This window comes from Pseudomonas sp. NFACC04-2 (genome assembly GCF_900119265.1).
Classification (GTDB): Bacteria; Pseudomonadota; Gammaproteobacteria; order Pseudomonadales; family Pseudomonadaceae; genus Aquipseudomonas; species Aquipseudomonas fluorescens_AA.
This window is the reverse complement of record NZ_FPJC01000015.1, coordinates 55,819-145,972: the sequence shown is the minus strand read 5'-3', so window position 1 is coordinate 145,972 and position 90,154 is coordinate 55,819. Positions and strand designations below refer to the sequence as shown.

90 protein-coding genes and 1 pseudogene (1 of these 91 cut by a window edge) are annotated in these 90,154 nt (G+C 60.5%); 42 read left to right on the top strand and 49 right to left on the bottom strand.

Annotated features, from left to right (window positions below):
* Positions 1-563: 563 nt before the first annotated feature.
* The 7 genes from BT125_RS19975 to rplM all read right to left on the bottom strand — a co-directional run bounded on the left by BT125_RS19975 (position 564) and on the right by rplM (position 5,441).
* Complete coding sequence (locus BT125_RS19975; RefSeq protein WP_072409547.1) at positions 564-977, bottom strand: ClpXP protease specificity-enhancing factor; 414 nt, start codon at positions 975-977, stop codon at positions 564-566.
* Positions 978-993: 16 nt separating this feature from the next.
* On the bottom strand, positions 994-1,611 hold the full coding sequence (locus tag BT125_RS19970) for a glutathione S-transferase N-terminal domain-containing protein (RefSeq protein ID WP_003178195.1): 618 nt from the start codon (positions 1,609-1,611) through the stop codon (positions 994-996).
* Positions 1,612-1,762: 151 nt separating this feature from the next.
* Positions 1,763-2,545 carry a cytochrome c1 gene (locus tag BT125_RS19965; RefSeq protein ID WP_072409545.1) on the bottom strand — a complete coding sequence of 261 codons (783 nt, stop codon included), beginning with the start codon at positions 2,543-2,545 and terminating at the stop codon, positions 1,763-1,765.
* Positions 2,545-3,756: a cytochrome b gene (locus BT125_RS19960; protein ID WP_072409543.1), complete on the bottom strand. Its 1,212-nt coding sequence runs from the start codon at positions 3,754-3,756 to the stop codon at positions 2,545-2,547. The genes BT125_RS19965 and BT125_RS19960 overlap by 1 nt, the downstream gene beginning before the upstream one ends.
* Positions 3,756-4,349 (bottom strand): ubiquinol-cytochrome c reductase iron-sulfur subunit, encoded by a 594-nt coding sequence (gene petA, locus BT125_RS19955; protein ID WP_060740746.1) that lies wholly within the window; start codon positions 4,347-4,349, stop codon positions 3,756-3,758. Before petA ends, BT125_RS19960 begins: the two co-directional genes overlap by 1 nt.
* Before the next feature lie 256 nt (positions 4,350-4,605).
* On the bottom strand, positions 4,606-4,998 hold the full coding sequence (rpsI, locus tag BT125_RS19950; RefSeq protein WP_003205364.1) for a 30S ribosomal protein S9: 393 nt from the start codon (positions 4,996-4,998) through the stop codon (positions 4,606-4,608).
* 14 nt (positions 4,999-5,012) lie between these two features.
* A complete protein-coding gene (gene rplM / locus BT125_RS19945) occupies positions 5,013-5,441 on the bottom strand; it encodes a 50S ribosomal protein L13 (protein WP_003205365.1) in 429 nt (142 codons plus the stop codon).
* Between the two features lie 245 nt (positions 5,442-5,686).
* On the opposite strand from rplM, the gene BT125_RS19940 reads away from it, so the two are divergent.
* Complete coding sequence (locus BT125_RS19940) at positions 5,687-6,727, top strand: NADP(H)-dependent aldo-keto reductase (RefSeq protein ID WP_072409540.1); 1,041 nt, start codon at positions 5,687-5,689, stop codon at positions 6,725-6,727.
* A 133-nt stretch (positions 6,728-6,860) separates the two neighbouring features.
* Here the strand turns inward: BT125_RS19940 and BT125_RS19935 are convergent, their stop codons facing one another.
* Entirely contained in the window at positions 6,861-7,997 is a 1,137-nt protein-coding gene (locus tag BT125_RS19935; RefSeq protein WP_072409538.1) for an acyl-CoA dehydrogenase family protein, read from the bottom strand.
* 245 nt (positions 7,998-8,242) lie between these two features.
* On the opposite strand from BT125_RS19935, the gene BT125_RS19930 reads away from it, so the two are divergent.
* Positions 8,243-9,139, top strand: coding sequence for a GlxA family transcriptional regulator (locus BT125_RS19930; protein WP_170842279.1), 897 nt, complete (start codon positions 8,243-8,245; stop codon positions 9,137-9,139).
* Between the two features lie 131 nt (positions 9,140-9,270).
* On the opposite strand, the gene zapE is transcribed toward BT125_RS19930, so the two are convergent.
* The 3 genes from zapE to BT125_RS19915 all read right to left on the bottom strand — a co-directional run bounded on the left by zapE (position 9,271) and on the right by BT125_RS19915 (position 12,477).
* Positions 9,271-10,365: a cell division protein ZapE gene (zapE, locus tag BT125_RS19925; RefSeq protein WP_072409535.1), complete on the bottom strand. Its 1,095-nt coding sequence runs from the start codon at positions 10,363-10,365 to the stop codon at positions 9,271-9,273.
* Between the two features lie 102 nt (positions 10,366-10,467).
* Positions 10,468-11,823: a tryptophan--tRNA ligase gene (locus BT125_RS19920; protein ID WP_072409533.1), complete on the bottom strand. Its 1,356-nt coding sequence runs from the start codon at positions 11,821-11,823 to the stop codon at positions 10,468-10,470.
* Positions 11,824-11,847: 24 nt separating this feature from the next.
* Positions 11,848-12,477 (bottom strand): alpha/beta hydrolase, encoded by a 630-nt coding sequence (locus BT125_RS19915; RefSeq protein WP_072409531.1) that lies wholly within the window; start codon positions 12,475-12,477, stop codon positions 11,848-11,850.
* Between the two features lie 147 nt (positions 12,478-12,624).
* Between BT125_RS19915 and BT125_RS19910 the strand changes: the two genes are divergently transcribed.
* Entirely contained in the window at positions 12,625-13,062 is a 438-nt protein-coding gene (locus BT125_RS19910) for a Z-ring associated ZapG family protein (protein ID WP_003205372.1), read from the top strand.
* A gap of 217 nt (positions 13,063-13,279) precedes the next feature.
* On the opposite strand, the gene BT125_RS19905 is transcribed toward BT125_RS19910, so the two are convergent.
* The 8 genes from BT125_RS19905 to BT125_RS19870 form a co-directional block, all read right to left on the bottom strand.
* The gene (locus BT125_RS19905) at positions 13,280-14,665 is read right to left on the bottom strand and encodes an aspartate aminotransferase family protein (RefSeq protein ID WP_072409529.1); all 1,386 of its coding nucleotides are present in this window, start codon (positions 14,663-14,665) and stop codon (positions 13,280-13,282) included.
* Positions 14,662-16,149 carry an NAD-dependent succinate-semialdehyde dehydrogenase gene (locus BT125_RS19900; RefSeq protein ID WP_072409527.1) on the bottom strand — a complete coding sequence of 496 codons (1,488 nt, stop codon included), beginning with the start codon at positions 16,147-16,149 and terminating at the stop codon, positions 14,662-14,664. The genes BT125_RS19905 and BT125_RS19900 overlap by 4 nt, the downstream gene beginning before the upstream one ends.
* Positions 16,150-16,279: 130 nt before the next feature.
* Positions 16,280-16,759: an Lrp/AsnC family transcriptional regulator gene (locus BT125_RS19895; RefSeq protein ID WP_072409525.1), complete on the bottom strand. Its 480-nt coding sequence runs from the start codon at positions 16,757-16,759 to the stop codon at positions 16,280-16,282.
* Positions 16,760-16,915: 156 nt separating this feature from the next.
* Positions 16,916-17,917: a N(2)-acetyl-L-2,4-diaminobutanoate deacetylase DoeB gene (gene doeB / locus BT125_RS19890; RefSeq protein WP_072409523.1), complete on the bottom strand. Its 1,002-nt coding sequence runs from the start codon at positions 17,915-17,917 to the stop codon at positions 16,916-16,918.
* 3 nt (positions 17,918-17,920) lie between these two features.
* Positions 17,921-19,111 carry an ectoine hydrolase DoeA gene (gene doeA / locus BT125_RS19885; RefSeq protein ID WP_072409521.1) on the bottom strand — a complete coding sequence of 397 codons (1,191 nt, stop codon included), beginning with the start codon at positions 19,109-19,111 and terminating at the stop codon, positions 17,921-17,923.
* 39 nt (positions 19,112-19,150) lie between these two features.
* Entirely contained in the window at positions 19,151-20,143 is a 993-nt protein-coding gene (locus tag BT125_RS19880) for a cyclodeaminase (protein WP_072409519.1), read from the bottom strand.
* 22 nt (positions 20,144-20,165) lie between these two features.
* Positions 20,166-21,137, bottom strand: a complete 972-nt coding sequence (gene eutB, locus BT125_RS19875) for a hydroxyectoine utilization dehydratase EutB (protein ID WP_072409517.1) — start codon at positions 21,135-21,137, stop codon at positions 20,166-20,168.
* A gap of 229 nt (positions 21,138-21,366) precedes the next feature.
* Positions 21,367-22,761 (bottom strand): MocR-like ectoine utilization transcription factor EhuR, encoded by a 1,395-nt coding sequence (locus BT125_RS19870; protein ID WP_072409516.1) that lies wholly within the window; start codon positions 22,759-22,761, stop codon positions 21,367-21,369.
* A 290-nt stretch (positions 22,762-23,051) separates the two neighbouring features.
* On the opposite strand from BT125_RS19870, the gene ehuB reads away from it, so the two are divergent.
* The 4 genes from ehuB to ehuA all read left to right on the top strand — a co-directional run bounded on the left by ehuB (position 23,052) and on the right by ehuA (position 26,171).
* On the top strand, positions 23,052-23,906 hold the full coding sequence (gene ehuB / locus BT125_RS19865) for an ectoine/hydroxyectoine ABC transporter substrate-binding protein EhuB (protein ID WP_072409514.1): 855 nt from the start codon (positions 23,052-23,054) through the stop codon (positions 23,904-23,906).
* Positions 23,907-23,989: 83 nt separating this feature from the next.
* The gene (ehuC, locus tag BT125_RS19860; RefSeq protein WP_072409512.1) at positions 23,990-24,649 is read left to right on the top strand and encodes an ectoine/hydroxyectoine ABC transporter permease subunit EhuC; all 660 of its coding nucleotides are present in this window, start codon (positions 23,990-23,992) and stop codon (positions 24,647-24,649) included.
* Positions 24,646-25,302 carry an ectoine/hydroxyectoine ABC transporter permease subunit EhuD gene (ehuD, locus tag BT125_RS19855; RefSeq protein WP_072409510.1) on the top strand — a complete coding sequence of 219 codons (657 nt, stop codon included), beginning with the start codon at positions 24,646-24,648 and terminating at the stop codon, positions 25,300-25,302. Before ehuC ends, ehuD begins: the two co-directional genes overlap by 4 nt.
* Positions 25,302-26,171: an ectoine/hydroxyectoine ABC transporter ATP-binding protein EhuA gene (ehuA, locus tag BT125_RS19850; RefSeq protein WP_371857817.1), complete on the top strand. Its 870-nt coding sequence runs from the start codon at positions 25,302-25,304 to the stop codon at positions 26,169-26,171. Before ehuD ends, ehuA begins: the two co-directional genes overlap by 1 nt.
* Before the next feature lie 132 nt (positions 26,172-26,303).
* Here the strand turns inward: ehuA and BT125_RS19845 are convergent, their stop codons facing one another.
* Together BT125_RS19845 and BT125_RS19840 are read right to left on the bottom strand one after the other, a co-directional pair.
* Positions 26,304-27,041: a YiaD family glycine zipper/OmpA-like lipoprotein gene (locus BT125_RS19845; RefSeq protein WP_072409508.1), complete on the bottom strand. Its 738-nt coding sequence runs from the start codon at positions 27,039-27,041 to the stop codon at positions 26,304-26,306.
* A gap of 151 nt (positions 27,042-27,192) precedes the next feature.
* A complete protein-coding gene (locus BT125_RS19840) occupies positions 27,193-28,368 on the bottom strand; it encodes an aspartate aminotransferase family protein (protein ID WP_072409553.1) in 1,176 nt (391 codons plus the stop codon).
* A gap of 98 nt (positions 28,369-28,466) precedes the next feature.
* Here BT125_RS19840 and BT125_RS19835 point away from each other — a divergent pair.
* The 4 genes and pseudogenes from BT125_RS19835 to BT125_RS19820 all read left to right on the top strand — a co-directional run.
* Positions 28,467-29,363 (top strand): annotated as a pseudogene (locus tag BT125_RS19835) (LysR family transcriptional regulator); the annotation flags it as partial.
* Positions 29,364-29,626: 263 nt separating this feature from the next.
* Positions 29,627-30,640, top strand: a complete 1,014-nt coding sequence (locus BT125_RS19830; protein ID WP_072409506.1) for a sensor domain-containing diguanylate cyclase — start codon at positions 29,627-29,629, stop codon at positions 30,638-30,640.
* Between the two features lie 91 nt (positions 30,641-30,731).
* Positions 30,732-31,523: a DUF72 domain-containing protein gene (locus BT125_RS19825; RefSeq protein WP_072409504.1), complete on the top strand. Its 792-nt coding sequence runs from the start codon at positions 30,732-30,734 to the stop codon at positions 31,521-31,523.
* Positions 31,524-31,614: 91 nt separating this feature from the next.
* Positions 31,615-32,319, top strand: coding sequence for a hypothetical protein (locus tag BT125_RS19820; protein WP_072409502.1), 705 nt, complete (start codon positions 31,615-31,617; stop codon positions 32,317-32,319).
* 191 nt (positions 32,320-32,510) lie between these two features.
* Here the strand turns inward: BT125_RS19820 and BT125_RS19815 are convergent, their stop codons facing one another.
* The 10 genes from BT125_RS19815 to hmpA all read right to left on the bottom strand — a co-directional run bounded on the left by BT125_RS19815 (position 32,511) and on the right by hmpA (position 40,937).
* On the bottom strand, positions 32,511-32,825 hold the full coding sequence (locus BT125_RS19815; protein WP_072409500.1) for a helix-turn-helix domain-containing protein: 315 nt from the start codon (positions 32,823-32,825) through the stop codon (positions 32,511-32,513).
* Positions 32,822-33,166, bottom strand: a complete 345-nt coding sequence (locus BT125_RS19810) for a toxin (protein ID WP_072409498.1) — start codon at positions 33,164-33,166, stop codon at positions 32,822-32,824. Before BT125_RS19810 ends, BT125_RS19815 begins: the two co-directional genes overlap by 4 nt.
* Positions 33,167-33,307: 141 nt before the next feature.
* Entirely contained in the window at positions 33,308-34,195 is an 888-nt protein-coding gene (cyoE, locus tag BT125_RS19805) for a heme o synthase (protein ID WP_003178131.1), read from the bottom strand.
* An 11-nt stretch (positions 34,196-34,206) separates the two neighbouring features.
* Positions 34,207-34,542 (bottom strand): cytochrome o ubiquinol oxidase subunit IV, encoded by a 336-nt coding sequence (gene cyoD / locus BT125_RS19800; RefSeq protein WP_014340102.1) that lies wholly within the window; start codon positions 34,540-34,542, stop codon positions 34,207-34,209.
* Positions 34,543-35,169 (bottom strand): cytochrome o ubiquinol oxidase subunit III, encoded by a 627-nt coding sequence (locus BT125_RS19795; RefSeq protein ID WP_072409496.1) that lies wholly within the window; start codon positions 35,167-35,169, stop codon positions 34,543-34,545.
* 3 nt (positions 35,170-35,172) lie between these two features.
* On the bottom strand, positions 35,173-37,203 hold the full coding sequence (cyoB, locus tag BT125_RS19790; RefSeq protein WP_072409494.1) for a cytochrome o ubiquinol oxidase subunit I: 2,031 nt from the start codon (positions 37,201-37,203) through the stop codon (positions 35,173-35,175).
* 3 nt (positions 37,204-37,206) lie between these two features.
* Positions 37,207-38,154, bottom strand: coding sequence for a ubiquinol oxidase subunit II (cyoA, locus tag BT125_RS19785; protein WP_072409492.1), 948 nt, complete (start codon positions 38,152-38,154; stop codon positions 37,207-37,209).
* A 333-nt stretch (positions 38,155-38,487) separates the two neighbouring features.
* Positions 38,488-38,835 (bottom strand): hypothetical protein, encoded by a 348-nt coding sequence (locus tag BT125_RS28995; protein ID WP_139271766.1) that lies wholly within the window; start codon positions 38,833-38,835, stop codon positions 38,488-38,490.
* Positions 38,836-38,928: 93 nt separating this feature from the next.
* Positions 38,929-39,438: a disulfide bond formation protein B gene (locus BT125_RS19775; protein WP_072409490.1), complete on the bottom strand. Its 510-nt coding sequence runs from the start codon at positions 39,436-39,438 to the stop codon at positions 38,929-38,931.
* Positions 39,439-39,755: 317 nt separating this feature from the next.
* Positions 39,756-40,937: an NO-inducible flavohemoprotein gene (gene hmpA / locus BT125_RS19770; protein ID WP_072409488.1), complete on the bottom strand. Its 1,182-nt coding sequence runs from the start codon at positions 40,935-40,937 to the stop codon at positions 39,756-39,758.
* Between the two features lie 153 nt (positions 40,938-41,090).
* Between hmpA and norR the strand changes: the two genes are divergently transcribed.
* The 5 genes from norR (at position 41,091) to BT125_RS19745 (ending at position 46,330) form a co-directional block, all read left to right on the top strand.
* On the top strand, positions 41,091-42,647 hold the full coding sequence (gene norR / locus BT125_RS19765) for a nitric oxide reductase transcriptional regulator NorR (protein WP_072409486.1): 1,557 nt from the start codon (positions 41,091-41,093) through the stop codon (positions 42,645-42,647).
* Positions 42,648-42,951: 304 nt separating this feature from the next.
* Positions 42,952-43,854, top strand: a complete 903-nt coding sequence (locus BT125_RS19760; protein WP_030139917.1) for a chemotaxis protein CheV — start codon at positions 42,952-42,954, stop codon at positions 43,852-43,854.
* Between the two features lie 134 nt (positions 43,855-43,988).
* Positions 43,989-44,318, top strand: coding sequence for a hypothetical protein (locus BT125_RS19755; protein WP_072409484.1), 330 nt, complete (start codon positions 43,989-43,991; stop codon positions 44,316-44,318).
* A gap of 79 nt (positions 44,319-44,397) precedes the next feature.
* Positions 44,398-45,147 carry a YkgJ family cysteine cluster protein gene (locus BT125_RS19750; RefSeq protein WP_072409482.1) on the top strand — a complete coding sequence of 250 codons (750 nt, stop codon included), beginning with the start codon at positions 44,398-44,400 and terminating at the stop codon, positions 45,145-45,147.
* 211 nt (positions 45,148-45,358) lie between these two features.
* Complete coding sequence (locus tag BT125_RS19745) at positions 45,359-46,330, top strand: 2-hydroxyacid dehydrogenase (RefSeq protein WP_072409480.1); 972 nt, start codon at positions 45,359-45,361, stop codon at positions 46,328-46,330.
* 59 nt (positions 46,331-46,389) lie between these two features.
* On the opposite strand, the gene BT125_RS19740 is transcribed toward BT125_RS19745, so the two are convergent.
* Positions 46,390-47,292: a DMT family transporter gene (locus BT125_RS19740; RefSeq protein WP_072409478.1), complete on the bottom strand. Its 903-nt coding sequence runs from the start codon at positions 47,290-47,292 to the stop codon at positions 46,390-46,392.
* Between the two features lie 139 nt (positions 47,293-47,431).
* Between BT125_RS19740 and BT125_RS19735 the strand changes: the two genes are divergently transcribed.
* From BT125_RS19735 to fecA, 4 genes are all read left to right on the top strand, one after another.
* On the top strand, positions 47,432-48,307 hold the full coding sequence (locus BT125_RS19735; protein WP_072409476.1) for a helix-turn-helix domain-containing protein: 876 nt from the start codon (positions 47,432-47,434) through the stop codon (positions 48,305-48,307).
* A 129-nt stretch (positions 48,308-48,436) separates the two neighbouring features.
* Positions 48,437-48,925 (top strand): sigma-70 family RNA polymerase sigma factor, encoded by a 489-nt coding sequence (locus BT125_RS19730; protein ID WP_072409474.1) that lies wholly within the window; start codon positions 48,437-48,439, stop codon positions 48,923-48,925.
* Positions 48,922-49,881, top strand: a complete 960-nt coding sequence (locus BT125_RS19725) for a FecR domain-containing protein (protein ID WP_072409472.1) — start codon at positions 48,922-48,924, stop codon at positions 49,879-49,881. The genes BT125_RS19730 and BT125_RS19725 overlap by 4 nt, the downstream gene beginning before the upstream one ends.
* Before the next feature lie 109 nt (positions 49,882-49,990).
* The gene (fecA, locus tag BT125_RS19720) at positions 49,991-52,327 is read left to right on the top strand and encodes a TonB-dependent Fe(3+) dicitrate receptor FecA (protein ID WP_072409470.1); all 2,337 of its coding nucleotides are present in this window, start codon (positions 49,991-49,993) and stop codon (positions 52,325-52,327) included.
* Positions 52,328-52,412: 85 nt separating this feature from the next.
* On the opposite strand, the gene BT125_RS19715 is transcribed toward fecA, so the two are convergent.
* Positions 52,413-52,823, bottom strand: a complete 411-nt coding sequence (locus BT125_RS19715; RefSeq protein WP_072409467.1) for an HPF/RaiA family ribosome-associated protein — start codon at positions 52,821-52,823, stop codon at positions 52,413-52,415.
* Positions 52,824-53,321: 498 nt separating this feature from the next.
* Here BT125_RS19715 and BT125_RS19710 point away from each other — a divergent pair, with 498 nt between their 5' ends.
* A complete protein-coding gene (locus BT125_RS19710) occupies positions 53,322-53,639 on the top strand; it encodes a DUF3509 domain-containing protein (protein ID WP_072409465.1) in 318 nt (105 codons plus the stop codon).
* Here BT125_RS19710 and BT125_RS19705 read toward each other — a convergent pair.
* Positions 53,636-54,136 (bottom strand): phosphate-starvation-inducible protein PsiE, encoded by a 501-nt coding sequence (locus tag BT125_RS19705; protein ID WP_053125067.1) that lies wholly within the window; start codon positions 54,134-54,136, stop codon positions 53,636-53,638. The two genes, BT125_RS19710 and BT125_RS19705, sit on opposite strands and share 4 nt — an antisense overlap.
* A 323-nt stretch (positions 54,137-54,459) precedes the next feature.
* Here BT125_RS19705 and BT125_RS19700 point away from each other — a divergent pair, with 323 nt between their 5' ends.
* Positions 54,460-54,720, top strand: a complete 261-nt coding sequence (locus BT125_RS19700; protein ID WP_003205410.1) for a YebG family protein — start codon at positions 54,460-54,462, stop codon at positions 54,718-54,720.
* 74 nt (positions 54,721-54,794) lie between these two features.
* On the opposite strand, the gene BT125_RS19695 is transcribed toward BT125_RS19700, so the two are convergent.
* Entirely contained in the window at positions 54,795-56,186 is a 1,392-nt protein-coding gene (locus tag BT125_RS19695) for an aminotransferase-like domain-containing protein (RefSeq protein WP_072409463.1), read from the bottom strand.
* A 342-nt stretch (positions 56,187-56,528) separates the two neighbouring features.
* Here BT125_RS19695 and BT125_RS19690 point away from each other — a divergent pair, with 342 nt between their 5' ends.
* From BT125_RS19690 to glyA, 5 genes are all read left to right on the top strand, one after another.
* Complete coding sequence (locus BT125_RS19690; protein WP_072409461.1) at positions 56,529-57,734, top strand: benzoate/H(+) symporter BenE family transporter; 1,206 nt, start codon at positions 56,529-56,531, stop codon at positions 57,732-57,734.
* Positions 57,731-58,903 carry an NAD(P)/FAD-dependent oxidoreductase gene (locus tag BT125_RS19685; protein WP_072409459.1) on the top strand — a complete coding sequence of 391 codons (1,173 nt, stop codon included), beginning with the start codon at positions 57,731-57,733 and terminating at the stop codon, positions 58,901-58,903. Before BT125_RS19690 ends, BT125_RS19685 begins: the two co-directional genes overlap by 4 nt.
* Before the next feature lie 27 nt (positions 58,904-58,930).
* Positions 58,931-59,362, top strand: coding sequence for a Rid family detoxifying hydrolase (locus tag BT125_RS19680; RefSeq protein WP_083564528.1), 432 nt, complete (start codon positions 58,931-58,933; stop codon positions 59,360-59,362).
* Between the two features lie 85 nt (positions 59,363-59,447).
* Positions 59,448-60,701 carry a threonine synthase gene (gene thrC, locus BT125_RS19675; RefSeq protein WP_072409457.1) on the top strand — a complete coding sequence of 418 codons (1,254 nt, stop codon included), beginning with the start codon at positions 59,448-59,450 and terminating at the stop codon, positions 60,699-60,701.
* A gap of 12 nt (positions 60,702-60,713) precedes the next feature.
* Positions 60,714-61,952: a serine hydroxymethyltransferase gene (gene glyA / locus BT125_RS19670; RefSeq protein WP_072409455.1), complete on the top strand. Its 1,239-nt coding sequence runs from the start codon at positions 60,714-60,716 to the stop codon at positions 61,950-61,952.
* 150 nt (positions 61,953-62,102) lie between these two features.
* Here glyA and BT125_RS19665 read toward each other — a convergent pair whose 3' ends face one another.
* Positions 62,103-63,122: a Glu/Leu/Phe/Val dehydrogenase family protein gene (locus BT125_RS19665; protein ID WP_060740711.1), complete on the bottom strand. Its 1,020-nt coding sequence runs from the start codon at positions 63,120-63,122 to the stop codon at positions 62,103-62,105.
* A 186-nt stretch (positions 63,123-63,308) separates the two neighbouring features.
* Between BT125_RS19665 and BT125_RS19660 the strand changes: the two genes are divergently transcribed.
* Positions 63,309-64,112 (top strand): SirB1 family protein, encoded by an 804-nt coding sequence (locus tag BT125_RS19660; RefSeq protein ID WP_072409453.1) that lies wholly within the window; start codon positions 63,309-63,311, stop codon positions 64,110-64,112.
* Between the two features lie 141 nt (positions 64,113-64,253).
* Here BT125_RS19660 and maiA read toward each other — a convergent pair whose 3' ends face one another.
* Genes maiA through hmgA form a run of 3 tightly spaced genes read right to left on the bottom strand, consistent with a single transcriptional unit; the run spans position 64,254 to position 67,514 of the window.
* Positions 64,254-64,892, bottom strand: a complete 639-nt coding sequence (gene maiA, locus BT125_RS19655; RefSeq protein ID WP_072409451.1) for a maleylacetoacetate isomerase — start codon at positions 64,890-64,892, stop codon at positions 64,254-64,256.
* 10 nt (positions 64,893-64,902) lie between these two features.
* The gene (gene fahA / locus BT125_RS19650; protein WP_072409449.1) at positions 64,903-66,207 is read right to left on the bottom strand and encodes a fumarylacetoacetase; all 1,305 of its coding nucleotides are present in this window, start codon (positions 66,205-66,207) and stop codon (positions 64,903-64,905) included.
* Positions 66,208-66,209: 2 nt separating this feature from the next.
* Positions 66,210-67,514, bottom strand: coding sequence for a homogentisate 1,2-dioxygenase (gene hmgA, locus BT125_RS19645; RefSeq protein WP_072409447.1), 1,305 nt, complete (start codon positions 67,512-67,514; stop codon positions 66,210-66,212).
* 152 nt (positions 67,515-67,666) lie between these two features.
* On the opposite strand from hmgA, the gene BT125_RS19640 reads away from it, so the two are divergent.
* Positions 67,667-68,488, top strand: coding sequence for an IclR family transcriptional regulator (locus BT125_RS19640; protein ID WP_072409445.1), 822 nt, complete (start codon positions 67,667-67,669; stop codon positions 68,486-68,488).
* Here BT125_RS19640 and BT125_RS19635 read toward each other — a convergent pair.
* From BT125_RS19635 to BT125_RS19620, 4 genes are all read right to left on the bottom strand, one after another.
* A complete protein-coding gene (locus tag BT125_RS19635; RefSeq protein WP_072409443.1) occupies positions 68,453-69,154 on the bottom strand; it encodes a hypothetical protein in 702 nt (233 codons plus the stop codon). The two genes, BT125_RS19640 and BT125_RS19635, sit on opposite strands and share 36 nt — an antisense overlap.
* A 199-nt stretch (positions 69,155-69,353) precedes the next feature.
* The gene (locus tag BT125_RS19630; protein WP_072409442.1) at positions 69,354-71,903 is read right to left on the bottom strand and encodes a helix-turn-helix transcriptional regulator; all 2,550 of its coding nucleotides are present in this window, start codon (positions 71,901-71,903) and stop codon (positions 69,354-69,356) included.
* A 203-nt stretch (positions 71,904-72,106) separates the two neighbouring features.
* Complete coding sequence (locus BT125_RS19625) at positions 72,107-73,474, bottom strand: DUF1329 domain-containing protein (protein ID WP_072409441.1); 1,368 nt, start codon at positions 73,472-73,474, stop codon at positions 72,107-72,109.
* A gap of 22 nt (positions 73,475-73,496) precedes the next feature.
* Entirely contained in the window at positions 73,497-75,290 is a 1,794-nt protein-coding gene (locus BT125_RS19620) for a DUF1302 domain-containing protein (protein WP_072409439.1), read from the bottom strand.
* A 632-nt stretch (positions 75,291-75,922) separates the two neighbouring features.
* Between BT125_RS19620 and BT125_RS19615 the strand changes: the two genes are divergently transcribed.
* From BT125_RS19615 to BT125_RS28350, 4 genes are all read left to right on the top strand, one after another.
* Positions 75,923-76,660 (top strand): hypothetical protein, encoded by a 738-nt coding sequence (locus BT125_RS19615; RefSeq protein WP_139271765.1) that lies wholly within the window; start codon positions 75,923-75,925, stop codon positions 76,658-76,660.
* Complete coding sequence (locus BT125_RS19610) at positions 76,618-77,424, top strand: S-type pyocin domain-containing protein (protein WP_139271764.1); 807 nt, start codon at positions 76,618-76,620, stop codon at positions 77,422-77,424. The genes BT125_RS19615 and BT125_RS19610 overlap by 43 nt, the downstream gene beginning before the upstream one ends.
* 455 nt (positions 77,425-77,879) lie before the next feature.
* Positions 77,880-78,137 (top strand): immunity protein, encoded by a 258-nt coding sequence (locus BT125_RS19600; RefSeq protein WP_072409433.1) that lies wholly within the window; start codon positions 77,880-77,882, stop codon positions 78,135-78,137.
* Positions 78,138-78,652: 515 nt separating this feature from the next.
* Entirely contained in the window at positions 78,653-78,991 is a 339-nt protein-coding gene (locus BT125_RS28350; RefSeq protein ID WP_256573800.1) for a peptidoglycan-binding domain-containing protein, read from the top strand.
* A gap of 42 nt (positions 78,992-79,033) precedes the next feature.
* On the opposite strand, the gene BT125_RS19590 is transcribed toward BT125_RS28350, so the two are convergent.
* The 4 genes from BT125_RS19590 to BT125_RS19575 all read right to left on the bottom strand — a co-directional run bounded on the left by BT125_RS19590 (position 79,034) and on the right by BT125_RS19575 (position 82,575).
* Positions 79,034-79,945, bottom strand: a complete 912-nt coding sequence (locus BT125_RS19590; RefSeq protein WP_072409429.1) for an SDR family oxidoreductase — start codon at positions 79,943-79,945, stop codon at positions 79,034-79,036.
* 348 nt (positions 79,946-80,293) lie between these two features.
* The gene (locus tag BT125_RS19585; RefSeq protein ID WP_072409427.1) at positions 80,294-81,196 is read right to left on the bottom strand and encodes an alpha/beta fold hydrolase; all 903 of its coding nucleotides are present in this window, start codon (positions 81,194-81,196) and stop codon (positions 80,294-80,296) included.
* Positions 81,196-81,978, bottom strand: a complete 783-nt coding sequence (locus BT125_RS19580; protein WP_072409425.1) for a class II aldolase/adducin family protein — start codon at positions 81,976-81,978, stop codon at positions 81,196-81,198. Before BT125_RS19580 ends, BT125_RS19585 begins: the two co-directional genes overlap by 1 nt.
* A gap of 141 nt (positions 81,979-82,119) precedes the next feature.
* Complete coding sequence (locus tag BT125_RS19575; protein ID WP_072409423.1) at positions 82,120-82,575, bottom strand: flavodoxin; 456 nt, start codon at positions 82,573-82,575, stop codon at positions 82,120-82,122.
* A 155-nt stretch (positions 82,576-82,730) separates the two neighbouring features.
* On the opposite strand from BT125_RS19575, the gene BT125_RS19570 reads away from it, so the two are divergent.
* Positions 82,731-83,204, top strand: coding sequence for a PAS domain-containing protein (locus tag BT125_RS19570; RefSeq protein ID WP_072409421.1), 474 nt, complete (start codon positions 82,731-82,733; stop codon positions 83,202-83,204).
* Between the two features lie 54 nt (positions 83,205-83,258).
* On the top strand, positions 83,259-83,864 hold the full coding sequence (locus tag BT125_RS19565; protein WP_072409419.1) for a hypothetical protein: 606 nt from the start codon (positions 83,259-83,261) through the stop codon (positions 83,862-83,864).
* Here the strand turns inward: BT125_RS19565 and BT125_RS19560 are convergent.
* Positions 83,861-84,817, bottom strand: a complete 957-nt coding sequence (locus tag BT125_RS19560) for a MerR family transcriptional regulator (protein ID WP_072409417.1) — start codon at positions 84,815-84,817, stop codon at positions 83,861-83,863. The two genes, BT125_RS19565 and BT125_RS19560, sit on opposite strands and share 4 nt — an antisense overlap.
* Before the next feature lie 219 nt (positions 84,818-85,036).
* On the opposite strand from BT125_RS19560, the gene BT125_RS19555 reads away from it, so the two are divergent.
* The 7 genes from BT125_RS19555 to BT125_RS19525 all read left to right on the top strand — a co-directional run bounded on the left by BT125_RS19555 (position 85,037) and on the right by BT125_RS19525 (position 89,659).
* A complete protein-coding gene (locus tag BT125_RS19555) occupies positions 85,037-85,597 on the top strand; it encodes an antibiotic biosynthesis monooxygenase (RefSeq protein ID WP_072409416.1) in 561 nt (186 codons plus the stop codon).
* Positions 85,598-85,806: 209 nt separating this feature from the next.
* Complete coding sequence (gene folM, locus BT125_RS19550; RefSeq protein ID WP_072409414.1) at positions 85,807-86,517, top strand: dihydromonapterin reductase; 711 nt, start codon at positions 85,807-85,809, stop codon at positions 86,515-86,517.
* A 20-nt stretch (positions 86,518-86,537) separates the two neighbouring features.
* Positions 86,538-87,098, top strand: a complete 561-nt coding sequence (folE, locus tag BT125_RS19545; RefSeq protein WP_014340148.1) for a GTP cyclohydrolase I FolE — start codon at positions 86,538-86,540, stop codon at positions 87,096-87,098.
* Positions 87,099-87,479 (top strand): dihydroneopterin triphosphate 2'-epimerase, encoded by a 381-nt coding sequence (gene folX, locus BT125_RS19540; protein WP_072409411.1) that lies wholly within the window; start codon positions 87,099-87,101, stop codon positions 87,477-87,479.
* A gap of 99 nt (positions 87,480-87,578) precedes the next feature.
* Positions 87,579-87,875, top strand: coding sequence for a DUF1244 domain-containing protein (locus tag BT125_RS19535; RefSeq protein WP_053125114.1), 297 nt, complete (start codon positions 87,579-87,581; stop codon positions 87,873-87,875).
* Entirely contained in the window at positions 87,868-88,206 is a 339-nt protein-coding gene (locus BT125_RS19530; protein ID WP_072409409.1) for a HopJ type III effector protein, read from the top strand. Before BT125_RS19535 ends, BT125_RS19530 begins: the two co-directional genes overlap by 8 nt.
* 202 nt (positions 88,207-88,408) lie before the next feature.
* The gene (locus BT125_RS19525) at positions 88,409-89,659 is read left to right on the top strand and encodes a 2-aminoadipate transaminase (protein ID WP_072409407.1); all 1,251 of its coding nucleotides are present in this window, start codon (positions 88,409-88,411) and stop codon (positions 89,657-89,659) included.
* A 182-nt stretch (positions 89,660-89,841) separates the two neighbouring features.
* Here the strand turns inward: BT125_RS19525 and trxB are convergent, their stop codons facing one another.
* Positions 89,842-90,154, bottom strand: partial view of a thioredoxin-disulfide reductase gene (gene trxB / locus BT125_RS19520; RefSeq protein WP_003205459.1) — the 3' portion only. It continues 650 nt past the right edge of the window; 313 of the gene's 963 nt are visible here — the last part of the coding sequence; its start codon lies beyond the right edge, outside the window; the stop codon is at positions 89,842-89,844.

The following is a 90,154-nucleotide window of genomic DNA, read 5'->3' as shown; positions in this document are numbered from 1 at the left end:
ATACAGAGGAGCGCCGTTTTTTTATTTGGTCGGGGGTGCCCAGATCAAGATCAAAAACAAAGCGAGGCGGCCTTATAGCCGGCCTGTCTCCTCTGGCTGCCCCCCCCCAATCAACTGTGGGAGCGGGTACAGCCGGAGGAGACAGGCCGGCTATAAGGCCGCCTTGCTTTTGCTTTTGATCTGGGCGCCCCATTAACCACGCTGGCCAAACGCAGGCATTGCGCAGTGGGCACCTCGGCATGGATGCCGAGGTAGCCGCGCTGGGCCATGGATGGCCCTTCGCGGCGGCCCACGGAGCAATGCCGGAGTGAGGGCACACCGAGCCTAGGCGAGGTGCCGAGTGGTGGGGCATAAAGCGTTTTGGTTACTTTTGCGCTTTTCAAAAGTGACCCGCTGTAAGAGCGGAACCGCCAGCAGCCATTACCGCAGAAACGGATATACACACCAATCCCCCAGTGAATGCAGCCAAAAAAATGCCCGCATCTCACGACACAGGCATTTTCCTCAGCGAACAGCGAACAGCGAACAGCGAACAGCGAACAGCGAACAGATTACCTGCTCCGCTACTTCACCACCTTGAGACTAGGCCGACCACTAGGCCGCGGCGGCTCGTCATCCGGTGGTGGCAGGTCATCATCCAGCTCAAACTCTTCTTCACCGTCCAACGGCGCTTCCAGCTCAAACACCATGCCCTGGCCATTCTCCCGGGCATAAATCCCCAGAATCGCAGCAACAGGCACGTACAAGGTGTGCGGCACACCACCGAAGCGCCCTTCAAAGCTGACGGCATCATTATCCATGTGCAGGTGACGCACAGCGGCTGGCGACACGTTCAGGACAATCTGCCCATCATTGGCAAAACCCTGCGGCACCTGCACCGACGGAAACTCGGCATTGACCAGCATGTGCGGGGTGCAATCATTGTCCACAATCCACTCGTAGAGCGCGCGGACCAGATAAGGTCGACTGGAGTTCATAGCGGCTCCCTAAGCCTTAGCGCATGTCGCGTTCGACACCAGACAGACTCGCCTGGAATGCCTCACGCGCAAATTGGCGCTCCATATAATCAAGCAGCGGCTTGGCAGGCCGCGGCAGTTCAATACCCAGAATCGGCAAACGCCAGAGTATGGGCAATAGGCAGCAATCCACCAGACTTTGTTCCTCACTGAGGAAAAACGGCTTGTCGACGAACAGCGGCGATACGCCCGTCAGGCTTTCACGCAATTCCTTGCGCGCCACGACCCGCGCCGGTTCCTTGGTCCGGGAATCCAGGATCAGATCCACCAACCCGCACCAGTCACGCTGGATGCGATGGATCAGCAAACGGCTGTTGGCACGCGCGACAGGATAAACCGGCAGCAAGGGTGGATGCGGATAACGCTCATCCAGGTATTCCATCACCACGGTCGACTCCCACAATGCCAGGTCACGATCGACCAATGTGGGCAGGCTGCCGTAAGGGTTCACTTCGATCAGCTTCGGCGGCTGACGACCCGCTTCGACGTAAATGATCTCGGCGCTGACACCCTTCTCTGCCAGTACGATGCGTACCCGGTGGGAATAGTGGTCGGCGGGGTCGGAGTAACAGGCCAACCGATTGGTCACGCCCATGGCGATCCTCCTCGCTTGTTGAAATTATCGAAAAACGGAAAAACGAGCGCGCCCAGAGGGCGTCTCCCGTAACGCCTGGCGGGCCAGGCTCGTTACATGTCTAGAGACGCCCTTGGGCGCGCACGATTAACAGCAATGGCTTACAGCTTTATCAATGCACGTCTTTCCAGTATTCACGCTTGAGCAGGTAAGCGAATACGAAGAAGAACGCCAGGTACAGCAATACATAGGTACCGATGCGCTGATGCTCCAGCTTCACCGGGTTGGCCGAGTAGGCCAGGAAGGTCACCAGGTTCTTGACCTTCTCATCGAACTGCTCCGGGGTCAGGCTGCCGGTGTTCGGCAATACGGTCAGCTGGTCGCAGGCTTCATGGGTCAAAGCGGAGCCAGTCAGCGGATCGAATTGCTTTTTACCGTCTTCAACGATCTGAACCTGTTTGCAGCCTACCACCTGGCGCCCTTGGAGGCCGACCAGAACGTTAGGCATGCCGACGTTCGGGAAGACCTTGTTGTTCACGCCCCAAGGACGTGCAGGATCTTCGTAGAACGAACGCAGGTAACCGTAAAGCCAGTCGGTGCCACGGACACGGGCAACCAGGGTCAGGTCCGGCGGCGCGGCGCCGAACCAGGTCTTGGCGTCCGCAGGCTGCATGCCGATGTTCATGTGATCGCCCAGCTTGGCACCGGTGAACACTAGCTTCTCAAGCATCAGCTCATGGGGGATGCCCAAGTCATCGGCAACGCGCTCGTAGCGCTGGAACTTGGCACTGTGGCAACCCATGCAGTAGTTGGCGAACGTACGTGCGCCGTCCTGCATGGCCGCTTTGTCGGAAACGTCGATGTCGACTTTTTCCAGCTCCGGACCACCGTGTTCAGCCGCGAAGGACAGTACAGGCATAGCAGCAAGAATCAGTACAGCAAATAGCTTTTTCATCAGCCAGTCACCCTTTCCGGAACCGGTTTGGTCTTCTCGAGCCTGGTGTAGAAAGGCATCAGAATGAAGTAGGCGAAGTACAGGAAGGTGCAAACCTGCGACAGCAGAGTGCGTCCCGGAGTCGGAGCCAGTACGCCCAGCACGCCCAGGATCACGAACGAGACGCAGAACACCACGAGCCAGATCTTGCTCAGCCAGCCTTTGTAGCGCATCGACTTGACGGGACTGCGGTCCAGCCACGGCAGGACGAACAGCACGGCGATGGCCGCGCCCATGGCGATAACGCCCAACAGCTTGTCCGGGATCGCCCGCAGGATCGCGTAGAACGGCGTGAAGTACCAGACCGGGGCAATGTGCTCAGGGGTCTTGAACGCGTTCGCCTGCTCGAAGTTCGGCTTCTCGAGGAAGTACCCCCCCATTTCCGGGAAGAAGAACACGATGGAGCAGAAGATGAACAGGAAGACCACCACGCCGACGATGTCTTTCACGGTGTAGTACGGGTGGAAGGCGATGCCATCCAGCGGTACGCCGTTCTCGTCCTTGTGTTTCTTGATGTCCACGCCATCCGGGTTGTTCGATCCGACTTCGTGCAACGCCAGGATGTGCAGCACCACCAGGCCGAGGATCACGATCGGCAGGGCGACCACGTGCAGGGCGAAGAAGCGGTTCAGGGTGATGCCCGAGATCAGGTAGTCACCACGGATCCACTGGGTCAGGTCGTCACCGATGACCGGGATCGCACCGAACAGCGAGATGATCACCTGGGCGCCCCAGTAGGACATCTGGCCCCACGGCAGCAGGTAGCCCATGAAGGCCTCGGCCATCAGCGCCAGGTAGATCAGCATGCCGAAGACCCACACCAGCTCACGAGGCTTCTGGTACGAACCGTAGAGCAGACCACGGAACATGTGCAGGTAGACCACGATGAAGAACGCCGAAGCGCCAGTGGAGTGCAGCAGACGCAGGATCGAACCGTACTCGACGTCGCGCATGATGTATTCGACGGAGGCAAACGCTTCTTCCGCCGACGGGGTGTAGCTCATGGTCAGCCAGACACCGGTGACGATCTGGTTGACCAGAACGAGCAGTGCCAGGGAGCCAAAGAAGTAGAAGAAGTTGAAGTTTTTCGGAGCGTAGTACTTGCTGAGATGGTCTTCCCACATCTTGGTCGCGGGAAAGCGCGCATCAACCCAATCCATGAATTTGCTCATCACGCTTTCTCCGTATCGACGCCAACGACAATGATGTCATCGGTCTCATAGGAATGCGGGGGAACTGGCAGGTTCAGAGGTGCAGGCTGCGACTTGTAGACGCGACCCGCCAGGTCGTAGTGGGAGCCGTGGCAAGGGCAGAAATAACCACCGACCCAGTCCTTGCCCAGATCGGCAGGCGCCACTTCAGGGCGGAACGTTGGTGAGCAACCCAGGTGCGTACAGATCCCGATCAGCAGCAGGACCTCTGGCTTGATCGAACGCGTCTGCGGGTCGACATAGGTCGGTTGCGTAGAGTTCTTGGAGGACGGGTCGGACAACTGACCCTCGATCTTTTTCAGATTCCCCAGGATTTCCTCTGTACGGCGGACGATGAACACCGGCTGGCCGCGCCACTCAGCAATCATCTGCTGGCCTGGCTCGATCTTGCTGACATTCACTTTCACCGGTGCACCTGCGGCTTTCGCCTTGGCGCTGGGAAACCATGACCCCACGAACGGGACCGCAGCCCCCACCGCTCCTGCAGCACCCACCACGGATGTGGCTGCTACCAGGAAGCGACGCCGGCCTGCATTCACGCCGTCATTGCTCATTCAGTCCTCTCCCATCAGCTTTGTGGCCTGTTAGATCAGGCGTCTACTAAGTAAAAATCTGAACTTATAAAAATTTTGCCGAATGGTAATGAAAAGCCCCAATTCTGACAAGGTAATTACCAAGCGGCCAAACCGCCAAGCCTTGTAGTATAGGGGCTCTACGAATGTGGCAAGTTGTCACAGAGCAATTCTTTTGCCCATAAAAAAACGCCCAGCTCCGTGAGGAACTGGGCGCCTTTTGAAAGCGGAAGCGAAATTAACGCTTCGAGTACTGCGGACGCTTACGCGCTTTACGCAGACCGACTTTCTTACGTTCAACTTCGCGAGCATCGCGAGTTACGAAGCCGGCTTTGCGCAGAGCACCACGCAGAGTCTCGTCGTAATCCATCAGGGCGCGAGTGATGCCGTGGCGGATTGCGCCAGCTTGACCACTTACACCACCACCGATAACAGTGACGTAGATGTCGAATTTTTCGACGGTCTCGGTCAGTTCCAGCGGCTGACGAACTACCATGCGGGCAGTTTCGCGACCGAAGAAGTTATCCAGGGAGCGGTTGTTGATGGAGATGTTACCAGTGCCCGGACGCAGGAAAACGCGTGCGGTTGCAGTCTTGCGACGGCCAGTGCCGTAATTTTGAGTCGCCGACATAATGAACTATTCCGTTAAAACTTCAGTTCTTGGGGCTGCTGAGCAGTATGAGGGTGAGCAGCGCCCGCATAAACCTTCAGCTTACGATACATGTCGCGACCCAGTGGGTTCTTAGGCAGCATGCCTTTAACCGCGGTCTCGATCACGCGCTCAGGGGCTTTGGCGATCAGCTTTTCAAAGTTGATCGACTTGATGCCGCCAGGAAAACCGGAGTGGGAGTAGTACATTTTGTCAGTGGTTTTAGCGCCAGTAACACGTACTTGCTCAGCGTTGATCACGACGATGTAGTCACCGGTGTCAACGTGAGGGGTGTACTCAGGCTTGTGCTTGCCACGCAGACGGCTCGCGATTTCGGTGGCCAGACGACCCAGGGTCTGACCAGCAGCGTCGACGACAAACCAGTCGCGCTTTACTGTTTCCGGTTTAGCAGTAAAAGTTTTCATTCTTTATAGCCTCAGGGGCCGCCCTGTAAATTAGACGGCGGATCTTACTGAATAGTGCGTACTTTGACAAGTCAAAGGCAGCCGGATACAGACGCTTTCGGGGGCTCGGGTCGGCGCGTCCGTTCAACGGCAAGATTCTTCGGCGGCGGCGCATCACTTCCACTGCAGAAAGAGGTGCGCAATTATGCAGATTGCGAAAAATATTTCAACCTGCTTTTATGATTGTTTTGCCCAAGGAGTTCCCGATGGACTATCGCCAGCTAGGCCGTACCGATCTGAACGTGAGTGCCCTGTGCCTCGGCACCATGACCTGGGGTGAGCAGAACAGCGAGGCCGAGGCCTTCGCCCAGATCGAACGCGCCAAGGGTGCCGGCATCAATTTCATGGACACCGCCGAGATGTACCCGGTGCCCCCCAAGGCCGAGACCTACGCCACCACCGAGCGCTACATCGGCAATTATTTCAAAAGCCGTGGCGACCGTGCCGACTGGATCCTGGCGAGCAAGATCGCCGGTCCCGGCAACACCATCGACTACATCCGCGACAAGAACCTCAAGCACAACCGCCAGCACATCGTCGAAGCCGTGGACGCCAGCCTCAAGCGCCTGCAGACCGACTGGATCGATCTTTACCAACTGCACTGGCCGGAGCGCAGCACCAACTTCTTTGGGCAACTGGGCTACCAGCACAAGGCCGACGAAACGTTCACGCCGCTGGAAGAAACCCTCGAAGCCCTGGACGAGCAGGTCCGCGCCGGCAAGATCCGCCATATCGGCCTGTCCAACGAAACACCGTGGGGCACCATGAAGTTCCTGGCCCTGGCCGAAGCCCGTGGCTGGCCGCGGGCGGTGTCGATCCAGAACCCGTACAACCTGCTCAACCGCAGCTTCGAGGTCGGCCTGGCGGAAGTCGCCATTCGTGAGCAATGCGGCCTGCTGGCTTATTCGCCCCTGGCGTTCGGCTTCCTGTCGGGCAAATACGAAAACGGCGCACGGCCCGCCAAGGGCCGACTGACCCTGTACAGCCGCTTCATGCGTTACTTCAACCCGCAATCGGAAGCGGCTTGCAGCCGTTATGTGGCCCTGGCCCGCGAACATGGCCTGGACCCGGCGCAGATGGCCCTGGCGTTCGTCACCCAGCAGCCATTCGTGACCAGCAACATCATTGGCGCCACCACGCTGGAGCAACTGGACAGCAACATCGCCAGCCTCGACCTGAAGCTGTCGGACGAAGTGCTGGCGGGGATCGAGGCGATTCACAAGGATCAGCCGAACCCTGCGCCTTGATCGGCCGGTAAAAAGTCTTCGCGAGCAAGCCCGCTCCCACAGGGGATTTGTGTCTGAACACTCTTTTGTGATCGACGCAGGACTCCTGTGGGAGCGGGCTTGCTCGCGAAGACGATCTTGAGTTCACTCTGGATCAAAGCGACCGCGCAATGATCTCCTTCATGATTTCATTGGTCCCGGCATAGATCCGCTGCACCCGCGCATCCGCCCACGCCCGGGCAATCGGGTATTCCCACATGAAGCCATAGCCGCCATGCAACTGCACGCACTCGTCGAGCACCTTGCATTGCAGGTCGGTGCCCCAATACTTGGCCATCGCCGCCGTCGGCACGTCCAGCTTGCCTTGCAGGTGCAACTCCAAGCAGCGGTCGACGAAGACCCGGCCTATCTGGATTTCGGTAGCCATTTCCGCGAGCTTGAAACGGGTGTTCTGGAAGTCGGCGATGGTTTTGCCGAACGCCTTGCGCTCGCGGGTGTAGTCCAGGGTCCATTTCAGCGCCGCTTCGGCCGAAGCCAGGCCGCCGATGGCGACGGTCAGGCGCTCCTGGGGGAGCTCTTGCATCAGGTAGGCAAAGCCCATTCCGGCCTGTCCGAGCAGGTTGTCCTTCGGCACGCGGACATCCTGGAAGAACAATTCCGACGTGTCCTGGGCCTTCATTCCGACTTTTTCCAGGCGCTTGCCCTTTTCGAAGCCCGGCGTGCCCGCCTCCACCAGGAACAGGCTGGTGCCCTTGGCGCCAGCCTTGGGATCGGTCTTGGCGACCACAATCACCAAGTCCGCCAGAAAACCATTGGTGATGAACGTCTTGGAACCGTTGATGACGTACTCGTCACCGTCCAGCACCGCCGTGGTCTTCACCCCTTGCAGGTCGGAACCGGCGCCCGGTTCGGTCATGGCGATGGCCGTGACCATTTCGCCGGACACGAGTTTCGGCAGGTACTTGTGTTTCAGCGCCTCACTGCCGTAATGCAGGATGTACGGCGCGACGATGTCGGAATGCAGCGAGAAACCGATCCCCGTCAGCCCCAGGCGGCCGATCTCCTCGATCACCACCGCGCTGTAGAGGAAGTCCGCGTCCAGCCCGCCATAAGCCTCTGGAAGGTGCGAGCACAACATGCCCGCCTCCCCCGCCTTGTTCCAGAGCTGGCGATCGACATGCCCCTGTTTTTCCCACTGGCTGTGGTACGGCACGGCTTCTTTTTCGAGGAAGGTTCGTACGCTCTCGCGGAACAATTCGTGCTCGGGACTGAACAGTGTTCTTGGGATCATGGCTCACCTTTGATTATTGTTGGACGTGGTTATCCGATAGAGCCTAAGCCTGCGGTGTACGACAGGACACTGGACACATCCGACAAAAAATAAGACGATCCAGCCGTCTAGTGACCACTTTCCCCTATAAAAATAAAAGATGAATTATGTCTATGCACGCCTCCACGCCCTTGCGGCGCGTCAGCATCCTGGCAATCGACCGGGTCTTCGCCTTCACCCTCATGCAAGCCAAGGATTTTTTCCACCTGGCCAGCCTGCGCTATGGCAAACAACTGGGCCACGGTCTGACGCCGGCGTTTGAAACCCGGCTGGTCAGCCCCGATGGCAAACCGGTGAACAGCTTCAGCGATGTGATCATGCCGGTGGACGGTGGCTTGGAAAACACCGACATCATCATCCTGCCGGCCTTCTGGGATGATTTCGCCAGCCTCTGCCAACGCTACCCCCAGATACTGCCCTGGCTGCGCGAACAACACGCTCGCGGCGCGGTACTCTGCGGCGAAGCCACCGGAGTGTTCTGGCTGGCCGAGGCCGGTCTGCTCGACGGCAAGGAAGCGACCACCTACTGGCGCTTCTTCAATGCCTTCAAGGAGCGCTTCCCCCAGGTGCACCTGAACCAGGACAAGCACCTGACCGACGCCGACAACCTGTTTTGCGCCGGCGGCGCGACCTCAGCCTGCGACCTCTACATTTACCTCATTGAACGCTTCTGCGGCGCCAACGTGGCCCAGGCCGTGGCGCGGGACATCCTGTATGAGGTGCAACGCAGCTATTCGCCGGGACGGATCGGCTTTGGCGGGCAAAAACTGCACCAGGACGTGATCATCCTGCAGATCCAGCAATGGCTCGAAGAGCACTTCGCCGATAAATTCCGCTTTGAGGATGTTGCCCGGGAGCATGGCATGAGCATCCGCAATTTCATGCGCCGCTTCCAGACCGCCACAGGCGACAAGCCGCTGCATTACTTGCAACGACTGCGGATCGAAACCGCCAAGGGCCTGCTCTCCGGCAGCCGCAAGAGCATCAAGACCATCAGCTACGAAGTCGGCTACGACGACGCGAGCTTTTTCGCACGGTTGTTCAGGCAACATACCGACCTGTCGCCGAACCAGTATCGGCAGCAGTTTCAGCAGGCGGCGTAGGCCGAAGGCTTCGCAACGATCCACTGTGGGAGCGAGCTTGCTCGCTCCCACAGGTTTTTACAGTGAACGACTGATTCGAGCGTACAAAAAAGGCCTGCAATCGCAGGCCTTTTTTTGCTTTGCGAATCGCCCTACGGCTTATGCGCCCGCGACAGGAATTCGTGGGATTGCATCTCCAGCAAACGACTCAAGGTCCGCTGGAATTCGAAGGTCAGGCGACCGCCGGTGTAGAGATCCTTGAGTTCGACTTCGGCCGAAATGATCAGCTTCACGTTACGGTCGTAGAACTCGTCGACCATGTTGATGAAGCGACGGGCGATGTCGTCGGTGGTGACGCTCATCTGCTCGACGCCGCTGAGCAACACGGCGTGGAAGATCTTGCCCAGTTCGATGTAGTCGTTCTGGCTGCGCGGGCCGTCGCACAGTTCGCGGAAGTCGAACCAGGCCACGTCGTCACAGGTACGGATGGCGCGGATCTCGCGGTTTTCGATGATCAGCACATCGTTTTCCACCGCCTGGGTGCATTCCGGCGTCAGGGCGCGGAAGCTCTTGCGCAGGCTTTCTTCGGCGGCGGCATCCAACGGAAAGTGGAACAACTCCGCTTGCTCGAGGTGACGCAGGCGGTAGTCGACGCCGCTGTCGACGTTGACGATTTCGGTGTGTTCCTTGATCAGCGCGATGGCCGGCAGGAACCGCGCCCGCTGCAGGCCGTCCTTGTACAGGCCGTCCGGCACGATGTTCGAGGTGGCGACCAGGGTCACGCCGTTCTTGAACAGCTCTTCCATCAAGGTGCCCAGGATCATGGCGTCGGTGATATCGGAAACGAAGAACTCATCGAAACAGATAACCCGGGTCTCGTCGGAAAAACGCTTGGCGATGATGGTCAGCGGGTTCTTCTCGCCTCCCAGGGTCTTCATTTCCTCGTGCACACGCTTCATGAAGCGGTGGAAGTGCGTACGTGTCTTTTCCTTGAACGGCAGCGCTTCGAAGAAGGTGTCCACCAGGTAGGTCTTGCCACGGCCAACGCCGCCCCAGAAATACAGGCCCTTGACCGGCGCCTGGTCTTTCTTGCCGAACAGTTTGCCCAACAGGCCCGGCTTATTGTTCGAGGCCGCGACCAGGTCGTCGTACAGGCGCTGCAAATGCCGCACTGCCGTTTCCTGGGCTGCGTCGTGGAAGAACTCCGGGCGTTTCAGATCAGCTTGATATCGTTCTAGGGGCGTCATATTCGTTAGCAAGGCAACAAAAACGGGCCGTCACTGTAGCGATGGCCCAGAGGAATGGCAATCGGCCCTTTTTCGGGCCGATGGCCGGGTAACGCGCCGCAATCAGTCCTGGGCAGGCGTCAGGGCAACGCGCAGCGCATCGATGGCAGCATCCCGGGCGGCGCTGTCGGCGAAGGCCGGGCTGTTCGCCACGCACTCACCGTCGAGCCAGACGCTGAAACCCAGGTCGTCGCTGCGTACGTCCAGGGGCTGGCCGGACTGCAATTGCTTGGTCACCTGCCCTGCGGTCTTGCCGTCGGCAAAATTGTTCGAGAGCAACAGTTGCTCGCCATCGGCAGAAAGCAGGCGGAAACGGAAACTGCCGTCATCTTCACGGAAGCTGACGAAACGTGCCGCCTTGGCCGCTTTCTTTTTGGTCTGGGTTGCCACCTGGACCTGGCTGACGAACGAACGCAAGCCAACGGCCTCGCGCAGTTCGTTGAGGAACGGCGTTGCCACGGCCCGGGCCTTGCTCGCGCCCAGTTGCAGGATGTCTTCAAGGTCCGACGGACGTTCGATGAACTGGTGATAGCGCTCGCGTGCTTCACCCAGCTCGCTGTCGAGCAACTGGAACAGGCGGTTCTTGGCTTCGCCCCAGCCCAGGCCTTGCAGCAGTTCGCTGCGGAACTCGGCGGACTGTTCGGCAGTGGCGAAGGCCTGGAACAGGGTGAACAGGTGCGAATTGTCCGGATCCTTGGCTTCGCCCGGGGCACGGGAGTCGGTGACGATCCGCGAGATCGCGTCCTTCATGTCCTTGGCGCTGCTGAACAACGGGATAGTGTTGTCGTAGCTCTTGGACATCTTGCGGCCATCGAGGCCCGGCAGCGTGGCCACGCTTTCTTCGATCAGCGCCTCGGGCATGGTGAAGAACTCCTTGCCCTGGCCGAACAGGTGATTGAAGCGCTGGCCAATGTCACGGGCCATTTCCACGTGCTGGATCTGGTCGCGACCGACCGGGACCTTGTGGGCGTTGAACATCAGAATGTCGGCAGCCATGAGGATCGGGTAGCTGTAGAGGCCCATGGTGACACCGGCGTCCGGGTCTTCGCCGGCCTCGACATTTTTGTCCACCGAGGCCTTGTAGGCGTGGGCACGGTTGAGCAGGCCCTTGGCCGCAACGCAGGTCAGCAGCCAGGTCAGTTCCGGGATCTCGGGAATATCGGACTGGCGATAGAACGTCACGCGGTCCACGTCCAGGCCGCCAGCCAGCCACGTGGCGGCGATCTCCAGGCGCGAACGCTGGATACGCAGCGGGTCATCGCATTTGATCAGGGCGTGGTAGTCGGCCAGGAAGTAGAACGAATCGGCGTTGCTGTCGCGGCTGGCGAGGATCGCCGGACGGATGGCGCCGGCATAGTTGCCCAGGTGCGGGGTGCCGGTGGTGGTGATGCCGGTCAGGATACGGGTACGCGTCGTCATGGGTTATCGCTTGTCAGACTGCTGTCAATTCGAAAGGCGCGGCAGGATCAGATCCTTGAGATCGGTCAGCTTGCCATGAAAAAAGTGTCCGCATTCTGCCACTTTCAGCAGCTCATGGGGGCGTTGGAGCGTGTCGGACCATTCGTAAACCAGCTGCGGATCGACCACTTCGTCGGTTTCCGGCTGGATCACGGTCAACTCGCCACCGGTCGGCAAGGGCGATTGCTCGTCCAGGCGCATCACCGCCGGGGCCACCATGAACAGGTGCTTGACCGGTTGCCCCTGGGCTTCCAGGCGCCCGCCCAGGCTGGCAGCGACAAAGCCACCGAAGGAAAAACCGAACAGGGTCAGGGGCAATTGCGGGTATTTTCCACGCAGCCATTGGGCGACAGCGTGGGCGTCATCCACTTCGCCAGTGCCCATGTCATGGCTGCCGGCGCTGGCCCCCACGCCACGATAATTGAAACGCAACGTAACCAGCCCGGCATCACGGGCAGTGCGTTGCAGGGTCGAGACCACTTTGTTGAGCATGGTCCCTCCCTGCACCGGGTTCGGGTGGCAGATCAGCGCCAGGCCACGGGGGGCCTCGCTGTCCAGGTACAAGGCTTCCAGTTGGCCCACGGGGCCATCGATGACGACAGGGGTTTCGCGCATAAGCAAGGGAAAGAACTCCGTGACCCCGAATTGGGTCGACTCGTCTAGCTAAAGTCTGTGCCTGGCATGATTGCGATGTTCTTCGCGGTATACAGCGCAGGTCCGAGCCGTTAACGTAAAGCAAAGCCGTTTATAGAGGAAGGACTCGTGGAACACTCGCTCTTAGTTTGGTTGTTGCCGACTCTTGCCCTGGTTGCCGGTGTCGCCATTGGATTTCTGCTTGCCCGACTGCTGCCCAATGCGGTGCCCAACAGCACGCAACGTCAGCTGGACGACATTCAGGAACGTTTCGACAGTTATCAGAATGAAGTGGTCACCCACTTCAACAGCACCGCTTCTCTGGTGAAAAAACTCACCCAGAGCTACCAGGATGTCCAGGATCATTTGTCCGAGGGTGCCAATCGCCTGGCCCTGGACGAGCAGACTCGCCAGCGCCTGCTGGCCGCCCTGCAAGCCGATGCGGCACAGACTCCACGGGAACGCCTGACCCCACCAAAAGGGATCCAGGAACCGCCGCGGGATTACGCCCCCAAGGCCCCGAATTCGCCCGGCATGCTCGATGAGCATTACGGTTTGAAGAAGTAATTTGCGAGCGACACCCAAAAGCCCGCCCGATCACATGATCGGGCGGGTTTTTTTTTAACACAAGAAAATCCCCCTGTGGGAGCGAGCTTGCTCGCGATGATGGCGGCACATCCAACATCACCGGTTCAGACAGACCGCTATCGCGAGCAGGCTCGCTCCCACAGTTTTGACCGGGGTGCGCGTAAATGTTGCGTCCCACCTCCCCCATTAAAGGGGCTTAGGCCAACACCTCACCCGACACCTGATCGATAGCCTTTTTGGTGATGTCGACGATCAGGTCCGCATCCTCGCGAGTCAGGATCAGGGGTGGGGCGAAGCCCAGGATGTCGCCGTGGGGCATGGCGCGGGCGATCATGCCGCGCTCCAGGCAGGCGGCCGAAACCTTCGGGCCGACTTTGAGCGCCGGGTCGAACGCCGTTCGCTGCTCACGGTCGGCCATGAACTCCACCGCCGCCAGCATGCCGTCGCCGCGCACCTCGCCCACCAGCGGATGCCCCTCAAGCGTTTCACGCAGGCGACGATTGAGGTAACCGCCAATATCCTCGGCGTTGGCCGTAAGGTTTTCCCGCTCGAGGATGTCGAGGTTGGCCAATGCCGCGGCGGCGCAGATCGGGTGCCCGGAATAGGTCCAGCCATGGCCCATGGCACCTTCGGCCTGGGAGGCCTTTTCAATCACGCTCCAGACCTTTTCCCCGATGATCACCGCCGACAACGGTGCATAGGCACTGGTCAGGCCTTTGGCGGTAGTGATCAGGTCCGGCTTCATGCCGTAGCGCTGGCTGCCCATCTTCGAACCCAGGCGACCGAACGCGCAGACCACTTCATCGGCAATCAGCAGCACGTCGTATTTTTTCAGCACGGCCTGGATCGCATCCCAATAACCGGCGGGAGGAACGATGATGCCCCCGGTGCCCATCAACGGCTCGCCAATGAACGCCGCCACGGTGTCCGGGCCTTCGGCGAGGATCATTTTTTCCAGTTCGTCGGCGCAGTAACCCACGAACGCTGCCTCGTCCATGCCCGCCGGAGCCTTGCGATACCAGTGAGGACACACGGTGTGCTTGACCCCTTCCACCGGCAGATCGAAATGTTGGTGGAAGGTCGCCAGGCCGGTCAGGCTGCCGGTCATGATGCCCGAGCCATGGTAGCCACGGTCCCGCGAGATGATTTTTTTCTTCAGCGGCCGGCCCAGTACGTTGTTGTAGTAGCGCACCAGCTTGACCTGGGTCTCGTTGGCATCGGAGCCGGACAAACCGTAATAGACCTTCCTCATCCCTTCCGGCGCCCAGTCCATGATGCGGCTGGACAACTCGATGATCGCCTCGCTCGAGTGACCGACGTAGGTGTGGTAGTAGGCCAGTTCCTTGGCCTGCTTGTAGATAGCGTCCGCCACCTCGGTGCGGCCATAACCGATGTTCACGCAATAGAGGCCGGCGAAGGCGTCGATGAACTCACGGCCTTCATGATCGCGAATGCGAACGCCTGACGCACTCTTGATGATCCGGCCCTTGAGCGCGCCGCTGGCGTGGTCGTGAGCGTGGGTCGAGGGGTGCATAAAATGCGCACGGTCTTGTTCGAACAGCGTGTTGAGTTCTTGGCTCATGCGGACTCTCCTGGGAACTGGCCTTGATGGTGCAGGCAGAAATATTTGGTTTCGACAAAGGGCTCGAAGCCCTCGCTGCCACCCTCGCGACCGAGGCCCGAGGCTTTCATGCCACCGAAGGGAATCGGGTGGCCGGTGAACTTGACGCCGTTGACCGCGACCATGGCGTGGTCGAGACGGCGGATCAGCGGATAAATGACGTCCAGGCGGTTGGAACAAATATAGGCCGCCAGCCCGTACTCGGTGTCGTTGGCCATTTCGATGGCTTCGTCCAGGGTGTCGAACGGCATCACCCCGGCAATGGGCGCGAAGTTTTCTTCACGGTAGATACGCATCTGCGGCGTGACATCGGCCAGCACGGTCGGTTGGTAGAACAACCCGCCCAAGGCATGGGCCTCGCCCCCCACCAGACGCTGGGCACCGAGGGCCAGGGCATCGGCAACGCGGTCGACGGTCACATCGAGCGCCGCTTGGTGCATCAACGGCCCGACATCCACGTCCTGTTCCTGTTGATCGACCATGGCCGGCCCGACGCGCAAGGCGCGCACTGCGGCGGTGAAACGACTGAGAAACGCCGCGTACACCGAGCGCTGCACCATGATCCGGTTGGCCGCGCAGCAGTCCTGTCCCGAGGTCTGGAACTTCGCCTCCACCGCGACTTTCACCGCCAAGGCCAGGTCGGCATCGGCGCAGACAATGAACGGCGCGTTGCCGCCCAGTTCCAGCGCGACTTTCTTCACATCATGGGCCGCCGCCTGCAGCACCAGCTTGCCGACCCGAGTCGAGCCCGTGAAGCTCACCGAGCGTACACGGCGGTCCTTGACCAGGGTTTCCATGGCCATTTGCGGCTCACCCAAGACCACATTGAAGACCCCGGCGGGAAAGCCGGCTTCCTCGGCCAGTTGCGCCAGGGCCAACGCCGAGTAAGGGGTTTCGTGGGCCGGCTTGATCACTACCGTGCAACCGGCGGCCAGAGCGGCGGCAGCCTTGCGGGTAATCATCGCCGAAGGAAAATTCCAAGGCGTGAGCAGCGCGCAGACACCCACCGGCTCCTTGAGCGTGCCCAGGTGCGCATTCGGGATATGGCTGGGAATGTTCTGACCGTACAGGCGCCGGGCCTCTTCAGCGAACCATGGGATGAAGCTGGCGGCATAGGCGATTTCGCCACGGGACTCGGCCAGCGGCTTGCCCTGCTCCAGGCTGAGGATGCGCGCGAGGTCTTCGCTGTGTTCTCTGATCAACGCCGCCCAGCGCCGCAGGATCGCGCCGCGAGTTTCCAGGCTCTGTTCGCGCCACGCCGCAAATGCGCGGTGCGCCGCGTCCACCGCCGCGACGATCTGTGGCTGATCGAGCATCGGCACATGGCCGATGACGGTGCGGGTGGCTGGGTTGTGGACGGCCACGCTGTGACCACTGTCGCTGTGGACCCAATGGCCATCGATGTAGCAGAGCGCTTTGAACAACAGCGGGTGTTGGTATGGCATGACGTTCACTCCAGAGCGTGTGCGTGAATCCATGCTAAGGCAGCGCCGCTTGGGTTATTGGCTGTTTGCGTGGGGTCAGACCTTGGCTTTTTTCTGGAAACGACCTGCGCAAAAGTGTTTTCCATGGTGCTCAGGAGGATGGCGCCAGCTCCGCCGGCAAGGCGCCGGCGGTCTTGATGGTCTTGGTGACGATGTAGGTGAAATAGCGTTCGATGCCCAGGTCCTCCAGCAGCAGTTGGTCGACGAAGCGTTGGTAGGCATCGACGTCCGGCGCCTGGATCATCGCCAGGTAATCGACCCCGCCGCCGGTGGCGTAACAGAATGCCACTTCGGGCGCGGCGATCATGCGTTGCTCGAAACGGCGCATGTCCTGGGCGGTGTGCCGGGCCAGGGTGATTTCCACCAGCACCTGCTGACGCTTGAACACCGCGGCCCAGTCGATCTGCGCTCGATAGCCGACGATCAGGCCCGCCGCTTCCAGCTTGCGCACCCGCTCCCAGGCCGGCGTCACCGACAGGTTGATGGCCTCGGCCAGGCTCGACTTGGTGATCCGCCCATCCTCGGCGAGGATCTGCAGGATCTTGAGGTCGTAGCGATCGAGCTTGTGCATGGGCAGGGCTCCGGACAGTTAAAAACTCAAACTCAACGCAAACCTTTGTGTGAGCGAGCTTGCTCGCGATGAGGCCAGCACATTCAACATCGCCGTCCCAGGCACGCCGCTATCGCGAGCAAGCTCGTCCCACAGGGGATCTGTGGCTGGCTGTCGTCACGCCAACACATCCGCAATCACCGCCAACGTATCGCCACATTGCACCAACCCGGGAAAGTGTCGGGCCGCCAGCAGGCCGCTACGGGCGGCGCGGTATTCGACCGGGGCGACGCCACTGCGGGTGATGTCGTAGATCCGTGCCACCACCTCGCCGTGGGTCACGTGCTCGCCCAGGTCGCGGCACATTTCCAGCAAACCGTCGTGCTCGCTGGCAATGAAACAACTGGCGTCCGGCATGTCGAGCACCAGCGACGGCTGCAACTCGATCGTGCCCCGCAGGATGCCAGCGTGGATCAGCAGGTTGCGCACCCCACGCTCGGCAATCGACACGCTGCGGGCGGTCGACGAACCGCCGCCGCCCAGCTCGGTGGTGACGAACACCTTGCCCTGGGACTCGGCCGCCGTGTCGTACATCGCCCCAGCGTCCAGCTCCAGCATGCGCATGCAATACGGCGCGTTGAACGCCAGCATCCCGGCCTCGCAGCGCGCCTGCTGCTGTTTGTCCGGCAATACGTGGCAGGCGGCGAACGGCAGGAAATCCAGGGTCCGGCCACCGGAATGAATGTCGAGGACAATGTCGGCCAAGGGCAATAAGGTGCGATTGAAGTAGTCGGCGATTTTCTCGGTGACGGTGCCGTCCGGCCTGCCGGGAAAACTGCGATTCAGGTTGCCCTTGTCGATGGGCGACGTCCGGCGTCCGGCATGAAACGCCGGGGTGTTCATGAACGGCACGATGATCACCCGCCCACTGACTTCGTTGGCGGTCAATTGCTGGGCCAGTTTGCTCAGGGCCACCGGGCCTTCGTATTCATCGCCATGGTTGCCACCGCTGAGCAGCGCCGTCGGACCGCTACCGCGCTGGATGACCGTGATGGGGATCATCACGGCGCCCCAAGCCGAATCGTCCCGCGAATACGGCAGTTTGAGAAAGCCGTGCTGCACGCCCTCGCGGCTGAAGTCGACCGTGGCGCTGATGGGATTGTTGGGCACGTCAGGCATGGGTCAATCCTTCACGAACAGTTGACGAGGCACGTTGCACAGCGTCTCGACGCCGGTCTCGGTGATCAGGATGCTCTCGGTGATTTCCAGGCCCCAATCGTCCATCCACAGCCCCGGCATGAAGTGGAAGGTCATGCCCGGCTGCAACACGCTGTTGTCGCCGGGGCGCAGGCTCATGGTGCGCTCGCCCCAATCCGGCGGATAACTGATCCCGATGGGGTAGCCGCAACGGCTGTCCTTGTGAATGCCGAATTTCTCCAGCACCTTGAAAAACGCCACGGCAATGTCGCCCGTGGTGTTGCCCGGCTTGGCCGCATCCAGGCCGGCGGCGATGCCTTCGACCACGGCTTTTTCGCCGTCGAGGAAATGTTGCGGTGGCTTGCCCAGGTAAATGGTGCGCGAGAGCGGGCAGTGGTAACGCTTGTAGCAACCGGCGATTTCAAAGAAGGTGCCGGCGCCCTGTTCGAACGGCGAATCGTCCCAGGTTAGGTGTGGCGCGCTGGCATCGGCGCCAGTGGGCAGCAGTGGCACGATGGCCGGATAGTCACCGCCATGGCCATCGACGCCGAGGATGCCGCTGCTATAGATCTCGGCCACCAGTTCATTCTTGCGCATGCCCGGTTCGATCCGCTCCAGGATCCGGCTGTGCATGTTTTCGACGATGCGCGCGGCGATGCGCATGTAGGCGATTTCCTGGGACGATTTGACCGCTCGCTGCCAGTTCACCAGACCCACTGCATCCATCAGTTTTGCCTCGGGCAAATGCTTTTGCAGCGACAGGTACGCCGCGGCGCTGAAGTAATAGTTGTCCATTTCCACGCCGATGCTCAGCGCGCCCCAGCCACGGGCGATGATCACCTCGCGAGACAGGTAGTCCATGGGATGGCGCTCGCGGGACTGCACGTAGATGTCCGGGTAGCCGACGATGTTGTCGGCCTGCATGAACACCGTGCGCTTGGCGCCGTTGGCATCCTGGCCGCGCCCGAACCACACGGGCTCGCCCTCCAGCGCCACCAGCACGCACTGGTGCACATAGAACGACCAGCCGTCATAGCCGGTGAGCCAGGCCATGTTCGACGGGTCGGTCACCACCAGCAACTCCAGGCCCTGGGCCTGCATGGCCGCACGAACCTTCGCCAGGCGTTGGCTGTATTCCTCCCGCTGAAACGGAAGATTGACGACGATCTCTGACATCCACCTGCCCTCTGTTCAATGACTCATGAGAAAAATGCTCTAGCGGCCGAACGCAAAGCCCTTGCCCGCCACCCGTGCCCGCCCGAACGCCAGGTTGGCGATGGCGGTGTCCTGGGCGCCAGTGCCGGTGAGATCGCACAGGGTGACCTGCGCTTCGTCGGTACGCCCGGCCCGCTGCCCCGCCAGCACCTGGCCCAGCTCCCGCAACGCGACCTCATCGCCAACGGTGCCGGCCGCCAGGGCGTGGTGCAGTTCGCCGAGCACGCGGGTCTGGCTCAGGCGATCGGCGACATAGCAGTCGACGGCCGCCAGGGCTTGCGGGGAAATTTCGTTCTTGTGTCCCGCGTCCGAGCCCATCGCCGTGATGTGCAGGCCGGGGTGCAGATGGCGAGCCTGGATCAACGGCTCGCGACTGGGGGTGCAGGTGATGGCGATGTCCACGCCTTCCAGGGCATCGTCAATGGAGGCGCATGGCGTGACGGCCAGTCCGCTGTCACGCGCCAGTGCCTGACTGAACGCCTGGGCCTTTTGCGCATCCCGCGCCCAGACCCGCACCTCGTCGATGGACCGCACCAGGCGCAGCGCCTGAAGCTGCAGAGCCGCCTGTTCGCCAGCACCGATCAGCGCGACGCTGCGGCTTTGCACACGAGACAGGCAACGCGCTGCCACCGCCCCGGCCGCTGCGGTACGCACGGCGGTGAGGTAGCCGTTGTCCAGCAGCAGGGCTTCCAGCAGGCCGGTGCGTGCCGAGAGCAGCATCATCATGCCGTTGAGGCTGGGCAGGCCGAGCGCGGGATTATCGAAAAAGCCCGGGCTGACCTTGATGGCGAAGCGTTCCAGGCCTGGCAGGTACGCGGTCTTCACATCTACTTCGCCGTTGTGCTCGGGAATGTCCAATCGCAGGATCGGCGGCATCGCCACGGCGGCGGTGGCCAACATTACGAAGGCCTGCTCGATGGCGTCGATGCTGGCCAGGTCGAGGGCCACGCAGCTGCGCAGATCGGCTTCGCTCAATAAGATGACTTCACTCATGACTGGCTCCGTTAACGGGTTATCAAGCGTTGGCACCGGCGATCACACGGGCATGTTGTTCGGTGTCGACATTGCGCCCGCTGACCACCAGAACGATGGGGCCGCGCGGCTCGACCAAGCCGTCGAGCAGCGCCGCGATACCCACTGCCGCAGCGCCTTCGATCACCAGGCGTTCGTGGTGATAAGCGTGGCGGATGGCATTGGCGATGGAGGCTTCCGAAAGCAGGTGCAGGTCATCGCGCAGTTGTCGGGTCATGGCGAAGGTGTAGCGGTTGTCCAGGCCGATGCCGCCGCCTAGGGAGTCGGCCAGCGTCGGCAGCTCTTCGACGTCCACGGGCTGCCCCGCGACGAGGCTGGCGTGCATCGCCGCACCTCGGGCCATGCTGATGCCGTGGACCTGGATCGCTGGGCTGGCACGTTTGAGGGCCAGGGCAACGCCGGCGAACAGACCGCCACCGGACAACGGCACCAGCACTTGGGCCACCTCTGGTTGCTGCTCGAGGATCTCCAGGCCGAGGGTGCCCTGGCCGGCGATGATCGCCGGGTGATCGAAAGGCGGCAAAAAGGTCGCGCCCTGCTCCCGGGCGATGCGTTCGGCTTCACGCTGGGCATCGTCCTGGGACTGACCGACGATGCACACCTCGGCGCCCAAATCGCGAATCGCCTGCACTTTGTTGGCCGGGACCAGGTTCGACAGGCAGACAATCGCTCTGACGCCCTGCTGCGAGGCGGCATAGGCGAGCGCCCGACCGTGATTGCCGGTCGAAGCCGTGACCACTCCCTGGGCCTTCTGCTCGGGACTGAGCTGCGCCACAGCATTGCTCGCCCCGCGCAGCTTGAAGCTGCCGGTGATTTGCAGGGCTTCGAGCTTGAGGTACACCGCCACGCCCATCAACCGCGACAAACTCGACGAATGCTCCATGGGCGTGCACCGCACCAACGACTCGATGCGCTGGCGAGCGAGGTAGATATCCTGAAGCTGCAACCCTGTCATGACTGCGTCCCGAGCGGATGTGTTGGGCGCAGTCTAAGAGGGCTGGATTGTGGTGATGAATGTACTAGGGCAATTTAATGATTTTGCTTGAACAGTAGCCACTCCCCCTGTGGGAGCGAGCTTGCTCGCGATTGGGCCCTTACATTCAACATCTCTGGTGGCTGACACACCGCTATCGCGAGCAAGCTCGCTCCCACAGGGGGGATGTGGTGTTCACAAATTCGGCATTTCAGAAATCATGGATCTGCGGGTACTGGTTGAAGATCTGCCGCATGCCGATCAGCGCATGGCGCATTTCTTCATCGCTGCACTCAGCCCCGACGCAGACCCGCACCGCGCGGGGCCTGGGGGTGCCGCGCACGGTGAACGGGTCGGGGGAAGTCACGGCGATGTGCTTGTGCCGCAGCGCCCGCACCAGGCTGTCCACCTCCCAATGGGTCGGGATGCCGATCCAGGCGTTCAAGGCGTGGGGATGCTGGCCCAGCAGATGCTCGCCCATGTACTCGGTGACCATCGCCTGGCGCCCGGCCAGCAGTTGGCGTTGCAACTGCAGCAGCGACTCGGCGCGGCCATCGCGAATCCAGCGGGTGGCGATCTCCGAGACCATGGGCGTGGCCATCCAACTGTTGACCCGCAGGATGCTTTCGGTGCGCAAGGCCAGCCGCTTGGGCACCACCAGGTAACCGGTGCGCAGCCCCGTGAGTACCGACTTGGTCATGCTCGTGCAATAGAACGACAGCTCCGGCAGGTAATGGCTGATGGGCGGTGCCCGGCGCTCGTCCAGCAATGGGCCGTACACATCGTCCTCGATAATGTGCACGCCAAAACGCCGGGCGATCTCGGCGATTTCCCGGCGACGGGCGTCGGGCATCAGACTGGTGGTGGGGTTGTTCAGGTTCGGTGTGCACACCAGCGCGGTGATGCGCTCGTTGCTGCACATGTCTTCGAAATGTTCCGGGTCGATGCCATAGCGGTCCATTTCCAGGCCCTTGAGGGTAAAACCCAGCACCTGGGAATTGCCGATCACGCCGTGGTCGGTCAAGCCTTCGCAGAGCACCACATCGTCGGGCCCGGCCAAGGACGCGAGGGCGAGGAAAATCCCATGGGCCGCGCCGTTGGTGATCAGCACATCGTTACGGTCGACTTTCAGCCCTTGCCGGCCAATCCACTGCGCCGCCGCTTCGCGATGGGATTCAAAACCGGCGATGGGGCGAAAGGCGTGAATCCACGGTTGGTCTTCTTCAGTGCTCAGCGCCGCGCAGGTATCCCGCCAGGCCTGGTCATGCTCGCGGGTGTGCAGGATGCGGGTGATGGAAAAATCCACCAGTGCCCGCTCGGGGCTGTCGAGAATGTAAGTGGCCACCCGGTCGCTCATGCGCCGCGAGACGAAACTGCCGCGCCCGACCTCACAACGCACCAGTCCCTGGCGCTCCAACTCCTTATAAGCGTTGGTGACGGTCTGCACGCTGATGCCCATGGCGTCGGCCACCTGCCGTTGCGGCGGCAGGCGCTGGTCATTGGCCAGGCTGCCCTGTTCGATATCGTCGGCAATGGCCTGCACCAGAATCTTGTATTTGGATTCACCGCTGCGGGCGAGGTCCAAGGCTGACTTCCACTTATCCATGACAGCTGCAACCGGCGTGTTTAGGGGTGCGCACAGCATTGCGCGGCCATCGCGGCAAAGCAATTGTCCTAGTGCAATGCAATCGATGCCGGGGCTTTTGTATGCTCGGTCTAAGGTCGTCATCCAGGCGGGTTCATTGCCCCGACAAAAAGCCGGATCGACCTGTACCGGCGCCGTTCGCGACTCCAGGCCACACCCGGATCCGCCGCTGTACGCTTTGCTCTTGTAACACTGCCTCCTACCACAGAGCCGTCGAACGACGGATCCACAAGAAACAGGAGATTTTATCGATGAGCAATTTTCTTCCCAGCACCTGCGCGCCCTTGCGTCGGCTCTTGTTGACCTGTGCCGTACTGGGCCTGGCCGGCAGCGTTCAAGCGGCGACCCTGGATGCCGTCAAAAGCAACAGCAGCATCCGGATCGGCTACGCCAACGAAACCCCGTTCGCCTTCACCGAAACCGACGGCACCGTCACCGGTGAGTCGCCGGAGATCGCCAAGATCATTTTTGCCAGGATGGGCATCAAGCAGGTCAATGGCGTGCTCACCGAATGGGGTTCGCTGATCCCGGGCCTGCGGGCAGGTCGCTTCGACGTGATTGCCGCCGGCATGTACATCACTCCGGCGCGCTGCAAGCAGGTGTTGTTCACCGATCCGCAGTACCAGTTGCCCGACGCGTTGCTCGTGGCCAAGGGCAACCCGAAAAAACTCCACAGCTATGAAGACATCGCCAAACAACCGGACGTGAAGCTGGCGATCATGGCCGGCACGGTGAACCTGGCTTATGCCCGCGATTCCGGGGTCAAGGACGAGCAGATCCTCCAGGTCCCCGACACCACCGCACAACTGCAAGCGGTGCGCGCCGGTCGTGCGGACGCTGCCGTCGGCACGCAGCTGACCATGAAAGGCCTCGCCAGCAAGGGCGGTGAAAAAGTCGAGGCGATGACCGCGTTCAAGGACGACCCGTCCCACATCGGCTATGGTGCCCTGGCCTTCCGTCCCGAAGACAAAGACCTGCGCGATGCGGTCAATGCCGAGCTGAAAAAGTGGCTGGGCTCCGAAGAGCATCTCAAGACGGTTGCGCCATTCGGTTTCGACAAATCCAACGTGACCAGCAAGACCGCGGCCGAGCTCTGCGCTCAGTAGTCGACAAGACTGGCGTGCCGAAACGGGCATGACGCGTAGAGCGTGATGCCTGTTCCCTGCTTCATCGGATATCGGGTCGAACCATGGGCGAATTACTTCCGTTATTGATACAAGGGGCCTGGGTCACGCTCCAGGTGACCTTCTTTGGCTCGCTGCTGGCGATTGTCGCGGCGGTACTCGCAGCACTCGGGCGGCTTTCGCCGTGGCGGGCGTTGCGCTGGTTTTCCATCACCTACATCGAAGTGTTTCGTGGCACCTCGTTGCTGGTGCAATTGTTCTGGCTGTTCTTCGTGCTGCCACTACCGCCCTTCAACATTGAGCTGAGCCCTTACGCCGTGGCCATCGTCGGCCTGGGCCTGCATATTGGCGCCTACGGTGCGGAAGTGATGCGCGGCGCCATCAGCTCGGTCGCCAAGGGCCAATACGAAGCCTGCACGGCGTTGAATTTCAGCGCCTTCACCCGCTTCAAGCGGATCATCCTGCCGCAGGCGTTGCTGGCGGCGATTCCACCGGGCACCAACCTGTTGATCGAGCTGCTGAAGAACACCTCGCTGGTGTCGCTGATCACCTTGTCCGACTTGAGCTTCCGGGCGCGCCAGTTGGATCAGGCGACGTTCCAGACCCTAGAGGTCTTCAGCCTGGCGCTGGTGCTGTATTTCATCCTCGCCCAAGCCATCAACTTCGGCATGCGCCACCTCGAACGACGGCTGAGCCGGGGCCGGATGCGTGGAGGTCTGTCATGACACTGTTCGACTGGTCCTACGCCGCGCACATCCTGCCGGACCTGCTGCGCGCCTCTCTCAATACCGTGGGCATTACCCTGATCGGTTTCCTGATCGCGATCGTCCTGGGATTGTTCCTGGCGATTGGTCGGCGCAGCCACAAATTCTGGTTGTCGTGGCCGGCCACGGCGGTGATCGAATTCATCCGCAGCACGCCGTTGCTGATTCAGGTGTATTTCCTCTACTACGTGCTACCCAACTACGGCTTGAGTCTGACGGCCATGCAGGTCGGCATCCTCGGCATCGGCCTGCACTACGCCTGCTACATCGCCGAGGTCTATCGCAGCGGCCTCGACGCGGTGCCGCGGGCGCAGTGGGAAGCGGTGACGGCGTTGAACATCGCGCCGTACGACGCCTACCGCAACATCATCCTGCCCCAGGCGCTGCGACCGATCGTGCCCCCCCTGGGCAACTACCTGGTGGCGATGCTCAAGGACACGCCGGTGCTGTCGGCGATCACCGTGGTGGAAATCATGCAGCAGGCCAAGAACATCGGTTCGGAGAATTTCCGTTACCTGGAACCGATCACCATGGTTGGCCTGTTCTTCCTCGCCCTGAGCCTTGCCTTGGCTTATCTGGTACGGCGCCTTGAAACGCGCATGGAGCTACGCTAATGACTTTACCTCTGACCACGCCCACCGATTTGTCCCGGCGCAGCACGCTGGCGTCGCAGCAGGAGGCCCCGGCCATGCAAATTCCGACACCGTCCCGGCCGATTGTGAGTTTCCAGGACGTGACCAAAAGCTACGGCAGTTTCACGGTGCTGGACCATTTGAACCTGGATGTCGCACCCGGTGAAAAGGTCGCGATCATCGGCCCCAGCGGCTCGGGGAAGTCGACGCTGCTGCGGGTGCTGATGACCCTGGAAGGCATCGACCAGGGCCAGATCCGCGTCGAGGATGACTCACTGACCCACATGCCCAACCGCAACGGCGTGCTGGTGCCGGCCAACGACCGACACATACGCCGGGTGCGCGGCAAGATCGGCATGGTGTTCCAGAGCTTCAACCTGTTCCCTCACATGACCGCGTTGCAGAACGTGATCGAGGCGCCGGTGCAGGTCCTGGGCATGAACCCGAAAGAAGCCCGGGAGCGCGCCGCTGACCTGCTGGAACTGGTGGGGCTGGGCAACAAGCTCGACCATTACCCGTCGCAGTTGTCCGGCGGCCAGCAACAACGGGTGGCGATTGCCCGGGCGCTGGCGATGCGACCCAAGGTGATGCTGTTCGACGAAGTGACCTCGGCGCTCGACCCGGAGTTGTGTGGCGAGGTGCTGAACGTGATCCGCAAACTGGGGGCCGAACACAACCTGACGATGTTGATGGTGACCCACCAGATGGGCTTCGCCCGGGAGTTCGCCGACCGGGTGTGCTTCTTCTACAAGGGCCGGATCCATGAGCAAGGCACCCCGGCGCAGATCTTCGAGCACCCACAGCAGGAGCGTACGTGTGCGTTCCTGAGCGCGGTGAAAGAGGCGAATTGACCTCCACCCATCACTCAAGTGAACACCTTTGTGGCGAGGGTTACCATGCCCCCGGACCAGATAGGGTTGGCGATAGCCAAAAAAAGGGGGGCCATGTGTGCATGGCCCCCCTTTTTATTTACCGCCCAGCCATTATGGGTACTGCTGGTACGTCTGACCCTGCTGCTGCGGCGCCTCCTGGTATTGCTGGCCGGGAATGGCCTTGAGGTTGACCTCGACACGACGGTTTTGCGCGCGGCCATTGACGTCGGCGTTGCTGGCCACCGGGTTGTCCGGGCCGGCGCCACGGGCCGAGAGGTTGGCACCGCTCACACCCTGGGACGTCAGGTAGGTCGCCACGCTCTGGGCACGGCGCTGGGACAGGTCCATGTTGTGCTGGCGGCTGCCGGTACTGTCGGTGTAACCGACGATCTCGATCTGGTTCTGGTTGAACTCCTTGAGGGAGTTGGCCAGGTTGTTCAGCGGCTGATAGAAGCTCGACGCGATGTTCGCCGAGTCGGTGGCGAAGGTGATGTTACCCGGCATGATCAGCTTGATCTGGTCGCCCTGGCGCTGCACTTCAACGCCGGTATTGGCCATGCTGGCGCGCAGTTTCTTTTCCTGCTGGTCGGCGTAGTAACCGTAGCCGGCCGCGGAAGCCCCCACCACCGCCGCGCCGATCAACGCACCCTTGCCCCGGTTATCGTGACCGATGGCCGCACCGGCCAGCGCCCCCGCCAGTGCACCGAGGCCGCCGTACTTGGCGGTTTTGCTCATGCCCGACGATTCGGTAGAGGCCTGGCCCTGGTTGTCATAGGGGTTAGGCGACGCACAGCCGGACAACAAGGCCACAGCAATAGCGACAACGATCAAGCGACGCGAGGTGAACATGGAATGCTCCTGGTTTTCAGTCTGAAGTGCCAGGGCGTAGGCAATCGACTCTGGCAGGCGTTGGAACGCGGCAATCGTTAAAAATTCCGTCCCGCTGCGTTGCGCTTCGCCCGGCTGCTTCAGAAAAAACCGTCGTCTGGGCGGGGTTGCCTCAGCCCTGCGCCAGACAGCGGCTCACGCCCCTGACGATCATCTCCACTTCCCGTCCATCAATCGTCAGCGGCGGCAGCAGGCGGATGGTCTGGCCCCGAGTGACATTGATCAGTAGGCCGTGGTCCCGGGCGGCGCGAAGGGTCAGGTCGCGGACCGGTTGCTTGAGTTCGATGCCGATCATCAAGCCCTGGCCGCGAATCGCCAAGACATTCGGGTTGTCCGCCAGCTCGGTCTGCAAGCGGCTCAACAATTGTTCGCCCTGGTGCCTGGCGTTATCCACCAGCGCTTGCTCCTCGATGATGTCCAGCACCGTGCAGCCGACCCGACAGGCCAGCGGATTGCCGCCGAACGTACTGCCATGACTGCCGGGGGTAAACAGCTCGGCAGCCTTGCCCCGTGCCAGGCAGGCGCCGATGGGCACACCGTTGCCCAGTCCTTTGGCCAGGGTCATGACATCCGGTACGATGCCCTCGTGCTGGAACGCGAACCATTGGCCGGTGCGACCGATGCCGGTCTGGATCTCGTCGAGCATCAACAGCCAGGCGCGCCGACTGCACAACTGCCGCAAAGCCTTGAGGTACCCCGGTGGGGCGAGTTGCACACCGCTTTCACCCTGGATCGGCTCCACCAGCACCGCGACGATGCGCTCGGCGTGAGCCTGTTGAATCTGTTCCAGCGCCGCGAGATCGCCGAACGGCACCTTGACGAAATCCCCCGGCAACCGGTTGTAGCCCAGCCGCACGGACGGACCATCACTGGCGGACATGGTGCCCAAGGTGCGCCCATGGAACGCGTTGTCCATGACCACGACCAAGGGCTGCTCGATGCCCTTGTGCCAGCCGTAGAGGCGCGCCAGCTTCAGTGCGGTTTCGTTGGCCTCGGCACCTGAGTTATTGAAAAACGCCCGCTCCAGCCCCGACAGCCGGGTGAGCTTTTGCGCCAGGCGTTGCTGCCAATCGATGCTGTACAGGTTGGAGGTGTGCAACAGCAAGCCGGCCTGCTCGCTGATGGCAGCCACCAGCCGCGGGTGGGAATGGCCGACATTGGTCACCGCCACGCCCGCCACCGCATCGAGGTATTCACGACCGTCCTGGTCCCACAGGCGCGTCCCCAAGCCATGGGTGAAATTCAGCGCCAGGGGTTGATAGGTGGTCATCAGGCAGGCAGCGGTCATGGCATCAAGCTCCATCGGGTGGTTTTTTCCAGTATGGTTAGCCACCAAGGCTGGATAAACGCTGCTTTACTTCAATCATTTAAAAGTTGAGCTTGATAATGGACCTGTTCCAGGCAATGACCGTTTACGTGAAGGTGGTAGAAACCGGGAGCCTGACGGCAGCGGGCCAGGCGTGCGAAATGTCCACCACCATGGTGGGCAATCATCTTCGTGCCTTGGAGCAACGCCTCGGCGTACGCCTGATCAACCGTACGACGCGGCGCCAGCGCCTGACAGAATTCGGCTCGACCTACTACCAGCGCTGCCTGGAAGTACTGGGGCTGGTGGCCGACTCCGAACGCCTGGCCGAACAGACCCAAGGCGAGCCCACCGGCACCCTGCGCATCACCGCACCGTTGACCTTTGGTACCGAACGCCTTTCGCCGGCGCTGGCCGAATTCAGCCAGCGCTTCGCCCAGGTCAAGCTCGACGTGGTGCTGACCAACCAGCGCCTGGACCTGATCGACCATGGCTTCGACGTCGCCATCCGCCTCGGCCATCCCGACCCGAAACTGATTGCCCGTCCGTTGCTGGACTACACCCTGACCATCTGCGCCTCCCCTGCCTACCTGGCCCGGCGCGGCACGCCGGAACAACCGGCGGACCTTCAACGACACGACTGCCTGTCGTTCGCCTATTCGGCAGCAGACGAATGGCGCTTCGCCCAGGATCACTGGCCCATCAACGGGCCGGACGGCGAAATCAAGGTGGCGGTGAACGGACCGATGCTGATCAACAGCTCCTCGGGCCTGCATCGCGCCGCCCTGGCCGGAATGGGCGTGGTGATGCTGCCCGATGCCCTGGTGGCCCAGGACCTGAAGGACGGACACTTGGTGGCATTACTGCAGGGCTACCAATTGCCCCATCGGCCGATGAGCCTGATGTACGCGCAGGATCGCTACCGTTTGCCGAAACTGCGCAGTTTTGTCGAGTTTGCGCTGGAGAAATGGGCCAAACCCCAACCCCAGCCCACTGAGGCTGTGGCGAGGGGATTTGTCCCCGCTGGGTTGCGCAGCAACCCCAAGACTGTCGGTTCACATCGCGGGTGATGTCGGGTTTGATGACTTTTTGGGGGCCGCTACGCGACCCAGCGGGGATAAATCCCTCGCCACAAAAGCAAACCCCGTCTGAACATCCGCCGCTAGTTCCCCACCCCCCCATCAGCTACTCTTCCTCCTTGGACGAGCATTTTGATATCAAGGTTGATGAGGAAACGATGATGGGAGATGCCTCGAACATCGACATGCTGCGGTTCGACCTGTCCGATCTGGACGAAGGCGTACTGCACACTATCCTGGAACTGGTCAGCGATGGCATCTGGGACTGGAATGCCAACACCGGCTTCGTCTACCGCAACCCCGGCTGGTACACCATGCTTGGTTACCTGCCTCATTCACTGGACAACACCGTACTGACCTGGGAAAGCGTGATCCATCCGGAAGATTACCCACGGGTCATGGCGTTGTTCGACGACTACCTGGAGCAACGATCCCACCGCTACCAGGCCGAGTACCGTTGCCGTATGTGCGACGGGTCCTACATCTGGATTGAGGATCGCGGCTACGTGATCGCCCGCAACCCGGACGGCACGGTGGCCCGCATGATCGGTGCCCATCGCAGCATCGATGACAAGAAGCGCCTGTTCGAACAATTGGAACGGCGTAACAAATCCTTGGAAGCCATCATCGAAGAACGCACCCGCGAACTGTCCCGGGTCAATCATCAGCTGCAGCTCCAACTCGACGAGAACCGCAGGCTTGCCGAAACCGATGCCCTGACGCGGGTCGCCAACCGTTACCGCCTGGATCAAGCGCTGCCGCTGGCCTGTGAGCGCGCCCAGCGTTTCCGCGAGCCGTTGTCGCTGATCGCCATGGACGTCGATGACTTCAAGGACATCAACGATCGCTACGGCCACGCCTTCGGTGACGCAGCGCTGGTGCAAGTGGTGCAGAGCGTCAAGCGCTGCGAGCGCGGCAGCGACTTGCTGGTGCGCTGGGGCGGTGACGAATTCATCATGATCTTGCCCAACACCACCCTGGCCGACGCCCGGCTGCTGGCGGAAAGCATTCGTCGTGGCCTGGCCGACCTGCTGCCGGTGGGCGACTTCCAGATCACCATGAGTTTTGGCGTGGTGCAGCGCCTGGAGGATGAACAGCACTCGGCGTTGCTGCACCGGGCGGACCAGGCGCTGTATCGCTCCAAGATGGCGGGCAAGAATGTGATTTGCGAATGAACGGTACCCCGGCCCAAACACAAAAAAGAATGCAGACATGATGCGTTGGCAGCGGTCATAGGCTGTATCTCTTGCGATCAGGCCTTCGCCCTTGCCAACTCGACTTCCCTCCTCCTCACGCCTTTACCTGGGCTGCGCCGGCTGGTCGCTGCCCCGGGAGCATTGGCCGGCCTTTACTGTCGACGGTACGCATTTGCAGCGCTACAGCAGCCGATTTCCCGCCGTGGAGATCAACAGCTCGTTCTACCGCCCGCACCGCCCCGCCACGTATGCCAAGTGGGCCGGCAGCGTTGCCGGGGACTTTCGCTTCTCGGTCAAGGTGCCCAAGCAGATAACTCATGAACGACGGCTGATCGACTGCGAAGGGCTTGTGGATGAATTCCTCGGGCAATGCTCGCAACTGGGAGAGAAGCTTGGCTGCCTGTTGATTCAGTTGCCACCGTCGCTGGCCTTCGAGGCAGCCGTGGCCGAAGTATTCTTCAAGGCCTTGCGGGACCGTTATCAAGGTCATGCGGTGCTTGAGCCGCGACACCCGAGCTGGCTCGCCCCCCAGGCCGCGACGATCCTGCAAGACGCGTGCATCGGCCGTGTCGCCGCCGATCCGTCACCCTTGCCCGGCGGCGATCAACCCGCTGGCTGGCCTGGCATTCGCTACTACCGGTTGCATGGTTCGCCACGGATCTACTACTCAGCTTACGAAGACGCCTGGCTGGAACGCCTCGCCCAAACGTTGCAAGCCGCCCCCGACACACCGACCTGGTGCATCTTCGACAACACCGCCAGTGGCGCCGCGACCGCCGACGCGTTGCGCTTGATGGGCCTGATGCAAGACGCAAAGCCGCTACCGGCAACAAATGGTCAGTTGCTGCCGGTCCGACCGTGACAACACCGCTCGGGTCCAATAGATTAGGCGACCGGAAAAAAGCTCAATGCCTTTCTCGCCTCATCCCGCTAACAGAAGTAGTGAAATTTCAATGTCCGATTCCAACACCGCTGAATCCGTAGTCACCCTGTCGTCCAAAGCGGAATACGAAAACTCCATCAATCTTTCACAGCATCTGCCCCAGGCCAAAACCATCAGCGAAATGGTCCTCGATGCGTTCCAGTCGAACCGCGAAAGCGACCAGATCCGCGAACTGCGCAACGCCATCCGCCAGGCCCACGATGCCTTCGACGATGACAAGGCCTACGAACTGATGGGCCAGCTCAAACAGCTCAAGGACGCCGAAGCCGCCGACTTCGCGGCCCTGGAAGACCTGAGCAGCCGCTTCCCGATCAGCCGTATCCTCTCCAGCTATAAGGACGACCCGTCGTTCCAGGAACTGGTCTACGGCCTGGCCCTGAAAGTGCTGAACCAGACCCACCAGGCCATCAGCAACCCGAGCGGCAGCAAGGGCAAGGCCTCGCGGGCCAAGAAGGAAGCCGAGGTGTTTGTCATCAGCAAGGATGGCATCAGTGTCACCCTGCCCCTGCGCACACCGCGCTCCAAGCCGAACGTCGACCGCGAAGCCTTCGAGTTCCTGGGCTTCAACTTCATAGGCGAAGGCGACGACGCCGAGTTGGAAAGCGAAACCTTCCTGGACAATGACGGCACCGAACAACCGGCCACCCGCAAAGGCATCGTCACTGCGTTGCAACAGCAGAAAGCCTTCGACGGCTACAGCATCGCCCAGCAATAAGCCTCACCCGAGGCCCCTGTGGGAGCGAGTTAGCTCGCGATGAGGCCGTCACATTCAGCACTCATGCAGGCTGAACCACCGCTATCACGAGCAAGCTCGCTCCACAGGAACATCGACAGCCCGCACCCCCATGAAAAAGCCCCGCGCTTCTCTCGAAGGCGGGGCTTTTTCATGGGGGAGGTATGAATGCCTCAAACAGCGCCGAGCCGCTCGACCATGTCTGGAAACTTCTCGACCAGTTTGATCAACAAAGCCGCCTGGGCATTGGGTTTGGATTTTTCCTGCTCCCAGTTTCTAAGGGTGCCAGGACTGGTCCTGATGCTCTTGGCGAAAACGGCTTGAGACATGCGAAGCTTGTCGCGCAATGCCACGATTTCCTGAGCCGACACCTCGGGAACCGGTTTCTCCTCGATCGATAGCTGGCGAAGGGTAATCTTGCCCTCCCTGTGAGCGGCCATCTCCTCGACGCCTTGTATCATCTCGGCAAACAGATCACGTTTTTTCATAAGGTACCTCGCACTTTCAACTCAGCTTCTATGGCGCGCTTGAGCATCTTCTCTTGCTCGGTGGTCAGGTTTTCCAACTCGTCCTTGTCATAAATCGCGAACATCCAGAACTGACGATCACTCATGAGCCAATAGTAGATGACTCGCAGCCCACCTCGCTTCCCTTTGCCGCGACGTTCATCGAACCAGCGCAGCTTACGAAAGCCGCCGGTACGTGGCATGACGTCACCGACCTCTGGATGCCGCAACATATAGGACTGAAGCAGGCGATATTCATCGTCAGCCAGGTAATCGCCAACTGTGGCGGTGAACGTAGTCGTTTCAAAAAATAGGGTACGCATGGCAGAAACTATAGGCAAATTGCTTACAGTTCAACAAACCCTAATCTATTGCGACGAATGACAGCCAATCCACGCCCCTTTATAGACAAAAAGCCCCGCGCTTCTCTCGAAGGCGGGGCTTTTTCATGCAGCATCTGAAGCTTAAGGCGCGTACGTCAGCAGCAGCTCACTCGGCACCTTGAAGTCCAGGGACATCATGACGCTCAGGGCGGTGATGGTGAAGATCGAGAACACGAACAGCTTGCGTGCCCAGACCGTGTCATCCACCGCCTTGTAGCCGGTCCAGGCCATGTACAGCCAATACATGCCCATGGCGGCGGCGACGGCGAGGTAGCTCATGCCGGCATAGCCGCTGAAGGTCAGCATCAAGGTCGCCACCAGGAAGGCCAGGATGTAGAGCAGGATGTGCTTCTTGGCCACGCGGATGCCGCGCTTGACCGGCAGCACCGGAATCGAGGCCGCCAGGTAGTCGTTGAAGCGGAAGATCGCAATGGCGTAGGAGTGCGGCATCTGCCACAGGCTGAACATCACCAGCAGCGTCAGCGCCGCCATGTCGAAGCTGTTGCTCACCGCCACGTAGCCGATCACCGGCGGCATCGCCCCCGACAGACTGCCCACCAGCGTGCCGTGGACCGACTTGCGCTTGAGGTACAGGCTGTAGAGGCCGACATAGATGACAAAACCGATCACCGCGAACAACGCCGCCAACGGATTGGCCACCCAGTACAACAGCGCCACCCCGGCCACGCCCAGCACCGTGGCGAATGCCAAGGCCAGTTGCACCGGAATCAGGCCTTGGACCAGCGCCCGATTCTTGGTGCGTTCCATCTTGATGTCGATGTCGCGGTCGATGCAGTTGTTGAACACGCAACCGGACGCCACCACCAGGGAAGTGCCGATCATCGCCGCCAGGAAGATGGCCAGATCGACATGCCCTTTCGAGGCCAGGAAAAACCCGCCTGCCACAGAAAGCACGTTACCGAAAATGATCCCCGGCTTGGTGATTTGGATAAAGTGCTTCAGGGACATCCGGACTTTCCTCAGTGCGCCATCATGTTGGTGTGGATGCTGAACATGATCCACAACGACAGGCCGACCAGCAGGACAATCACGATCGCGGCAAAGACAAACGCGACCACGTTGTTACGTTGGGCGGCGGAGCGGTCCAGGTGCAGGAAGTACACCAGGTGCACCAATACCTGGACCACGGCGAAGATCAGGATGATCCACAGGGTCAGGCTCTTGGGCAGCGATGGGTACATCACCAGGCCGAACGGAATGACGGTCAGGATCACCGACAGGATGAAACCGATGGCGTAGGACTTGACGCTGCCGTGGCCGGCGTCATGGCCATCATGGGAATGTGCGTTAGCCATTTACAGGGTCCCCATCAGATAAACAACGGTGAATACGCAGATCCACACCACGTCCAGGAAGTGCCAGAACAGGCTCAGGCAGCTCAGGCGCGTCTTGTTGGTGGCAGTCAGGCCGTTCTTCTGGACCTGGTACATCATGATCGCCATCCAGATCAGGCCGCTGGTCACGTGCAGACCGTGGGTACCGACCAGGGTGAAGAACCCGGACAGGAAGCCACTGCGGCTAGGACCGTAGCCTTCGGAGATCAATACGTGGAACTCATTGATCTCCATGCCGATGAAGCCGGCACCGAACAGGAAGGTCATGGCCAGCCAGCCCAGTACCTGGGTTTTCTTGCCCTTGAACAACGCCAGCATGGCGAAGCCGTAGGTGATCGAGCTGAACAGCAGCAGCGCGGTTTCGCCCAGTACGTACGGCAGTTCGAAGATCTCGTGGCCCGACGGGCCACCGGCGACGTTGTTAACCAGCACCGCGTATACCGCGAAGATCGACGCAAACAGAATGCAGTCGGTCATCAGGTAGAGCCAGAAACCGAATACGGTCATCTCGCCCGAGTCGTGGTGATGGTCATCGTGCCCATGGTCATGACCATGGGCGTGTCCAACATTGGTCACTAAGTTCGACATGGTTTAAGCCTGTTCCAACGAGGTTTCAACACGGGTGGCGGTGGCGGGGACTTTCCCGGCCGCTACCAGGCGCTTGTGCTGCTCGGCTTCGATGCGTTCGATGACATCCACCGGCACCATGTAGCCCTGATCGTCACGGGCGGCATGGATCACGAAATACACCACGGTGCCGACCAGGCTGGCGATGGCCAGCCACCAGATGTGCCAGATCATCGCGAAACCGAACACGGTCAACAGCGCGCCCATGACCACACCGGTGGCGGTGTTGTTGGGCATGTGGATCGGCTCGTACTTGGCCGGAGCCTGGTACGCGGTGCCGGCTTCCTTGGCTTCGGTGAACGGGTCGATGACGTCTGCTTTTGGCAGCACGGCAAAGTTGTAGAACGGCGGAGGCGAAGAGGTCGACCATTCCAGGGTATGGGCATTCCACGGGTCGCCATGTTCGCACATGTTTTCCGGCTTCTTGCGATCGCGCACGCTGACGTACAGCTGGATCAACTGGCAGGCGATACCGACGGCAATCATCACCGCGCCGAACATGGCGACGTACAGGTACGGCACCCACTCAGGGTTGGTGGTGGCGTTCAGGCGACGGGTCATGCCCATGAAGCCCAGTGCATAGAGCGGCATGAACGCGACAAAGAAGCCGGAGATCCAGAACCAGAACGCAGCCTTGCCCCAACCTTCGTGCAGCTTGAAGCCGAACGCTTTCGGGAAGTAGAACGCAAAGCCTGCGATGTAGCCGAACACGGCGCCGCCGATGATCACGTTATGGAAGTGTGCGATCACGAACAGGCTGTTGTGCAGCACGAAGTCAGCACCCGGAATGGCCAGCAGTACGCCGGTCATGCCGCCGATGGCGAAGGTCACCATGAAGCCCAGGGTCCACAGCACGTGGCTGGTGAAACGCAGACGGCCCTGGTAGATGGTGAACAGCCAGTTGAACAGCTTCACCCCCGTCGGGATCGAAATCAACATCGTCGCCAGGCCGAAGAAGGCGTTGACGCTGGCACCCGAACCCATGGTGAAGAAGTGGTGCAGCCAGACCATGAAGCCCAGTACCGAGATCGCGCCGGAAGCGTAGATCATCGAGTGGTGGCCAAACAGCTTCTTGCCGGAGAAGGTCGAGATGACTTCAGAGAAAATACCGAACGCCGGCAGGATCAGGATGTACACCTCAGGGTGACCCCAGGCCCAGAACAGGTTGACGTACATCATCGGATTTCCACCCAGTTCATTGGTGAAAATGTGGAAATCCATGTAGCGGTCAAGCGTCAGCAGAGCCAGGGTAGCGGTGAGGATCGGGAACGAAGCGACGATCAGCACGTTGGCCCAGGTGCAGGTCCAGGTGAAGATCGGCATGTCCATCAGCTTCATGCCAGGGGTACGCATTTTCAGCACGGTGGCCAGGAAGTTGACCCCCGTCAGCGTTGTCCCCAACCCGGATAGCTGGAGCGCCCAGATGTAGTAGTCCACCCCCACGCCCGGACTGTATTGCAGCCCCGACAACGGCGGATAGGCAACCCAACCCGTCTTGGCGAACTCGCCAACACCCAGGGAAACGTTGATCAGCACCACGCCGGACACCAGCAGCCAGAAGCTCAGGGAGTTCAGGAATGGGTAGGCAACGTCGCGCGCGCCGATCTGCAGCGGCACTGCAAGGTTCATCAGGCCGGTGAAGAATGGCATCGCCATGAAGATGATCATGATCACACCGTGAGCGGTGAAGATCTGGTCATAGTGTTCAGGCGGCAGGTAGCCAGGCGAACCCTCGGTGGCCATGGCCAGCTGGGTACGCATCATGATGGCGTCGGCAAAGCCGCGCAGCAGCATGACCATGGCAACGATGATGTACATCACGCCGATTTTTTTATGGTCGACCGAGGTCAGCCATTCGGTCCACAGGTAGGTCCACTTCTTGAAATAAGTGATGCCTGCAAACAATGCCAGACCACCGAGCGCGATAATGGCGAGGGTCACCATGACAATCGGCTCGTGGAACGGGATCGCTTCCCAACTTAATTTACCTAACATCGTTTACTCCTCTGCCCCGGCAGCTGAATGCGAGCTCATGTCCATCCCTTCCATGTTGTGGGCCACTTCCTTGTCTTTCTTCTCGTGATGCATCGGCTTGCCCGGATTCATCCCTTCATACTTGTCGATGATGGTCTGGAACAGGTTCGGCGTGACCGACGAGTAGAGTTCGACTGGGTTGTTCTGGCTCGGCTTGGAAAGGGCTTCGTATTCAGCTTTTTCAAGCTGTTTAGGTGCCTTCTTCACTTCGTTGACCCAGGCGTCGAATTCTTCCTGGGTGGTGGCGGTCGCTTTGAACTTCATGCCGGTGAAACCTGCGCCGCTGTAGTTGGCGGAGATACCTTCGAGTTCAGTGTTCTGGTTGGCGATCAGGTGCAGCTTGGTCTGCATGCCGGCCATCGCATAGATCTGGCCGCCCAGGCCCGGGATGAAGAACGAGTTCATCACGGTGTCGGAGGTGACCTTGAAATTGATCGGCGTGTGGGCCGGGAACACGATCTTGTTGACCGTGGCGATGCCTTGTTCCGGGTAGATGAACAGCCACTTCCAGTCCATCGAGACCACTTCGATGGTGATCGGCTTGACGTCGGAGTCCAGCGGACGATACGGGTCCAGGGCATGGGTCGACTTGTAGGTGACATAACCCAGGGCAATGATGATCAGCACCGGAATGGTCCATACCGCCACTTCGATCTTGGTCGAATGGGACCATTTCGGCGTGTAGGTGGCCTTGGTGTTGGTTGCGCGGTACTTCCAGGCGAACAGGAAGGTCATGACGATGACCGGCACGACGACCAGCAACATCAGCAGTGTGGCGGTGATGATCAGGTTTCGTTCATCCAGGCCGACCTGGCCCTTGGGATCGAGCAAGGTCATGTTGCAACCTCCCAGCAGCAACGCGCCGAGCAGCGGCAACAAGCCTAGTAATCGGGGGTACCTGTTTTTACTCATCTCACGACCTCTAAAGCAGCTTGCGCAATGCAGTTGGGTTTTGATCGCCAACACTTCACCCTGCCAAGGGTTGGCATTTCTTGGATTGAATAAGGGCTGCCCATCGAACGTCAGCGGCTGTTCGACACATCCCGGGCCAGCAGTGAGTTCTTATTCGTTGGTCAAAAGGCCTAGTTCAAGCCCAATTCCATTTGGTGCGGGTAGTTGGAGGCACCGACACCTGGGGTCGCATGGGGCGCTGGCGCCCTTCGACCACTCTCATGCTCAAGTCTGAGCCGGGTCGGAAAATCGGTGCGGGCGATTGTAGTGAGGTGACGCGCTGTAGACCATGTCTCATCCCGAAATAATTTTTATCCGATCCGGCAACAATCTCTTGCCGATATTGCAACGGGCCAGCATGTTATCGAAATTAATTCTCAACAAGAACCCCAAAAAACGTAAGTCTACTACGCCCGATTTAGACAGCTCGGGAGACTCATCAAGAGGTTTTTTGCTCGGCAAGCGCCCATTTTTCGGGGCCTGCGCCGTCTGACGCGCCGCTGTTAAAAATGCCTGCTGCAGGCGATACGCCAGTTGCGAAACCAGACATTTTTTTGTTACAGGAAAGCGTGCTTTATCAACCTCGCAAAGGCTGAGTGCCGCAAGATATGTGACAACGTGTCGCACATTGCCGCAGGTCATTCTTGCCTCGGATCAAGGACGTTCCGGCTTGAGCGTGAAACGTAAAACGCCCCGACCCTCCATCAGAGAACCGGGGCGTGTCATCGAGGCGATTCAGCGAAGTGCTTTGCGGTTACGCGACACCAGCAACGGCACCAGCACCGCCGTCAGCACGAAGGCCACCAGCGCCCATTGCGCCAGGGACAGGCCCAGGATCGGTGGGTAGGGGGTGGAGCAAAAGCCATCGACCTGGAAACCCAGCGGGAAGATCTTCGCCAGCGGCAGGTCATCGACAATCGGTTGCAATACGTCGATGCCGCAACTGACCGCGGGGAAGAACTGGGTGTACACGTGATGCCCTGCCACACCAGCACCGGCCAGGGCACAGAGCACCACCAGGCCTTCGAAGATCGTCAGGCTGCGGCGGGTGCGCATGGCGGCGCCGATGAAGGCAAAGATCGCGATCAGCAACAGCGCATAGCGTTGCAAGATACACAGCGGGCACGGTGCCTCGCCGAGGGCCACCTGCATGTACAACGCACCGCCGATCAGCGCCAGGCAGATCAGCCCCAGCAACACCAGATAGCGCCGCTCACGGCCTAACCGCATCATTTCCTCACTCATTGCGTTTCCCTTTGTCTGCATGGATCGACGCGCAGCCTCGCGACACCCGGCGCGCGATCGGATGTACCGAAGTCTACACGCTGACCATGACAGTGAACGAGCAGCGAGCGTCGACATTGGAGGGAATAGACCGCAAGAAGGTTAAGCGGAGATTAATTCTGGCAGTTGGACAGGGATGGGGCTGCCGCCGCCATCGCGAGCAAGCTCGCTCCCACAGTTTTTTGCGGTGTTCACAGGCGTTGTGTCCGCCGCTAATCCCTTGTGGGAGCGAGCTTGCTCGCGATGAAGGCAACCCGGTCTCCCGGTTCGCCGCGACCTTACTCCAGCGCCGCCGCCGGACCGAAGAATTCGTAGCGGCTCTGCCGGTCCGGCACGCCCAGGGCTTTGAGGTGGCGTTTGACGGCGCCCATGAACCCCTTCGGCCCAAGGAAATAGGCGTCCAGGTCACGCTGCTCCGGCAGCCATTGCGCCAATTGCTCCTGGCTCAGCAGCCCCACCTTATCCGCCGCCGGGCTCAAGCCGTCGTCTTCGTCGTAGCAGTAGAAGCGCTTGAGTTGCGGATGCCGCTCGGCCAAGTCGTCGATCCAGTCGCGGAAGGCATGGGCGCGGCCGTTGCGTGCACAATGGATGAAATGCACCGGCCGCTCGGTTTGCAGTGCCGCCTGCAACATGGCCAGGGTCGGTGTGATGCCGACGCCGCCGCTGATCAACACCAGCGGCTTGTCGCTGGCGGTCAGGTAGAAATCCCCTGACGGCGGGAACAACTGGATACGGCTGCCAACGTCGAAATGATGATGCAGATGGTTCGACACCCGCCCGCCCGGCTCGCGCTTGACGCTGATCCGATACTGGCCATTGTCCGCCAGGGCCGACAGCGAATAGTTACGGCGCACTTCCTCGCCATCGAGGATGAGCTTCATGCCGATGTACTGGCCCGGCTCGGCCACCAGGATCGGGCCCTTGTCCGCCGGTTCGAAGTAGAACGAGGTGATCTCCGAGCTTTCCTGGACCTTGGCCGCCAGGATGAATTCACGCTCGCCACGCCAGCCGCCCGGTGCCTCGGCCTTCTTGTCGTACATGCCGGCTTCGGCACCGATCAGGATATCGGCCAATTGGTTGTAGGCAGCGCCCCACGCCGCAATCACCTCGGGCGTGGCGATCTCTGCGCCCAACACCTCAGCAATGGCTCGCAGCAGGCACGCACCGACAATCGGGTAATGTTCCGGCAGGATCTGCAAGGCAACGTGCTTGTTGACGATTTTCGCCACCAGGTCGCCCAACTGATCGAGCTGGTCAATGTGCCGCGCGTACATCAACACGCCGTTGGCCAGCGCACGGGGTTGATCGCCACTGGCCTGATGAGCCTGATTGAACAGTGGGCGCACTTGCGGGTATTCGGACAGCATCATGCGATAGAAGTGAGTGATCAGCGCTTCACCACCACTTTCAAGCAATGGCACGGTGGAGCGAATGATGGCGCGGTCTTCTTGGCTGAGCATAAGGTGACTCCATGCAAGGACTTGAATAACAACTACAGCTCTACCATCAGTTTCCGTGCCATTATTTATTTCGTTATTTTTCAATCAGTTAAATAAAAAGTGGTCATAAAGACTCGGAACCTTTTATAGTCTTTCCGACTACATGGAGTCTTTATGACTGCAACCTCTCTACTTACAGCCTTGTTGCCCCTGGTGGCGGACCTGTCCCGCGAACTGCCTGAAGGCGAGCGCTATCGGCGCTTGCTGGGCGCCCTGCGCGCGCTGCTGCCCTGTGACGCAGCGGCGCTGCTACGCCTGGACGGAGACTGCCTCGTGCCCCTGGCGGTGGACGGGTTGAGCACCGATACACTGGGCCGACGCTTCCGGATCAGCGAACACCCACGCTTCGAAGCGCTGCTGGCGAACCCGCAACCCACCCGCTTCGCCGCCGACAGCGGCCTGCCCGATCCGTACGACGGGCTGGTCGAGGGGTTGGCCGAGCACTTGGAGGTGCACGACTGCATGGGTTGTCCGCTGTTCGTCGACGAGCGCCCCTGGGGCCTGCTCACCCTGGATTCGCTGGACCCGGAACGCTTCGAACCCATCGACCTGAGCGCCCTGCAAGCCTTCGCCAGCCTCGCCGCCGCCACGGTCAACGCCGCCGAACGCATCGAGCGCCTGGCCTTGAAGGCCGAGGATGAGCACCGCCGCGCCGAGGTCTATCGCCAGGCCAGCGGCCAGCAACATCGCGACATGGTCGGCCAGAGCAAGGCCCACAAGCGCCTGGTGGAAGAGATCGCGCTGGTGGGCGGCAGCGACCTGACCGTATTGATCACGGGCGAAACCGGTGTGGGCAAGGAACTGGTCGCCCAAGCCATCCATGCAGCGTCGAAACGCGCCGGGCAGCCGCTCATCAGCCTCAACTGCGCCGCCCTGCCGGATACGCTGGTGGAAAGTGAACTCTTCGGCCACGTACGGGGCGCCTTCACCGGGGCGACGAACGACCGGCGCGGCAAATTCGAACTGGCCGACGGCGGCACCTTGTTCCTCGATGAGGTGGGTGAGTTGTCCCTGACTGTCCAGGCCAAGTTGCTGCGAGTGTTGCAAAGCGGCCAACTGCAGCGCCTGGGTTCGGACAAGGAGCACCGGGTCGACGTGCGCCTGATCGCGGCCACCAATCGCGACCTCGCCGAAGAAGTGCGCAACGGCCGTTATCGGGCCGATTTCTACCATCGCTTGAGTGTGTATCCATTGCAGGTACCGGCGCTGCGTGAGCGCGGACGGGACGTACTGCTGCTCAGCGGCTTCTTCCTGGAACAGAATCGTTCACGCATGGGCCTGGGCAGCCTGCGCCTGACCAACGACGCCCAGGCCGCACTGTTGGCCTACGACTGGCCGGGCAACGTACGCGAACTGGAACACCTGATTGGCCGCAGTGCCCTCAAGGCCTTGGGCCGCTGCCCGACGCGCCCGAAAATCCTCAGTCTCAGCGCCCATGACCTGGATTTGCCCCAAGCCCCTGTGGATAGCCCTGCCCCATCGTCCACCGGCCCGGCACCGCCCCTGGTGAGCGTGACGAGAGACATGCGCGAAGCGGTGGACGAATTCCAACGCAATTTGATCGCCGCCAGCCTGGAACGTCACCAGCACAACTGGGCCAGCGCCGCCCGGGAACTGGGGCTGGATCGGGCGAACCTGGGGCGGATGGCCAGGCGGTTGGGGCTGAAATAAAAACCTGTGGCGAGGGGATTTATCCCCGCTGGGCTGCGAAGCAGCCCCAAAATCCACCAACCCGGAGTATCAGACTGAATGCGTTCAGCCTTTTTTGGGGGTGCTGCGCAACTCATCGGGGATAAATCCCCTCGCCACAGCTAAATCCCTCGCCACAAGATGAGCCGTCCGCAGACCGCTGACTTGAAATTGGCTGTCGACAGCTTTCGTCCTAAAGCCTGCCCCCGACAAGTCGATAACCCAATATCAAAAGCTGTTTTGGCGATCTTCGTGCTCGCCCCACCTTTTTCCACAGAAGGTTTTTATGTCTTCCAACAAAGCCCGCGCAGATTCACTTTCGCTTCTGCTGTTTACCTTGCGCAGCGGCAAGCTGATGGCGATCAACCTGCTCAAGGTCAGTGAAATCATTCCCTGCCCACCGTTGACCAAACTGCCGGAGTCCCATCCGCACGTCAAAGGCATCGCCACCCTGCGTGGGACGTCGTTGTCGGTGATCGACTTGAGCCGCGCCATTGGCGAGCGGCCCCTGGAAGATCCGGACGGCGGCTGCCTGATCGTCACCGACGTGAGCCGTTCCAAACAAGGCCTGCATGTGCAGGCGGTGAGCAAGATCGTGCATTGCCTGACCACCGACATCAAACCGCCGCCCTACGGTTCCGGCGGCGTGCGAGCGTTCATCACCGGCGTGACCTCGGTGGACGGCACGCTGGTGCAAGTGCTGGACATCGAAAAGGTTATCCACGGCATCGCACCGGCGCAGATCGAAACCGCGCCGACCGAACTGAGCATGGAAGACGCCGAGGTCCTGGGCAACGCCCGGATCCTGGTGGTGGATGACAGCCAGGTGGCATTGCAGCAATCGGTGCACACCCTGCGCAACCTGGGTCTGCAATGCCATACAGCCCGCAGCGCCAAGGAAGCCATCGACTGTCTGCTGGAGCTGCAGGGCACTGCTCAGGAGATCAACCTGATCGTTTCCGATATCGAAATGTCGGAAATGGACGGCTACGCCCTCACCCGGACCCTGCGCGAAACACCGGACTTCGCTCATCTCTACGTGTTGCTGCACACGTCGCTCGACAGCGCCATGAACAGTGAGAAAGCGCGGCTGGCCGGCGCAAACGGGGTACTCACCAAATTCTCGTCACCCGAATTGACCAAGTGCCTGATCACCGCGGCCAAGGCCGTCGCCGAACAAGGGCGCTGATACCCATCCGTGGCAAGGCAGGCCGAGCGCCAGGAGGCTGTGATCTCGCAGCCTCTGAACACGGCTCCAACCTCAGACAGATCCGACCTCAGGCATACTTCTGTCCTGGTTCCCCCTGAACAAGGACATTGTTGATGAAAACCCCTGCGCTGATGCTCCTCGGTCTCACTGCCGTCATGGCCTTTCAGGCTCAGGCTTCCAGCCCCGACGCCTGGGCCGCCTACGACAAAAAAGTGCTCGCCAGTTGCCTGAAGGCCAGCGGCCTTAAAGAGCCCGAACCCGTCGGCACCGCCGCGCAATTCGACGACCGGGTGGGCTACACCGCTCTGTTGCTGCAAGGCCAATACCCACAGAAACACATGAAAGGCGCAACCGGCACCGAGTTGTGCCTCTACCGCAAGAAAACCAGGACCGCCTTCGTCACCGAATGGGACTCGATCCGCACGACCGACGCCCCTCGATGAATGGCGCATAACTTGCTTCTCAGGGCTTATCGCGGCGTTTTTCTGTCGCCGCTTTCAACCTATTGCCCTCGGTCGATCAATGAACACAACGTTTTCCTGCGTAGGGTGCGGTAAATGCTGTACCGGCCATCACGTTCCTCTGACCCTCGACGAAGCCAGGATGTGGGCCAATGACGGCGGCCAGGTGATTGTCTTGGTCGAGGCCTTCCTGCCCAATGGCCTCGGCCTTCCGGTGGCGCAACGTGAACATGCCGAACGACGCTCGGCGGTGGTCCGCAGCGGCACGAGCGACGCACTGGTGGCGATCACGTTCGCCGCTTATAACGTGGGTCGTTGCCATAATCTGGACAACGAAAACCTGTGCCGCATCTATGAGCGCAGGCCCTTGGTGTGCCGCATTTATCCCATGGAAATCAATCCACACATCCCGCTCGATACCGCCGCCAAGGATTGCCCACCGGAGTCGTGGGAAATGGGGCCGCAGTTGATACTTGGCGGTGAATTGGTAGACCAGGAACTGGCCCGGTTGATCGAGCGTTCACGCCAGGCCGATCGTGAGGAAATCGCGATCAAGGAACGCATCTGCATGTCCCTGGGCATCCACACGACGGCGTTGAAGGGCGACGGATTCACGGCCTACCTGCCGAACATGGCGGCGTTTGCCGCCGCTATCGATCAAGCCCGCTCGCAGCCGTTGGACCAAGCGGCTGGCGAATGGCAGTTCCACCTGTCCGGCGAGGACGTGGCCAACCAGGTCTCGGCCAGCGGCGCGCGGGTGGTCACTGAAGCACCGGTCACCTACGCCTTCATTTCCCTGCGGGCCGCATAAGCGCCAGACGGTTACAGAGGTCCCTGTGGGAGCGGGCTTGCTCGCGAAGGCGTCGGGTCAGCTTGCATTGATGCTGAATGTCAGTCCGCTTTCGCGAGCAAGCCCGCTCCCACACGTGGAGTTTGCGGCATGCCGATCACACTCCCCTCTCGCCTAACCCGCGCCAGGAATGTTAGCGTGCTTGGTATTCCCTGCAGATGAGCCTTGCACGATGAAAAAAACCGTACTTGCCTTCAGCCGTATCACGCCCCCCATGATCGAACGCCTGCGCCAGGACTTCGAAGTGATCGTCCCCAACCCGTCGAACGGCGACATCAACGCGCAGTTCAACGAAGCCTTGCCTCACGTCCACGGGCTGATCGGTGTCGGTCGCAAGCTCGGCCGCGAGCAACTGCAAAGCGCCACAAACCTGCAAGTGGTGTCCAGCGTGTCGGTGGGCTACGACAACTATGACCTGGCCTACTTCAATGAACGCGGGATCATGCTCACCAACACCCCTGACGTGCTCACCGAAAGCACCGCCGACCTGGCCTTCGCCTTGCTGATGAGCAGCGCCCGGCGCGTGGCCGAACTGGACGCCTGGACCAAGGCCGGGCAATGGCAAGCGACGGTCGGCCCGCAATTGTTCGGCAGCGACGTGCATGGCAAGACCCTGGGCATCGTCGGCATGGGCAACATCGGCGCAGCCATTGCCCGGCGTGGCCGGCTGGGGTTCAACATGTCGATTATCTACAGCGGCAACAGTCGCAAGACCGAGCTGGAAAACCAGCTGGGCGCACAATTTCGCGAATTGGACCAATTGCTGGCCGAAGCCGACTTCGTCTGCCTCGTGGTGCCGTTGAGCGAGAAGACCCGCCACCTGATCGGTCAGCGTGAACTGGGCCTGATGAAGCCGAGTGCCATCTTGGTCAACATTTCCCGTGGCCCTGTGGTGGATGAACCCGCGCTGATCGAAGCATTGCAGAACAACCGCATCCGCGGTGCCGGGCTGGATGTCTACGAGAAAGAGCCATTGGCCGAATCGCCGCTGTTCCAGCTGAAAAACGCCGTGACCCTGCCCCACATTGGCTCGGCGACTCACGAAACCCGTGAGGCCATGGCCAATCTTGCTGTGGATAACTTGCGCAGTGCCTTGTTGGGCGAGCGACCGCAGAACCTGGTCAACCCGCAAGTCTGGAAATAAATCCTCCGCAGCGAGGGAGCAAGCTCCCTCGCTGCGGGATTATCGCCAGGCGTACTGCCTCAGCGGGCACCTAGCGCGACATTCGTCGCCACCGGTCGCGGCTTGCGAAACACCAGCACGTTCCCCAGCATCACCAGCACCAACCCCACCAATGCCGGCACTGTCCACTGGTAGCCCTCGACAAACGCCGAGACATTCAAGGCCACCACCGGAAACAGCACGGTGCAATAGGCCGCCCGCTCCGGCCCCATGCGCCCAACCAGTGTCAGGTAGGCGGTAAAGCCGATCACCGACCCCGGGATCACCAGATACAACAACGAGCCGATGTAACGCGTGTTCCATTCCATGTCGAACGCAATGCCCTTGAATGCACACCACGCCGCCAGCATCGCTGCGCCATAAGCCATGCCCCAGGCGTTAGTGGTCAATGGCTTGAGACCGGCTTTCTGTTGCAGGCTCGACAGCATGTTGCCCGCCGAGAAACACAACGTCCCCAGCAGCGCCAGCGCCAATCCGAGCAACGTTTGCGGGCTGGCGCTGTGGCCGGCCAGTTCCGGCCAGAACAATAACGCCAGCCCGAGCAACCCAAGGGCACCACCCAGCAATACGTTGCGGGCAATCCGCTGACCGAAGAAAACCCGGGCATTGAGAGCGTTCCAGAGGGTGGCGGTGGAAAACACCACGGCGACCAAGCCACTGGGGATCCATTGGCTGGCAGTCAGAAAGCACATGAAATTGATGCAGAACAGGCACAGGCCCTGGGCAACGCAAATCAAATGGCCGCGCCGGTTCATCACCTGCAAGCGCCGGCTGAGCAGGAGCATGGCAAACAGGATCAGCGCCGCGAGACCGAAGCGATAGACAATCGACACGGGGATGGCGACCACGCCCAACTGCAGTTTCAGGGCGATCCAGGTCGTGCCCCAGATGAGCACGGTAAGCAGGTACAGCGAGAGGTTCATGGTGGCGGCTCCTGACAATGGCCTTCAGTGTCACGCCGCCGCCCCTGCGGCACTTGCATAAACTTGCGGTTTTGTCGGCTGGCGGGCTGGCAGGAACGGGGCGACGGAGTAGGATGCAAGGCGTTGGAGAGAACCGATCATGTCCACACTGCAAAGCCTGCAAGTCTTTCAAGCCCTCAACAGCTCGCCCAACGCTCGCCTGGAGCACAGCGCCGAGCTCGGGGACGGCATGGCGGCCGCTTTGTGGAGCAACCATCACGACGCCCAGGACTACGAGGCGCCGACCCACCATACGCTGTCCTGCTACATCGCCGGTGGCACCGGTACGTTTCGCCGTGAACGACCCGATACCACAGGGGCGCCGGGCAAACTCTGCGTACTGCCCGCCGGACACGAATCGGCCTGGGTCATCAACGGCGACATTCGCCTTGCCCACCTGTATTTCAGCCCTGAGCAATTCGCCCTGGGTTGCATCACGCTGCTGGACCGCGAACCACGGCAAGTACAACTGCACGAGGAGACGTTCCTCGACGACCCGCAACAGGCACAGCGCTTTCGCCAGTTGATCGCGCTGAACTGGGACGAACCCGCTGAACGCCTGCTGACCACTAGCCTGGCCCATGACCTGCTCAACCACCTGCTGCTCAGCCAGGTCGGCCAGCGCCAGGGGCTTCGCCTCAAAGGCGGCCTGGCGGCTCACCAGCGACGGTTGCTGGTGGATTACGTCGACAGCCACCTGGCCGAGGCCATCAGCCTTGGGCAACTGGCGGCACTGTGCGCATTGTCCGAATACCACTTCGCGCGGATGTTCCGCGAAAGCTTCGGGCTGCCGCCCCATCAGTATGTACTGGCCCGGCGCCTGGCTTGCGCGCAACACCTGCTGCGCACCACCTCACAACCGTTGGGCGAAGTGGCACTGGCCTGCGGATTTGCCAGCGCCAGCCACTTCACCAACCGTTTTCGCCAGACCGTGGGGGCGAGCCCCGGGGAATATCGACAGGCGTTCTTGCGCTAGGCGCCACCGCGCTCCGGTCAAATGAAACGACCAGGCACTGATCCCGATTGCCGTAGCCACAGCCGCACCCCTACAATGCGAACAATTCTTGTTCTCTAGCACAGCTCAGCGCTGTCGGGATGTTCCTCGTTGCCGCCTGCACACACCGTCGAAGTGCTCTACAACGCCCATCACAGTTGGCTCAACAGCTGGTTGCGAAGAAAACTCGGCTGCCCCGAGAGTGCCGCCGACCTGACGCAGGACACGTTCATGCGCGTACTGACGACGCGCGATCCGCAGCCTGTCCTGGAACCCCGCGCGTTCCTTACGACCATTGCCAAGCGCGTGCTGTTCAACCATTACCGCCGCCAGGACCTTGAGCGCGCCTACCTCGACACCCTCGCCCAACTGCCGGAGCAGGTGGCGCCGTCGGAGGAAGAACGGGCAATCATCCTGCAAACCCTAACGGAACTGGACCAACTGCTCGATGGTTTGCCGCAGGCGGTCAAGCAGGCGTTTCTGCTGGCCCAGGTCGATGGCCTGACCTACAACGAAATCGCCCGTGAACTGGGGATTTCCCTGGCAACGGTCAAGCGCCATCTGAACAAGGCAGCGATGCGCTGCTACTTCGCCTTATGACCCCGTCGATCAATGGCGCACCTGACGTCAGCGCGCAAGTCGCCGAGCAGGCCGTGCACTGGCTCCTGGAAATGCAGCAAGGCCCCCTCGATACCCGCCAACAGCAAGCCTGGGAGCAATGGCTCGATGCCCATAGCGAACATCGCCGCGCCTGGGAACATATTCAACGGGTCAATCAACGGCTGCGCAGCGTATCCCCTGCGTTAGCCCATGCGACCCTCAATGCACCGAAGTCCGCCATGCGGCGGCGGGCGCTCAAAACGTTACTGGTGCTTGGGGCCGGCTCGGCGCTGACCTGGGGCCTGCGCGAACGCCAATGGCTGCCACCCTTGATGGCCGATTTCCGCAGCCCGGTGGGCGAACGGCGTCGCCTGGTGCTGGATGACGGCAGCCAGTTGCAGCTCAACAGCGGCAGCGCGGTCGACGTTCGCTTCGACGCTCAACAGCGCTTGATCCGCCTGCTGGAGGGTGAACTGTTGTTGACTGCCGCCCGGGACCCCAGGCCCCTGCACGTACTGACCGCCCATGGCCGGCTGGAAAGCCGCAACGCCCGGTTCAACGTACGCGAATATCCGGAACACACCCAGGTGGCGGTGTTTGAAGGCGAGGTGGACATTCGCAGCCGACACGGCCCGTCTTCCTTACTGGGCACATCACGGCAACTGAGCCTTGGCATCAACGGCGCCGGGCCCGCCACGGCGCTGGATGCCAACAGCGGTGCCTGGACGGAAGGCATGCTGATAGCCGCGCACATGCGCCTGGCGGACTTTCTCGAGGAACTCGGCCGGTATCGCCGCGGCCAATTGCACTGCGACGAGACGGTCGCCAACCTGCTGATCTCCGGAACTTATCCGCTGGACAACAGCGAACGAATCCTCGATCTGCTGGAGGTCAGCCTGCCGGTAAAAGTACGCCGCTTTACCCGCTATTGGGTCTCGGTCGAGGCTCGCGCTTGAACCATGACCGTCCTGCTGGAAAAAAACACGCAACCGTGAGCCGTTTTCCCCACCTCGGGTGACAGAGAAGGAAAGCCACTTCGATACAACCTTCTCGGGATCCTCATCCATGCCGCAGCAACCTACCCGTCTCACCCCGCTCGCCCGTACTATGCGTCAATGGCTCCTGGGGGCCAGCTTGAGTTTCGTCGCACTGCCTTGCGTACAGGCTGCCGATGCCAAGGCCTATCACATCGCGCCGTCGTCACTGGAAAACGCCCTCAATCAGTTCGGACGCGAGGCCGGGGTGTTGATTTCCTTCGGCTCGCAGACGACCGCCGGCCTGCAGAGTCGCGGCCTGGAGGGCAGCTACAGCCCAGAGCAAGGGCTGAACGCGCTGCTCGAAGGCACAGGCCTGCAAGCCCGGCCCGAGGGAGATAACGCCTTCAGCCTGCAACCGGCCACCACCGCGCTGGACATCGGCACCACCACCGTGGTCGGCGACTGGCTCGGCGACGCCGCGCAAGCCAATGTCTTCGAGCACCCCGGCGCCCGTGACGTCATCCGCCGTGAAGCGTTCGAACGCCAGGGTGCGACGCAGGCGCGGGATGTGCTCAATCGCATTCCCGGCGTCAATGCACCGGAAAACAATGGCACCGGTAGCCATGACATGGCGCTGAACTTCGGTATTCGCGGGCTCAACCCACGCCTGGCCTCACGCTCCACGGTGCTGATGGACGGCATCCCGGTGCCTTTCGCACCTTACGGCCAGCCGCAGCTATCGTTCGCGCCGGTCAGCATGGGCAACATGGACGCGGTGGATGTCGTGCGCGGCGGCGGCGCGGTGCGCTACGGCCCGCAAAACGTCGGCGGCGTGGTCAACTTCGTGACGCGGGCGATTCCCGATGCCCCCACGGTAAAGGGGGGCCTCCAGACCGAGACGAGCCCATCTTCCAGCCATGACGGCTTCAAAACGTCCTCCAATCTGCTGGCGGGCGGCACCGCCGACAACGGCTTGGGCGGTGCCCTGCTGTATTCCGGCAGCCGCGGAGGCGACTGGCGCGAACACAGCGACACACAAATCGATGACCTGATCCTCAAGGGCAACTACCAGCTGGACGAGGCCAACAGTTTCAATGCCATGGCCCAATATTACGAAGGCGAGGCCGATATGCCCGGTGGCCTGAATGTCGCCGACTACGATGCCAACCCGTATCAGTCCACACGTCCGAACGACCGTTTCTGGGGCCGTCGCACCCTGGTCAATTTCGGCTACCGCTACCAACAGGACCGCCGGGAATTCACCGCCAGTACGTTCTTCACCAAGACCTTGCGCAGCGGCTATCTGGACCAGGGCACCTTCCTGTCCCTGTCACCTCGCGAATATTGGGTACGCGGCCTGGAAACCCGTTTCGCCCAAGGTTTCGACCTCGGCCCGACCAGCCACGAGGTCGGCGTCGGCTATCGCTACATCAATGAGGCCGGCCACGAACTGCGATACCGCACGCCCATCGCCAGCAACGAATTGCCGACCACCTCCAGCCGCAACGACCGTGATACGCGCGGGGGCACCGAGGCCAATGCGTTTTTCATCGATGACCGGATCGACATCGGGAAATGGACCATCACACCGGGTGTTCGCTATGAAATGATCGAATCCCAGCAGACCAACAATCTGACGAATGTGAAATACAAGGGCGACTACAACACCGCCTTGCCGGCATTGAACGTGCTGTATCACCTGACCGATGAGTGGAATCTGTATGCCAACACCGAAGGCTCGTTCGGCAGTGTGCAGTACAGCCAGATGCCCAACCGTGTCAGCAGCGGTGAAGTGAAACCGGAAAAGGCTCGCACCTGGGAGCTTGGCACCCGCTATGACGATGGCAACTTGAGGGCAGAGATCGGCGCATTCCTGATCAATTTCGACAACCAGTATGAAAGCAACCAGACCAACGACTCGGTCATCGCCCGTGGCGAGACTCGCCACCAAGGCATCGAAACCAGCATCAACTACGCCCTTGATGGCCTAAGCCCTGCACTGGCCGGTTTCGACGTGTATGCCACGTATGCCTTCGTCGATGCCACCATTCGTGAAGACGGGCCGAACAAAGGCAACCGCGTGCCATTCTCTTCGAAGCACAAAGGCACACTGGGCGTGGGTTATACGGACGGGCCGTGGAAGCTGAACCTGGACAGCACCTATCAGAGCGCGCAGTTTGCCGACAACGCCAACACCCGTGCTGAAAGCGCCGACGGCAGTACCGGCAATATTCCCGGCTACATGCTGTTCAGCAGTCGCGCGGCCTATGATTTCGGCCCGCAACTGTCGGACCTGAACGTGGCGGTGGGTGTGAAGAACATCTTCAATACCCAATATTTCACCCGCTCGTTCGACGACAATAACCGAGGCAAGTACGTGGGGGAACCACGCACGTTGTATGTGCAGACATCCGTAGCGTTTTGATTCGGGGCTACGGTGAACCGCTGAAACAAGAGGGGCCTGCGATTGCAGGCCCGTCTGTTCGGTGAGTGATTTTAAGCGATCGGGCTCAGCCGTTGAGTGCGGCCCGTTCGTTCTCCAGGAATTCTTCTTCCAATAGCGCATCGGCCAAGGCAACGGATTCGGTCGGTGTCGCAATGGCAGCGCGCTTGCCGCGCAGTTTGCCGAACAAATGCTCCAAGGCGTTTTCAAGCTTGGTGGCGGCGCCTTCGATCGCCAGTTCCAGCGAATCGGCCTTGTGTGTCACGGAAATCGGCTGATGGCCCTTTGGCCGTGCTTCGAGCTGGCAACGCAGGTCATGGGGACCGGGTTTGTCGCCGTTCTCGTCCCGCAAATGAACCTCGACCCGTGTCAGGTCTTCTTCATAACGTTCGAGCGTGCTTTCGATGGTAGTACGTACCCACTCCTCCAGTCGGATGCTGCTTTGAATATGGTTATCGCTGTTGACTTGGATTTGCATAGTTCATCCCTTATTTCAGCTAGCTCGCCGGGGGCCATCGACGTGAATGCAACGGCCCCTTGAATACAGAGTCGGGCTGGCGGAAGAACAATTCAACCCCTGGAAAAATATAAATATCCATTTGCAAATAAAGCCGGACAACCGGCAAAGGCACTGTTAATGTCGGGAGTTGCCCCGCCCTGCCCACCCGCTGTAAATCGCCTCCCTTCCTGCACCGTCAACGAACATCCGCACGTTATTGCCCCGAAACGGGCAGCCGCATTCCAGAGCGTTCGGCGCCTGGGCGCCGGGATCATTGTCCGACGGTTTTTCCGGCATGCCACTTGCTAACACCCTGTAGGAGCTGTCTCAGGCTGCGATCTTTTGATCCTGAGACCTGCCCGGCCCCAGGAATCTGGAGATGAACACGATCATGGAATGGCCGATGGTCCGGTGTTGCGAACTAATCCCGATCACGGCCGGTCAACAACTGCACGTTCAATCAGGCGGTGACGCATCATGGACAACCCTTTTCAGATCATTACCGACGCTTTTGCGCCGCACTATCAAATCAACCTGAGTATCCAAGGCCTGGATGGCAGCATCATGCTGACCCTGTCCAAGAGCGGGCGCATCGTCGCCAAACGCATGATCAGCGCCCAGCAACGCAACGACCCGGAACGGCTCAAGCGCCTGGTGCAAAGCATTCAGTTCGGCATCGCCATCGAACAGGGCCACAGCGCCGTGGCCATCCTCGAAGCCATGACCGGCGGCGACAACATCAAGCTGCCACCACCGCAGGCGCAGGGTGCGGCACCTTCTGCCGCCGGCCTTTAAATCTCTCCCTTCTCCACTTCGGCATGTTCGCTGGAACCCGCGCCGACCTTGCGGTGCGGGTGCTCGATCTTCACCGAGGGGAACTGCGACGAAGCGTAGCGCACCACCAGGATCGAAAATGCCAGCAACAGAATGCCACCGCACAGGTAAATGATCCCCAGGTCGGGCGGGCTGTGGTGGGAAACGTTGGAAATCAGCAAGCGCGTCAGCGCAGTGATCGCCACGTAGATCAGAAACCGTACGGGCATGTGGTTGGTCTTGAAGTAGATCCCGACCATCGCGCCCAATTCCAGGTAGATGAACAGCAGCAGGATGTCGTCGATCTTGATGTGCCCCGCCTCGAGCATCTGCAAGAACTCCATCACCGCCGCCCACGCGGTGACCGCACCGATGGCGAACAGCGCCAGGTAGTGGAAGGTCTCGACGAACAGGTTTCCCAGGGACTCGGCCAGTTGATGGACGTTCTGGCGCAGGTTCTCGGCCCAGTTTATTTTCACGATGTAGTTTCCTTAGGTCGGCTCGACCGGATGATGCGGGTTGGACGTGACGGTTGTTCTGCATGCAGAAAAAAGGCCAGCGACTGAAGGTGAGATGGCGATAGGCTGGTATCCGGCACTTTTTGGGGGCTTCATGCGGCCTTTTCGCGAGCAAGCCTTGCTCCCACACAAGCTTTGCTCCCACATGCTTCGCTCTCACATGCCGAAATCGGTCTACATTAAAAAGCCACTATCCAAAGCAACAGGATTCGCTTATTCTTTTTCCTGTATATAAATACAGTAGTCGCAAAGACAAACCAATGTGAAGGCATGTGAGGTGGTGAATGGCCGTCGAAGTGGTATACCGCAGCAGCCGAGATCTGGAGCGCTTGTTCATGGATAAAGCCGAAGCTGACCGTCATGACAAAATGCTGGAGCTCGCCGAATTGCTGGCCGAAGTGTTGCAAAAAGCCGTTCCATCGCTGAGCGAGCAACAAGTCGAAGAAGCCGGGATCTACATGGCGAAGAATCGGGATGTGTTCGCCAAGGCTTTCAAGAGCCAGCCGGACGCCTTGTCCGAACTGCTCAACCCGTCGGACGAGTAACCAAAAAAGATCGCAGCCTTCGGCAGCTCCCACATGGAACAACCGTGTAGGAGCTGCCGAAGGCTGCGATCTTTTTAGTAATAACGACGCGGGTCTGAATCGATCAGGCTCGCCAGCTTCGTCAAGGCGAAGCGCAGTTCGTCCTGACTGGTGGGCGACATCAACACCAACCGCACGCACCGGGTGGTACCTGAACGCTCCGCCTGGAACTGGGTGCCGCTGAGCACCAATACGCCGTTGGCCCGGGCAAGCATGGTGAACTCGTCGCTGGTCCATGGCTCGGGCAGCGTCAACCAGACGTGATAGGAATACGGCTGGGTCTTGAGTTCGAAATTGGCAAAGATTTCCCGGGCGATCGCTTGCCGCCCCGCCGCCTCGTTGCGCTGGATGCGGATCAGTTTCTTGTCCAGGCCTTCGGCAATCACATTGCTGGCCAGCTGTGCCGTCAACGGCGACGGCATCCAGACACTGCTGCGCACCATCGACGTCAAGCGCGACAGCAATTTCGGCGGACTGTAGATATAACCGATGCGAAGCGCCGGCATGACTGATTTCGACAGGCTGGTCAGGTACACCGAACGATCCGGCGCAAAGGCCGACAACGGCTTGATCGACGGATCGGTAGCCAGGAAGCCATAGATGTCATCGTCCAGGATGATGAAATCGAACTCCTCGGCGAGCGCGGCAATCTGGGCCCGACGTTTCTGCGACATGATCGCCGCCGTCGGGTTCTGGCAGGTCGCCACGCACACCAGCATCGCCGGCCTCTCCCGCAGGCACAGTTCGCGCAAGGCTTCGGGGATGATGCCTTCGTCATCCATCGGCACGCCACGCAGGCGACGCTCGAGGCCGTGGGCCAGGGAAATGATGCCGGGGTAGCACAGTGCCTCGCAGAGCACCAGGTCACCGGCGTTGGTCAGGGCGCTCATCGCGACCATCAAGCCATGCTGGGCCCCTGCGGTAATCACCACTTGTTGCCATTGCGCGTCGGGCAATGAATGACGCAACCATTGAGCCCCCGCCTCACGATGCGCCGGGTGACCGCCGTCCGGCGCGTAATCCAGCGCGCGCGCGAAATCGGTACTTTTGGCCATGCCCACCAGCGCGCCGCGCAACCAATACTCCAGGGTCTCGCTGTAGGGCTTGATGATCGAAAGATCAAGCAGTTCGGATTGTCCCAGGTTCAACGGCGCGGCGGCGCTGTTGCTGGCCGGCAGTTCCAGCTGCTTCTGGTTGAGCACATAAGTACCACGCCCCACTTCCCCCTGCACCAGCCGACGCCGATGGGCTTCGCTATAGGCCCGGCTGATAGTGCCCGGCGTGACATTCAAGGTGGTCGCCAGCTCCCGCAAGGTCGGCAAGCGATCGCCCTCGTTCAGCACGCCGTTGTTGATATCGCGCGCCAACGCATCGGCAATCGACAAATACATCGGCTGGCTGAACTCGCTTAGCTGGGGAACCCACATGAATGATCACTGCCCATCGTAGAAATGATGAATATCCGAGCATATCACATGGAGGTTAGGCAACTAATAATTCGACAAATTCGGCGAATTGAGTCGATTGATACGATTATTGAATCGTTACTCAATAAGATATGAAGAAATCTTTACAACAAATAATCTTATTATAAATCAAACTTTTAACAAAAAAACCCACTAAAACAACCCCGTCATGGCAGAAAAATATCTCGTAACAATCCCGCCACCTATTGAATCAACTCAATTCATTCAAATACACTGATCTCGAATCGAAGCAATCGACTCAATCATCCACTGCGGGCTCCTGCCGCGCCAAGTCGAGACATCATGGACACACTCAGAAAGGATCTATCGCTGTCAGCGATCATCGCAGGCTTCATCGCCGTGATCATTTCCTACGCCGGCCCGCTCATTATCGTGTTCCAGGCAGCCAAGGAAGCCCACCTGCCCGATGACGTGGTGTCTTCGTGGATCTGGGCCATTTCCATCGGCAGCGGAATTACCGGCCTGCTCCTGAGCTGGCGCCTGCGTGTTCCCGTCATCACGGCGTGGTCGACACCGGGAGCGGCATTGCTGGTGTCGATGCTGCCCACCGTGCCCCTGCCCCAGGCCATCGGTGCCTATGTGGTGGCGTCGGTGATCATCGCAGTGGTCGGTTTGTCCGGGGCATTCGACAAGTTGATGAGTCGCCTGCCCAAGGCCATTGCCGCCGCCATGCTCGCCGGCATCCTGTTCCGCTTCGGTGCCGAGCTGTTCACGTCGATCAAGCTGCAACCGGCGATGGTGCTGGCGATGATCGCGGCGTACCTGGTCTTCAAGCGTTTTTCGCCACGCTACGCCATTCTGTCGGTGCTGATCATCGGCTGCGCGGTGGCTGCCTCGTTCGGTGAACTCAACAGCAACTCGATCACCATCGCCGTGGCCCATCCAGTCTTCATCGCACCTGAATGGAACTGGCACGCAATCATCAACATCGGCCTGCCACTGGCGCTGGTGACCTTGACCGGCCAGTACGTGCCCGGCATGGCTGTGTTGCGCACCTCGGGCTACAACACACCAGCGTGCTCGATCATTTCGGTCACCGCCATCGGCTCGGCCCTGATGGCCCCGTTCGGGTCCCACGGCCTTAACCTGGCGGCCATTACCGCAGCGATCTGCACCGGTCGAGAAGCCCACGAGGACCGCGACAAACGCTACATCGCCGGGATTGCCTGCGGGGTGTTCTACATCCTGATGGGCACCTTCGGCGCGACCTTGGCCTCGGTGTTTTCCGCACTGCCAAAGGAATTGATCGCCTCCCTCGCCGGCCTCGCCTTGTTTGGCGCGATCAGTGCCGGGCTGACCGGTGCCATGGCCGACGAGAAGCAGCGGGAAGCCGCGCTGATCACCTTTCTGGTGACGGCCTCGGGCATGAGCTTCCTCGGCCTGGCCGCCGCGTTCTGGGGGCTGATCTTCGGTCTCGTGGCGCACTTCGTTCTGACCTACACCCGGGAAAGCAAAGCCGCCGCTATCGCCGAGGGCAGCCGACCATGACCGCTCGTTACGACTTTATCGTGATCGGTGGTGGCATCGCCGGCGTCTCAGCCGCTTATGAACTGGCGGCCCATGGCAGCGTCTGCCTGCTCGAACAGGAGCAGCAACTGGCTTATCACACCACGGGGCGTTCGGCCGCGATTTCGATGGAAAGCTACGGCAACCAGCAGATCCGTTCGCTGACCTGTGCGTCCCGACGCTTTTTCGAGAACCCGCCCGAGGGCTTGGCCGAACATCCGCTATGGGCGCCGCGGGGTGCACTGATCGTGGCCCAGGCGGCACGGGTGGACAAGCTCAAAGCCCGTTTCAACGCCGTGCTGGAGCAAGTGCCCACCGCCGAGTTGCTCGACGACAAGCACGTGCAGGAACTGGTCCCCTACCTCGCCGAAGGCGCCTGGAGCGCAGGGATCTACGAGCCCAGCGCCTTCGACCTGGATGTGCATGGCATTCATGGCGCCTACCTGAGTGGCCTGCGTACCCGTGGTGGCGTGGTCAAGCGCGAGACAGAAATGCTGCGTGGCGAATATCGCGACGGGCACTGGCGCTTGCACACCCGGGACGGCCAGCCACTGCAAGCCGCCATCGTGGTCAACGCCGCCGGTGCCTGGGCCGATGAAATCGCTGAGCGCTGCGGCGTGCCCAAGGTCGGTGTCCGGCCGTTGCGGCGCACCGTGCTGGCGGTCGACCCGCAGTGCGACGTGCACCACACCCCCTACCTGGGCACGGTGGACGAGGACATTTTCATCAAGCCTGAAGCCGGACGCCTGATCGTCTCCCCCTGCGATGAAAGCCCGTCGTTGCCCTGCGATGCATTGCCGGAAGAGCTTGACCTGGCCATCACCATGGATCGCCTGCAGAACACCACGCGCCTGCGCCCCCGCTCGATCATCAATAAGTGGGCGGGCCTGCGCACCTTCGTCGCCGACCGCTCGCCGGTCCTCGGCCAGGACCCGCAACAAGAGAGCTTTATCTGGCTCGCCGCCCTTGGTGGCTACGGCATCCAGGCCGCGCCCGCCATTGCACGCCTGTGCAGTCATGCGGCGCTGGGCATCGCCATGCCGGCCGACCTGGCGGCGCTGCAACTCAACTACCAGCACTTTTCCCCGGCCCGCTGCCGCGACGAGGAATTTTCCAGCCTGGCCGTCAAGCAGGTTGCCGATTTGCACTAACCCATCCACTTAACAAGGAACGTCACCATGCAAACCACCGCTCAAATCCAGTCCTCCGCCAAACCATTCCTGGGCGAAGAGAACGTCATTTTCACCGACAAGGCGCCGCTGCCACTGGGCACCTACTCCCAGGGCATCAAGGTCAGCCACGGGCAGACCATCTACCTGTCGGCACAGACCCCGGTCTCGGCGCTGAACAACGAAGTGCTGGCCAAGGATTTCGAAGGCCAACTGCGCCAGACCCTCGACAACCTGGTGCAAATGGCCGAAGCGGCAGGCGGCACCCTGGCGAACGTGGTCAAGGTCACGGCGTTCATCACCGACTTGAGTGAGTTCCCGACCCTCAACCGCGTCATGGAAGAGTACTTCACCAAGCCCTATCCGGCCCGCACCACCGCCGGCGCCAGCGCACTGGCACGCAATACCCTGGTCGCCATCGACGCCATCATGGTGATCTGAAACATCTTCTGTCAGCGGAATGCCCGTCGGTCCGGTGAGCCGGACCGACGCTGGCACCAGCACAGCGTACTTTCAGAGGGTGACCATGAAAAATTCGTACAGAGAGTATGTACTGCAGTGCCTGGTTTGTGATCGAAGCTACCAGCCCCATGAGGTCAGCTACTACTGCCCTCATTGCAAAATCGATGGTGCCCTGGATGCGCTTTACGATTACCCGACGCTCAAGCGCGAATGGTCCCGTGACAGCCTGGCCCATGACCACGCCCGTGGCATGTGGCGCTATGACCGCTTGATGCCGTTGAGCTCGACGCAGTTCATTCCACCGTTACTGGTGGGCAATACGCCGCTGTACTCGCGCCCGGAACTGCTCGGCGAAGGTGCCCGGATCAAAGTCTTCGTAAAAGACGAATCGCGGCAACCGACCGGGTCATTGAAAGATCGCGCCAGCGCCCTGGCCGTGGCCCACGCCATGCAATCCGGTGCATGCACCGTGGCGGTGGCCAGCACCGGTAATGCCGCTTCGGCATTGGCCGGAATGAGCGCCAGCCTGGGCCTGCACAACGTCATTTACCTGCCCAAGAGCGCGCCCCGCGAAAAGCTCGCGCAGATGCAAGGCTACGGCGCCGAGATCGTGCTGGTCGACGGGCAATACGACGAAGCCTTCGAACAATGCCTCAACGCTTGCGAAAAACATGGCTGGTACAACCGCACCACCGGGATCAACTCGTACATGAGCGAAGGCAAGAAGACCGTCGCCTTCGAGATGTGCGAACAACTCAACTGGCAGGTGCCGGACCTGGTGTTCGTGCCAGTCGGCAACGGCTGCATCCTGGGCTCGGTCTACAAAGGCTTTTTCGACTTGCTGCAATTGGGCTGGATCGAACGTATCCCACGCCTGATCGGCGTGCAGGCCGAGCACAGCAACTTCATGTATCGCGCCTGGCGCTACGACCGCTCGATGCAGCAAACCGAGCGCCTACCGCCCACCAGCCTGGCCAGCAGCATCAATGTGGCGCTGCCGCGTGATCGTCTCAAGGCCATGCGCGCGGTGATCGCCAGCGGCGGCGAGTTCATTTGCGTCAGCGACCCGAGCATTGTCGTAGCCGCCTCCCGATTGGCTGCCAGCACCGGCGTGTTTCCGGAAGCCGGCGCCGCCAGCGCCTTCGCCGGCCTGCTCAAGTACGCAGAAACGCACCCCGACACACCGCAAACCGCCGTGATCCTGATCACCGGCAGCGGTTTGAAAGACACCTCCATTTTTCTATCCGATTCGTCCAAAAGCCAGCCACGGGTGTTGCCGCATCACGTGACCGCGCCATCGGCCGAAGCGCTTATCTAAGGAATCCACACCATGAGCCTGCAAAATTTCGACCCCGCCATTGCCCGCCTGATCGACCGCGAGCGCAATCGCCAGGAAACCCACCTGGAGCTGATCGCTTCGGAAAACTACGTCAGCGAAGAAGTGCTCCAGGCCCAGGGCTCCGTGCTCACCAACAAGTACGCCGAAGGCTATCCGGGCAAGCGTTACTACGGCGGCTGCAAGGTCGTCGATGAAATCGAGAACCTGGCCATCGAACGCGCGCGCAAGTTGTTCAACTGCGAATACGTCAACGTGCAGCCGCACTCCGGCTCCCAGGCCAACCAGGCGGTTTTCCTGGCGGTACTGGAACCCGGCGACACGATTCTGGGCATGTCCCTGGCCCACGGCGGCCACCTGACCCACGGCGCCTCGGTCAATTTTTCCGGCAAGCTCTACCGGGCCTTTTCCTATGGCCTGGACACGGAAACCGAAACCCTCGACTACGAAGAAATGGAAGCCCTGGCCCGGGAACACCGGCCGAAGATGATCATCGCCGGGGCCTCGGCCTATTCGCGGACCCTCGACTTTCAGCGCTTTCGCAAGATCTGCGATGAAGTCGGCGCCTACCTGATGGTGGACATGGCGCACTACGCCGGGTTGATCGCTGCCGGCGTGTACCCCTCGCCGGTGGGCATCGCCGACTTCATCACCTCCACCACCCACAAAACCCTGCGCGGCCCACGCGGCGGCTTGATCCTGGCCAAGGAGCAATACGCCGCCCTGCTCGACAAGACGATTTTCCCGGTGTATCAGGGCGGCCCGCTGATGCACGTCATCGCCGCCAAGGCCGTGGCCTTCAACGAAGCCTTGGGCGACGGGTTCAAGCATTACCAGCGGCGGGTGATCGACAACGCCCGGGTCATGGCCAACGTGCTGACTCGGCGCGGTTTGCGGGTGGTGTCCGGCGGTACCGACTGCCACATGTTCCTGCTCGATCTGCGCTCGATGAACATCACTGGCAAAGACGCCGAGGCGTTGCTTGAAAGCGCCCACATCACCCTGAACAAAAACGCGATCCCCAATGATCCGCAAAAACCGGCGATCACCAGTGGCATTCGCATCGGCACCCCAGCGCTGACCACACGAGGTTTTGGCGAAGCGGAATGTGCCGAAGTGGCGAATCTGATCGCCGACCTGCTGGAACAACCGGACAACGCGGCACGCCTGGATAACATCCGACGTCGAGTGATGCATTTGTGTGAATGCTTTCCGGTGTATCTGCTGAGGTAATGGCTGGATAAGGGCAGGACGCCTAACGCAAGAAATAAAGGCAAGCAAAACTGTGGGAGCGAGCTTGCTCGCGATAGCGGTGTGACAGTCGATAAAGACGTTGAATGCACGGCCGCAATCGCGAGCAAGCTCGCTCCCACAATTGGATTTTCAGCGGTACAGCAGACGCTCCGCCAACTCATCGGCCACCCGCGCCGGTGAGCGCTTCTCTGCCTGGGCATGGGCGAAGACTTCCGTGAGCCGGGCACCGATCTTCGACAAATGCGCGGTGATCGTCGACAGTTCTTCGCCGCGATGCTTCAGCGCGACATAGATCAGCCCGCCGGAGTTGATCACATAGTCCGGCGCATAAAGAATCCCGCGCCTTTCCAACTGGTCGGCCACCTGCAGGCTGCTCAACTGATTATGGGCCGAGCCGGCAACGGCCGAGCAGCGCAGTTGCGCCACGCTGTGGCTGTTGAGCACTCCGCCCAGGCCGCAGGGGGCGAGGATGTCGCAGGGGGTGCTGAGCAGCGCGTCGTTGGCGATCGGATGGGCGCCCAGTTGCTCCATGGCCAGTTGCACCTTGCCAGGATCGATATCGCTGACCAGCAGTTCGGCGCCCGCCGCGTGCAACTGTTCGGCCAGGGCATAACCGACATTGCCCAGGCCCTGGATCGCCACCCGCAGGCTTTCGAGGTTATCGCTGCCCAAACGGGCCATGGCGGTGGCACGGATCCCGGCAAAGACGCCCATTGCCGCGTGGGGCGCGGGGTCTCCAGAAGCCGTGGTGCTGGTGACATGGCGGGTCTGCTGGGCGATGCAATCCATGTCGGCCACCGACGTGCCGCTGTCGATGGCCGTGATGTAGCGCCCGTCCAATTGCTCGATACAACGACCAAAGGCTTCGAACAGCGCCGCCCGACTCTCGACATGGGCTGGACGCATGATCACCGCGACCCCGCCGCCCACGGGCAAACCGGCCAGCGCCGCCTTGTAGCTCATGCCTTGAGCCAGGCGCACGGCGTCTGCCACGGCACTTTCGTCGTCGGGGTAGGCAAGATAACGACAGCCCCCCAGGGCAGGCCCGGGACGGCTGCAATGGATAGCAATCACCGCCTTCAACCCGGTCGTCGGGTCTACGCTTAGGTGCAGCGATTCAAGGCGGGAGCTTTGCATGAGAGCAAACATTGTAAGGCTCCCGAATCACTTTTGTTTGTTTCGCCAGTATAGGCGTGCAGTCGAAAATTGCTGGAGCACGCCGGAATAAGCCACCAGGGTGTCAGTCGTTTTCGGCATAACCCGTGACAGTGGCGGCTCAAGACTGGACGAAAATCCACGGCAGGGCTAAAACGGGAGCATAGCCCGGAGAGTTCGATGAAACCGCGCCAAGCCTTTTTTGACTGTCTGCACCGCTCACCACCGGCGCTGTTCGAAGCGGCGTTGTGGATCGCTGCCGAACATGATCGCGACGTCGACGTCCCGGCCTTGCTGAAGGATTTCAAGGAGCTGCAACAGCGGGTCAGCCATGACCTGCCGATGCTGCCTGTCAGCGAACTGGGCCAGCCCCTGTTGCGACGGCTCAATGACCTGGGTTTCGCCCAAGACGACTTCACCCCCCTGCGACCACGCGCGGCGTTGCTGAACCAAGTCCTGACACGCAAGCGCGGGCAACCCCTGGCCCTCGGGCTGATTGCTCTGGAACTGGCCCGAGGGCTGGAAATTCCGATGGTCGGTGTCAATTTCCCCGGGCATTTCCTGTTGAAAGTGCCCGGTGCCGATCACCTGCTCGACCCGTGCGGTGGGCGCCGGTTGTACCCCAATGACTGCCGAGAACTGCTACAACGCCAATATGGCGCGAACATGCTGCTCAAGGCGGAGCACCTGGTCAACGCCGAGCCGATGCAGATGCTGCAGCGCCTGTCGCGCAATCTGCGCCAACTGCATCTGGCGAACGACGATTACATCGCGGCCCTGATCGACGCCGAACGGGTGCTGGAACTGGGCAACGCCAGCGCCGCCGATTACCTGGCCCGCGCCAGCCTGTATCAGCGACTCGATTGCCCCAACGCCGAACGTTTCGACCTGGAGCATGCCCTGATGCTCAGCGACGATCCGATCCAGCGAATCCGGCTGACGGAGCGGCTAGGGCATTTGCCGCCGAATTCGGTGGTGCATTGAGCGGTGGCAGGCATGCAGATTCAGGTTACTTTTTGAATCGCTATCGCGAGCAAGCTCGCTCCCACAGTAGATCCCAGTGTACGCAAATCAAATGTGGGAGCGAGCTTGCTCGCGATGGCGATGCAACGGCCTGCATCAATATCAAGCCGGAGTATCCGGCTGCTTCGCCGGATGCGCCTGCTGGAACGCGGGATGCCCGGCCGCCAACGCCGCGACCCGACGAATCCGTGGATACGCTTGCAAAGACACATTGAACCGCTCGGCGGCGTACAACTGCGGGATCAAGAACACATCCGCCAACCCCGGCGCGGTACCGAAGCAATACCCCTCATCGCCAATCAACTGCTCCACCGCAGCCAGGCCCTGGCTGATCCAATGCCCGATCCACTGCGTCACCTGCGCTTCGTCGTGGCCCCACTGCCGCAGCTGGTTGAGCACGCTGACGTTGTGCAGGGGATGAATGTCGCAACCGATCAATGCGGCGACACCCCGCTCGTGGGCGCGCACCGCCAGGTCGGCGCTGAGCAGCGGCACCTGGGGGTAACGCTCCTCCAGGTACTCGATGATGGCCGGCGATTGCACCAGCAATGCGCCCTCATCGGTACGCAGTGCCGGCACCCTGCCCTGGGGGTTGATCGCCAGGTAGGCCGGCTGGCGATGCTCGCCCCCGGGCGCAGCGATCAAGTTGACGGGCAAGGCCTGGTAATCCAGGCCCTTGAGTGCCAACGCAATGCGCACCCGATAGGACGAGGTGGAGCGGTAATAGGTATAGAGTTCCATGCACTCCCCCTCAACGCGCCGGCAGGATCTTGCCCCGGCACTCGCCGAAACCGATGGAGGCGAAACCCTCGCGGCGGCAACGGGCCCGCAAGATGATTTCGTCACCGTCCTCAAGGAATCGGCGCACTTCGCCAGACGCCAGTTCGATCGGCTTCTTGCCGCCTTCGGTGATTTCCAGCAGGCTGCCGAACTGATGATTTTCAGGCCCCGACAAGGTGCCCGAGCCAAACAGGTCGCCGGCCTGCAACTGGCAGCCGTTGACGCTGTGGTGCGCGACCATCTGCGCCACGGTCCAGTACATGTACTGGGTGTTGCTCAAAGTCAGGCGCTGGGCCGGCAGGTTCTGCTCGACCATGGCCTCGGTCAGCAACAGGACTTCCAGCTCGATGTCGAAAGCCCCGCCGGCCTGGTCACGCGTGTCCAGCAGATACGGCAGCGGCTGCGGATCGCCTTGCGGACGGGCCGGTTGCGGGCGGCGGAACGGCTCCAGGGCTTCAGCCGTCACCACCCACGGCGAAATGCTGGTCAGGAAACTCTTCGACAGAAACGGCCCCAGGGGTTGGTATTCCCAGGCCTGGATATCCCGGGCCGACCAATCGTTGAGCAGGCAGAACCCGCCAATGTGCTCGGCGGCATCGCCAATGGCGATCGGTTCGCCCAGCGCATTGCCCTTACCGATCCAGATGCCCAGCTCCAGCTCATAGTCCAGCCGCGCGCACGGGCCGAAGGTCGGTTCGGTGTGGCCGGCCGGCAGGGTCTGGCCCTTGGGACGGCGCACGTCGGTGCCGGACGGGCGAATGGTCGAAGCGCGACCGTGGTAACCGATGGGCACGTATTTGTAGTTGGGCAGCAATGGATTATCGGGGCGAAACAGCTTGCCGACATTTTGCGCGTGTTCGATACCCACGTAGAAATCGGTGTAGTCGTTGATCCTGGCCGGCAGGTGCATCTGGCAGTCGGCAGCGAGGAGCAGCAGCTTCGCCTCCTGGGCTTCAACTTGGCCGCGCAACGGACTGTCTTCGCGCAACAGTTCCAGCAATCGCTCACGCAGGGCAACCCGGGCGCTGCGGCCCAGGTCGAAAAACCCGTTCAACTGGCCGCCGGCCATGGCTTCGACGGCATGTTGCGCCGCGCCATCAAACAAGCCCGCGTGCAGCGCCGCCTGCAGATCGAAAATCCGCTCGCCAATCGCCACGCCGCTGCGCAAGGCACCACCATCGACGCTGAAGACCCCCAATGGCAGGTTCTGCAACGGGAAGTCGGCGTGGCCGTTGGCACTGGCGACCCAGCTACGGGCAGGGGAACTTTGAGTCATGGTTATCTCCGGGTCGGGTCGAACGTGACAGGCAGCGAGGCCCAACAAGCATCGTAGTCGGTTTGCAGTTGCGGGCAGTCCAGGGCGAAACGGCTTGGGCGCAAGACCTGGCTGGTCTCGAACATGAAGGCCATGGTGTTGTCGATTTTCGCCGGCTGAAGATCAGCGTTGATCGCCTTGGTACAGGTCTCACCATCCGGGCCATGGGCGCTCATGCAACTGTGCAGGGATGTACCGCCCGGCAGGAAACCTTCGGCCTTGGCATCGTAGGCGCCCTGGATCAGGCCCATGAATTCGTTCATCAGGTTGCGGTGGAACCACGGCGGACGGAAGGTGTTTTCCGCCACCATCCAGCGGGGCGGGAAAATCACGAAGTCGAGATTGGCCAAGCCGTGGACGCTGGTGGGCGAGGTCAGCACAGTGAAAATCGACGGATCCGGGTGATCGAAGCTGACCGTGCCAATCGTGTTGAAGCGGCGCAGGTCATATTTGTACGGCACGTTGTTGCCATGCCAGGCCACCACGTCAAGAGGCGAATGATCCAGCTCGCAACCCCACAACTCACCGAGGAACTTCTGAACCAGGGTGGTCGGTTGCGCGAGGTTCTCGTAATGGGCGACCGGCGCCAGAAAGTCCCGCGGGTTCGCCAGGCCGTTGCTGCCGATGGGCCCCAGGTCCGGCAGGCGCAGCGGCGCGCCATGGTTTTCGGCGAGGTAACCACGGGCCTGCGGGTCGAGCAGTTCAACGCGGAATTTCAGGCCCCGGGGCAGCACGGCGATTTCCAGCGGCGCCAGTTCCAGCACGCCCAGTTCGGTGGCGATCCGCAGCCGTCCCAGTTGCGGCACGATCAACCACTCACCGTCGGCATTGAAAAACACCCGCTCCATGGAGCGGTTGGCCCGGTAGTGATAAAGGCTGACGCCGGCCGGTTTGTCCGCGCCGGCATTGGCCGCCATGCACACCAGCCCGTCGATGAAATCGGTGGGCTCGGCGGGAATGTCCAGCGGGTTCCAGCGCAGGCGATTGGGCGTGACCTCACCCAGCGGGCCACCCGCTAATTGCCGTTCGAGCTTGGTGAAGGCCGGGTGATTGGCCGACGGCCGGATCCGATACATCCAGGTCCGCCGCGCTTCGCTGCGGGCCATGGTGAACGCCGTGCCAGAGAACAACTCGGCGTAGAGACCGTACGGGGCTTTCTGCGGGGAGTTCTGGCCGATGGGCAAGGCGCCGGGCAAGGCTTCGCTGGCAAATTCGTTGCCCAAGCCTGACTGGTAAGCCAGGTCCGACGTTGTGGAATCGAGGTTCATGGAGCCTCCTGGGAGTGCGGCCTGTCACTCAACGGAGTGGTTGAGGCGCACCGGGTTATTTTTATCGTAATTCAATTACGCATAACGTAATTTGCTCGACGACGACCGTCAAGCTATAAAGACGCCCATTCGCCTCTGGACCCTGCGCCTCCATGGAAACCCCGCTCAGCAACGGTAAACAGAAAGTCCGCTCGGCCGAAGTCGGTACCGACATTCTCAAGGCCCTGGCCGAACTCTCCCCCTCCACATCACTGTCGCGCCTGGCCGAGCACGTGCAGATGCCGGCGAGCAAGGTCCATCGCTACTTGCAGGCCTTGATCGCCAGCGGGTTCGCCGAGCAGAACGCCGCCACCAACCACTATGGCCTGGGCCGCGAAGCCCTGCGCGTGGGCCTGGCCGCGTTGAACGGCATGGACGTGCTGCAAGTGGCCGCCCTCCCCCTGGCCGAGTTGCGCGATGAGTTGAACGAAACCTGCTTCCTGGCGGTGTGGGGCAACCATGGCGCGACCGTGGTGCGCATCGAGCCCGCCGTGCGGGCCGTGACCGTGGTGACGCAACTGGGCTCGGTGTTGCCGCTGCTCAGCTCGTCCACGGGACTGGTGTTCAGCGCTTATCTGCCAGCGCGCGAGACGATTGGCCTGCGCGAGCAGGAAGTACAAGGCACCGAGCACCATGCCCTGGCCGATGATCGCGCCTATACCACCCTGTGCGAGCAGATTCGCAGCCGTGGCCTGCACCATGTGCATGGCTTGCTGATGCCGGGCGTGGACGCCTTGTCCGCCCCGGTCTTCAATGCGGTCGGCGAGGTCAAGGCAGTGATGACCGTGGTCGGCCCGACCTCGCTGTTCCACGCCGACGAAAACGGCCCGGCGGCGCAACGACTGTTGGCGGCGACCCGGGCCGTGAGTTGGCGGATGGGGTATGAGGCGGGTCCAGGATCAGTCCAGGAAATCCGGGACAATCCTGATCACTAGATCATTGAGATGTGGGGTGATCAGTTGCGGATGGAGGTGGCGCTCTTCTCCGCTGAAGCCGACGGTATAAATGCCTTGGTGGCTGCCCTTCGAATGGAAGGGAATCAAATCATTATTGAAATGGCCCAGTAGATACTCAACCAGCCTCTCGGAAGACGACACCATGCGCCTGCCGAGGCCATGGTCAATAAAACTGGTCACGTATACGCCCTCCGGATAGATGTTGGGCGCATGAACTTTCAAAGCACCATGCACATCCTCGGCGGTCAATGGCCTGAGGGGACGCGGGGATAAATCGATTGCAGGTTTTTCCGTCAAACTGGCCACGATGTCTGTGACGATTTTTTCAAATGCGATCAAGTCCAGCGTCTTTATCCGATCTTCGGCAGCAAAAGAATAACGCCTGTTGAACACATTGCTGATTCCTTGCGTATACGTTGGCAGGCTTTGCTTTTCAACCCAGGCCAGCGTTTCCTCGAATAACGTTCGAGAAGTTGCTGTTTCGAGCTTGGGGAAGTCCATCAATGTATTCACATAGGCCGTGAATGGATTGACGTCCAATGGCTCCAGGTAATGATCCAATAACACCTGGACGGCAAAATCCACGCGCGTGTTTTTCAGTGCTAGAAGCCTTTCGGAGGGCGAAGAAAACAACGGGGTATTCATAAGACATCCTTGTCATTTCATGGGCTCGAACTTCCTGTTCGAGCCGTTATGGGGTGTGCGCCTGATGCAACAACACGGCATCCGCTCAACTGAAGCGGCAACTTAAGACTTGAACTTCAGCCAGGCCGTTATACACAGGCCAACGCCCGACTGTAAAAAAAGCAAGTGTAAGCGTGCGTGAAGTTTCGATTCATTGCCTCTAACCCATCACCCCCATGCCCTTGGCTTTTGCTACCGCCTGGGTACGTCGTTGCACCCCCAACTTGCTGTGGATTCGACGCGCATGGGTTTTCACCGTGTGCAATGAGATGAACAACTGTTCGGCAATCTGTTGGTTTGAATGCCCTTGGGCAATCAGTTTCAGGACCTCCAACTCGCGATGACTGAGCAAAGTCTCCTCGGCGGTGACGGGCGACTCGGCCGGTTCTGCCGATTGCCCCCAGCGCAACAGCTCGGGCTGGCGCAAGCGCAGTTCGCACAACGCCTGCGGGGCCCGCCAGCACGTCACTCGCTTGAGCCCCTCTTGCAGCAGTGAGCGGGCCTGGGCACGATCGCCGGACAACCAGACGACCTCCGTCAGCACCAGGTGCAGTTCGGTTTCCAGGCTGTGCATTTCACCGTGCTGCGCCTGGGCGATCATGGCCTGCAGGCGCGCCTGTGGCGCCTGTGCCCGCTGCAAGTAGACCTCGGCCAACACCAGCAGGTATTCAAGTCGCGCAATCAACTCCAGGGTCGCGGGAGGCGCGTGCTTGGCCTGGGGTCCGCGAAAATGCCGCAAGACGCGGGTCAAGGCTTCATGGGCCAGTTCCGCCCGTCCCTGTTGCAACCAGAACTGGCAGCTGGTTTGCAACAACACACCACGGTAAACGGTGTCGGGGATGTGCCGCTGCTGCATGATCCGCTCGGCATCGCGCAGATGCATGAAGGCCTCGCCGTAGTCGCCCTGGTTGGCAGCCAGGCAGGCCTTGCCGAGAAAGCCATAGAGCACCTGTTTGTCCTGGCTGTGCAGGCCCGTTTCCAAACCCGTTTGAAAGTGCTCGGCGGCCCGTTCCTCAAACCCCATGCGCAGCGCCAGGCGCCCGCGCCGCAAGGCAATCCGTCCCAACAACGCGGAAAAGTCCTGGCCCGGTTTATCCAGCAGTGTCTGGACGGCGGCCAGCAAATGATCGGCCCGATGCGGCGCGCCGCGTTGCTCCAGGACTTGGGCGTGGTCCAGTTCCAGTAATCCTTCAAAGACCAGCGAACCCTGCGCACGCGCCAAGCATAACGCCTGGCGGTTGATCCATTGCGCCGAGGCCAGTTCGCCAGCAAGCAACGCCTGCTGCGTCAGCCCACCCAGGCACAGCACCCGTTGGGACCAGGCCTCGGGCTCCAGGCTGGCCTGGGCCTGGAGGAAATGTTCACGCGCCGGTTCGCCATCGCCATTGAGGTGCAGCAACCAGCCGCGCAGGACCAGCCACCTTGCCAACACCTGTCGCTGCCGACAGGCCGAAGGTTGCGGCAGGAACCTGGCCAGTTGCTCGATGCACGTCGACGCCTCATCGAAGCGTCCGGCGAACAACAGCGCAGCGGTGACCAGCCCCACCGACTGCGGCGTATCAAGGGTCAGCGCTTCGCCTTGTTGATCGTGCAAGCTCAGCAACAGCACCACGTTACGGCGCTGCAAGACGTGCTCGAAATTCAAATGCTGCAAGAAACTGACGGCGGTCTCGAACTCCTCGGCCAACATGGCTTGCTCGAACGCCATTTGCCAGTCCTGCTCGGCGGCAAACCACTGGCAGGCCCGGCGATGCCAGGAGCGCCCCTGGGACCAGGGCTCTTCACGCACCAACCGGGCCAGGGCCGGGAAGATTTGCAACCAGTCCGAAGTCTGCTCCCACGGCTCGATAAAACACCCCAGCTCCAGCAACAACGGCAGGCATTGGGCGCCCACCGTGTCGCCGAACAAGTGCTCGCACAGCCGGGCATTGAACCGCGGCAGATGCGCCAGCACGCGCCAGGCCTGTGCCAGCTCCGGGGTCAGCGTACTGAACAGTTCGTACTCCAGGTAGTCGAGCAAGGTCCCCGGCCTCCCTGGTGTCGCATGACTGCGCGCCCATTCGCAGCGCTCAAGCAGGGTGATGCGCACCCCGGCACACCAGCCACCATTGCGCTGAATCACCTCGCGAGCCGTGCGGGCAGCCTGGGGCCCGGGCAGATGACGAAGCAGTGGCTGGATATCATCAGGGGTGAAGAACAATGCCTGTGGGTCAAACTCGTGCAGTTCGTCATCGAGCAACAGTCGCGGCCAATTGCAGTGGGGGCGGCGGCGGCCATTCAACCACAGGTGCAATGCCGGGCTACTGGTGTTCAATAAACGGTCGAGCAGTTGATCCAGCTCGGGGTTCGGCACCCGGCAATAGTCGTCCAGGAATAACCAGGTGGGTGTTTGCAAACGCGCCAGGTGGGCCAACAAACCCGCTTCATCCAGCACCGGCAGCCCGAGGGTCTGCGCCAGGTGCTCGCACATTTGCGCGACGCTCAACGCCGCGCCCCCCAAGGGCAACCAATGCAACCGACAGTCACTGGGCGCTTGCAGGAAGCACTCGGCGAACAACGCACTCTTGCCGCTGCCCGCCGGCGCGCAGAGCAGTTTTACCCGCGCCTCGGAAGCCAGCGGCGGCTCGCTCAAGGACCGCCGCGGCAGATGCGTCGAGGACAGGCGAGGCAGCAATCCTGGACGGTCCGGACACGGAGTCATGGCGGTCATGGGGGTGATCCTGTTTATTGTTATCTGACCACCCTAGCCCTGTGTCGCCGACCTTTGGAGAAGTATTCAGCGCGCTGATTGGCGCCCATAAAAAAACGACCGGCAGAAGCGCTGCCGGTCGTTCATGATCATTTCAAGTCAGACACAGTTTGTGGCGAGGGGATTTATCCCCTCGCCACAGTCATCTTTCCAGCCCTCAGTGCTTAGCGAACCCCGGTCGAGCGCAGCGCCGCCGGCGTATAGTCGGCTGCCCGGGCTTCGAAGCCGTATTCGTAGCTGTGTTTCTCCTCGTTCTTCATCCCCAGCGCGATGTAGCGGCCGGCGATGATGTCGTAGAGCGCCTCCAGGGTGTAGGCCGGGTTCTGATGGTCGTAGTAGAACTGGGCATGACCTTCGGCCACCCGCCACAGTTGACCGCGACCGTCGTAGTGGTCCACCAGGGCGGCCTGCCAGCTGTCCTCGTCGAAGTACATGTGGCGTTTGGCGTAGATGTGCCGCTCGCTGGGCTTGACCGTCCCGACCACTTCCCAGACCCGGTGCAGCTCATAGCGGGTCAGGTCCTGGTTGATGTGGCCGGCCTTGATCACGTCGTCGTACTTGAGGCTGGGCGAATCGAGCTTGTAGCTGTTGTACGGGATGTACATTTCCTTCTTGCCGATCAGCTTCCAGTCGTAGCGGTCCGGCGCACCGGAAAACAGGTCGAAGTTGTCGGAGGTGCGCAACCCGTCGGCGGCGGTGCCCGGGCCATCGTAGGCTACTTGCGGGGCACGACGCACACGGCGCTGGCCGGCGTTGTAGATCCAGGCCAGGCGTGGCTCCTTCACTTGGTCCAGGGTTTCGTGCACCAACAGCACATTACCGGCCAGGCGTGCCGGGGCGGTGACCTCCTGCTTGAAATAGGTCAGCACGTTACTGGCCTTTTCCGGGTCGGCATCCTTGATCAGGAACGGCACGGCGATTTCTTCTTCGAAGCGAATCGGCGTGAAGCTGCCATTGGTCTGCGGCGTGGCCTGGGTAATGATGCGTCGCAGGTTGCCACCGTGATAACGGGTTATGTGGTTCCATATGACTTCCACGCCGTTCTTGGGGATCGGGAAGGCGTAGTAGCGGTTGCCGGTGAAGTTGGACAAGCCGTTACCGTCGTTGATGGACGCCACGTTGAGCGCACTGCGCTTGGCCGACTCGTAGATTTCCGGCGGCAGGGAAACGCTGCGATGGGTCGGATAGACCGGGATCTTGTAGGTCTCCGGGTAGCGCTTGAACATCGCCACCTGCCCTTCGGACAACTTGTCCTTGTACTTGTCCACCGTCGCGGCGGTGATGGTGAACAATGGTTTTTCATTGGCGAACGGATCCGCCAGGAAACCCTTGCTGTCCACCGCTCCAGCGTTTTTCGCAATGCCGCCGGTCCAGGCCGGGATCGAGCCATCGGCGTTACCAGCCTTTTCCGCACCAATGGGGGTGAGACTGGTGCCCAGTTTGTTCGCTTCCTCCGGCGAAACCGCCGCCATCACGTTCGCCGCCAGCAGGCTCAAGGCCAGGGCACCGCATTGCAGGATCATCTTGCGCATTGGGTTTTCCTTGTCAGCCAGATCAGAAGTTCACGCCGAAGCTCAGCGCGAGGAAATCGCGGTCTTCGAGAACGTTGTAATCGCCGCCAAAAAAGTCGGTGTAGCTCAAGCTGGCGGTGTAGGTGTTGCGGTAATCGGCATCGACACCAACGCTGATGGCCTTGGCGCCTTCGTTGAACAGACCGTTGGGGCCATAGCCGGCCACATCGTGGGACCAGGACACGTTGGGCTTGAAGTTCACCCCGCCGATCACGTTGGAGTAATCGAGGATCGCCCGGGCGCGATAGCCCCAGGACGTCGAGGTGACGAAACCATCGGTGTCGCCCTGGAAGCCATATTGGCCATAGACCGAATCACGGCCATAACGCAGCTTGTCCTTGGACTCCAGGCCACCGACATGCACCACCGCCGCTTCGCCGACCAGCGTCAGGCGATCGGCCCCCAGCACCTGATCGAAGAAGTGCGTCAGGGTGCTCTGGACCTGGGTCACTTCCTTACGCCGGTAACCGGTGTTGTCGGCACCCGGTGCGGTCGCGATAGGCGATGCCGCGCCACCGGCAATCGGGTTGACCAGGGCCAGGGTCAGGTCGTTGGTATTGACCTGCACCGGCGCGTTGGGACGGTAGCTGATTTCCCCGGTCCAGGCGGTGCCGGTGGGCAACGTCGTGGAGAAACTGGCGCCGTACAGGCGGATGTCTTCCGGGTATTCAAGGTAGTACCCACCACGGCCCAGCATCACGCTTTGCGCCAGACCCGCACCGCTGCCAGGGGCCAGGCCGTTGGCGATCGCGACCATTCCCGGCAACGCCGCCAGCGTCGAAAGCCCCGCCGTGGTGGTTCCGACGGTAGGCGTACGGCTGTGGTAGTTCATGAAATACAGGCCGTACTCGGTGTCATCGCCGAGCCAGCGCAACGCCGTGCCCCACTGGCCGGAGTCGCGGGCGTCACGGTCGCCGCCACGGGGAATGATCACCCCTTCGCTGGACACCTGGATCTCCTGGCCGAATGCCTGGGTCAAGGGCACGAACGGCGCAATCGCCGGACTGCCCACGGTGTAGCCACTGGTGCAACCGTCAGCCACCACGTCGTTGCCAAAGAACGTGCCGCAGTTATCCACCACGGTCTGGTCCCACTCCAACTGGTAGAAACCTTCGATGGTGAGCTTGTCGGTCAGGCCTTGGGAGGCAAACAGCATGTTCACCGGGATCAGGCCTTCCTTGATCTCCGCACCGGGGCGACGGAACGCGGACACGTCCACCGGGTTGATGCTGTTGATGGAGTTGCCGATGAAGGTGCTTTCCCCCCAACTGACCACCTGCTTGCCGGCGCGCACGGTGCCTGGCAAATCGGCGATGGAATAGTTGTGATAGACGAAGGCATCGAGGATCTGTGCCCCTGAGGACTTGGCGCCTTCCTTGCGATTGCTGTCACTGATGTCCTTGAACTCGCGGCCCTCATCCTTGAGCTCGAAGTCATACCAGTACTTGCCGCGCACGAACACACCGGTATCGCCGTACTTGAGCTCGAGGTCGTGCAGGCCTTTGAAGATTTTGGAAAAGGTTTCGCCTTTCTTGAAATTCAGCCGTCCGTCATCACCGGTGGAGGATTGGCCCCGCCCGCCGTTGACCGTGCCGACCAGGTCTTTGTCGGCATCGCGCATGCCCCAGCTCGCGCCCACGGACAGCGACGAATCGAACTGCCCCTCGATCTCGCCAATGTTGAATGAAACGGCCTGCGCCTGGGCAGAGCAACCCAAGGCCACCGCGACGGCCAGCGCCTGCGGCTTGAAGATGGCGCGCATTGTTATTGTTGTCATGCGTCTTCCCCGGTGAGTGACAGAGGCTTCACCCTACTGCCGCACGCCATGGGCGATAAGCGCACCAAGGAGGTATTCGCGCTGTACCTCAAAAGGATTACAGCCCTCGCGGGACGGGCGTTTGCGCGCCCCATGGACGGACTGGATGATGATCCATCAGCGCCACGCATATTCCTGCCCGGCCTGCGACTGTTACGCGCCCTGCAACGGTGCATGTCCAGATCCAGGCTGTTTCCCGTCGGCCTCGATCCCTATGCTGGCCGGGCTTGCAGGGCAACGGGCCTGCACGCGCAAGTCGCCACGGCATCCTTCCCGCCCGGCGCACCGTCATTCGGATGGATTGGCGCATCGGTCCATCATCCCGTGTTCATCGACGTTGGTTTGTAGCTCCTTTGCAACGTCACGCTTAGGCCGCTGCTTTTTGCAGCGGCCTTTTTTATGTGCGGTTATTTCCTAGTTAAAACTTCTTGTTTCCTACGTTGTTGTCGGAAAGGCTCACCTGCCTGCCTTTAGAGATCGAACTTATAGTTTCCTTTGTCGCCCAAGATGGGGGATTACACAAATAGCCATGAATGACCGCGTGTATTGAATGACGGTTTGGCTATTCAGACTCGATTCGAAAGGAACTCGATATGCAGCAAGAGAAAAATATCCTTGTGGATAGAGGTATACCTCGCACGCCACCTTCCTCTTCTCCATCTCCCAATCATGGACATGGCGGCATACCGGATCGCTCGACAGGCAGGACTCATATAGACACCGGTGGTGACGGTTCAAATTCGCAGAGCTTTTCTGACTATAGCCATGCTGGGTTTGAGCCTGCGATTGGAATGGTTTTGCTTAGGTTGAAGAGCACCACCAAAACTGCAGAAAGTACGTACCAAACCCAGCTCAGCAGGCTGCCGCAAACGATCGAGAACGATCTGACGGCGATTAGGCTTGAGGGATCGACACGCTCTCTTTCCCCCGCAGCGGCAATCGCTCGCGAATTGGGCGTACGCAACACACTGCTGGCGCGAAAAACCGCCCAATTTCATCAAAAAACAGCGCTTGCCAATAGTTTCTACGGCGTCGATCCAATTAGTAAGCCATTACAGGCGTTCTATCCGAAAGCACTGACCCTAGAGAGACTAGTCCCCCCGAACGGTATTGCGATACAAGCCTGGACTGCATCGCTCAAGGCAGCGTACGAGGCAAGGCTGCTGTCCCAGGCCATCAATATGCTGAATCAGCAGCAAGTCGAAGTACTCAAATGGCTCGCTGCGGTGCAGGCCCAAGAGCAGGTGCAAAAAGAAGCGCAGCGTTTGGCTGCTGAAAAAGCACAAAGGTGGCTCAAGCCCTACGTGAAGCGGAAGAACGAGCAAAGATAGCAGCTGTCGCGGCGACAGAAGCCCGACAACTGGCAGAAGCTGAAAAGGCGCGTGAAAAAGCCTTCGCCGCTCGTACATTTCCCGTATCAACCCCTACCGTCGCCGCTGCTCCATCATTCAGCTTTTCGAAGGGCGAGCTCGCCATAAGTCCGACAACCGCCCTGGCAAACAACACGATGCTACGTACGGCAATTCCGGCCGTCATCGAAGCTGTCTCTGCCGTGGCAACACCTGTTATCGGAGGGTTTGCCGCGCTGCTTTATCCATCACAATTAGGCAACGGAGATCTTTACGCCCTAAGCGTCCCACTGGCGGAACTCCTACCTGACAACAGTGATGATTTGTACGCTATCGCAGCGACACAGGGTGAAGTCAAATTGCCTGTCGTTATCGGCTCCAGAACTGCGGTCAATAAGCGGGAGTTTGTCGTCGCTGGCAGTACTGGAACCTCGATACCTTCCAAAGTGCCGGTCCGGCTAGCCACGCTTGATCCACATGGTGACTTCTACTGGTCCCGCAGCCCGGATACCGAGTCGATCGGGATGACCTGGACCCCCATTGCAAGACCAGGTAATGCGTCCACTTACCTACCGGTGAACGCACCAAACCTTACTGCCTACAGTGGTGCGACTCCAGTGGCTGTTGACGGGCGAATGGATACACATCCGGAATTGGATAATTACAGTTTTGGTGGATTCATTACGGTATTCCCAATTGAGTCGGGTATCCAGCCGTTCTATACCGTTTTCAGTAGTCCCCTATGAAGGAGCAACGATCAAAGGCGAGCACAGTGGGCGCGACTTTAACCCGGAGCAGGCTGGCGGGCCTATTCTGGACTTGGATTGGAGAAGCGCGACGATCACTAAGGAGGGAATTGACGCAGTAAAATTGCACATCGCTCGGCTCGATCAGTCTGATGCCAATGACGTGATGATCGAGAGGCTTGAGAGAATTTTGAGAAGCGAAATTGCTATAGCCGATGTCGACAACGCTTTTACACTCACGAGACAAGAGAGCTGGAGAGATTTAGGGCACAAGGCCTCACAGATGACTTCATTCCGAGCAACGGATCGGCCGAATGGAACAATGCCCATACTGCGACGTTAGAGGACTATAAACTTGGCAGTAGCGAATCATTGCTATATTCCTTGGAAGCGCTCGAGGCGGCTGAAAAGCAAACGGAAGAAATATACAAGCGACTGTTGAAAGGAGAATTCTGATGAACACTATCGAGCAATTCGTAAAAAACGAATCGATCACAGACATCGTCTCTGCTTTCGGTATCGGCTTAGCATATCCGTCACTCGACAGAATGATCGCTCGCTATCGATTTGAGGCTGTAGCAAATGGAGAGCTACTAAGGACCTATACAAGGTTATTTGAGGAGGGGGTACTCGCAAATGGTGAGGGGCCCGTCGCCATCAAAGGTCCGAACTGGAAAGCACCGGATTTCATGAAAGAAAAAAGACATACCTGATCCGACGAATACCTCATATATCATTCGCCGCTGCGATTTTTTTGCAGTGGTTCCCCTAGGCCGCTGTTTTTTTTCGCGGCCTTTTATATGCGCTTGCTTCTCGAAGAAGACCACCAAAAAACCCTGAAAGAGATATCAGGCCGCTGCTCATCAAAAAATCTTTATCCTAAATCTTGTGAAATTTTGTATGGTCGCTGCACAGTTTTCGGCGGCTATTTGACATCGGCCTACGCATCTTGACGCTCAGCCAATGAGCTTAATTCCATCCATCAAAACGCCCGGTCCTACAACAAAGCCAGAATCCAACTACGCGCACGAAAAACCCACTGTTACGCTGAAAGCAATCGCAGCATTTCGCTCCGATTTATTTCCCAGTGAGTTATCGACAACGCAAATAAACAACACAAGCTATCGTTCAAAAAGGCTATAACCTACAACGCTCAGCAAATCGAGGCGATCGAATTTCTGACGGTGGATATTCTCAAGCGATACCCGGACATCAGCCCAGTCAATGTGTGGCGCATTCGGATATCGCCGCCGGGCGCAAGAGCGATCCGGGTCCGATGTTCCCCTGGCACGCGTTGTATCTCAAGGGCATTGGTGCATGGTTCGATGACACCACTCAAGAAGAATTCATGCAGGCGTATCGAGCCAATGGAATTCCTCTTCGCGAACAATTGGTCGGGCTATTCAAACGATACGGCTATGACACTTCGGCGGCCACGACGGGTGCAGGTTTCCAGCGCCAGGTAAGAGCATTTCAGCTGCACTTTCGCCCGGCCAAGTATGACGGTGTGATAGACGTCGAGACCGCCGCGAACCTGGCGGCCCTGGTGAAGAAGTATTTTCCCTGAACCGGTTACTGCGCTGACAGCAACAGGCGCGGGCTATAACCGTTAAATGGCGTGGTGTTGCAGATTCGCCATCATTTCCTTCAACGCTTCAAGGTTGTCGTTCGGGTGTACCGCACCCTCGAAGTCGCAGATCTGCTGCCAATGGGCGGCGACGTCTTCGGGCGAAAACCCTTTGCGCGGGTCGAAGCCCGCACCCAGGCTGCGCTCCCAGCGCACCTTGCCCATCCAGCCGCCACCCACCTCGAACAAGCCGGAGGTTTCCTGGCAGGCCTCACTGGCCAGGTACACCACCAGTGGGCTGACGAGTTCGGGCTTGAGTTGTTCGAACACCTGCGGCGGGATCAGGCCTTCGGTCATGCGGGTGCCGCCGGTGGGGGCGATGGCATTGACCAGGATGTTGTTCTTGCGGCCTTCGATGGCCAGAGTTCTCGTCAAGCCATAAAGGCCGAGCTTGGCCATGCCGTAGTTGGATTGGCCGAAGTTGCCGTAGATGCCCGAGGTGGATGCAGTGAAGATCACCCGCCCGTAGTTTTGCTCACGCAGGTGCGGCCATGCGGCCCGGGTCACCTTGTAGGCACCCTCGACGTGGACGCGGTAGACCAGGTCCCAATCGGCGTCATCCATTTTGTGAAATGTCTTGTCCCGCAGGATCCCGGCATTGTTGACCACCACATCGACGCGACCGAACGCATCGAGCGCGTTTTGTACCAGCTTGTCGCCATCGGTCACCGAGTCGTGGTTGGCCTCGGCAATGCCGCCCGCCTCGCGGATTTCGGCGACCACCCGATCCGCTGCCGAGGCGTTGGCCCCTTCCCCTTGCGCCGAGCCGCCAAGATCGTTGACCAGCACTTTCGCGCCTTGTCTGGCGAACAGCAACGCATGGGCACGTCCCAGGCCACCGCCGGCTCCCGTGACGATCACGACTTTATCTTCGAAGCGAACAGACTCACTCATGGCAGAACTCCAGCAGGCGGACAGGACAATGACCATGAGTGTCCGGCACTCGTCGGCCGGTCACAATCAACACGGTTGCCAGTGAATGGTGGCCGATAAGGCGGGGGGATGATGCAGGCCCGAGCCATGGCGGCGTATTCGACTTTCCTGCTGGCAGGAGGACCGCTATCGCGAGCAAGCTCGCTCCCACAGGGATTTGCAGTGGAACGCAATCTTGTAAACGCCCGAAAACTGTGGGAGCGGGCTTGCTCGCGAAAGCGGTCTTCCAGTCAGAATGGATGTTGGCTGTGCTGGCGCCTTCGCGAGCAAGCCCGCTCCCACACAGGTTCGCTCCTCAATGCCAAGTCGTCAGGTACAGGCCATTTGTCTGCGCGGCGCGGCGATGGCTTCGCGAAACGCCAGGTAATGCTTGAGCACCTGCACCGGTGCCTCGGTGTGCGGGTAATGACCGATGTCGGGCAGCAACACCGTGTCCGGGTTCGGGATCAGGGCCTCGTAGCGCGCCACCATGTGTTCACCGGAAATCGGATCGACCGCGCCGTCGATCACCCGCAACGGCACTTCGCCGCGCTGCATCGCCAGCACCCAGCGATCACGCTGCACACGGCGTTCGGGAATATAGCCAATGAGTTTGTGCATGATCCGCGGACCGTGATGGGCCTCCACCAGGCTCCAGAAGTCATCCAGCTCGCTTTCGGTAGGGCCGGTCCTGGGGCCGAAGATCTGCCGAAAGCTGCCGGCCAGGCTTTCCCGGGAGAACATCCGCCCCAGCAGCCAGCCCAGAGGGCTCAACAAGAGTTTCTGGGCCCATACCGGGTGGTGGGTTTCGGGGAACAGGCCGCCATTGAGAAAGACACAACTGTCAAGGTGGATGCGTGCTTCGTAATGCCGAGCGAGCAATTCCTGGGCCACGCTGTCACCGTAATCGTGGGCCAGCACATGCACCGCGCCCTTCACATTCAGGTGCGCCAGCAAAGCCTGCTGCAGATCGGCTTGCTCCAGCAGGCTGTAGACGTGATCCATCGGTTTGGCGGAATCGCCGAAACCGAGCATGTCGCACGCGATCACCCGGTAGCGTTGCGCCAAGGGTTGCCACAGGTAATGCCAGTCCCAACTGGCGGTGGGAAAGCCATGGATCAACAGCAGCGGCTCGCCCTGGCCCGCCACCCAATAACGGATGGCGTGGCCACGGAACAGGAAAGTCTGGCTGCGCTGGCGCCAGATACGCAGGGGAATCTGAGCCAGGGGCATCAGCTTCTATACCCGGTGTCTTGTTGATCGAGCTTGCGCAGTAACGCCGGCCAAGCCAATGCACCGCCCATGCCTTGGGCGCTTTTGGTCACTCCGGCGATCATCGCCCGGGCGCCGGCCAGAATCTGCGGTTCGATGGCAATCAATTCGGCCCCGCCGTTCTGGGCCAGGACCTGGATGTCGCAGGCTCGTTGGAAGGTGAACATCATCAGGAAGGTATCGGCGATGGTGCCGCCGCATGTCAGCAAGCCATGGTTGTGCAGCACCAGGAAATTGTTTTCGCCAAGGTCAGCCTGCAGGCGCGCCTTTTCTTCGTGATTCAAGGCCACCCCTTCGTAAGCGTGATAGGCCAGGCTCGACAGCACGAACAGTGCTTGTTGGCTGATCGGCAACACGCCTTGCTTCTGCGCCGATACCGCAACACCGGCGGCGGTGTGGGTGTGCAACACACAAGCCACATCATGGCGCACCTCATGCACCGCGCTGTGGATGGTGTAGCCGGCCGGATTGATCTCGTAGGGGCTGTCCATCAACTTGTTGCCGGCCTGGTCAACCTTGACCAGGCTCGAAGCGGTGACTTCATGGAACATCAACCCGAACGGGTTGATCAAAAAATCCTCGGTGCCGGGGACCTTCGCGGAAATATGGGTGAAGATCAGGTCATCCCAGCCATGCAGCGCGACAAGCCGATAACAGGCGGCAAGGTCCACCCGGGTTTGCCATTCGGCCGCACTGACCTGTTCCTTGATACTGAGTGTCGTTTGGACGGGCGCTACGCTCACGGCTCTGACCTCTGATTTCTTGTTATAGGAGTCTTGTCATCAAAACGTCGTACGCAAGAAAATTCAGTCTAGTCAGGTCTTTCAGAGGCGGTAGTTGCATTGGCAGCCAGCTTACTGGCCAAACGAGTCAGTGCCTCCGCTTCAAGGCCGCAACGTGTCGATCAACTCCGCCAGCCACGGCTCGGCGTCAGTTTCCGGTGTGACGCTTTCGCTGGCATCCAGACGCAGCATCGGCAGCAGCTCGCGAACGCCCAGTTCGGCGAACAATTCGCACATCTGCTCGCCGCCGGCACAGAAGGTATCCCCGTAGCTGGCGTCGCCCAGGCCAATCACCGCGCCGGGCAAGCCGCGAAAGAACCCTGGCAATTGGTCGCGGATGGTCGAATACAACGGCATCAGACTGTCTGGCAGCTCGCCCATGCCGGTCGTAGAAGTCACCGCCAGCAAGGCTTCTGGCGCGAATGCCTGGACATCCGCCAGGGTCGCACGAGGGTCGTGCCAGGCGTCAAAGCCCGCGTCGCGAAGCAGTTTGGCGGCGTGCCGGGCGACTTCTTCGGCGGTGCCATACACTGAGCCGGAAAGAATGGCGACTTTCATCAATCTGATCCTGATCCTTAAAAAAGAGCCGGGATAGTAACAGTTGCACCCACAAGGCTGCGAATGGCTCTCAACGGCAGTAATGGCCAGTGGACAGCCTTTCGATTTCTTTTAAAATGCTGATTCAACACGGATGTTCAAAAGGGTTCTTGCCAATGATCAACGCTCAACTGATGCAATTGGTCATCAATGCTTCCAACGACGGGATTGTCATCGCCGAAAAAGAAGGCGAAGACAATATCCTGATATACGTAAACCCGGCCTTCGAACGCCTGACCGGCTATCACCGCGACGAAATCCTTTATCAGGATTGCCGGTTCCTGCAGTCAGGTGATCGGGATCAACCGTCCCTGGAGGCGATTCGCAAGGCCTTGCGAGAGGGCGGTGCCTGTCGAGAGGTGCTGCGCAACTACCGCAAGGACGGCACGCCGTTCTGGAATGAGCTGTCATTGTCCACGGTAAAAAACCAGGCTGACGGGCATACCTATTTCGTCGGGGTGCAAAAAGACGTCACGTCCCAGGTCAGGGCTCAACAACGCGTTGCCCAGCTGGAAAAGGAACTGGCCGAAGCCCGGGCAACGATTGCCCGGCTTGAAGCGACGAACGGCGCAAACAAAAACACGAATTAATGGTCAGTCACTACAATCACCAGTGAAAATGTAAATTATCATTTCGAGCCGACCATGCAGCGCGATGCCCTTCTGACGCAGGATGAACTGGATTTCATCCGGACCATGCAACATAACCCGCAGTTGAACGAGCGGGATGTCACGTCGAGCTTGCTGGTCAACGGTGGATCGCAGATCCGTGACTTGTTGACGCGTCTGGCGGCGAATGAGCAGGTCACCCTGCAAGCCAATTTCGAAAACCAGCAAATGACGTTTCCATTGCACTTGGTGGAAGACGAATTCCATGCGATGCACCTGCGCCTGGGTGTGCCGAGCATCTACGAAGACGGCCCGAAGATACGCCCGTGGCGCCTGACGCTCGACGAACCGGTGGCGCTGGAAAATATCAAGGGCCAGCCGGGACCGCTCTGGGTCCACGAAGTGTCCTGCAAGGGTGTATTGCTGGAAAACCGCAGCCGGACCAAGCCACCTAAGCAGTTTGCCTTGTGGTTCAGCCCCTCAGGCTACGAAAGGATTTCGTTGCGTGGCGGCTTCGAACGGGAAACCGATCGAGGTTTGCTGGCCTATCACCTGAACCAGAATGACCAGGACGAGACTGAGCGCCTGCGCCAGTACATTCTGCAGCAACATCGCTTGACCCACCCCTCCATGCATCTCTAGGTGTCGAGGTTGCCTGCCAGAAATTGACGCAGGCGCTGGCGCATCACTGTTCCTTCATTACCCAGGCAACCGATCGACGAGCCAGCCAAGCTTTCCTGCACCAGGTCGGATGCTTCACCGGCCAGCATCAACGGACAATCCAGGCTCATCGCCAATTTGCCCAAGCGCTTGGGCAAGTCCGGGACCGGCGCATGATTGGAAACCAGCACCAAGGCCAGCGGCTGGACCTTCTGGCACACCACGGTCAGTTCGTTGAATGGCAGGCCGATCGACAGCGCCCTGACGCCCACTTCCGCGCTGGACAGGAACAGCGCCGTGACCAGCAGCTCCAGCTCACGGCACTGGCCGGCCAAAGCGCAGACCAAGACCCGTGGCGACTGACCTTCGCGCTTGAACAAAAGCCGCTGGATGATGCGCGAACGCAGGAAGCCGTCGAAAAACACCCATTCACTGATTTGCCCGAACTCTGGCTGGCGATACAGCATTTGTCGCCAAAGCGGCATCAGGATGTCCTGGAATACGACCGGCACGGTGTAGGTGGAAAAGACTTGCCCGTAGACGCGATCCAGTTCCACATCGTCAAAGTTGCCAACCGCGTCCGCAACCTGTTGCTGCCACCGAACATGATCAGCCTTGGCCAGGTCGGATGAAAGCAGCGTGGAGACCGGTTGCACCGCCTCGGTCTTGGCCAGGATCTTGCCCACTTTGCTGACTGCCACGCCGCGCTCGAGCCACGCCAGGATACTGCGAACCTTTTCGATATCGCTCAACGAGTACAGGCGATGCCCGCTTTCGGTGCGGGTAGGCTGGATCAAACCGTAGCGCCGCTCCCATGCGCGTAGGGTCACGGGATTCACGCCGGTCATGCGCGCGACTTCACGAATGGGGAACAGATCTTCCCTTTTCAAGGCTGTTGCCTGGAAAACAAAGCTATCCTCTGTGATTACGCTCATTTTGGCAGACAATTCCGGCTGGAAAATTGGATCCTATCTTCTCCTCCAAGGCACGTCATGACAAGGACAACGTATTCAGATGTGCGGTTTTGTTGTTTTAAGCGCCATCGGGAATAATCCTTGCCTGTTTTTTGGCGACCAGACGCAACCCACCACCCCGGGGGCGTCCTTCGCAAACCTCCTACCCGGAGCATTGCGCCTGTCTTACGGAGATACATAATGTCGACCTCACCCGTCACTTTGATGGTAGCCCGCCGCGTCGCCAATGGACGCTACCAGGATCTGATTGCCTGGTTGCGCGAAGGCGAACAATTGGCCACCGATTTCCCTGGTTACCTAGGGTCCGGCGTGCTCGCGCCGCCGCCCCAGGACGATGAATTCCAAATCATTTTCCGTTTTGCCGACGAGCAAACACTGCACGCCTGGGAACACTCCGCCTCGCGCACGGCCTGGCTGGGGCGCGGCAGCGATCTGTTTGCCCATCCTTCCGAACATCGGGTGCGTGGCATCGATGGCTGGTTCGGATCGGTCGGCCAGCGGCCGCCACGCTGGAAACAGGCCGTGGCCATCTGGCTGGCGTTCTTTCCCGTGTCGCTGTTGTTCAATTTCCTGTTGGGACCACTGCTGGGCGAACTGGGCCTGTTGAGCCGCGTGCTCATCAGCACCGCCATCCTGACACCGCTAATGGTCTACCTGTTTATCCCGATGTCGACCCATCTGCTGGCGAACTGGCTCAACGGCGCGCCGCAGCGGGCGGTGCCGGCTACGCGCAATCATTGATGCCACCTGCCTCGACAGCCCCCCTGTGGGAGCGAGCTTGCTCGCGATAGCGGTGTGACAGTCAATGAGGATATTGAAGGTCAGGCCGTCATCGCGAGCAAGCTCGCTCCCACAGGGGGCAACCGGTCGCGACCGGATTGCCCTTTGTACATAGGACGCGCCCCGCGTCGCTGTTATAGTTTTGCTCTTGCCGTGAACCGAGCCGTCCCATGTCCAGCGCCACCGCCCCGATCCTGATCACTGGTGCAGCCCAGCGCGTCGGCCTGCATTGCGCCCGGCGCTTGCTGGAGGACGGGCACCCGGTGATCGCGACCTATCGTACCGAACGCCCTGGTGTGCAAACGTTGCGGGACTTGGGGGCGGTGGTGCTGTTCGCCGACTTCTCCAGCGAAACGGGGATCCTGGCCTTTATCGAACAATTCAAGCAGCACACCGACCGGCTGCGAGCCATCGTCCACAACGCTTCGGCCTGGATGACCGAGGAGCCTGGCAGCGAAGCGGCGGCCTTCAGCGCCATGTTCGGTGTGCACATGCTTGCACCTTACCTGATCAACCTGCATTGCGCCGAGTTGCTGCTGCGTTCAACGCCGGCGGATATCGTACACATCAGCGATGATGTGACCCGCAAGGGCAGCGCCCGACATATCGCCTATTGCGCCACCAAGGCCGGCCTGGAAAGCCTGACCCTGTCGTTCGCGGCCAAGTTCGCCCCGGCCATCAAGGTCAACGGCATCGCCCCGGCCCTGCTACTGTTCAACCCCGAAGACGACGCGGCTTACCGCGCCAAGGCCCTGGCCAAGTCCGCACTGGGTATCGAACCCGGCAGCGAAGTGATCTACCAGAGCCTGCGTTATCTGCTGGACAACCCTTATGTCACCGGCACGACCCTGACCGTCAACGGCGGGCGGCACGTCAAATAGCCTTGTTTCGAGGATGCACCATGACGCTATCCCTGCCCCAGAACTACCGCGAGATCCTCATTGGCCTGGGGGAAAACCCCGAGCGCGAGGGTTTGCTCGATACCCCGGTGCGTGCCGCCAAGGCCATGCAGTACCTTTGCCACGGCTACGAACAAAGCGTCGAGCAAATCGTCAACGGCGCGCTGTTCGCCTCTGACAGCGATGAAATGGTGATCGTCGCCGACATCGAACTCTATTCCCTGTGCGAACATCACCTGTTGCCCTTCATCGGCAAGGCCCATGTGGCTTATATTCCTACCGGCAAGGTCCTGGGGCTGTCGAAGATCGCCCGGTTGGTGGACATGTTCGCCCGCCGCCTGCAGATCCAGGAAAACCTGACCCGGCAAATCGCCGACGCGGTGCAGCAGGTCACACAGGCCGCTGGCGTGGCGGTGGTGATCGAGGCCCAGCACATGTGCATGATGATGCGCGGTGTCGAAAAACAGAACTCGACCATGAACACCTCGGTGATGCTCGGCGCCTTTCGCGATTCCAGCACCACGCGCCAGGAGTTCCTGCAATTGATTCGACGGAGCAAGTAAATGCCACAACTTCAGCCAGCCATGGCACGCATCAAGGTCAAGGACCTGCGCCTGCGCACCTTCATTGGCATCAACGAGGATGAAATCCTCAACAAGCAGGATGTGCTGATCAACCTGACCATCCTCTATGCCGCCCAGGAGGCGGTGCGCGACAACGACATCGACCACGCGCTGAACTACCGCACCATCACCAAGGCGATCATCGCCCACGTGGAAGGCCACCGCTTCGCCCTGCTCGAACGCCTGACCCAGGAATTGCTCGACCTGGTCATGGCCAACGAGTCGGTGCTGTACGCCGAAGTCGAAGTCGACAAGCCCCACGCCTTGCGATTCGCCGAATCAGTGTCGATTACGCTCGCAGCAAGTCGGGCTACTTCGTAGCAGCTGCAAGCCTCAGGCTGTAAGCTTCAAGCCTGACCACCGCAAATCCACTCTTGCAGCTTGAAGCTTGCCCCTTGAAGCTGCCTTGCAGAGACCTCCATGAACGATCAACAACGCCTCGAACTCGAAGCCGCCGCTTTCCGTCGGCTGGTTGCCCACTTGGACAGCCGCAAGGATGTGCAGAACATCGACCTGATGAACCTCGCCGGTTTCTGCCGCAACTGCCTGTCCAAGTGGTACAAGGCCGCCGCCGACGAGCGCCAGGTCGAGGTCAGCCTCGACGACGCCCGCGAAGTGATCTACGGCATGCCGTACGCCGAATGGAAAGCCCAATACCAGAAAGAAGCCAGCGCCGAACAACAGGCGGCGTTCGCCAAAGGAAAACCCGATGCCTGATCTCAATGCCCTGCGTAGCTGCCTCAAGAGCGGCGAACATGCCTTCGCCGACACCCTGGCCTTTATCGCCGCCGGCTACGATTACCAGCCCCGGGCCTTCAATAACGGCGGCGTGCAAAACGCCGCCGGGCAGAACGAAGGCTCGTGCAAGACCCTGGGCCTGGCACTGCTCGAAGGCTTGAGCGATGAAGAAGCGCTGCTGGCGTTCGGCGAACATTACCGTTCGGTACTGGCCACGCCCGAAGGCAGTGATCATGGCAATATCCGCGCGCTGATGGTGCATGGCCTGGCAGGTGTGACGTTCGAGGCTCCGCCGCTGCAACGGCGCTGATCGATCCTGCCTGTGTGGTGAGGCCCGTTTTTGTGGCGAGGGGATTTATTCCCTCGCCACAAGGGCCGCGCTCATCCTGGCTGACCAATACTTTCCAACATCCCGACTTTTAAGATTGACCCGGCAACTTTATTTCGTTTGCCGGGCCCCTCTGCTCGCGGCTTAGATAACGGAAATTTCTCCTTCGTCCGGGCCGTCATCCATGAGCAGCGAAACCATCAGCCAATCGATCTCCATCGTGCATCCCGTCAGCCTCAGCCACGGCAGGAACGCCGAGGTCTGGGACACTGACGGCAAACGCTACATCGACTTTGTCGGGGGCATTGGTGTATTGAACCTCGGCCATTGTCATCCGCGCATTGTCGAGGCGATCCGCGAACAGGCTACGCGGCTGACTCACTACGCATTCAACGCCGCCCCTCACGCTCCCTACATTGAATTGATGGAACGCCTGGCGGCGTTTGTCCCGGTGGATTACCCGGTCAGCGGCATGCTCACCAACAGCGGTGCCGAGGCGGCGGAGAACGCCTTGAAGATCGTGCGGGGCGCCACCGGCCGTACCGCCGTGATCGCGTTTGACGGTGCCTTTCACGGTCGCACCCTGGCAACCCTCAACCTCAACGGCAAGGTCGCGCCTTACAAACAGAAAGTCGGTGTCCTGCCCGGGCCGGTGTATCACCTGCCGTACCCCAGCCAGGACAACGGCGTCACCTGCGAAGAGGCCTTGAAGGCCATGGAGCGGCTGTTCAGCGTCGAGATCGATGTGAATGACGTGGCCTGTTTCATTGTCGAACCGGTGCAGGGCGAAGCCGGCTTCCTGGCGATTGACGTGTCCTTCGCCCAAGCCCTGCGGCAGTTCTGTGATGACAAGGGCATTGTGCTGATCATCGATGAGATCCAGTCCGGCTTCGGCCGCACCGGCCAGCGCTTTGCCTTCTCTCGATTGGGCATCGAACCGGACCTGATCCTGCTGGGCAAAAGCATCGCCGGCGGCGTGCCCCTGGGGGCTGTGGTGGGACGCAAGGCACTGCTGGACAACCTGCCCAAGGGTGGCCTGGGCGGCACCTACTCGGGTAACCCCATCGCCTGCGCCGCCGCACTGGCAACCCTGGACGAAATGACCGACACCAACCTGCACGCCTGGGGCGTGCAACAGCAAGAGGCGATCGTCAGCCGCTACGAATCCTGGCGCCACCGCGAGCTAAGCCCCTACCTGGGCCGCCTGACCGGCATCGGCGCCATGCGCGGCATCGAGCTGAGCCACGCCGACGGCACCCCGGCCTCGGCACAATTGACGCAACTGCTGGCCCTGGCACGGGAATCGGGCCTGCTGCTGATGCCCAGTGGCAAGTCGCGACACATCGTGCGGCTGCTGGCGCCATTGACGACCGAGCCGGCAGTGCTGGAAGAGGGGTTGGATATTCTGGAGGCGTGCCTGGCGAAGCTGGCCTGAAATGCAGTGCTTCTGAGCCCACAAAAACCCTGTGGGAGCGAGCTTGCTCGCGAATGCGGTCTGTCAGTCAACACTGTGTCGACTGATCCACCGCATTCGCGAGCAAGCCCGCTCCCACAGGGTTTGCATGGAACCTAAGTAGAAAAAAACCGGCCGAAGCCGGTTTTTTCATGCCCGATGAATCAGAACGAAGCGTTCTGCAGGCCATCCAGGTAACGCTCGGTATCCAGGGCTGCCATGCAACCGGCACCGGCCGAGGTGATCGCCTGGCGGTAGACGTGGTCGGCCACGTCGCCGGCCGCGAAGATACCTTCGACGCTGGTGGCGGTGGCGTTGCCGTCGCGGCCGCCCTTGACCACCAGGTAGCCGTCCTTGAGCTCCAGCTGGCCTTCGAACAGCGAGGTGTTCGGCGTGTGGCCGATGGCGATGAAGACGCCGTCGACCTTGATCTCGTCAAAGCTGCCGTCGTTGTTCTTCAGGCGGGCACCGGTCACG

What these genes read in the sequence shown, in the direction of transcription:
- hmgA (WP_072409447.1), bottom strand. Translation starts at nt 67,514, where the DNA reads ATGAACCTCGATTCCACAACGTCGGACCTGGCTTACCAGTCAGGCTTG.
- BT125_RS19585 (WP_072409427.1), bottom strand. Translation starts at nt 81,196, where the DNA reads ATGCCCCTGGCTCAGATTCCCCTGCGTATCTGGCGCCAGCGCAGCCAG.
- BT125_RS19900 (WP_072409527.1), bottom strand. Translation starts at nt 16,149, where the DNA reads ATGCCATACCAACACCCGCTGTTGTTCAAAGCGCTCTGCTACATCGAT.
- doeA (WP_072409521.1), bottom strand. Translation starts at nt 19,111, where the DNA reads ATGTCAGAGATCGTCGTCAATCTTCCGTTTCAGCGGGAGGAATACAGC.
- doeB (WP_072409523.1), bottom strand. Translation starts at nt 17,917, where the DNA reads ATGCCTGACGTGCCCAACAATCCCATCAGCGCCACGGTCGACTTCAGC.
- BT125_RS19620 (WP_072409439.1), bottom strand. Translation starts at nt 75,290, where the DNA reads ATGACAACAATAACAATGCGCGCCATCTTCAAGCCGCAGGCGCTGGCC.
- BT125_RS19845 (WP_072409508.1), bottom strand. Translation starts at nt 27,041, where the DNA reads ATGTTCACCTCGCGTCGCTTGATCGTTGTCGCTATTGCTGTGGCCTTG.
- BT125_RS19960 (WP_072409543.1), bottom strand. Translation starts at nt 3,756, where the DNA reads ATGAGCAAATTCATGGATTGGGTTGATGCGCGCTTTCCCGCGACCAAG.
- BT125_RS19625 (WP_072409441.1), bottom strand. Translation starts at nt 73,474, where the DNA reads ATGCGCAAGATGATCCTGCAATGCGGTGCCCTGGCCTTGAGCCTGCTG.
- BT125_RS19640 (WP_072409445.1), top strand. Translation starts at nt 67,667, where the DNA reads ATGGAAACCCCGCTCAGCAACGGTAAACAGAAAGTCCGCTCGGCCGAA.
- rplM (WP_003205365.1), bottom strand. Translation starts at nt 5,441, where the DNA reads ATGAAAACTTTTACTGCTAAACCGGAAACAGTAAAGCGCGACTGGTTT.
- BT125_RS19590 (WP_072409429.1), bottom strand. Translation starts at nt 79,945, where the DNA reads ATGAGTGAGTCTGTTCGCTTCGAAGATAAAGTCGTGATCGTCACGGGA.
- BT125_RS19630 (WP_072409442.1), bottom strand. Translation starts at nt 71,903, where the DNA reads ATGACCGCCATGACTCCGTGTCCGGACCGTCCAGGATTGCTGCCTCGC.
- BT125_RS19915 (WP_072409531.1), bottom strand. Translation starts at nt 12,477, where the DNA reads ATGCGCGAAACCCCTGTCGTCATCGATGGCCCCGTGGGCCAACTGGAA.
- BT125_RS19965 (WP_072409545.1), bottom strand. Translation starts at nt 2,545, where the DNA reads ATGAAAAAGCTATTTGCTGTACTGATTCTTGCTGCTATGCCTGTACTG.
- rpsI (WP_003205364.1), bottom strand. Translation starts at nt 4,998, where the DNA reads ATGTCGGCGACTCAAAATTACGGCACTGGCCGTCGCAAGACTGCAACC.
- BT125_RS19830 (WP_072409506.1), top strand. Translation starts at nt 29,627, where the DNA reads ATGGGAGATGCCTCGAACATCGACATGCTGCGGTTCGACCTGTCCGAT.
- eutB (WP_072409517.1), bottom strand. Translation starts at nt 21,137, where the DNA reads ATGACAGGGTTGCAGCTTCAGGATATCTACCTCGCTCGCCAGCGCATC.
- fecA (WP_072409470.1), top strand. Translation starts at nt 49,991, where the DNA reads ATGCCGCAGCAACCTACCCGTCTCACCCCGCTCGCCCGTACTATGCGT.
- ehuD (WP_072409510.1), top strand. Translation starts at nt 24,646, where the DNA reads ATGACACTGTTCGACTGGTCCTACGCCGCGCACATCCTGCCGGACCTG.
- BT125_RS19760 (WP_030139917.1), top strand. Translation starts at nt 42,952, where the DNA reads ATGTCTTCCAACAAAGCCCGCGCAGATTCACTTTCGCTTCTGCTGTTT.
- BT125_RS19685 (WP_072409459.1), top strand. Translation starts at nt 57,731, where the DNA reads ATGACCGCTCGTTACGACTTTATCGTGATCGGTGGTGGCATCGCCGGC.
- BT125_RS19695 (WP_072409463.1), bottom strand. Translation starts at nt 56,186, where the DNA reads ATGTGGGTTCCCCAGCTAAGCGAGTTCAGCCAGCCGATGTATTTGTCG.
- BT125_RS19810 (WP_072409498.1), bottom strand. Translation starts at nt 33,166, where the DNA reads ATGCGTACCCTATTTTTTGAAACGACTACGTTCACCGCCACAGTTGGC.
- BT125_RS19755 (WP_072409484.1), top strand. Translation starts at nt 43,989, where the DNA reads ATGAAAACCCCTGCGCTGATGCTCCTCGGTCTCACTGCCGTCATGGCC.
- BT125_RS19975 (WP_072409547.1), bottom strand. Translation starts at nt 977, where the DNA reads ATGAACTCCAGTCGACCTTATCTGGTCCGCGCGCTCTACGAGTGGATT.
- BT125_RS19700 (WP_003205410.1), top strand. Translation starts at nt 54,460, where the DNA reads ATGGCCGTCGAAGTGGTATACCGCAGCAGCCGAGATCTGGAGCGCTTG.
- BT125_RS19530 (WP_072409409.1), top strand. Translation starts at nt 87,868, where the DNA reads ATGCCTGATCTCAATGCCCTGCGTAGCTGCCTCAAGAGCGGCGAACAT.
- BT125_RS19795 (WP_072409496.1), bottom strand. Translation starts at nt 35,169, where the DNA reads ATGTCGAACTTAGTGACCAATGTTGGACACGCCCATGGTCATGACCAT.
- BT125_RS19715 (WP_072409467.1), bottom strand. Translation starts at nt 52,823, where the DNA reads ATGCAAATCCAAGTCAACAGCGATAACCATATTCAAAGCAGCATCCGA.
- BT125_RS19940 (WP_072409540.1), top strand. Translation starts at nt 5,687, where the DNA reads ATGGACTATCGCCAGCTAGGCCGTACCGATCTGAACGTGAGTGCCCTG.
- BT125_RS19815 (WP_072409500.1), bottom strand. Translation starts at nt 32,825, where the DNA reads ATGAAAAAACGTGATCTGTTTGCCGAGATGATACAAGGCGTCGAGGAG.
- BT125_RS19570 (WP_072409421.1), top strand. Translation starts at nt 82,731, where the DNA reads ATGATCAACGCTCAACTGATGCAATTGGTCATCAATGCTTCCAACGAC.
- BT125_RS19870 (WP_072409516.1), bottom strand. Translation starts at nt 22,761, where the DNA reads ATGGATAAGTGGAAGTCAGCCTTGGACCTCGCCCGCAGCGGTGAATCC.
- BT125_RS19560 (WP_072409417.1), bottom strand. Translation starts at nt 84,817, where the DNA reads ATGAGCGTAATCACAGAGGATAGCTTTGTTTTCCAGGCAACAGCCTTG.
- maiA (WP_072409451.1), bottom strand. Translation starts at nt 64,892, where the DNA reads ATGGAACTCTATACCTATTACCGCTCCACCTCGTCCTATCGGGTGCGC.
- cyoE (WP_003178131.1), bottom strand. Translation starts at nt 34,195, where the DNA reads ATGTCCCTGAAGCACTTTATCCAAATCACCAAGCCGGGGATCATTTTC.
- BT125_RS19690 (WP_072409461.1), top strand. Translation starts at nt 56,529, where the DNA reads ATGGACACACTCAGAAAGGATCTATCGCTGTCAGCGATCATCGCAGGC.
- BT125_RS19750 (WP_072409482.1), top strand. Translation starts at nt 44,398, where the DNA reads ATGAACACAACGTTTTCCTGCGTAGGGTGCGGTAAATGCTGTACCGGC.
- BT125_RS19575 (WP_072409423.1), bottom strand. Translation starts at nt 82,575, where the DNA reads ATGAAAGTCGCCATTCTTTCCGGCTCAGTGTATGGCACCGCCGAAGAA.
- BT125_RS19895 (WP_072409525.1), bottom strand. Translation starts at nt 16,759, where the DNA reads ATGCACAAGCTCGATCGCTACGACCTCAAGATCCTGCAGATCCTCGCC.
- BT125_RS19680 (WP_083564528.1), top strand. Translation starts at nt 58,931, where the DNA reads ATGCAAACCACCGCTCAAATCCAGTCCTCCGCCAAACCATTCCTGGGC.
- BT125_RS19970 (WP_003178195.1), bottom strand. Translation starts at nt 1,611, where the DNA reads ATGGGCGTGACCAATCGGTTGGCCTGTTACTCCGACCCCGCCGACCAC.
- BT125_RS19660 (WP_072409453.1), top strand. Translation starts at nt 63,309, where the DNA reads ATGAAACCGCGCCAAGCCTTTTTTGACTGTCTGCACCGCTCACCACCG.
- BT125_RS19710 (WP_072409465.1), top strand. Translation starts at nt 53,322, where the DNA reads ATGGACAACCCTTTTCAGATCATTACCGACGCTTTTGCGCCGCACTAT.
- ehuA (WP_371857817.1), top strand. Translation starts at nt 25,302, where the DNA reads ATGACTTTACCTCTGACCACGCCCACCGATTTGTCCCGGCGCAGCACG.
- BT125_RS19565 (WP_072409419.1), top strand. Translation starts at nt 83,259, where the DNA reads ATGCAGCGCGATGCCCTTCTGACGCAGGATGAACTGGATTTCATCCGG.
- BT125_RS19840 (WP_072409553.1), bottom strand. Translation starts at nt 28,368, where the DNA reads ATGACCGCTGCCTGCCTGATGACCACCTATCAACCCCTGGCGCTGAAT.
- folE (WP_014340148.1), top strand. Translation starts at nt 86,538, where the DNA reads ATGACGCTATCCCTGCCCCAGAACTACCGCGAGATCCTCATTGGCCTG.
- BT125_RS19775 (WP_072409490.1), bottom strand. Translation starts at nt 39,438, where the DNA reads ATGAGTGAGGAAATGATGCGGTTAGGCCGTGAGCGGCGCTATCTGGTG.
- folM (WP_072409414.1), top strand. Translation starts at nt 85,807, where the DNA reads ATGTCCAGCGCCACCGCCCCGATCCTGATCACTGGTGCAGCCCAGCGC.
- glyA (WP_072409455.1), top strand. Translation starts at nt 60,714, where the DNA reads ATGAGCCTGCAAAATTTCGACCCCGCCATTGCCCGCCTGATCGACCGC.
- BT125_RS19555 (WP_072409416.1), top strand. Translation starts at nt 85,037, where the DNA reads ATGTCGACCTCACCCGTCACTTTGATGGTAGCCCGCCGCGTCGCCAAT.
- petA (WP_060740746.1), bottom strand. Translation starts at nt 4,349, where the DNA reads ATGAGCAATGACGGCGTGAATGCAGGCCGGCGTCGCTTCCTGGTAGCA.
- cyoB (WP_072409494.1), bottom strand. Translation starts at nt 37,203, where the DNA reads ATGTTAGGTAAATTAAGTTGGGAAGCGATCCCGTTCCACGAGCCGATT.
- thrC (WP_072409457.1), top strand. Translation starts at nt 59,448, where the DNA reads ATGAAAAATTCGTACAGAGAGTATGTACTGCAGTGCCTGGTTTGTGAT.
- BT125_RS19905 (WP_072409529.1), bottom strand. Translation starts at nt 14,665, where the DNA reads ATGAGCCAAGAACTCAACACGCTGTTCGAACAAGACCGTGCGCATTTT.
- BT125_RS19820 (WP_072409502.1), top strand. Translation starts at nt 31,615, where the DNA reads ATGTCCGATTCCAACACCGCTGAATCCGTAGTCACCCTGTCGTCCAAA.
- BT125_RS19920 (WP_072409533.1), bottom strand. Translation starts at nt 11,823, where the DNA reads ATGACGACGCGTACCCGTATCCTGACCGGCATCACCACCACCGGCACC.
- cyoA (WP_072409492.1), bottom strand. Translation starts at nt 38,154, where the DNA reads ATGAGTAAAAACAGGTACCCCCGATTACTAGGCTTGTTGCCGCTGCTC.
- fahA (WP_072409449.1), bottom strand. Translation starts at nt 66,207, where the DNA reads ATGACTCAAAGTTCCCCTGCCCGTAGCTGGGTCGCCAGTGCCAACGGC.
- BT125_RS19665 (WP_060740711.1), bottom strand. Translation starts at nt 63,122, where the DNA reads ATGTTTGCTCTCATGCAAAGCTCCCGCCTTGAATCGCTGCACCTAAGC.
- BT125_RS19635 (WP_072409443.1), bottom strand. Translation starts at nt 69,154, where the DNA reads ATGAATACCCCGTTGTTTTCTTCGCCCTCCGAAAGGCTTCTAGCACTG.
- BT125_RS19880 (WP_072409519.1), bottom strand. Translation starts at nt 20,143, where the DNA reads ATGAGTGAAGTCATCTTATTGAGCGAAGCCGATCTGCGCAGCTGCGTG.
- BT125_RS19725 (WP_072409472.1), top strand. Translation starts at nt 48,922, where the DNA reads ATGACCCCGTCGATCAATGGCGCACCTGACGTCAGCGCGCAAGTCGCC.
- zapE (WP_072409535.1), bottom strand. Translation starts at nt 10,365, where the DNA reads ATGACGCCCCTAGAACGATATCAAGCTGATCTGAAACGCCCGGAGTTC.
- ehuB (WP_072409514.1), top strand. Translation starts at nt 23,052, where the DNA reads ATGAGCAATTTTCTTCCCAGCACCTGCGCGCCCTTGCGTCGGCTCTTG.
- BT125_RS19615 (WP_139271765.1), top strand. Translation starts at nt 75,923, where the DNA reads ATGCAGCAAGAGAAAAATATCCTTGTGGATAGAGGTATACCTCGCACG.
- cyoD (WP_014340102.1), bottom strand. Translation starts at nt 34,542, where the DNA reads ATGGCTAACGCACATTCCCATGATGGCCATGACGCCGGCCACGGCAGC.
- folX (WP_072409411.1), top strand. Translation starts at nt 87,099, where the DNA reads ATGCCACAACTTCAGCCAGCCATGGCACGCATCAAGGTCAAGGACCTG.
- BT125_RS19525 (WP_072409407.1), top strand. Translation starts at nt 88,409, where the DNA reads ATGAGCAGCGAAACCATCAGCCAATCGATCTCCATCGTGCATCCCGTC.
- BT125_RS19935 (WP_072409538.1), bottom strand. Translation starts at nt 7,997, where the DNA reads ATGATCCCAAGAACACTGTTCAGTCCCGAGCACGAATTGTTCCGCGAG.
- ehuC (WP_072409512.1), top strand. Translation starts at nt 23,990, where the DNA reads ATGGGCGAATTACTTCCGTTATTGATACAAGGGGCCTGGGTCACGCTC.
- BT125_RS19535 (WP_053125114.1), top strand. Translation starts at nt 87,579, where the DNA reads ATGAACGATCAACAACGCCTCGAACTCGAAGCCGCCGCTTTCCGTCGG.
- BT125_RS28995 (WP_139271766.1), bottom strand. Translation starts at nt 38,835, where the DNA reads ATGACCTGCGGCAATGTGCGACACGTTGTCACATATCTTGCGGCACTC.
- BT125_RS19745 (WP_072409480.1), top strand. Translation starts at nt 45,359, where the DNA reads ATGAAAAAAACCGTACTTGCCTTCAGCCGTATCACGCCCCCCATGATC.
- BT125_RS19600 (WP_072409433.1), top strand. Translation starts at nt 77,880, where the DNA reads ATGAACACTATCGAGCAATTCGTAAAAAACGAATCGATCACAGACATC.
- BT125_RS19735 (WP_072409476.1), top strand. Translation starts at nt 47,432, where the DNA reads ATGTCCACACTGCAAAGCCTGCAAGTCTTTCAAGCCCTCAACAGCTCG.
- hmpA (WP_072409488.1), bottom strand. Translation starts at nt 40,937, where the DNA reads ATGCTCAGCCAAGAAGACCGCGCCATCATTCGCTCCACCGTGCCATTG.
- BT125_RS19740 (WP_072409478.1), bottom strand. Translation starts at nt 47,292, where the DNA reads ATGAACCTCTCGCTGTACCTGCTTACCGTGCTCATCTGGGGCACGACC.
- norR (WP_072409486.1), top strand. Translation starts at nt 41,091, where the DNA reads ATGACTGCAACCTCTCTACTTACAGCCTTGTTGCCCCTGGTGGCGGAC.